This is a genomic window from Streptomyces sp. NBC_00273, assembly GCF_036178145.1.
Lineage (GTDB): Bacteria > Actinomycetota > Actinomycetes > Streptomycetales > Streptomycetaceae > Streptomyces.
Genome location: NZ_CP108067.1, coordinates 3672176 through 3786621 on the forward strand (window position 1 = coordinate 3672176; position 114446 = coordinate 3786621).

Below are 114446 nucleotides of genomic sequence, written 5' to 3' on the forward strand. Positions count from 1 at the left end.
CTGGAGGCTGTAGAGGACGTTCATGGCACAGTGCTTGACGCCGTCTTCGTTGCCGGTGATCAGCGCGCCGCCGACCCGCCCGTAGTAGGCGTACTGGCCCCGCTCGTTCAGCAGCGAGGAGCAGGCGTAGAGCCGCTCGATGACCTGCTTCATCACGGAGCTGTTGTCGCCGAGCCAGATGGGGCCGCACAGGACGAGGATGTCGGCGTCCATGATCTGGCTGTAGAGGACCGGCCACTGGTCGCTCTCCCAGCCGTGCTCGGTCATGTCGGGCCAGACCCCGGTCGCGATGTCGTGGTCGACGGCGCGGACGAGGGAGGTGCGGGTGCCGGCCCCTTCCATGACCCTGCGGCTCCTGTCGATCAGGCCCTCGGTGTTGCTGGTCTCGGGCGAGCGTTTGAGCGTGCAGTTCACGTAGAGGGCGGTCAGGTCCGAGTAGTCGTATGCGGCAGCCACACCCCCAGCCTCGCCACGGCACCTGGGCACCGCCAGCGGGCCGCGCCCGTCCGGGGACGGCCCTGCGGAAGCGGCCGTACGGAGGAGGCGTCGGGGCCGGCGCCGCCGCAAACCTAGGATGGCGCCATGTCGCTGCCGCACGCCATCCTCACCGCCCTGCTGGAGAAGCCCTCGTCCGGGCTGGAGCTGACCCGGCGGTTCGACAAGTCGATCGGGTACTTCTGGTCGGCGACGCACCAACAGATCTACCGCGAGCTGGGGCGGCTGGAGGAGTCCGGGCTGATCCGGGAGCTGCCGAGCGAGGTGCCCGTGCGCGGGCAGAAGAAGGAGTACGAGGTGCTGCCCGCCGGCGGCGCGGAGCTGGCCCGATGGGTGGGCGAGAGCCAGGACCCCAAGCCGATGCGCGACCCGCTGCTGCTGCGGATCCGCGCGGCGGGCGTCGTGGGGCCGCAGGGGCTCGGTCCCGAGCTGCGGCGCCATCTGGAGCTGCACCGACGTCAGCTCGCACAGTACGAGGCCATCGAGGAGAAGGACTTCCCGCCGGGGCGGGACGCCGTGGAGGACCGGCTGCGGCGGCTCGTGCTGCACGGCGGGATCGCCCTGGAGACGTTCTGGCTGCACTGGCTGCAGGAGGCCCTGGGCGAGGTCGAGGACATGTCCGGACCGGGGGCCTGACGCGCGGGGCCCGGGGGCGGGGATCCGGCGCCGAACGCACGCTGCCGCCCCGCTCCGGCGGTCCGGGGCGGGGCGGCAGCGGAGGGACTACTTGTTCAGGGAGGCCCAGAACTCGTCGAAGCTCAGCAGGCCGTCGCCGTTCGCGTCCTTGGAGGCGATCACGGCGTCCGCGACGGGGCCGGTGACGAACGGGTCGCCCATGGCCGCCATGGCCGCCTTGAACTCGTCGGCCGTGACGAAGCCGTCACCGTTCACGTCGAACTTGCCGAACGTCGTCCGTGCGCTCTCGATGTCCGCCACTGGGTCCACTCCTTCTTGATGCCTTGTTGACCGGCTCAGGGTAGCGGCCTCCCCGGTCCGCCCCCGCCCCGGGTCCCGTTCGTGCGGCAGAAACCTTTTCAATTACCGCCCCGTAATGCGGAATCGATAATTCCGACCAAACAAACGAAGATTCCACTTGTCACACTCCGGGGCCACGGCATAACGTACTGGCATTGCCGCCACACCAGGAGCGCAGGGCTCCCAGGGACAAGTGGCAACAAGGGCGATCAATCAGATGACGATCACAGCTGACGCATCATTCGAAGTTCTGCCCTTCACCCGCACCTGCCGGCACATCTGGGAAGACGGCGACCACGTGCTCATCGGCGTGAGTCCCGGAAACAGCTATTTCAGCGCCGACCGCATCGCCGGCCTGACCCGATGGGCCACGAACCGGTTCGCGCAAGTCGACTTCGTCTACGCGGACCTCCACGTGGACCGGATGTTCGCCGCCTTCGGCCACACCCGGGAGCACGCGGAGAAGCGTGCGGCGAAAGAGATCAAGGCGGTCCGGCGGCGCATCCTCAAGGGCGTGACGGAATCAGGACCGCCGCAGCCCAAAATCCGCGTACGGGGCCTTTCCGAATTCCAATCGAACCCCGTCTACCAACTACTACACCGACGCGTCCTGCATTTCCTGGAGACCGACGAAGAATTCCGCGAGGGCTGCGAGCAAATGGCCCTACATTTCGTCGGATCCAAATTGTCGGAAGGTGAATCGGTCACGGCCGAGCAGTTGCGGGTCTGTTTCGATTACATGGCGGCCGAGCTGCCGTTCTTCGTGGACACCCCGAGCATTCTCGACGTGCCGTCCTCGGTGGCGGCCTACCACGTCCGGATGCCGCTGACCGATGTCCTCTTCGCACGCGGCGGGGGTCTGCGCGCGACCCGCAACCAGGCGTACGCCGTCGTACGGCCCGGGGCCACGGCACCCGGGAGCGCTACGGACCACGCACCGACCGAAAGGACCGTCGATGAGCGTCGAGCAGCTTGAGGGCCCGGGGGCCGAAGAGCGGCCTCTCCTGGACTTCCCGCTCTCCCGGCGCGGTGACGTGCTCCCGCAAGAGTGCGCCTGGCTGCGCGAGAAGGCGCCGGTCGCCCGGGTCCGCACCCTCACCGGCGACCCGGCCTGGCTGGTGAGCAGCTACGCGCTGGCCAAGCAGGTACTGGAGGACGAACGCTTCAGCCTCAAGGACACGGCGAACGCCGGGGTCCCGCGGCAGTACGCGCTGACGATCCCGCCCGAGGTCGTCGACAACATGGGCAACATCAACAGCGCGGGCCTGCGGGGCGCCGTGATGAAGGCGCTGAACCCCCGTCAGCAGGGGCTGCGGGGCCTGCTGCGCGCCCGGGCCGGCGAGCTCCTCGACGCGCTCGTGGCGGAGGGCGGCCCGGTCGACCTCCGGGCGGGCTTCGCCGACCCCTTCTCGGCGGCCCTGCACTGCCAGGTGCTGGGGGTGCCGTTCGAAGACCGGCGCCGGCTGATGTCGGGCCTGGACGTCGCGTTCATGACCGCGCGCGAACCGTTCGCCGACTCCGCCCTCAACTGGTACAAGGACGTGGGCTACTTCGCCGACCGGCTGAACGACCAGCTCGCCCTGGCCCCCGAGGAGCGTACGGGGCTCCTCGGGAGGTTCGCTGAGCTGAAGGAGGCGGATCCGGAGTCGGCCCACCTGACCGACGAGATGTTCGCGACGGTCGCCGTCTCCCTCTTCGGCGCGGGTGCGGTCTCCACCTCCGCGTTCCTCACGCTCGCGGTGCTCGCGCTGCTCCAGCGGCCCGAGCTGATCGGGTACCTGCGCCGGCACCCGGAGCGCACGGCCGCGGCGGTGGAGGAGCTGCTGCGCTGGAACCTGTCCGTCGGGGACGGCCTGCCGCGCATCGCCCTGGCCGACGTCCAGGTCGGTGACGTGCTGGTGCGGGAGGGTGAGCTCGTCCTCGTCCTCCTGGAGGGGGCCAACTTCGATCCGGAGGCCTTCGAGCGTCCGGACGAGCTGGACCTGGAGCGCCAGAGCGTCAACCCCCACCTCGCCTTCGGCGCGGGCCCGCACTTCTGCCCGGCGTCCGCGCTGGGTCGCGCCCATGCCGAGATCGCACTGGAGGTGCTGGTCGAGCGGCTGCCCGGACTGCGGCTCGCGGTGCCCTCCGAGAACCTCGTCTGGCGCACGGGCTTCATCAAGCGGCTTCCGGAGCGCCTTCCGGTCGCCTGGTAGCCCGTCGTCCGGCGAACGGACCGCGGTGTCCCGGGAGCTGTGCGAGCTTCCGGGGCACCGCCGTGTCCGGCCCTGGCGTCTCTTGCGGGGACCTAGCGGAAGATGCCGGTGTGGCCCAGCGAGTAACGGCCGGGCTGCGGGTACACGGCGAGTCCGTGCGGTCCGCCGCCCACCGGGATCCGGGCGATCTGCTTGCCGGTCTGCGTGTCGAGCGCGTAGACCTCGGAGTTGTAACGGCCCGACAGCCACAGCACCTTGCCGTCGGCGGAGACCCCGCCCATGTCGGGGCTGCCACCGTCCGGCAGCGTCCACTTCTTGGTGAGCTTGTTCTCGGGGAAGTTGAAGACCGAGATGGTGCCCTCGCCCCGGTTGGAGACGTACATCTCCTTGGAGTCGCGGCTCACGTAGAGGCCGTGGCAGCCCTTCCCGGTGGGCAGCAGTTTGGGGGTCTCGAACTTGTCCCCGCTGAGCACCCACATGCCGTGCGCCATCATGTCCGCGACGTAGAAGGTCTTCCCGTCCGGGGAGACCTTGACGTCCTGCGGCATCGCGCCCTCGAACGGCAGCTTCTGCTGGCCGACGACCTCCATGCGCTCGGTGTCGACCTTGAGGAGTTCGCCGGAGAACTCGCAGCTCACGATGAAGTAGCGGCCGTCGGCGGAGAAGTCCGCGTGGTTGACCCCGTAGCAGGTCACGGGCACCGTCTTGACCCGGTCCATCGTGTGCGGGTCGCGGAAGACGAGCTCCTTGTCCATCGAGGCCATGACGATGGCGTACTTGCCGTTCGGCGTGAAGTACAGGTTGTACGGGTCGTGCACCTCCACCGGCTTTCCGGCCTCGCCCGTGGCCGGGTTGATCGGGGTGAGGGTGTGACCGCGGTTGTTGTTGACCCACAGGGTCTTCAGGTCCCAGGAGGGGACCACGTGTTGGGGCTGGACCCCGACCGGGATGGTGTCGATGACCTGGTAGGTCATCGGGTCGATGACGGACACCGTGTTGGAGTTGGTGTTCGGCACGTAGACGCGGGACGGGAAGTCCTTGACCACGGGGGAGAGCTTGTTCGGCCGGTCCGCCGCGTAGACGTCGTTCGGATCGAGCACGGGCGGCATGCCGGGCAGACCGGGCGGGGCGGCCGGCGCGGCCTTGACGGGCTTGGCCGGGCCCTTGGTGCCGAGCGCCTCGGCGGGTTCCTTGCCGGCCGATCCGCAGCCGGCAAGGGCGGCGAGGACCAGACCTGCCAGCAGCGCGCCGGCAGTCCGGGGAAGGCGGGTGGTCGTCATGGGGTCAGCAGCTCCGTGGTGGTCACCGCGCGCAGGTTGCGGCGCGCGAGTTCTTCGAGGAGGGGAGGCATCGCGTCGACCGTGTCCGCGTAGCCGAAGTGCAGGCTCACCACCGATCCGGGCCGGATCGTCCCGGTGACGGTGCGGATGACGGCCGCGGCACCGGGCGAGGTGAAGTCGAGGGAGTCCACGTCGTACGAAAGGACGTGCGGGTAGCCAGCCCGCTGGGCCAGTTCCTGGACGAGGGGGGTCGCGTACTGGGTCTGTGAGGGCCGGAACCAGGTGCCGATGGATCCGGTGAGCCGCTTGAGCCGCTGGGCGCAGCCGGTGATCTCGGCGTAGGCCTGCGCTTCGGGCATGTCGTTGATCGCGAGGTGGCGCTGCGTGTGGTTGCCGAGCTCGTGACCGCCGTCGAGGATGCGCCGGGCCAGCTCCGGGTGCGCGTCGAGCCAGGATCCGATGGCCAGTACGGTGACCCGCGCGCCCCCCTTCTCGGCCGCGGCCAGCACCGCCCGGGCGATGGCCGGGTCCCCGTTGCCGTGGAAGGTGAGGGCGACCCGGGGGCGGTCGCGCGGACCGTGACCGATCTCGACGGGCTGCCCGGCGAACCGGCGCGGGGCGGCGGCCGGAGCCGCCTGCGCCGGGCGGGCCGACCGGGCCGGACCCGGCGGACGGCCGGAGGGCGCGGTGGCCGGTCGACCCGGCCCGCAGGCGGCGGTGAGACCGGCCGCGGCGGCGCCGGCCGACCCGAGAGCGGCCGCGCGCAGGGCCACGCGCAGGGCCGCGCGGCGGCCTGGTTGTGAGAGCACCTGCCCATTTAAGGGGTGGATGACCCGGAAGGTAATGATTGACCCAATTCAGGACGGTCGTCAAAAGGGGCCAACCGGGTGGCCGGGTCGCTACGTGATCAACGATTTACACAGAGCAGTCGATACTTATTCATGGATTGCGAGGTGAGTGGTCCACCTCACCTAGGATTTAGCTAGAAAGTCTTGCGATTTGCACACTTATGTCCAAGTAGGGACTTTTGGCGTTCAGGCCCTCGTCTGCCATAGTCGGAACCACGACTTCCCATTGACCCGAGCGAAGTCTCCACGCCGAGGATCACACCCCCTCAGATCCTCGGCGCACCGATGAAGCCCCCACACCGCCCCACACGGCGGACGGGGGCTTCCGGCGTTCCGGGAGGATCAGGGGTTCTGCCGGTCGGCGACCCGCATCTCGAACCAGGTGATCTTCCCGCGCGGCAGCAGGTCCGCGCCCCAGCGGTCGGACAGCTTGTCGACGAGGAAGAGGCCCCGGCCGGTGGTGTCCAACTCGTGGACCGGCATCAAGCAGGGCAGTCCGCGCGAAGGGTCGCGCACCTCCACCCGGATCCAACCGCGGCGCCGCAGCATGCGTAAGCCGAAGGAGCGGGCCCCGGTGTGCCGGACCGCGTTGCCGACGAGCTCCGAGACCAGCAGGACGGCGTGCTCGGCGATCTGCGGCGAGAGGCCCCAGAGGCGGACCACCACGCACTGGGTGAGCCGGCGCGCGGTGCTCGCCGACTCGGGCATGGACGGCAGTGTCACTTCGGCTTCGGCCGGATTTCCATACAATTCCAGCGCCTTGAGGCCCTGTTCGTCCTCAACAGCCGCCGTGAGCCGTACCGCCGAAGCGCTGCCGCGTTGCCGCGGCTGTTCCACACCCTCCAGGCCCGCCATGCACCCATCATGGACGGCCGACGCTCCCTCCCGGGCCGTTCCACAGGAAAACACCCCCCGGATTCAACAACTCCAAGGGGGTGTTCCGTCATATGCGAGAGGCAATCGGACGACCTCCGCGCACACCTTGACCTGCAATGACGCGCCACACGGAAGTGACCACAGCGAGTGGATCACTCACTCGCCTTAAGGCTGGCTTAAGGCCTGGCTAATCCACCCACAGGGAGGACCAGGGTCCTCGGCCGGGGTGCCGGCTCAGACGAACTTCGCCTTGCCCGGGCCCTCTTCGACGAAGCTGCGCATGCCGCGCTCGCGGTCCTCGGTGGCGAACAGGCCCGCGAACCAATTGCGTTCGATGGTGAGACCGGTGTCGATGTCGGCCTCCAGACCCGCGTCCACACACTCCTTGGCGGCGCGCAGCGCGATCGCCGGACCCTGCGCCAGCTTGGCGGCCCAGGCGTGCGCCTGCTCGTACACCTCGGCGGCGGGCACCACCCGGTCGACCAGGCCGAGGGTCAGCGCCTCGTCGGCCTTGACCATGCGCCCGGTGAAGATCAGGTCCTTGGCCTTGGACGGACCGATCAGCCGGGAGAGCCGCTGGGTACCGCCCGCGCCCGGGATCAGGCCGAGCAGGATCTCGGGCTGGCCGAGCTTGGCGTTGTCGGCGGCGATCCGGTAGTCGGCACACAGGGCGAGTTCGCACCCGCCGCCCAGCGCGTAGCCGGTGATGGCCGCGACGACGGGCTTGGGGATCCGGGCGACGGCGGTGAAGGCGTCCTGGAGCGCGCGGGACCGGGCGACCATCGCCGCGTGGTCCATCGTCTGCATCTCCTTGATGTCCGCGCCCGCCGCGAACACCTTCTCGCCGCCGTAGATGATGACCGCGCGGACGTCCGCCCGGTCGGTCGCCTCCACCGCGAGCTCGCGCAGCCGGTCCTGGGTGGCGATGTCCAGGGCGTTCATGGGCGGCCGGTCCAGGCGGATGGTGCCGACGCCTTCGGAGACTTCGAGAGAGAGGGTCATACGGGTCAGGTTAGCGCCGGTTAACGCGGAGTGGCCCGGTGCTGTGGGTCACAGCACCGGGCCACTCCGACCGCGTGGGCGGCGTACTTACTTGATCCACTCCGCCCACGGCATGTTCCAGCCGTTGAGGCCGTTGTCCGGGGCGATCTGCTTGTCCTTCGAGTTCTTCACGACGACCACGTCGCCGATCAGCGACTCGTTGAAGAACCAGGCCGCGGGCGCATTGGGGTCGCCGCCGCCGCGCTGGTCGCGCAGGCCCACGCAGCCGTGGCTGACGTTCGTGGAGCCGAAGGTGCCGGAGGAGGCCCAGTAGTTGCCGTGCACGAAGGTGCCCGACTGCGACAGGCGCATGGCGTGCGGGACGTCGGCGATGTCGTACTCGCCGCCGAAGCCGACGGTCGCGCCGTTCATCCGGGTCACCTCGTACTTCTCGCTGATGACCATCTGACCGTTGTACGTGGTCGTCGACGGGGCGCCCGCGGTGATCGGGACGTTCTTGAGCACCTGGCCGTCACGGACGACCTCCATCTGCTTGGTGCTCGCGTCGACCGTGGAGACCTGGGAGCGGCCGATGGTGAAGGTGACCGTACGGGTCTGCTTGCCGTAGACGCCGGGGCGGCCTTCGACCCCGTCGAGGGCGAGCTTCACGGTGACCTTGGTGCCCGCGGCCCAGTAGTTCTCGGGGCGGAAGTCGAGGCGGTCGTTGCCGAACCAGTGGCCCTCGACCTGGACGGCCGGCTCGGCCGTGACCGTGATGGCCTTCTCGACGGCTTCGGGGTTGGTGATTCCCCGGGTGAAGTTGATCGAGACCGGCATGCCCACGCCGACGGTGGCGCCGTCCTCGGGCGTGTAGTGGCCCACGAAGGTGTTGGTCGGGGTCAGGGTGGTGAAAGTGGTGTCCTTGGCGGACTCCCGGCCGGCCTCGTCCTTGGCGACCGCGTGCACCTTGTACTCGGTGGCGGAGGCCAGGTGGCGGGCCGGCTCCCAGGTGGCACCGTCGTCGGCGATCTTGCCCTCGACCGCGTTGCCCTTGGTGTCCGCCACGGCCACCGTGCTGAGCTTGCCGCCCGTGCTCGTTATCTTCAGGACGCCGCTGGTGGCGACCTCCTTGGCCCCGTCGTCGGGCTTGACGCTGACGACCGCCTTGGAGGCCTCGGTACCGGTCTTGGTGCCACCCCCGGCGTTGTCGCCACCGCTGCCGCCGCTGTTGCTGCCGCCACCGCCACCGCACGCGGTGGTGAACAGCAGGGCCGCCCCCAGCAACAGGGCCGGCAGGCCGGTGCGGGCGCGGCCGCGTATCGGCTGCACGTTCACTCGTGTTCTCCCCATGTCCCCCGCGCGCGGACTGTCGCGCGCTTGTTGACAGGTAATCACACGGAGGGATCACGATGAGCCACGGTCTTGTCACCGTTCCGTCCCAACTGCCCGGAGAAGTGCTGCGGCGGCCGCCCCGTGGCCGGGACACGGTGGGTGATCAGGCCAATCCCGAGGGGGCGGCCGCCGAGGGGTCAGGCCCGGGGGCTTGGAGTGCTTGGAGTGCTTCGGGTTCTTCGGGTTCTTGGAGTGCTGGGGGTGCTTGGAGTGCTTGCCCTTCCCGTGGTCGCCCTTCGGGTGCTTCGGCTGCTGGGGGTGCTTGCCCTTGCCGTGGTCGCCCTTCGGGTGCTTGGGGTGCTTGCCCTTGCCCTGGTCCCCCTTGCCGTGGTCGTCCTTGCCGTGGTCGACCGGCTTGTTCCGCAGCGTCACCACGATGCGCTGGTCCGGGGTGCCGATGTCGAGGCGCAGCGGGCCGGTGACCCGGTCGGCGGGCAGGGCGTAGCCCGCGGGTACCGCCGTCTCGACCAGGTAGTACCAGCCCTCGGGGAGCGGGCCGAAGGTGCAGACTCCGGTCCGGTCGGTGGTGCAGCCCGGGGCGACCCGGCGATCGGCGTTGATGCCGCGCGTCTGCAGGCCCGGGGTGTTGTTGGTCTCCTGCCACAGCTCGAAGACCGCACCGCGCAGCGGTCGCTTGGTCCTGGCGTCCTGCTTCACGACCCGGATCGAGCCCTCGTACGCCTCGCTCACCGGGGTGTTCGCGACGTCGACGACGATGCCGTCCGCCACGTCACCCCGGTCCAGGTCGAACCGGGTGGCCGGGTCGGCCGGGGTCTCGTACCCGGTGGGGGCGGCGGTCTCCCGCCAGTAGTAGGTGTGCCCGATCGGCAGCTCCACCGTGCAGGTGCCCCCGGTGTCCGTCACGCAAGCCCCGTCAAGACGGGTGTCGCCGCCCGTCGGGTCCGTCTGGAGGCCGGTGGAGCCGTTGCTCTCCCGCCAGAGGTCGAACCGCGCGCCCGCCAGCGGGAGGCCGGTGGCCCGGTCGGTCTTGCGCAGCACCACCCGGGCCGCGTCCGGCGGCTCGGGGGTGCGCCGGTTGTCCGCCTCGTACCGGACCCCGGCCGCGGCGTTCTCGGCGGTGAGGGTCAGCTCGTGGACGGTGTCGTCCAGGTCGTAGCCGAGCGGCGCCCGGGTCTCGCGCCAGTAGTACGTGCCGGGCTCGGTGGTCCGCTCGCAGATGCCGCTCGCCGGTGTGACGCACTCGGCGACCAGGGTGTCGGCCCGCGGCGCGGTGTCCTGCAAGCCGTCGGTCCCGTTCGTCTCGCGCCACAGTTCGAAGTGCGCCCCCTGCAGCGCCGTGCCCGTCCCCGCATCCCGCTTGAGCACCGAGACCGTGCCGGTCACCGGCGCCGGGCCGCCGCACTCGGGCAGGTCGCCGTTGAAGGGGTAGGCGTGGAACTCCTGGCCGCCGCCCCCGGTCGTGCTGCTGCCGTGGGTGACGGAGCCGGTGGTGAAGAAGCGCCCGTTGATGCCGGGCAGGGTGACGGTGGTCTCCGAGGACTGCTGCCCCATGAGGAAGCTGCCCTGGAACTGGCCGCCGCCGGTCAGGTGCACGGTGGTGGCGTCCGGGAAGTTCCACAGCAGCCGGTCGCGGTAGGCGTTGAGGGGGTCGGTGTCCTGGATGCCGCCGCTGTACGTGCTGATCGTGCGGGTGGCGCCCAGGACGTTCACCAGCACGGTGGCCGTGGCCGGGATGCGGGTGAAGCGGATGCCCTGCTGGCCGCCCCCGTTGCCGACGAGGTTCGCGTCGACGTTGAAGACCTGGAGCGCGGAGGAGCCGTCGCCGGTGAAGAGCGTCTCGTAGCCGTTGTTGACGGCCGTGCCGGTGGCCGGGCGGGACTGCCCGTCGACCCGCGCGTAGCACTCGCTGGCGGCGCTGAGCCGGTCGCGCAGCCCCGCGTACGGGGTGACGGCGGCGGGGTCGCGGACCGGGCGGCCCGTCACCGTGCCCTCGACGGAGCCGGCGTACCGGACGACGCCGCCGTCGGCGAGCAGGCGTTCGCCCGACGCGACGGTGACCGATCCGCCGGTGGTGAGGAAGTCGGCGCCGACGGGCGGGGGCACCCTCGATCCGGCGCCGACGATCCCCACGTTGTAGCGGCTGTCCCCGCCCGCCTGCTTGTCCTGGTCGAAGTCGCCGAGGACGACGAGGCGGCCCTCGGCCTCCGAGGCCCGGCCCCGGACGCGGAAGTCGCCCCCCGCGAAGACGTTGACGCCGTCGTCCCGGCCCTGCGGGACGCCGTCGGTGCCGATGGCCGGGTACGGGTCGGGGCAGTCTCCCGGGACGCAGGGCCCCAGCCCCCCGGGAAGCGGAGCTCTGACGACCGCCGTCGGGCGGTCGTCACCGGGACCCTCCGCGAAGGCCGCGGGCGCGGCGGAGGCCAGTACGGCTCCGATCGCGAGCCCGAGGGTCCAGTTCCTTGCTGACATGACGCTCCGTCCGTTGCCTGCTGCCCTGATCTGCCCTGACAGGCTGCGGGCGGGGTTCGGCGGGGCGCGGCGGGGACACTCTGCGCTACGGCATTTCGATCACAGTGATCACTCTCCCGGGCGGGCCGGCCCGAGGGGACGTCTTGTCGATCAGGCGATGGCGGAGCCGGCGACCCAGTCCGCCCAGGACATGTTCCAGCCGCCCAGCCCGTTGTCCGGGGCGACCGTCTTGTCCTGCGAGTTCACGACCTCCACCACGTCCCCGACGAGGGTCCGGTCGAAGAACCAGCCGGCCGGGGTGTCGGAGCCGCCGCCCTTGTCGTCGCGCAGGCCCACGCAGCCGTGGCTCACGTTGGTGGTGCCGAAGGTGTCGGGGCTGGACCAGTAGTTCCCGTGCAGGAAGGTTCCGGAGGAGGTGAGCCGCATGGCGTGCGGGACGTCGGGGATGTCGTACTCGCCGCCGAAGCCGACGGTCTGGCCGTTCATGCGGGTGACGTCGAACATCTCCATCACCACCATCTTGCCGTTGTACGTGGTGGTCTTGGGCGCCCCGGCGCTGATCGGGACGGTCGACACCAACTGCCCGCCGCGGCGGACCTCCATGGTGTGCGCGTCCGCGTCCACGGTGGAGATCTGGGAGCGGCCCACGGTGAAGCTGAAGGTCTTGTCCTGGATGCCGTACGCGCCGGGCGCGCCCTCGATGTCGCGCAGGTCCATCTTCACGGTGACCTTGGTGCCGGACTTCCAGTACTCCTTGGGCCGGAAGTCGAGCCGCTCCCGCCCGAACCAGTGGCCGACGACCTGCACGCCCGGGTCCGACGTGACGGAAATGGCCCGCTCCACTTCGGCGCGGCGCTCGATCGCCTGACTGAACCGGAAGGAGACGATCATCCCGGTGCCGACGGTCGAGCGGTTCTCGGGCTTGAAGTAGCCGATGAACCGCTCTTCGGGAACGTAGGTGGTGAAGGTGGTGTGGCGGGCCTGGCGACGGTCGTGCCCGTCGAGGGCGACGGCGTCCACGGTGTACTTGGCCGCGAGCGCGAGCCGTCCGAACTCGGGGTCGGGGCTCCAGCTGAGCCCGTCGTCGGCGATGGCGCCGGGGACCAGTTCCTGCTGTGCGTCCTCCACCTTGGTGACGACGACCCGCTCCAGGCGGCCCTCGGGCACGGTGACCGACAGCCTCCCGTCCGCGGGGACCCCCTTCGCGTTGTCGTCGGGGGTGATGCGGATGGCCTCGTCCGGCGAGCGGGGTTTTCCGGGCAGCTGGATCTCGACCGGGGCCTTGCCGTCCTGGGTGCATCCGGCCAGCCCGCCCAGCAGGCCCGCCCATGCCGCCACGGCGGCCAAGCCCGCCCCTGCCCGCCTCGTCAGAAGTGTCACGATCCCTCCAACGACCGGGCGCTGCGGGGGAAACGTGAGCGCGGGCCACGTTCCGGGCAGAACTGTCCGGGCAGAACAGTGTGAAGGACCAGACGGGGGCGGGCCCAGGCCGGGACGCCGGGGCCGCACTCTCCCCTACCCCCGCCGGTACCCAGGAGCCGTGGAGGCGGGCAGTGTCGAGCGCAGCCGAGCAGGAGGCGGTGGAAGCCGTCAGCAATGCCGCGGAAGCGGTGCGGAGCGGCCGGGCCGTGCCCGTACCGCAGATCGACGGCCGACTGAAGGAGCGGCCGAACGGGCAGGTCAGGGGCCAGGTGATACGGGTGCACGCGCGCCCGGGGGCACCGGTGTGGCCGGGGTCCTCGCATCCGCTGGGGGCCCGGTTCCATCACGGTCCGGACGGGACCGCGGGCACCAACTTCGCCCTGTGGGCGCAGGGCGCGGAGGCGGTGGAGGTGTGTCTGTTCGACGAGGCCGGCGCCGAGACCCGCTGCACCCTGACGGAGCACACGCACGAGATCTGGCACGGGTTCGTGCCGGGCGTACGCCCCGGGCAGCGGTACGGATTCCGGGTGCACGGCCGCTGGGATCCTTGGACGGGCGCCCGCTACAACCCGGCGAAGCTGCTCCTGGACCCGTACGCGCGCGCCGTGGACGGGGACTTCACGCTGCCCCCGGAGGTGTACGCGCACGTCCGGGACTGGCCGCAGCAGTACATCGCGGACACCGTGCGCGACGACCGGGACTCCGCGCCGTTCGTCCCGAAGGGCGTGGTCGTCCACGATGACGACGACTGGGCGGACGACGTCCGGCCGAAGACCCCGTGGGCCGATTCGGTGATCTACGAGCTGCACGTGCGCGGCTTCACGATGCGCCATCCGGACATTCCCGAGGAGCTGCGCGGCACCTACGCGGGCCTGGCCCACCCGGCGGCGATCGAGCACCTGACGGGGCTGGGCGTGACGGCGGTCGAGCTGCTGCCGGTGCACCAGTTCGCGCACGAGGACCACCTGCTGCGCCGGGGGCTGCGCAACTACTGGGGCTACAACTCGATCGGCTACTTCGCCCCGCACGCGGCGTACTCGGCGAGCGGGACGGCCGGGCAGCAGGTCGGGGAGTTCAAGCGGATGGTGCGGGCCCTGCACGCGGCCGGGATCGAGGTCATCCTCGACGTGGTCTACAACCACACGGCGGAGGCGGGCGAGCTGGGCCCGACGCTGTCGCTGCGCGGGATCGACAACCGGGGCTACTACCGGCTGCAGTCCGACCAGCGGCGGTACTCCGACTACACGGGCTGCGGGAACACCCTGCACGCGGGGCGCCCGCACGTGCTGCGACTGATCACCGACTCGCTGCGCTACTGGGTCACCGAGATGGGTGTGGACGGCTTCCGCTTCGACCTGGCGGCGGCGCTGGCCCGGTCGATGCACGACGTGGACATGCTGTCGCCGTTCCTCGCGGTGATCGCCCAGGACCCGGTGCTGCGGCGGGTGAAACTCATCGCCGAGCCGTGGGACGTGGGCTCGGGCGGTTACCAGGTGGGGGCGTTCCCCCCGCTGTGGACGGAGTGGAACGACCGCTACCGGGACGCCGTACGGGACTTCTGGCGGGGCGCGCTGCCCGACGTACGGGACCTCGGCTACCGGCTGTCGGGCTCCAGCGACCTGTACGCGTGGGGCGGGCGGCGGCCGTACGCCTCGGTGAACTTCGTGACCGCGCACGACGGTTTCACCCTGCGCGACCTGGTGTCGTACGAGCGCAAGCACAACGAGGCGAACGGGGAGGCGAACCGGGACGGGACCCATGACAACCGGTCCTGGAACTGCGGGGCGGAGGGCGAGAGCGACGATCCCCGGATCGGCGTGCTGCGCCGTCGCCAGCTGCGCAACCTGCTCACCACGCTGCTGCTGTCCACGGGCGTGCCGATGCTGGTGGCCGGGGACGAGTTCGGGCGCACGCAGGACGGCAACAACAACGCGTACTGCCAGGACAACGAGACGGGCTGGGTGGACTGGTCGCTGCTGGAGGATCCGGCCTGGCAGTCGCTCTTCGCCCTGGCCTCCCGGCTGATCGCTCTGCGCCACGCCCATCCGGTGCTGCGGCGGCGGGCGTTCTTCTCCGGGCGTTCGCAGGGCGCGGACGGGCTGCGGGACCTGGCCTGGTTCACCCCGGCGGGCGCGGAGATGACGGAGCGGGACTGGTACGCGCCGGCCGCCGCGCTGGGGATGTACCTGTCGGGGCGGGACATCCCGGGCCGTGACGAGCGGGGCCGGCAGGTGACGGACGACAGCTTCCTCGCGCTGTTGCACACCGGGGACCGGCCGGTGGCGTGGGTCCTGCCTGGGGCGCCCTGGGCGGAGGTGTACGAGGTCGTCCTGGACACCTCCCTGGAGGACCAGGCCGACCCTCCCCGGACCCGGCACCACGGCGGGCAGACCCTGACGGTCCCGGCGCGGTCGGTGCTGCTGCTGAAGGTGGTGAGCTGAGCGGCGGCCCGGACCGTTCCTCCTCTGGTTCCGGACGTACCCGACATCCGGAACCAGCCCCCTCGTTCGTACTGCGATGATGTGTTCGACATCGTCTCGGAGGGGGGCCCTGCATGGGCAGAGTCACGACCGCGCTGCAGGAACTGCGCGGGGCGCAGAAGTCGGCGAAGGGGGTGTCGCTCTACTCCCGGTTCGTCAACCGGCCCGCCGGGCGGTACCTGGCCGCCGGTTCGTACGCGCTGGGGCTCACCCCGAACCAGGTGACGCTGATCAGTGCCGCCTTCAGCTTCGCCGCCGTGGCCGCGGTCGCGCTGACCGCTCCCTCGTGGGGGCTGGGGATCGCGGTGTGGGCCGCCCTCGCCGTCGGTTTCGCCTTCGACTCCGCCGACGGGCAGCTCGCCCGGCTGCGCGGGGGCGGCAGCGCGGCCGGCGAATGGCTCGACCACGTGGTGGACGCCGCCAAGCTCACCGCCCTGCACTCCTGCGTGCTGATCGCCTTCTACCGCTTCCCCGACGCGTACGGGACGGGCGCGGACGGCTGGCTACTGGTGCCGCTGGGCTTCCAGTTCGCCGCGGTGGTGACCTTCTTCGGGGGGCTGCTGACCGAGAAGCTGAAGCCCAAGCCGGCTCCCGGCAGCCCGGCGGCCGCGCCGTCGACCGCGCGCGCGGTGGCTCTACTGCCCGTGGACTACGGGGTGTTCTGCCTGGTGTTCCTGCTGCTCGGCGGCGGGAAGCTGTTCGTGTGGGCGTACGCGGGACTGGGCGTGGTCGCCGCGCTGTTCCTGCTGGCGTTCCTGGCGAAGTGGTTCCGGGAGCTCAGCGCCGTTCGCCGGTGACCTGGCCCGGCGCCGGGGCCGGTTCGGCGAGCGCGTCCAGCGCCCGGCGCAGCTGGGTGCTGGACGTGTGCACGGTGTAGGGGAAGTAGACGACGTCGACGCCGTGGGCGGCGAAGTCCTTCTCGAGCCGGTCGCCCTTGGGCGTGCCGCGCCAGTCGTCGCCCTTGAAGATGACGTCGAAGCGGACCTGCTTCCAGGTCTCCACCTTGTCGGGGACCGTCTCGACGAAGGCCGCGTCGACGTACTTCACGCTGCGCACGATCTCCAGCCGCTCGACGAGCGGGATCATCGGGCGGCGCCCCTTGGCGAGCTCGGCCATCTCGTCCGAGACGACTCCGGCGACCAGGTAGTCGCACTGGCTCCGGGCGTGCCGAAGGATGTTGAGATGTCCGATGTGGAACAGATCGTAGGCGCCGGGCGCGTAGCCGACTCGATACGGTCGACGCGCAGGCGCGCCAAGGTCGGACATGTCGTGCTCCGTCATCATTTACCCCCAGCGGCCACACCCCCCGGTGTAGCGGATTAGCAGACAATAGCGTGCACGTTCCGCACCACGCGGGTGAACGAATAGGGTGACGTGCGCATCATCCAGGGGAAGAGGGGACGCACGGTGTCCAGATCCGGTCAGCGGCGCATGCTGCTGGTTTCCACCAATTACGCTCCGGAGCACGCGGGGATCGGCCCGTATGCGACCCAGATCGCGGAGCACTGGGCGGATCTCGGTCACGAGACCCATGTGCTGGCCGGCATGCCGCACTACCCGGCGTGGTCGCTCGAACCCGAGTACAAGGGCGCGTTCCAGCGCACGGAACAGCGCGCGGGGGTCACCGTGCACCGGCGTGCGCACACCGTGCCGCCGCGCCAGACCGCCGTGAAGCGGGCCCTTTTCGAAGGATCGATTCTGCTGCACGGCGCCGTGGCCCCGCCGAAGATGCGCAAGCCGGACGCGGTCCTCGCCCAGATGCCCAGCCTGGCCGGCGGCGTGCTCGCCGCCCGGCTCGCGGCGCGCTGGAAGGTCCCGTACATCCCGGTCGTCCAGGACCTGATGGGCGCCGCCGCCGCACAGAGCGGGATCAGCGGCGGCGACAAGGCCGCCGCGATCGCCGGCCGCGCCGAGGCCTACGCCCTCAAGCGCGCCACCCTCGTCGGCGTCATCCACGAGACCTTCGTGGACCGGGTCGTCGGCATGGGCGTGGACCCGGGGAAGATCCGCCTCGTCCCCAACTGGTCCCACGTGCCGGTGCCCACCAAGCCGCGCGGCGAGACCCGGCACCACCTCGGCTGGGCCCCCGGCGAGACCGTCGTCCTGCACTCCGGGAACATGGGCCTCAAGCAGGGCCTCGAAGTCCTCGTCGGCGCCGCCCGGCTCGATCCGAGCGTCCGGTTCGTCCTGATGGGCGACGGCAGCCAGCGCGCGGCTCTGTCCGATCTCGCGGCGGATGTGCCGAATCTGGACATCATCCCCCCTGCCGCTGACGGCGAGTTCCCGGATATCCTCGCGGCGGCGGACGTTCTCGCAGTCACGCAGCACGCCGCCGTGCTGGACATGAGCGTCCCGTCGAAGCTGACCTCGTACTTCCAGACCGGTCGGCCCGTCGTGGCCTCCGTGGCCGCGGAGGGCGGAACCGCCCAGGAAGTGGAACGCTCGGGCGCAGGGGTGCTCGTACCGCCGGAGGACCCCGAAGCCCTGCTGAAGGCCGTACGGGCCCTGGCCGAGGACCCTGAAGGCGCGGACGCACTGGGAGCGGCCGGACCCCGCCACGTGGCGGCCCACCTGAGCCGCGAAGCGGGCCTGGCCCGCATCGACGCACTGATAGACGAAGCACTTGGGGGACCCCGGCCGTGATCGAGACGAACCGCCCTGCAGCGGCACCGGTCGACGACGAACCCGATCTCCTCAGAGATCAGTTCCGGCAGCTCCTGCGCTACCGCAGGCTCATCGGCGCGGGCATCGGGATCGGTCTGCTGGGCGGCGTCTACCTCGGCATCTCCACGGCCGACACCTATGTCGCGACCGCCGACGTCGTCCTGCGCGCACCCACCGACGACCCGTTCAACCCGAGCCTCGCACCGGACAAGGCGATCAACATCGGCTCGGAGCGCCAGGTCGCGCTCAGCTCCTCCATAGCCAACGAGGCGGCGAAGAAGCTCGGCGTGGACGCGTCCGGCTTCGCCGCCCTGCGCAGCGGGCTCCAGGTCACCAACCCGCCGCAGACCATGGTGCTGCGCTTCACGTACACCGCGGACTCCGCCAAGGAGGCCGCCAAGCGCGCCAACACGATGACCGAGGCCTACCTGACGAAGCGGCAGGAGGCCCTCGACGCCACCCGCGACAAGATGGTCAAGGGCTACAAGGAGCAGCGCGACCCGATCGCCAAGCAGCTCGACGAGCTGTCGAAGGAGATCGCCCGGATGCCGGCCGGCTCCGGACGCGACGCCGCCAGCTCCTCCAAGACCGACCTGCAGAGCGAGGTCGGCGGCTACAACACCAAGATCACCAAGCTCGAAGCCCTGGACATGACCCCGGGCCGCGTCACCAGCGCGGCGACCGCGCCCACCGCCACCGACGGCCCCGGCATCGTCATGTCGCTCGCGCTCGGTGCGGCCGTCGGCCTCGCACTCGGTCTGCTGGCCGCCTGGGTCCGCCTCGTCTTCGATCCGGCCCCGCGCTCCGAGGGCGATGTCGCCCGGGCACTGCGCGCACCCGTCCTGGGTTACCTGCCCCGGGACCGGACGGGCGGCGGACCGCTGCTCGCCGCCGGTGAGGCCGATCCCCGGCTCGCCGAGGAGTACCGCTCGGTGGCCTTCCGCCTCGCCTACGACTCCCGCTTCGCCGACCGGCGCCGCCTGCTCGTCGTCGCCCCGCGCGGCAGCAGCGAGACCGCGGCCGCGGTGGCCGTGAACCTCGCCGCCTCCTTCGCGGAGACCGGCAAGGACGTCCTCCTCATCGAGGCCGACCTGCGCACCCCGGTCCTGGCCAGCCAGCTGCCGACGGACGCCGGCGGCAGGCCGCGCTGGAGCCAGACCCCCGGCAGCCCGAACTCGGGCGGCCGTCACTCGGACACCGAATGGCCCGACGGACGCCAGCTCGTCGTGGACGCCGGGGAGTCCGGATCCTTCGACCTCATCCCGGGCGAGCGGGCGCGCAACGTCCCGCGCTCGCTGACCTCGGCCCGCGCCACCCGGCTGATCTCCGAGGCCGATTCCCCCAACTCCACGGTCGTCGTGCTCGCTCCGCCCGTGCTCTCCTACGCCGACGCCCTCGCCCTCGTCGACCGCGTCGACGGCGTCCTGGTCGTCTGCGACCCGCGCGCCGTGCACCGCACCGACCTGTCCCGGATCCGCGAGCTGATCAGCGGTGCCGGCGGCACCGTGCTCGGCGCGGTGCTGCACGCACCGCTGCCCGGCGAGAAGCGCGGCCGCGGCAAGGACAAGGTCGGCCCGGCCCCCACCGGCCCCGCCGGGGGTTCCGGGACCTCTCCGAAGCCCGGCCGGTCCGCGCCGCAGCCGATCCCGTACGAAGTGGCCGAGCCCGAACAGCACATCCCCGGTGACGGCACCGACACCGTCGCGCTGCGCACCGTCCGCATGGGCCGCAGATGAGCCGACGCGGCCTCGCCGCCGTCGCTTCGGTCCTGGACCAGGCGGCGTCCAGCGCCACGAACATCCTGGTGCTGGTGTTGGCCGCCCGGCTGTCCTCGGCGTCCGGGTTCGCCGACTTCTCGATGGTGTACGTGACCTTCAGCGTGCTCCTCGGACTGAACATGGCCTACGTCGGCCAGAGCCTGGTGCTGGAGAAGGGCGAGGGGCTCGGCGCCGCGTGCCGCTCGGCGCTGGGCTTCACCGCCGCCGCGTCGGCCGCCGTGGGCACGCTGCTGCTGGTGGTGGGCCTCGCGCTGGCCGGGGCCACCGGAACCGCCTTCCTCGCACTGGGCCTCGTACTGCCGCTGGTGCTCCTCCAGGACGGCCTGCGGTACTGCTTCTCCGCACTGCGCACCCCGCAGCGGGCGCTGGCCGCCGACGCGCTGCGGCTGGTGTGCGTGGTCGCGGCGCTGGCCCTGCAGCCCGAACGGGCCTCGGCGGGGCGGCTGGTGCTGGTGTGGGGCCTGTCCGCACTGCCCGCGCTGGCGGTGGGACTGTGGCTGCTGCGGCCGTACGTACGCGGCTCCCGCACGGACCTGCGGCCGTACCTGCGACGGGGGCACCTGGGGCAGCGGTTCGTGGTCGAGTTCGCCGTGGGCAACGGCTCCAGCCAGCTCGCCGTACTGGGCCTCGGCGTCTTCGCGACGCCGCTGGCCGTCGGCGCGCTGCGGGGTGCGACCACGCTCTTCGGGCCGCTGAACGTGCTGTTCAACTCGGCGAACGCCTTCGGGCCGCCGGTGCTCGGCCGGCTCGGCGGCAAGCGGGCCACGGTGCGGGCCACGGCCGCGCTGGGACTCGTACTCGCCGCGGTCGGCGCGGGCTGGGCCACGGCCCTGTACCTGTTGCCGGACCGCCTGGGCCGGGAACTGCTCGGCGACACCTGGGCGGGCGCGTCCGCGCTGCTGCCGGCCACGGGCGCGCAGTACGCCGCGATGGGGCTCGGCACGTGCGCCCTGCTGACCCTGCGGGTGCTCGCCCCGAAGGCCACGCTGTCGTTGCAGGTGGTCTTCTCGCTGCTGTCCGTGGGGCTGCTGCTCGGCGGGTACGCGGTGTGGGGTGTGGCGGGCGCCGCGTGGGGCCTGGCGGCCGGCTCGGCCCTCAAGGCCCTGGCCGCCTGGTGGCGCGTCACCCGTCTCCCGGCCGCCGCCGGCTCGCGGGAACCCGAGCCTGCGGCCGCCGCCTGACCGCTCGCGCGCAGCGATGGGCCCACCGGGCCGCCGTCGTGTGAACCGCTGCGCGGGCTTCTCTCCCCGCCCCGCCCTTTCACCGTTTCCCGTGCCCTGCCCGGACCCCGCGGCGGAGCCCCGCTCCCTCAGCCCCGCCGGCGTTTGAGGCGCGGGGTCCGGGGCGGAGCCCCGGGAAGCGGCGGCGCGGGCAGGGTCCGGGCAGACCTCACCGCGGCCCGCCCGGGCAGGGCTAGCGCAGGGTGGTGGACTTGTCCGTGCGGTAGGTCGCGACCAGCGCAAGGCAGAGGGCCGCGATCGCCACCCGCCCCGACGCCTGCAGCAGCGGCCCCCGCAGCAGGATGAACGAGTAGCCCGCGACCAGCGGGACCACCACCGAGATCAGGCTCCCCGGCGGACTCCGCCGCGTGGCCCGCTTCGCGTAGCGCCGGTCGACGCGGGCCGAGGCGTACCCCATGCCCAGCAGCCCCGCCCCCATGCCCAGCGGCCCGAAGTCCAGCCACAGCTCGGCCCAGATCGGGGAGGAGAGGTTGGTGTTGACCGTACCCATCCACTGGCCGACCATCACGCCCGTGTCCCGCGGCTTGCCGGGCCACACCGCGCGCGGCACCGCGAAGAAGACCGATCCCGCGAGCTGGCGGCCGTAGAAGTGGCCGGGGCCGGAGTTCGAGAAGGTGATGGTGTTCGCGAACATGCCGATCTGGTCGTAGTCCTTGAGGGCCATGGGCTCCAGGAAGGACGTCGTCTCGACCGGCCGGTAGTTCTTCTCGTCGTAGCGGAAGCGGTCCGCGAACGGGAAGATCAGGAGCGCGACGACCACCGCCATGGACAGCGCCACCCGGTACATCGCCGCGCTCACCGGGAAGACGGTGAACAGCAGCGCGAACATGACCGTCAGGAACCAGTACCGGGGGTTCGAGATCGGGTTGTTGACGATCAGGTTGAGACCGGCGAGCGCCGCCCACGTGACGATGATCGACACCTTGCGGCGGGCGAACTTCGAGGTGATCAGCCAGCGGGTGTACAGGAGCAGCGCGAGCAGCGCCGGTACGGTGCCGAAGCCGCGCAGCAGGGCCTGGCCGGCCTGGCCGTCGCCGTTGGAGACGCCCGCCTCCTCGATGCCGGCGATGATCTCCTGGCGGCTGGAGAAGAAGACCGCCGGGCCGCCCAGCTTCATGATGAAAACGGCGCTGCAGAGGAACGACAGGATCGTCAGGAGCTGGAGTCGGCGCCGGTGCGCCATGACGGGCTTCGACTGCTTCTGGGAGCCGCCCGCGCGCCCGGTCGGGCGGTGCCGGGCCAGCAGCACGCCGACGTCGAAGGCCGTGCAGCCGAGCAGTACGAGCCCGATGGCGACGGTCAGGTCGGATCGCGGGCCGACGACCGGCGTGGGGACCTGGCCGAGGACGGCCTGCGCGAGGGGGGCCACGCCCATGGCCATGTAGACGAAGAGCCAGAAGGAGCCCTGGAGCAGCTTGCGTCGGCTGGTGAGCACCATCGCGGAGAGCCGGGCACCCGCGTACATGGTGAGCAGCAGCTGGAGCCAGAAGGCCGCGTCGCGGACGCCGGCGCCCGTCTGGACGGCGACGAACAGCGGCAGGAAGACGGTGAATCCGAGCGCGAGCGGGACGGACAGTGCGCGCGAGAGGAGCGTGCGCGGGAGGGTGGCCCGGCCCCACAGGCTCTCGTCCTCGAAGGGGGACGGAACGTGCTGCTTCGCGGGCGTCGCGGGGGACTTGCGTATGTCCGTCGTCACTGCCGCCCCCACCCGATGTGCCTGGTCCGCGGGCAGTCTAGTCTGAGCGGGCCACGCCCGGGGAGGCGGCGGCGCGGGGGTCCCCCCGGACGGAGTCTGGGGGAGCAGATGGGGACGACAGTTGCGGGATCTTCCTTCCTTCACGTTGGCCGGGTACGACAAGGGCCGCGGGCTGCTGACGCAGGCGCTCTGGTTCGCCGTGATGAACACCCTGTTCATGAGCTGGTTCTGTCCCGCGCGGGTGCGGGTGGCGCTGCTGCGGGCCTTCGGCGCGAAGATCGGTGAGGGCGTGCTGATCCGGCACCGGGTACGGGTGCTGTGGCCGTGGAAGCTCGACGTCGGGGACCACACCTGGATAGGCGAGGGCGCCTGGCTGCTGAACCTGGAGCCGGTGACCATCGGGGCGAACGTGTGCGTCTCGCAGGAAGCCATGCTCTGCACCGGCTCGCACGACCACCGGGCCGCCGACTTCCGCTACCGCAACGCCCCGATCGTGGTCGAGGACGGCGCGTGGGTGGCGGTACGGGCGACCGTGCTCGCCGGGGTCACGGTGGGCCGCTGCGCGGTCGCCGGAGCCGGCGCCGTGGTCCACAAGGACCTGCCCGAGCTGACCCTGCAGACCCAGGACGGGCACCGCCGCCCGGTGGAGGAGCCCAAGTGAGCGCCGCGATGAGAGTCCTGCACGCCGTCACGCTCCACTCCCCCTCGCACGCCTTCGGCGGACCGGTCCGGGTCGCGCTGAACCTGGCGAAGGGGCTGCGGGCCCGGGGCCACGAGGCGCGGCTGCTCGCGCTCGGCGAGGGCTTCGATCCGTGGCCGAACTCCGTGGAGGGCGTTCCGGCGCAGCTGTTCCCGGCCCGCCGGCTGCTCCCCCTCGGCTTCAGCGGGATGACCTCGCCCGCCCTGCTGGCCTCGGCGGGCCGGCTGGTGCGGGACGCCGATGTCGTGCACGTCCACCTGGCCCGGGACCTGGTGACGCTGCCGGTCGCCCTGGCGGCGCTGCGGGCGGGCAAGCCGCTGGTGCTGCAGACCCACGGCATGGTGGACCCGAGCGAGAAGCTGCTGGCCAAGGTGCTGGACGCGGTGGCGGTACGCCGGCTGCTGCGCGGCGCGGACGCGGTGCTGTACCTGACCCCGCACGAGCGGGAGGGACTGGACGCGGTGGTCGGCGCGCCGCCCTTGGCGCAGGCGGTCCGCCTGGTCAACGGGACTCCGGCACAGGAGGAACGGCCCGCGCTGAGCGGCCCGCCGCGCATCCTGTACTCGGCCCGCCTGCAGGCCCGCAAGCGGCCGGTGGACTTCGTGGACGCGGCCCCGGCGGTCCTCGCCGCCCACCCGGACGCTCACTTCGTGGTCGCCGGACCGGACGAGGGCGAGCTGGCCGGCGTACGGGACCGGATCGGGGCGCTGGGCCTGACCGACCGGTTCACGGTCCCGGGGGCGCTCTCCAGCGCGGAGGTCCTGGCCGAGCTGCGCCGCGCCCACGTCTACGTGCTGCCGTCGGTGGACGAGCCGTTCCCCATGTCGGTGCTGGAAGCCCTCGCGGTGGGCGTCCCCTCGGTCGTGACCCACTCCAACGGCCTGGCCCGCGACATCGCACGCACCGGCGCCGGCCACGCCGTCGACCCCGGCCCGGCAGCCGTCTCCACCGCCGTCCTGGACCTCCTCGACCCGACCGCCAACCACGAGGCCTCCCGGTCGGCCCGCGAACTGGCCGCGGAATCCTTCTCCATGGACGCCGTCCTGGACACCCTCCTCCCGATCTACGAAGGCATCCGCGGCGTCAGATGACGTCCCGGCGGTGGTCGTCCACCACCGGGATCGCGGCGCCCGGGGCTCGGCGGCGTTTGTAGATGCTCGTGTAGACGGCGAGGCCGATGCCGCCGACCGCCATCATGATCAGGCCGACCAGGTCGAGGTTGACGCTCTCCAGCTCCCAGTCGCTGGCGAAGGTGAGAATGGCCCCCACCACGATCAGGACGATGCATCCGCCGATGCCCATGGGTCCGCCTTCCGCTGTCGGGACTGTGACCGCGCGGGTACCCGGCTTCGGGGTACGAAAACGCCCCCGGGGGCCGGGAGTCCGGTCCTCGGGGGCGTTGTCGGTCGGCTACGCGGGGATCCAGGCGTAGCAGCCCGTGGAGTTGAACTCCGCCGTGCCGGCCGGGATCGTCGCCGTGATCTTGTCGCCCGCCTTGGGCGGGGTCTCGGGGCCCGAGGCGAGGGCGGCGCCGTCCTTGCCCTTGGCCTCCCAGGTGCAGTTCGTGGCCTGGGTGAGCGCCCGGTAGTTGCCCGCCGCGGGCGAGGTACGGGGGCCTTCGGGGAAGCCCTTCTCCGCCGCGGCGAGGATCGGCTTCTGGTCCGGGCACAGGAGGTTGATCGCGTCCTTGGCGCCCGGGATCTCGCCGGTGATGACGGCTCCGGTCGCCGCGTCCTTGTCGTGCTTCGCGGTGCGCTGCACCCGCTGGCAGGCGTCCTGGCCGCCCTGCAGCACGGACGCCGGGTCCACCTTGTCGGGGACCCGCCCGCTCAGGTACTTCTTCTCCTCCGCCGTGAAGCTGCCCGTCTTCGGGGTGATCTTCGCGTCCGGCAGGACGGGGCCGGTCGGCTTCGCGTTCGGGTCGGTCGACGGCTGCGGAGCATCCGCCGGGTCGGGGGCCGACGACGAGGCCGGGGGCTTCGGCTTGGCGCCGGAGTCGGCCTTGTCCCCGCCCGAACTACAGGCGGTCAGCGTCAGGGCGGCGGCCAGCAGGACAGCAGCCGCTGCGGAGCGTCGGTACATCGGAAGGCTCCCGTACTCAAGGGGGGTGTGCAGCGGGGCCCGGCCACAGAGGGCCGGACCCCGCACGCCGTCAGGCGGTTGTTTCGGTTCTCGTCGCTTACTTAGCGCCGAAGGTGAGGACCAGCTGCGGAGTGCCCTCCGCAGCCGTGGCCTCGGCGGACCAGATCCACAGCGGGTCGGTGCCCGTGCTCGTCAGGCCCAGGCCGTAACTGGTGCCCAGCGCCGCGGAGACCGTGGCGGTGTCCAGCTCCACGTTGTGGACCGCGGAGCCCTCCGGCACGCCCGCGAGGGTGCCGAGCGGGGTGGTGCCGAGGGTGGGCTTGGTGTTGAAGGTCGTACCCGCGCCCGTCCAGTTGCCGGTGACCGGGAGCACCTTGACGGTGTCGGTGGTGCCGGAGTTCGCCTGCGTGCTGGTCTTGATCTGCAGCGAGGCGGACTTCAGGACCTGGCCGGCCGGGGCGGCCGGCAGGTTGAAGCGCATGTACGTCTCGTACAGCGAGCCGCTGCCGCGCACCGCGAGCGAGGTGGACGTGCCGTAGGCGGTGCTCGGGGCGCCCTGGTTGATGTAGGTGTCCTCGGTCGTCTTGACCGCGGAGACCGTGTCGGTGGGTGCCTTGGCCAGGTCGAAGTGGCTCTTGACCTGGGCCTGGGTGAGCGCCGACGGGTAGACGGCCGTCTCGTCGAGCTGACCCGCGAAGAAGTTGCTCGTCGGACGGGTCGGCCAGTTGGCGAGGTTGTCGCCGCCGACGTGCCAGTAGCCCGCGAAGGTGGCGTTGCTCGTGGCGTTCAGCGAGCCCTTGTTCTGGCCGTCGACGTACAGCGTGATGCCGCCGGGGCCCTGGGTGCCGACCACGTGGTGCCACTGGTTGTCGTTGTACGTCTCGAACAGGCCCGTGGAGACGGTCCGGGTCGAGCCGTTGTAGACGCCGAAGACCAGGCGACCGGTGTTGGTCATGTACAGCTGGCGGTCGTACGAGCCGCTGTTGCGCGCGGTGTTGTTGCCGAAGCCGATGAGCTTGCCGCCGCGCGTGGTGTTCGTCTTGAACCAGGTCTCGATGGTGAACGTGTTGCCGACCGTCTGACGGCGGTCGCTGTACACCTGCTGGCTGGTCCCGTTGAAGCCCATCGCCGTGCTGCCGGAGACGGCGCCGGGCGACTGCTTCAGGGCGGGCGTGTTGAGCTGGACGCCGCTGCGGTTGCCGGACACCGAGGAGTCGGCGACGTAGGGGCTGACCGCGTCGTCGTAGCGCCAGTACAGCTCCGCGCCGTCGGTGCGGACCTGGTTCGGGTAGGACTGGACCGAGGTCGGGACGGTCACCGAGGCGACGGCCGACAGGGCGCTGGTGTTGCCGGCGGCGTCGGTCGCGGTCACCCGGTAGGTGTAGCTCTGGCCGGCCTTGACCGTGGTGTCGTTCCAGGAGGCCTGGGGACGCTCCCACTCCAGCGAGCTGGCGGTGACGGTGGCGGCCGGGGTGGCCGAGCCGTTGCGGTAGATGCGGTACGTCAGCTTGCTGTCGTCCGCGTCGTAGCTGGTGCGCCAGCGGACCTGGACCTCGCCGGGCTTGACGCTGGAGGCGCTGGCCACCGGGGTGGTCGGGGCGCCGACGTCGCCGGTGGAGGCGAAGCGGGTCAGGCCCCACTGCGGCTTGCCGTTGATGAGGGTGAACTCACCGCCGACCCACATGTACTTGACGTCGTTCTTCTCCGCCACGGCCATGACGCGCGGGCCGATGCCCTCGGTGCCGTCCATGCCGTCGTTGGCCGTGGGGTGCCAGCCGAGCTTGCCGGGGCCGCGCACGAAGCCGTCCACGGGCGCGGGGGCGGCGCCTTCGTGGTTGGTCGGCTGGGCCAGCAGGAAGTTCCGCTTGCCGTCGGGGAACTCCAGCTCGGTGGAGCAGTCGTGCCCGTGCGAGGAGCTGTAGAGCACTCCCTCGTACGGCAGGACGAACTGGGTCGCGCCGAGGCAGCGGTCGCGCCACTTCTCGGTGAAGTCGCTCAGGCGCAGGCCGATGCGGCCGTCGAAGACGCCGCCGCCGGAGCCCTCGTGGCCCGTGTAGAAGCCGGTGTCGTCGGTGGAGATGTCCTTGACGACCGAGTTCGACGGGATGTTGTTGTACGTCTTGGTGACCGCGCCCGTGGTGGCGTTGACCACGGCGAGGGCGTGGCTGTTGGAGCCGTTGACGGTGAAGAAGTCGCCGCCGAGGAGCACGTTCTTGCCGTCGGGGGTGACCTCGACCGCACGGCCCGGCTCGTCGACGTTGGCGACGAAGGGCTTCAGCGCACCGGAGGAGGCGTCCACGGCGGCGAACCGCTCGCGGGTCTGGCCCTCGACGGTGCCGAAGTCGCCACCCGCGTAGAGGGTGTCGTCGGTGACGGCGAGCGCGCGCACGGTGGCGGGGAAGCTCGGGTGGAACGATGCCTTGGGGGTGCAGCTCGCGATGTCGATCGCGGCGAGGCTGGAGACCGGGGTGCCGTTGACGGCGCCGAAGGACCCGCCCGCGTAGAGGGTCTTCTTGTCCTTCGAGACGACCAGCGTACGCACGGTCGCAGTGCCTTCGCCGATGGTGAAGGCCAGCTTGCAGGAGGTGGGATTGCCGGTCGCGGCGTCGAGCGCCACGAAGTTCACGGCGTTCTGCTCCGCGCCGGCCACGCCCTCGGGCGGACGCACGGCCGAGAAGGTACCGCCCGCGAAGACGGTGCCGTTGGCCTGGGCCATCGCCCAGACGACGCCGTTCGTCTGCCAGGTCGGCAGCTCGTCGGCGGTGAATGCCACCGGCGCCGTGATGGCGGACGCCTGAGGCATCAGCACCAGGCCTATGCCGGTGCCCGCACCGGCCAGTGACAGTACGAGGGCGGCAGTCAGCCCTCTGGATCTACGCATGAGCCCCCCAGGGCAATTGCCCGGTTTGATGGCTGGAACTATCCGAACAGCCATATGTACTGGCGCAGACTAGGGCTCAGTTAAAGGCCCGGTCACCTCTCTTGACCCATTGCATACCAACTTGGAATCAACAGGTTCAGCCTGGAGGGTGCACAAGGGACATACGGCAGGTTTACCCCGGCCGCACCCCCGTAGAGCTGCGGAGTATGGCCGGAACACGGCAAACCGTAGGGGAAATATAAGGCCTCAGCGGTCGATGCGGACCGTCACTCCCGCCAGTTGGTCCTCGACCTGACGGATATCGGCGTCCACCATGATCTGCGCCAGCTCGGCCACCAGGACCGTCGGCTTCCAGCCAAGCAGGTCATGAGCCTTGGAAGCGTCGCCGATGAGGGCGTCGACCTCGCTCGGGCGCTCGTACTTGGGGTCGTAGCGCACGTGGTCGGTCCAGTCGAGACCGGCGTGCGTGAAGGAGGACTCGACGAACTCGCGGACGGTCGCGGCCACCCCGGTGGCGACGACGTAGTCGGTGGGCTCGTCCTGCTGGAGCATCCGCCACATGGCGTCCACGTACTCGGGGGCGTAGCCCCAGTCGCGCACCGCGTCGAGGTTGCCGAGGTAGAGGTGGTCCTGGAGACCGGCCTTGATGCGGGCCACCGCGCGGGTGATCTTGCGGGTCACGAAGGTCTCGCCGCGGCGCGGGGACTCGTGGTTGAAGAGGATCCCGTTGACGGCGAACATGTCGTACGCCTCGCGGTAGTTCACCGTGGTCCAGTACGCGAATACCTTCGCGGCGCCGTACGGGCTGCGCGGGTGGAACGGGGTGGCCTCGTTCTGCGGGGGCGGGGTCGCACCGAACATCTCGGAGGACGAGGCCTGGTAGATGCGGGTGTCGACACCGCTGGCCCGGATGGCCTCCAGCAGTCGCAGCGCACCGAGGCCGGTCACGTCGCCCGTGTAGAGCGGGGCGTCGAAGGAGACGCGGACGTGGGACTGGGCGCCGAGGTTGTAGACCTCGTCGGGGCGTATGTCGCGGAGCAGGTTCACGAGGGCGACGCCGTCGGAGAGGTCGGCGTGGTGCAGGACGAAGGACCGGTTGGCGGTCTGCGGGTCCTGGTAAATGTGGTCGACCCGCTCCGTGTTGAAGCTGGAGGACCGCCGCACGAGCCCGTGCACCGTGTAGCCCTTGGAGAGCAGGAGCTCGGCGAGGTACGAGCCGTCCTGTCCGGTGACTCCGGTGATCAGTGCGGTCTTGCCCATGGGGTCCCCTTGCTGGTTGTTTCTGTCGGTCGTGGTGAGGCGGTGCCTCGGGATGGGTGCGGAGCGGGCCTTCGGGCGTCGCGCCGAACGGCCCGGCCGCGGCCCGGGGGCCGGATTGCGTTACCGTACACGGCCGCTCCCGGGCTGCCCCGGTGGGGCGGACGCCCTTGCCAGGAGCAGACGCGGGCCGGGCCGGCCCTGGTTCCGGCCGCCGCCGCAGCGCCGTCCGGGCCCGGGCCGGGGGTCGGCCCCGGCGCCGCCCCGGCCGACGGGTCGGGGCGGGAACGGCGTCCGGGTTCGGGCGGTCCACCGGGGTGGGCTCCGGCCCGCGGGCCGGAGCCCACGGCCGGGCACGTGCCGTCGGCCTGGACCGTGAGGTCCGCCGCAGCCGGGGCCGCGCCGGCGGCGCGGGCTCGGGCCGTGGACCCCTGCGCCCCCCGCGGGAGCGGACTGGCATCATCGGCGGTATGACAAGTTCGCTGCCGCTCCTGCCCCCGAACGCCCGCGTCTTCGTCGCGGGCCACCGCGGCCTCGTGGGGTCCGCGGTCGCCCGGCGGCTCACCGCCGACGGCCACGAGGTGCTCACCCGGGGCCGCGTCGACCTCGACCTGCGCGACGCCGCCGCGACCGCCGCGTACCTGAAGGACGTCCGCCCGGACGCCGTGGTGCTGGCCGCCGCCAAGGTCGGCGGGATCATGGCCAACAGCACGTACCCGGTGCAGTTCCTGGAGGAGAACCTGCAGATCCAGCTCAGCGTGATCGGCGGCGCGCACGCCGCCGGCGTGGGCCGGCTGCTGTTCCTGGGATCGTCCTGCATCTACCCGAAGCTGGCCCCTCAGCCGATCCACGAGGACGCCCTGCTGACCGGCCCGCTGGAGCCGACCAACGAGGCCTACGCCCTCGCCAAGATCGCCGGCATCGTCCAGGTCCAGTCCTACCGCAAGCAGTACGGGGCCTCGTACATCTCGGCCATGCCGACGAACCTCTACGGCCCGGGCGACAACTTCGACCTGGAGACCTCGCACGTCCTGCCGGCCCTCGTCCGGCGCTTCCACGAAGCCGCCGCCGAAGGCCGTGACGAGGTCACGCTGTGGGGCTCGGGCACCCCGCGCCGGGAGTTCCTGCACGTGGACGACCTGGCCGCGGCCTGCGCCGTGCTGCTGAACACCTACGACGGCGACGAGCCCGTCAACATCGGCTGCGGCGAGGACCTGACCATCAAGGAACTGGCCGAGACGGTCGCCGAGGTGACCGGCTTCCGCGGCCGACTCGCCTGGGACACGTCCAAGCCGGACGGGACCCCGCGCAAGCTGCTGGACGTGAGCCGCCTGACGTCGCTCGGATGGAAGCCCGGCATCCCGCTGCGGGACGGCATCGCCGCCACGTACGAGTGGTGGCGCGAGCAGAGCTGATCGCACAGGCGGCCCAGGTCCCTCAGTACGCTCCGCGACCGTCTACGACGGCGCGGAGCGTGCGGCCCATGACGTCGACGTCACTGGTGAAGGACCAGTTGTCGACGTACTGCAGGTCGAGCTGGATGGTTTCGTCCCAGGACAGGTCGGACCTCCCGCTGATCTGCCACAGTCCCGTCATCCCGGGCCGTACGGTGAGCCGGCGCAGCTCGACCTCGTCGTACTTCGCCACCTCCTCCGGAAGCGGCGGGCGCGGGCCGACCAGCGACATGTTGCCGATCAGTACGTTGATCAGCTGCGGGAGCTCGTCCAGCGAGGTGCGGCGCAGCAGTCGGCCCACCCGGGTGACCCGGGGGTCGCGGCGCATCTTGAACATCAGACCGTCGTTCTCGTTGGACCCGGACAGCTCGGCCTTCAGGGCGTCGGCGTCCACGACCATCGTGCGGAACTTCCACATGACGAACGGGACCCCGTCGCGGCCGATCCGCCGCTGGCGGTAGAAGGCAGGGCCGCGCGAGCCGAACCGTATGGCCAGGACGATCCCCAGCAAGAACGGGGAGAGCAGCAGCAGGCCGGCCGCGGCGCCCACCCGGTCCAGGGCCGACTTGAGCAGGGTCTGCACCCCGCGGCTGACGGGCGGCGCGACGCGCAGCACCGCCAGCCCGCCCGCGGACAGGGTCTCCAGCCGCTTGACGGATACCTCCACCAGGCCGGGGAAGACGGCGAGTTCCAGGCCCGCGTCGTGCAGGGCCCAGGCGATCCGGCGCAGCCGCTCCCCCGTGATCCGCACGCCGGGGGCCACGAGCACCAGGTCGGCGTGGTGACTGGCGACGGCGCCGAGCACGGCCGCCGAGTCGCCGTTCGGGGTCTCGGAGGTGCCTCCGTCGAGCCGCGCCGCCACGGGTACGCCGCTGGCGAGGGGCCCGGCACCGACCGGGACCACGCCGACGACGACGTACGGGTGGTCGGTGCGGGCGGCGAGGTGCGCGATGACGTCCTCGGCCGCGTCGGGCTCTCCGATGACCAGGACCCGACTGACGGCCTGGGCCTCGCGGCGGGCGGCCGAGAGGTGACGGTAGGTCAACTTGTGGACGGCGACTGTGATGAGCAGGGCGGGCAGCAGGGCCCCGAGGGCGGACAGCCGGGGGGTGGCCTCTTCGGTCACCACGCGCGCCACGGCCAGCACGCCGATCAGAATCAGCCAGTCGTGCACGACGGGCAGGACACCGCGGGACTCGCCGAGCGCCCGGGTCGCGTAGCGCCGGCGCAGCGCCTGCACTCCGGTCCACGCCACGGCGGCGGCCAGGGCGCAGTAGACGGGTCGGACCTGCTGCGCGGCGTCGAAGACGAGTCCTACCGGGATGGCGGCGCCGAGGAAATCGGCGGCGATGGCGGCCGGGCGGTACCAACGGGCCTTGTCCCCGAGGCGCCGTGCGGGCGCAAGGGACTCCCGGGCCGCTCGGGCCACTCTTTGCGCAGGAATATGGACATGCCTCATGGGCCCCCCTGGCACGTGGTCTATGACAGTGGCGGGTGCCCATCGCTTCCCCTGGCAACGAACATCTGCCGCACCGGGAAACAGTACGACAAACACCCGTACGGTAAATGCCGTTTGGGTCAACGCAGTCTCTTGTTGCGCAAGTGTTAGCAACCGGTAGCAGGCGTTCCGGATGCTGGATGGCCTGGTGAAGCACACGAAGATGAATGGTCCGGATACCGGATACGTATCTTCGAACAACGAACCTTTTCCGGCCAACCTTTTGACGCGGCCCTGACATCTGCCGTCCTGAGTGGCAATCTTCGACCGTTCATCGCACCAGCCCTGCTCTGCCCGGAGGCCCACCCAGCCATCCGGAACCCCCCTTGCAGAAGGAGTCTGCGTTGAGGTCCACCCCCCAGAGGCGTGCCACCGCGGCCGGCGCTCTCGTTGCTGCGGCAGCCCTGCTCGCCGTCGGCATACAGACCGGCACCGCAACCGCCGACGCCACCGCGTCACAGGCACCCACGGCCTCCCAGCCCAACCCGGGCGCGGCCAACCGCGCACTCAGCGCCTCGGAGCGTGCGACGCTCCTGGCCGAGGCCAACTCGACCACCGCGCAGGCCGCCAAGGCGCTCGGCCTCGGCAGCGGCGAGAAGCTCGTCGTCCGCGACGTGGTCCAGGACGCGGACGGCACCACGCACACCACCTACGAGCGCACCTACGACGGACTCCCGGTCCTCGGTGGTGACCTCACCGTCCACGCCAAGGACGGCGTCACCAAGAGCGTGACCAAGGCGACCAACCACGAGATCAAGGTCGCCGACACCAGCGCCACCGTCACCCCGGCGGCCGCCGAGAGCCAGGCCGTCTCCGCCGCGAGCGCCGAGGGCTCCAAGGAGGCCAAGGCCTCCAAGGGCGCCCGCAAGGTGATCTGGGCGGCCGAAGGCGCGCCGGTCCTCGCGTTCGAGACCGTCGTCGGCGGCCTCCAGCACGACGGCACGCCGAACGAGCTCCACGTGGTGACCAACGCCAAGACCGGCGCCAAGATCACCGAGTGGCAGGCCATCGAGACCGGCACCGGCAACACGATGTACAGCGGCCAGGTGACCCTCGGGACCACCCAGTCGGGCAGCACCTGGAACCTGACCGACGCCGCGCGCGGCAGCCACAAGACGTACAACCTCAACCGTGGCACCGGCTCCGGCACCGGCACGCTGTTCTCCGGCCCGGACGACATCTGGGGCAACGGCACGCCCTCCAACCTGGAGACGGCCGGCGGTGACGCCCACTACGGCGCCGCGGTCACCTGGGACTACTACAAGAACGTGCACGGCCGCAACGGCCTGCGCAACGACGGCGTGGCCCCGTACAGCCGCGTCCACTACGGCAACGCCTACGTCAACGCGTTCTGGAGCGACTCCTGCTTCTGCATGACGTACGGCGACGGCGAGGGCAACAACAAGCCGCTCACCTCCACCGACGTGGCCGCGCACGAGATGACCCACGGTCTGACCTCGGTCACCGGCAACATGACCTACAGCGGTGAGCCCGGCGGTCTGAACGAGGCGACCTCCGACATCATGGCGGCGGCCGTCGAGTTCTACGCCAACAACCCGCAGGACGTCGGCGACTACCTGGTCGGCGAGAAGATCGACATCAACGGCGACGGCACCCCGCTGCGCTACATGGACAAGCCGAGCAAGGACGGCTCGTCCAAGGACAGCTGGTACTCGGGCCTCGGCGGCATCGACGTCCACTACTCCTCGGGCCCGGCCAACCACTGGTACTACCTGGCCTCCGAGGGCTCGGGCGCCAAGGTCGTCAACGGCGTGAGCTACAACTCGCCGACCGCGGACAACCTGCCCGTCACCGCGATCGGCCGGGACGCCGCCTCGAAGATCTGGTTCCGCGCGCTGACGGTGGGCTACTTCAAGTCGAACACCAACTACGCCGACGCCCGCGTCCAGACCCTGAAGGCCGCTGCCGACCTCTACGGCCAGGGCTCGACGATCTACAACAACGTCGCCAACGCGTGGGCCGGCGTCGCCGTCGGATCCCGCATCTCCAACGGCGTCACGGTCACCCCGATCGCCAACCAGAACACCGTCACGGGCAGCGCCGTCAGCCTGCAGGTCCAGGCCACGAGCACGAACCCGGGTGCGCTGAGCTACGCGGCGACCGGCCTGCCGGCCGGCCTGTCGATCAACTCCTCCAACGGCCTGATCTCGGGCACGGCCTCCACCGCGGGCACGTCCAACGTGACCGTCACGGTGACCGACTCGCAGAACCAGACCGGTACCGCGGCGTTCACCTGGACGGTCGGCACCACACAGCCGAGCGTCTTCGAGAACACCACGGACTACCAGATCGCGGACAACGCGACCGTCGAGTCCCCGATCAACGTGACGCGCACGGGCAACGCCCCGAGCGCCCTCAAGGTGGACGTGAACATCGTCCACACCTACGTCGGTGACCTGGTGGTCGACCTGGTCGCCCCCGACGGCAGCGTCTACAACCTGCGCAACCGCACCGGCGGCAGCGCGGACAACATCGTCCAGCAGTTCACCGTGAACGCCTCCTCCGAGGTCGCCAACGGCACCTGGAAGCTCCGTGTCAGGGACGCCGCCAGCCTGGACACCGGCTACATCAACAGCTGGAAGCTCACCTTCTGACCCCACCGGGGCAGGGTGAACGACGGCTGAGCAGATAGACCACGGGGCCGCCCGGGAGGATTCCTCCCCGGGCGGCCCTGTTCCATTGCGTACGTCAGCCCAGGGTGCGGAAGATGGCGGTGAGGAGGTCTTCCTCCTCTTCCTCGTCGTCACTGTTCTGGTTCTGGCTCTGGTTCTGGTCGCTCTGGTCGCCCTGGTCATCGCGCGACTGGTCGTCCCGGCCCGGCCAGGTGCCGTTCCCGCCGGTACCGCCGGTACCGCCGGTGCCGCCGTTGGTGCCGTTGGTGCCGTTGCTTCCGTTGTCGCCGGTGCCGCCGGTGCCCCCGGTGCTGCCGTCGGTCAGGTCCTCGTCGGCCTCGTCGTCCCGGGGCCGGTCGTCCCGGCCCGGCCAGGTGCCGTTCCCGCCGGTACCGCCGTTCCCGCCGGTGCCACCCGTGCCGCCGGTGCCACCCGTGCCGCCGTTCCCACCAGTGCCACCGGTGCCGCCGGTCACCGCGTCCTCCTCGGCCACCGGCTTGAAGTAGACGGAGACGACCTCCACCCGCTTCGCCTTCTCCCCCGGCTTCAGCACCTTCTCCGCCTCGCCGTCACAGCTGCGGTTGTCGAAGAGGACCGCCAGCGACTCCGTTTCGTTGCGCACCTCGATGGCGGGCTCGTCGCGGGAGGTGCGCGTCAGCAGGTAGCAGGTGTCGTTGTCGGCGGGCCGGATCTGACCTCTTCTCTCGGAGCCGGCCGCGTCCAGGTACTGGTAGTGCAGCGTGCCGAGGGCGCGTTCGCCGTGGTCGTCGGCCACCGACGGGCCGGCGGTGGGCAGGGCGAGCGCGAGAGCGCCGACGAACACGGCGGCGGTCGAGCGAAGACGCATGGGGGGAGTCCGTTCCTCGGGTTCCGCGGATACCGGTCCGGTGGCATCCTCGGGCAGCGTAGGAGCGCGGCACTCCACAGAAACGTTTCAGCAGATCCGGCGCGAGCGTGGTTCACCCATGAGGCCGGGCGGCGCGCACCCATGGCGCACCGCCCGGCCCCCGCGAGGTCAGCGCAGGAGCACACCGCCCCCCGCGTCCGTCTCCACCGGGGCCGCGACCAGGCCCAGTTCCGCGGGGGTCGCCAGCAGCGGGTGTGCGGGCAGGATGCGCACCGTGTAGCCGAAGGGCCCCGTACGGTCGAGGGCGAGCGGGCCCTCGTACACCCAGCGGCCCTCCAGATCAGGCCCCGCAGCCGGCTTGAGCGGGAAGCTCCGCCCGTCCCGGATCACGTCCTGCGGGTCCACCCGGCCGGCGAAGGCCTGGACCTCCACGTCCTCGGGGGTGAGGGCGTCCAGCGCCACCTGCACGCGCAGGGTGAGGGTGGCGCCCAGTTCGGCGGTGCCGCCCACCGGGGCCGCGGCCAGCGTCTCCACGTGCTCGACGGAGACCCGCGGCCAGGCCGCCCGGGCCCGCCCCTTCCACCAGGCGAGGTCACGGGCCGCCGCGGCGTCCAGGGCCCGGTGCGCGAGCGCGGCCGGGGTGTAGAGCCGCTCCACGTACTCCCGGACCATCCGCCCCGCGAGCACCTTCGGCCCCAGCGAGACGAGCGTGCGCCGGACCATCTCGATCCACCGCACCGGCAGTCCGCTGCGCCCGGCCCGGTCGTAGAACCGGGGCGCGACCCGGTTCTCGATGAGCTCGTAGAGGGCGCTCGCCTCCAGGTGGTCGCGCCGGTCCTCGTCCGCGCCGAGCCCGTCGGCGGTCGGGATGGCCCAGCCGAAGTCCGGCTCGAACCACTCGTCCCACCAGCCGTCCAGCACGGACAGGTTGAGGCAGCCGTTCAGCGCGGCCTTCATCCCGCTCGTGCCGCACGCCTCCAGGGGCCGCAGCGGGTTGTTCAGCCAGACGTCGCAGCCCGGGTAGAGCTTCTGCGCCATGGCCATGCCGTAGTCGGGCAGGAAGACGATCCGGTGCCGTACCCGCGGGTCGTCCGCGAAGCGGACCAGTTCCTGCACGAGCCGCTTCCCGCCGTCGTCGGCCGGGTGCGCCTTGCCCGCCACCACGATCTGCACCGGCCGCTCCGGGTCCAGCAGCAGCCTGCGCAGCCGGTCCGGGTCGCGCAGCATCAGCGTCAGCCGCTTGTACGAGGGCACGCGCCGGGCGAAGCCGATGGTCAGCACATCGGGGTCGAGCACGGATTCGACCCAGCCCAGCTCGGCCGCGGCGGCCCCGCGCTGGCGCCACGAGGCGCGCAGCCGGTCCCGTACCTCCTGCACCAGTTGCTCGCGCAGCACCCGCCGCAGGTCCCACACGTCCTGGTCCGGGATCTCGGCGACCGCGTCCCAGCGCGGGGAGCCGCCGACCGACAGGGCGTCCTCGGTACGGCCCGCGCCGATCTGGCGGGCACCGAGCCGGACCACCTCGGGAGCCACCCAGGTGGGGGCGTGCACCCCGTTGGTCACGGAGGTGATGGGCACGTCGGCCGGGTCGAAGCCGGGCCACAGCCCGGCGAACATCTCCCGGCTGACCGCGCCGTGCAGGGTGGACACCCCGTTGGCCCGCTGGGCCAGGCGCAGGCCCATGACGGCCATGTTGAACACGCCGGGGTCGCCGCCGGGGTAGGTCTCCGCGCCCAGTTCCAGGATCCGCTCGACCGGTACGCCGGGCAGTTCTCCGCCCTCCCCGAAGTGCCGGGCGACCAGGGCCCGCTCGAAGCGGTCGATCCCGGCCGGGACGGGGGTGTGCGTGGTGAACACGGTTCCGGCGCGCACCGCCTCGACGGCGGCGTCGAAGCCGAGGCCCTGCTCCCGCTCCAGTTCCCTTATGCGTTCGAGCCCGAGGAAGCCGGCGTGCCCCTCGTTGGTGTGGAAGACCTCGGGAGCGGGGTGGCCGGTGATCCGGCAGTACGCGCGCACCGCGCGCACGCCGCCGATGCCGAGCAACATCTCCTGGAGCAGCCGGTGGTCGCTGCCGCCGCCGTAGAGCCGGTCGGTCACCTCGCGGGCCGCGGCGTCGTTGTCCTCGACGTCGGAGTCCAGGAGCAGCAGCGGTACGCGGCCGACGCGGGCCTGCCAGACGTGGGCCTGGAGGGTGCGTCCGCCGGGCAGGGTCAGACAGACGCGGGCGGGGGTGCCGTCGTCCTGGCGGAGCAGGCCGAGCGGGAGTTCGTTGGGGTCGAGGACGGGATAGTGCTCCTGCTGCCAGCCGTCGCGGGAGAGCGACTGGCGGAAGTAGCCGTGGCGGTAGAGCAGGCCCACCCCGATGAGCGGGACGCCGAGGTCGCTGGCGGCCTTCAGGTGGTCCCCGGCGAGGATGCCGAGGCCGCCGGAGTACTGCGGCAGGGCGGCGGTGATGCCGAATTCGGGGGAGAAGTAGGCGATGGCGGACGGCAGTTCCGCGCCGTTCTCCTGGCTCTGGTACCACCTCCCGCCGTTCACGTAGTCATCGAGGTCGGCCGCGGCGACGGCGAGCCGGCGCAGGAAGCGGCGGTCCGCGGCCAGTTCGGCGAGCCGGGTCGCGGAGACCGCGCCGAGCAGCCGGACGGGATCGCCGCCGGCGGCCTGCCAGCCCTCGGGGTCGACGGATTGGAAGAGTTCACGGGTCTCGGAATGCCACGACCAGCGCAGGTTGCGCGCGAGCTCGGTCAGCTGTAGCAGGGGTTCCGGGAGGACGGGGCGCACGGTGAATCGACGGATAGCCTTCACGTGTTCCACCTTCGCAGGGGATTACGGATCGGAGCGGCCGCACCACGCTGTGCACCCGCGCATCACCCCGGGAAGGCTAGCGGCGCCCGTGCGTTCCGGCCATGGGCCCTCCGGCGGGGCTCATCGCCCCGGACGGGGCCGGTCCTCCCCCAACGGGTCGTCCGGATACGGCCGCAGCACCTCCGGCAGGGCGCCGCGGCCCAACTGCGCGCCGATCAATGCGCGTGGTGCCCGCGGGTCCGTGTGGCAGTGTCCCCCGTATGGACGACGAGGTGGGCGCCCGCGCGGGCCTGTCGGGCGTTCCGGCCGAGTGGTGGTCGCGGGCGGAGCCGGCCCGGATCCCCGACGGAGCCGCGTAGCGGCCGACGTCCGACACTGCCTAGGCGCGGGCGCGCCGTTCGGTGGGGCTGGTTCCGTACGCCTCGCGGTAGGCGCGGCTGAAGACGGCGGCGCTGCTGAAGCCCCAGCGGGCGGCGATGGCGTGGATGGGCCGGTCGAGCAGTTCGGGCCGGGCGAGGTCGGCGTGGCAGTGTTCCAGCCGGCGCCGGCGGATGGTGGCCGCGACGCTCTCCCCCCGGTCCTGGAACAGCAGGTGCAGCCGGCGCACCGAGATGTGGTGGCGGTCGGCGATGGACTGCGGGGCCAGGGCCGGGTCGCCGAGGTTGTGGTCGATGAAGGTGTCGATCCGTTCCAGCAGGGCGCGGGGGCCCGGACCGGCCGGGGGTTCGCCCGAGGTGCGCCCGCCCGCGCCGTCGTGCTGCTCGGCCAGGCAGGCGGCGATCAGGTCGGCCGCGACCCGTCCCAGCCGGTCCAGGTCCCTGGGCGCGCATTCGGCGCCGTGCGCTCCCAGGGTGTTCAGGAACCGGCCGACGATCGCCCCCATGCCCGTCTCGCCGGAGATCCGCTGCGCGAGCAGCCGCTGCGCCTCGTCGATCGGCACGGGTGACGCGCTCCCGGGCAGCCGGACCGCGACCGTCGTCCTCGACCGCATCGTTCAATACCCCCGAATCACCGGTCACTCGCGCCTCTCGGCTGGACGGGCCATTGTCTCCCGGTGCAGCCCTCGCCGGCTCTCCGGGCGGGGCGCGCGGGGCCCGTGGGGCAGGTGGTTCCCGCGCCGCCCGCGCCCGGGCGCCGCACCGCGTCCGCCCCTACGTCAGCTAGTTCCGGCCGACTTGACGGAGACCCGGCGGATGTCGACCCGGGCCTTGGTATCGGCCGTGCCACTACGTACGAGTAGTTAACCGAGCGCGCGGATTGGGCGGGGCGAGAGTGGGAAGGGCTCCCCGGGTACACGTTCGTACACGCACGGCGCACCCGCCCACAAACCCTCTCCCCGCCACCCGAGTGAACGCGGACAGGAGCGGCCATGCCCGCAGCCCAGCCGTCCACTGAGCGGCTAGAAACAGAGCGAACAGAGCGTGCACTACCAGCCGTGCTCACGGCTGGCCTGTTGTCACCGAGCCCCGCGAACTGCCCCCAGGTGATCCCATCATGATCGGTCGCATTCCCGTGCTGGACGTCCGCCCCGCCGTCGACTGCGGCGCCAGACCCGCAAAGGCGGTCGTGGACGAGGTCTTCGAGATCTCCGCCACCGTGTTCCGCGAAGGACACGACGCCGTCGCCGCCCACCTCGTCCTGCGTGATCCGGGCGGGCGACTGCGGGTCCCCGTGCCGCTGAGCGAACTCGCCCCCGGTACCGACCGGTGGGGGGCCAAGGTCTCCGTCGAGGTCGAGGGGAGGTGGACGTACACCGTCGAGGCGTGGAGCGATCCGGTGGCCACCTGGCGGGCCCATGCCGCGATCAAGATTCCCGCCGGGATCGACGCCGGGCTGATGCTGTGGGAGGGCGCGGAGCTCTACGAACGGGCCGGGGCCCGGATCCCCAAGCGCGACGGGCGCGAGGCCGTCCTGGCCGCCGCCGCAACCATGCGCGACGAGGACCTGCCCGTCGCCGAACGCTACGGGGCCGCCCTCGACCCCGCCGTGGACGCCGCGTTCGCCAAGCGCCCGTACCGGGAGCTGGTCACCGCCTCCAAGCCCCTGCCGCTGCTGGTGGAGCGCAAGCGGGCCCTCTTCGGCTCCTGGTACGAGATGTTCCCGCGCTCCGAGGGAGCGGTGCTGGAGCCCGGCGAGGCCCCGGTCAGCGGGACCTTCCGGACCGCCGCCGAACGGCTGCCCGCGATCGCGGCGATGGGTTTCGACGTGGTCTACCTGCCGCCCATCCACCCGATCGGGTCCACTTATCGCAAGGGTCCGAACAACACTCTTTCCGCTGGAAGTTGGGACCCGGGCGTCCCGTGGGCCATCGGCTCCACCGAGGGCGGGCACGACGCGGTCCACCCGGAGCTCGGCACCATCGAGGACTTCGACGCCTTCGTCGGGCGCGCCCGCGAGCTGGGCATGGAGATCGCGCTGGACTTCGCGCTGCAGTGCTCCCCCGACCACCCGTGGGTGGAGAAGAACCCGCAGTGGTTCCGCCACCGGGCCGACGGGACGATCGCGTACGCCGAGAACCCGCCGAAGAAGTACCAGGACATCTATCCGATCCACTTCGACGCCGACATGGCCGGCATCGTCGAGGAGACCTGCCGGATCCTTCGGCACTGGATGGACCACGGGGTGCGCATCTTCCGGGTCGACAATCCGCACACCAAGCCGGTGGTCTTCTGGCAGAAGGTGATCGCGGACATCAACAAGTCCGACCCGGACGTGATCTTCCTGGCCGAGGCCTTCACCCGGCCCGCGATGATGCGGGCGCTGGCCGCCGTCGGCTTCCAGCAGTCGTACACGTACTTCACCTGGCGCAACACCAAGGCCGAGCTGACCGAGTACCTGACCGAGCTGGCGGACACCCCCTCCGCCTCGGTCATGCGGCCGAACTTCTTCGTCAACACGCCGGACATCCTGCACGAGTACCTGCAGCACGGCGGCCGTCCGGCCTTCGAGGTCCGGGCCGTCCTGGCCGCCACCCTCTCGCCCGCCTGGGGGGTCTACGCCGGCTACGAGCTCTGCGAGAACACCCCGGTGCGCGAGGGCAGCGAGGAGTACCTGAACTCCGAGAAGTACGAGTTCCGGCCGCGCGACTGGGCGGCCGCCGACCGCACCGGCGCCACCATCGCCCCGCTGATCACCGCCCTGAACCGGCTGCGCCGCCGCAACCCCGCACTCCAGCAGTTGCGCGACATCCACTTCCACTCGACCGACAACGAACAGGTGATCGCCTATTCGAAGCACGCCGGAGCCAATTCCGTACTGGTGGTCGTCAACCTCGATCCGCACCACACCCAGGAGGCGACAGTGTCGTTGGACATGCCGGTACTCGGCCTCGACTGGCACGGGTCCCTCGCGGTGCGCGACGAGCTCACCGGCGAGACCTATCACTGGGGCAGGGCGAACTACGTGCGCCTAGAGCCGGGCCGCACGCCCGCGCACGTACTGGCCGCTCTGCGACCGTCCCCGCCCACCGGAGGGTCACCCACCACATGATGATCAACGATCCCGTCCACGACACCTTCGAGGACACCCCCGCCAAGGACCGCGATCCCGACTGGTTCAAGCGGGCGGTGTTCTACGAGGTCCTCGTCCGCTCCTTCCACGACAGCAACGGCGACGGCGTCGGGGACCTCAAGGGGCTCACCAGCAAACTGGACTACCTCCAGTGGCTCGGTGTCGACTGCCTCTGGCTGCCGCCGTTCTTCGCCTCCCCCCTGCGCGACGGGGGTTACGACGTCGCCGACTACACCTCCGTGCTGCCCGAATTCGGCGACCTCGCCGACTTCGTGGAGTTCGTGGACGCCGCGCACACCCGCGGCATGCGGGTGATCATCGACTTCGTCATGAACCACACCAGCGATCAGCACGAGTGGTTCCAGCAGTCGCGCAAGGACCCGGACGGCCCGTACGGCGACTACTACATGTGGGCCGACAACGACAAGCAGTACCAGGATGCCCGCATCATCTTCGTCGACACCGAGACCTCCAACTGGACGTACGACCCCGTACGCAAGCAGTACTACTGGCACAGATTCTTCTCCCACCAGCCGGACCTCAACTACGAGAACCCGGCCGTGGTGGAGGAGATCGTCTCCGCCCTGCGCTTCTGGCTCGACCTCGGCATCGACGGGTTCCGTCTCGACGCCGTGCCCTACCTGTACGCCGAGGAGGGCACCAACTGCGAGAACCTGCCCCGCACCCACCAGCTCCTCAAGCGGGTCCGGGCCGAGATCGACGCTCACTACCCGGACACCGTGCTGCTCGCCGAGGCCAACCAGTGGCCCGAGGACGTCGTCGACTACTTCGGCGACTACGCGAAGGGCGGGGACGAGTGCCACATGGCCTTCCACTTCCCCGTCATGCCGCGCATCTTCATGGCCGTGCGAAGAGAGTCCCGCTACCCCGTCTCCGAAATCCTGGCCAAGACCCCGGCGATCCCGGACCGCTGCCAGTGGGGCATCTTCCTGCGCAACCACGACGAGCTCACCCTCGAAATGGTCACGGACGAAGAGCGTGACTACATGTACGCCGAGTACGCCAAGGACCCGCGGATGCGGGCCAACATCGGCATCCGGCGCCGGCTCGCCCCCCTCCTGGACAACGACCGCAACCAGATGGAGCTGTTCACGGCCCTGCTGCTGTCGTTGCCCGGCTCGCCGGTGCTCTACTACGGCGACGAGATCGGCATGGGCGACAACATCTGGCTGGGCGACCGCGACGGCGTCCGCACGCCGATGCAGTGGACCCCGGACCGCAACGCCGGTTTCTCCTCGTGCGATCCGGGCAGGCTGAACCTGCCGGTCATCATGGATCCCGTCTACGGGTACCGGGTCACCAACGTCGAGGCCGCGATGTCCTCGCCCTCCTCGCTGCTGCACTGGACCCGTCGGCTGATCGAGGTCCGCAAGGCGAACCCGGCCTTCGGACTCGGCTCGTACACCGAACTGCCGTCGTCGAACCCGGCGGTGCTCGCGTTCCTGCGCGAACACGGGGACGACCTGGTGCTGTGCGTGCACAACTTCTCGCGCTTCGCGCAGCCCACCGAGCTCGATCTGCGGTCGTTCAACGGACGGGTTCCGGTGGAGCTCACGGGCGATGTGCGCTTCCCGCCGATCGGCGAGTGGCCGTACCTGCTGACCCTGGCGGGCCACGGCTTCTACTGGTTCCGGCTGCGGAAGGAACAGCGCGGCGAGCGACGCGCCACGTAGCCGGGAGCCGGTCCAGGGCCGAGTGAGCCGAAGGAGCGCGACCTGTGGGTCAGGTCAAGGCGCTCCGGAGGCGAACCGAGCCTTCACACAAGGGGGCGGGCAGCTCGAACGGGTCAATCGCCCGCCCCTGTACGGACCATCCTGACCCGACACTCGCACATGCCGGAGAAGCAACTGCCGCGCATCCGGGACACTCTGCGCATTCTGTGACGGCCCGGGGAAAGGACGCGACGCCATGTCGGAGGCTGCATCCGCCCGGAGCCGGCTGACGGCCGACCGGGCCGCCGGGATCGCTCCACTGGAGCCGATGCTGAAGGCCTGGCTGCCCGCTCAGCGCTGGTTCGCGGGCAAGGGCCGCACCATCAGCAGGCTCAGGACCGTCTCGGCGGCCGAACTGCTACCGCCGGGATCCACCCCCGGACTGCTGCACCTGCTCCTCGACGTCGACGGGGACTGCTACCAACTGCTGCTGGGCATCCGCCCGTCCCTGCCGCCCGCCCTCGCGCCCACCCTGATCGGCCATGCCGAGGACGGCCCGTACGCGGGCCGGGCGGTCTACGAGGCGCTGGGCGACCCCCGGCTCGCGGCCATGCTGCTGGAACGGCTGCGCTCCCCCGGGGCCCTCGGCCCGCTGCGCTTCGACCGGGACCCGGCCACGCCGATCCCGGCGGGGCTCACCCCCCGGCCACTGTCCGGGGAGCAGACCAACTCCTCGCTCATTTACGGAGATTCGTTCATCCTGAAGGTGTTCCGTCGGGTCGGCCCCGGGGTCAATCCGGACCTGGAGCTGCCGAGGGCGCTGGCCGCCGCCGGCTGCACCCGGGTCCCGGCCCCCGTCGCCTGGTACGAAGCCGAACCGCCCGGCAGCGAACCGCTGACGCTGGGCGTGCTCCAGCCCTACCTGCGCGGCTCCGACGACGGTTGGCAGCTCGCGCTGCGCCGGCTCGGCGTCGGGGCCGACTTCACCGCCGAGGCGCACGCGCTCGGTCGGGCCACCGCCGAGGTGCACAGCGCGCTGGCCGCGGCGCTGCCCACGGTCGCGCTCGGCCCGGAGCAGACCGCCCGGCTCGCGGCGGGGATGACGGCCCGGCTGGCCGCCACCGCCCGGGAGGTACCGGCGCTGCGGCCCTACGAGGCGGGGCTGCGGGGCGCCTTCGACGCGCTGGCGGCCTCCCGGGGCGCGGGGGTGCCCGCCCAGCGGATCCACGGGGACCTCCATTTGGGTCAAACCCTGCGCACCCTTGACGGCAGCTGGTCGTTGATCGACTTCGAGGGCGAGCCGGCCCGGCCCCTGGCCGACCGGCGCCGTCCCGAACCGGCGGTGCGCGACATCGCCGGGATACTGCGCTCCTTCGACTACGCCGCCCGCTCGCACCGGCCGTTCGCCCCCGCCTGGGCGGACGACTGCCGGGCCGCCTTCTGCGAGGGCTACGCCCGCACCACCGGCCGGGACCCCCGCGAGGACCCCGTACTGCTGCGCGCGTACGAGACCGACAAGGCGGTGTACGAGGCCCGGTACGAGTCCCGGCACCGCCCCGACTGGCTGCACGTCCCGATGGCCGCGATCCGGCGGCTCTCGGAGCCCGTACGGCCCGCCCACCGCGTGCCGCCGACCCCGTCCGCCCCCGGCTCCATCTCCCCCCACCCCCACCCGAAGCCCCCGAGGAGGCCGCTCGCGTGAGCGCCGCACGACAGCCGTCACCGACCGTCCGCGAGGAAGCCGCACCCGTCCCGTCGGCGGCGAAGAAGGCCCGGACGCCCCGGGCCCGCCGCGCCGCCCCTCCGCACGGCGTCCGGCCGGCTCCCGCACTGGGCGCCGACGAACGGGCCCGGTTGCTGGAGGGCCGCCACCACGATCCGCACGCGGTGCTCGGGGCCCGTACCCAGCGGGGCGGGGTGGCCTTCCGGGTGCTGCGCCCCCACGCCAAGGCGGTCACGATCCTCGCCAAGGGGCTGCGGGCCGAGCTCTTCGACGACGGCGACGGACTGTTCTCGGGGCTGCTGCCGCTGACCGGCGTGCCGGAGTACCGGCTGCTGGTCGCGTACGACAGCGACGAGATCGAGGTCCACGACCCCTACCGGTTCCTGCCCGCCCTCGGCGAGCTGGACCTGCACCTGATCGGCGAGGGCCGCCACGAGCAGCTGTGGAAGGCGCTCGGTGCCGAGCCGATGGAGCACCAGGGCGTGGCCGGGACCCGCTTCACGGTGTGGGCGCCGAACGCCCAGGGGGTCCGGGTCACCGGGGACTTCTCGTACTGGGACTCCGTCGCCTACCCGATGCGCTCGCTGGGCTCGACGGGGGTGTGGGAGCTGTTCCTGCCCGGGGTGGGCGTCGGAACGCTGTACAAGTACGACATCACCCGCCCGGACGGCAGCCACACCTTGCGCGCCGACCCCATGGCCCGGTCGGCGGAGGTCCCCCCGGCGAACGCCTCGGTGGTCACCTCGTCCCGGTACGAGTGGCAGGACGCGGCGTGGATGGCCGGGCGCGGCGCCCGGCCCCCGCACCAGGCCCCGTTCTCGGTGTACGAGCTGCACCTGGCGTCCTGGCGGCCGGGGCTCTCCTACCGGCAGCTCGCCGAGCAGCTCCCCGCTTACGTCAAGGAGCTGGGCTTCACGCACGTGGAGCTGATGCCGGTCGCCGAGCACCCCTTCGGCGGCTCGTGGGGCTACCAGGTCACCGGCTTCTACGCGCCGACCTCGCGGATGGGCACCCCGGACGACTTCCGCTTCCTCGTGGACGCGCTGCACCGGGCCGGGATCGGGGTGATCGTCGACTGGGTGCCGGCGCACTTCCCGCGCGACGACTGGGCCCTCGCGGAGTTCGACGGGCGGCCGCTGTACGAGCACCAGGACCCGCGGCGGGCCGCACATCCGGACTGGGGGACGCTGGAGTTCGACTACGGCCGCAAGGAGGTCCGCAACTTCCTCGTCGCCAACGCCGTGTACTGGTGCGAGGAGTTCCACGTGGACGGCCTGCGCGTGGATGCGGTGGCCTCGATGCTCTACCTCGACTACTCGCGCGCCGAGGGCGAGTGGGCGCCCAACGAGCACGGCGGGCGGGAGAACCTGGACGCGGTCGGCTTCCTCCAGGAGATGAACGCGACGGTGTACCGGCGCTGCCCGGGGGTCGTGACGATCGCGGAGGAGTCCACGGCCTGGACGGGTGTGACCCGGCCGACGGACTCCGGCGGGCTCGGCTTCGGCCTGAAGTGGAACATGGGCTGGATGCACGACACCCTGCGCTACATGTCGAAGGAGCCGGTGCACCGCAAGTACCACCACCACGACATGACCTTCGGGATGATCTACGCGTTCAGCGAGAACTACGTGCTGCCGATCTCGCACGACGAGGTGGTGCACGGCAAGGCCTCGCTGGTGTCCAAGATGCCCGGGGACGACTGGTGGCAGAAGCGGGCCGCGCACCGGGCCTACTTGGGCTTCATGTGGGCCCATCCGGGCAAGCAACTGCTCTTCATGGGGCAGGAGTTCGCCCAGGGGTCGGAGTGGTCGGAGGTGTACGGGCCGGACTGGTGGGTGCTGGACGACTCCTACGCGGCGGCCGGCGACCACCGGGGCGTACGGAACCTGGTGCGCGACCTGAACCGCACGTACGCGGCGGCGCCCGCCCTGTGGGAGCGGGACACCGTGCCGGAGGGCTTCGCCTGGGTGGAGGCGGACGCCGCGGAGGACAACGTCTTCGCGTTCCTGCGGTACGCGCAGGACGGCTCGCAGCTCCTGGCGGTGTCGAACTTCTCCCCCGTGGTCCGGCACGGCTACCGGCTCGGGGTGCCCGAGGAGGTGCCGCTGTGGCGGGAGGTGCTCAACACCGACCTGGAGGTCTACGGCGGCAGCGGCATCCACCACACGCAGCCGATGCGGCCGGAGCAGGTGCCTGCGCAGGGCCGTCCGGCGAGCCTGCGCATGACCCTCCCGCCGCTGGCGACGGTCTGGTTCCGGCCGCAGGGTTGATGCGGCAGGGCTGATGCGCCGGGACTCAGGCCGTGGCGAGCTGCTCCTCCAGTTCCTGGAGCAGCCGGCGCTTGGCCCGGGCCCCGACGATCTGCTGGACGGGCTCGCCGTCGCGGAAGACGAGCAGGGTCGGCATGGACAGCACCCCGTACCGGGTGACGGCACCGGGGTTGCTGTCCGCGTCGATCTGCACGACCTTGAGCCGGTCGGCCTCCTCGGCCGCGATCGAGGAGAGGACGGGGGCGAGCTGGCGGCAGGGGCCGCACCAGTCCGCCGTGAACTCCACGAGGACGGGCCGTCCCCGCTCCCCGAGCACCTCGACCTCGAAATCCGCGTCGGTCACCTGTGCCACGCCGTGGGCCTTCATGCCACCGTCCCTCTCGTCCGTCCGGTCGTTCATCCGGTCATCTCGCACTTCGGCACGGCCGCTTCGCCGGCCGCCCGTTCCGCGTCGGCCAACTGCCGCCCGAGCTGCTCGCGCACGTCGGCCAGCTGGCCGATCAGGCCGTCCAGCTCGGCGAGCTTGCGCCGGTAGACGGCGAGCGAGGCGGGGCAGGAGTCCCCGGCCGGGTGGCCGGCCCGCAGGCAGTCCACGAAGGGCCTGGTCTCCTCCAGTTCGAAGCCGAAGTCCTGGAGCATGCGGATCTGGCTCAGCAGCCGCAGGTCGTCCTCGTCGTAGGTCCGGTAGCCGTTTCCGGCCCGCCGCGCGGGGAGCAGCCCGCGGGACTCGTAGTACCTGAGCGTCCGGGTGCTGGTCCCCGCCCGCTCCGCCAGTTCGCCGATGCGCATGGGGCGACCGTATGCCTTGACGCCGACGTCAAGGCAAGGGAAGGAAAGGGAGAAGGGGGGGCGGGGTCCTCGCCACCCCCGTGGGCGAGGACCCCTGAAAGGATCACGCAGGAAATGGCTGGTCGGTTCACATTGTGCGAAGAGTGTGAGAGGTATTGCATCGACGGACGTTGGCTGGAACCGTACACACAGAAAAGATCTTCCAGCTCACCGATTACCGGACAGTCGCTCGGAAACCCGGCGAAAGGCCTTAACTTCATAGGACGTTCCTACGAGGTATGGGCTTGTTTGTTTGGTCTGTAGGCGCCGCGGCCTGGCCACTTCTACGGTGTGCGGTGTGCACTCCAGCCCACCTTTCAATGCCCCCGCCGCGCGTCGCCTGCGCGCGGCCCTGGGCATGGCTCCCGGACATGTCGCCTACGGCCTGCGTGCCCAGTACGGACTCGTCGTCGCGCCCGAGACCGTGATGGCCTGGGAGCGTGGCGAGATATCACCTTCCTCCGCCGAGCTCACGGCACTCGCGGGCGTCCTGTGGTGTGCGCCCGGCGAACTGCTCGCCGAACCGGTCACCCTGCGGGAGCACCGGGTCGCCCGGGGGCTCGCGGCGGACGACCTGGCCCGTCGGATCGGCCTGGAGACGGGCTCGTACCAGAAGATGGAGGACACCGGGCGCTGGAAGGGCAACGAACGGCAGTCCGCCGCCCTGGCCACGGTGCTGGGTCTGACGCTGGCCCAGTTCGTGACGGCGACCGGCAAGCACGAGGAACTCGCCGACCTGCTGCGCAGTGCGGTGACCACGCGCTGGCAGGCGTACGTGAAGCCGCTGGGCAAGCTCCTGCCGATCCCCAAGCACCACCTGGAGACGGTGCTGGAGCAGCTGCACGGCGACTACCAGTCGCGGATGGTGGCGACGCTCAGCTGGGGCGGCGGCCAGGGCGAGGCCGGCAGCGGGGACGCGGGCCGGGAGTTCCTCGCCGAGATCGTGGAGCGGTTCTGGCACCTCGCGGGCGGTGCGGCGTAGAACTCGCAGGGCGACCGCACCGGGGTCGCAGGTCCCGCCCGGCCCGGCATCAGAAGACCGATTCGGCCTCGTACATGCGCTCCTCGGGGACGGTCTTCAGCTCGGTGATCGCCTCGGCGAGCGGGGCCATCACCACGTCGGTGCCGCGCAGGGCGGTCATGTTGCCGAATTCGCCGCGGTGGACGGCCTCGACGGCGTGCCAGCCGAACCGGGTCGCGAGCACCCGGTCGTACGCGGTCGGGGTGCCGCCGCGCTGGACGTGGCCGAGGATGACCGGGCGGGCCTCCTTGCCGAGGCGGTGCTCGAGTTCGATCGCGAGGCGGTTGCCGATGCCGGCGAAGCGCTCGTGACCGTACTGGTCGATCGCGCCCTTCTCGTACGGCATGGAGCCCTCGGCCGGGTGTGCACCCTCGGCCACGCAGATCACGGCGAACTTCTTGCCGCGGGCGAATCGTTCTTCCACCATCTTCACCAAGGCGTCCACCTCGAAGGGGCGCTCCGGCAGGCAGATGCCGTGCGCGCCGCCGGCCATGCCGGACTCCAGGGCGATCCAGCCCGCGTGGCGGCCCATGACCTCGACGACCATCACGCGCTGGTGCGACTCGGCGGTGGTCTTGAGGCGGTCGATCGCCTCGGTGGCGACCATGACGGCGGTGTCGAAGCCGAAGGTGCGGTCGGTGGAGGAGATGTCGTTGTCGATGGTCTTCGGTACGCCGACGACCGGCATCCCGGCGTCCGACAGCATCCGGGAGGCGGTCAGGGTGCCTTCGCCGCCGATCGGGATGAGGGCGTCGATGCCGTAGCGCGTCGCCAGCTCCTGGGCGTTCTCGGCGGCTTCGTGGAGACGGGCGCGTTCCATGCGCGCCGAACCGAGGATCGTGCCGCCGCGGGCGAGGATGCCACTGACGGCATTGATGTCGAGGGGGCGGAAGTGGCCGTCGAGGAGACCCTTGAAGCCGTCCTCGAAACCGATGACCTCATCTCCGTGCCCGACCAGGGCGCGGTGCACGACCGACCGGATGACAGCGTTGAGGCCCGGACAGTCGCCGCCTGCGGTGAGAACTCCGATACGCATCGTGCCGTGTCTCCTGCCGTACATGAAGGGCGTAATGGTGCAGCCTGTCCGATTGTTTCACGGGGCCGGGACGCCGCACGTTTTCGGCGACTGCGCCCCGAAGGCCCTTCGGCCCTCCCGGCCAGGCCTTTTCCCCGGGGGCGCCCTATCCATTGACAGAGGTATTGTCAAGAGGTCGAGCCAGAGCAAAGTGACATTCACAGCATGACATTCACAGCATGGGACGGAGAGCGGGCGTGACGCGCAGCGTGTACGTGACCGGTATCGAGCGGGGGGACGGCCGACAGGTCGTCGAGCTGGGAATCATGGAGCTGCTGACCCGGCAGACGGGCCGGGTCGGGGTCTACCGTCCGCTGCTGCACGACGCACCGGACCGGCTCTTCGACCTCCTCAAGGCCCGCTACCGCATCGATCAGGACGCGGCGGCGGCCTACGGCATGTCCTACCAGGAGGCCTCGGCGATCCTGGCCGAGAAGGGCACCGACGAGCTGGTCTCGCGGCTGGTCGACCGCTACCACCGGGTGGCCCGCGACTACGAGGTCATGCTCGTCCTCGGCACCGACTACGCGGAGACCAACCTCCCCGACGAGCTGGCGCTCAACGCCCGCCTCGCCAACGAGCTGGGCGCGGTCGTCGTGCCCGTGGTGGGCGGCACCAAGCACCACGCCGAGGCCGTGCGCGCCGAGGCCCGCAACGCCTACCGCGCCTACGAGACCCTGGGCTGTCACGTCGTCGCGATGGTCGTGAACCGGGTGGCCGCGGAGGACCGCGACGTCATAGCCGAGCGGCTGGCCGCCCGGCTGCCCGTGCCCTGCTACGTGCTGCCCGACGACAAGTCGCTCTCCGCACCGACCGTCGCCCAGATCACCCGGGCGCTCGGCGGCGAGGTGCTCCTCGGCGACGAGGCCGGGCTGGCCCGCGACGCCCTGGACTTCGTCTTCGGCGGCGCGATGCTGCCGAACTTCCTGAACGCCCTGACCCCCGGCTGCCTGGTCGTCACCCCGGGGGACCGCTCCGACCTGGTCATCGGCGCGCTGGCCGCGCACACCTCCGGCACCCCGCCGATCGCCGGTGTGCTGCTCACCCTGAACGAGCGTCCGACCCCGGACATCCTGGCGCTGGCCTCGAAGCTGGCACCGGGCACGCCCGTGGTGTCGGTGGCCGGCAACAGCTTCCCCACCGCCGCCGAACTCTTCTCGCTGCAGAGCCGGCTGAACTCCGCGACCCCGCGCAAGCTGGAGACCGCGCTCGGCCTGTTCGAGCGGCACGTGGACACCGGCGAGCTGCGCGACCTGCTGTCGGTGGCCCGCTCGGAGCGCGTCACCCCGATGATGTTCGAGCACGAGCTGCTGGAGCGGGCCCGCTCGGAGCGCCGCCGCGTCGTGCTGCCCGAGGGCACCGAGGAGCGCGTGCTGCGCGCCGCGGACGTGGTGCTGCGCCGGGGGGTCTGCGACCTGACCCTGCTGGGCGACGAGCAGGCGATCCTGAAGAAGGCCGCCGACCTCGGCGTGGACATCTCCGGCGCCCAGCTCATCGACCCGGCGACCTCCCCGCTGCGGGAAGGTTTCTCCGAGTACTACGCCCAGGTCCGCGCCCACAAGGGGATGACCGTCGAGCTGGCGGGCGACGTGGTCACCGACGTCAACTACTTCGGCACCCTGATGGTCCAGCGGGGCCTGGCCGACGGCATGGTCTCCGGTTCGGTGCACTCCACCGCGGCGACCATCCGCCCGGCCTTCGAGATCATCAAGACGAAGCCGGAGGCGTCCATCGTCTCCTCGGTCTTCTTCATGTGCCTGGCCGACCGGGTCCTGGTCTACGGCGACTGCGCGGTCAACCCGGATCCGAACGCCGAGCAGCTCACGGACATCGCCGTCCAGTCGGCGACCACCGCGGCCGCCTTCGGCGTCGAGCCGCGGATCGCGATGCTCTCGTACTCGACCGGCACCTCCGGCAGCGGCGCGGACGTCGACAAGGTCCGCAAGGCCACCGAGCTCGTCCGCGAGCAGCGCCCGGACCTGCAGATCGAGGGGCCGATCCAGTACGACGCGGCCGTGGAGCCCTCGGTCGCCGCGACCAAGCTGCCCGGGTCTCCGGTGGCCGGCCGCGCGACGGTGCTGATCTTCCCGGACCTCAACACCGGCAACAACACGTACAAGGCCGTGCAGCGTTCGGCGGGCGCGGTGGCGGTCGGACCGGTGCTCCAGGGTCTGCGCAAGCCGGTCAACGACCTCTCGCGCGGTGCGCTCGTCCAGGACATCGTCATCACCGTGGCCATCACCGCGATCCAGGCGCAGGGCGCGCCGTCGCCCTCGGCCACGGCCTGATCCCCGCCCTCCCCCACCGCCCGCGACAAGGAAAGACCCTCATCGTGACCGCATCGCGCGTACTCGTCCTCAACTCCGGCTCCTCGTCGGTCAAGTACCAGCTCCTCGACATGGCGGACCGGTCCCGGCTCGCCGCCGGCCTGGTGGAGCGCATCGGCGAGGAGACCTCCCGACTGGTGCACGAGCCGCTCTCGGGTCCGGGCGCGGCCGCCGGCCGCCGGGAGCGGCTCGGCCCCATCGCGGACCACGGAGCCGCGCTGAAGGCCGTGGCCGCGGAGCTCGCCGCGGACGGGATGGGCCTGGACTCGCCCGAACTGGCGGCGGTGGGACACCGGGTGGTGCACGGCGGGACGCGGTTCACCCGGCCGACCGTGATCGACGACGAGGTGCTGGCGGAGATCCGGAGCCTGATCCCGCTCGCCCCGCTGCACAACCCGGCGAACGTGACGGGCATCGAGGTGGCGCGCTCGCTGCGCGCGGACCTTCCGCAGGTCGCCGTCTTCGACACGGCCTTCCACTCGACGATGCCGGAGCACGTGGCGCGGTACGCGATCGACGCCCAGGTCGCCGACGCGTACTCCATCCGGCGGTACGGCTTCCACGGCACCTCCCACGCCTACGTCTCGCGCGCGACGGCCCGGCTGCTCGGCAAGCCGGTGGAGGACGTGAACGTGATCGTGCTGCACCTCGGCAACGGCGCCTCCGCCTCGGCCGTGCGGGGCGGGGTGTGCGTGGAGACGTCCATGGGCCTGACCCCGCTGGAGGGGCTGGTCATGGGGACCCGTTCGGGCGATGTCGATCCGGCGGTCGTCTTCCACCTGGCACGGGTGGGCGGCTTCTCGGTGGATGAGATCGATTCGCTCCTGAACAAGAAGAGCGGTCTGCTGGGCATGTGCGGCGACAACGACATGCGCGAGGTGCTGCGGCGCGCGGGCGAGGGCGACGAGGCGGCGAGCCTCGCCTTCGCCGCGTACGTCCACCGGCTGAAGAAGTACATCGGGGCCTACGCGGCGGTGCTCGGGCGGGTGGACGCGGTGACGTTCACGGCCGGGGTCGGCGAGAACGCCCACCAGGTCCGCGAGGCCGCCGTCGACGGCCTGGCCGCGCTGGGCCTGGTGCTGGACCCGGAGGCCAACGCCGTGCGCTCCGCCGAGGCGCGGCTGGTCTCGGCGGAGGATGCCCGGGTGGCGGTGGCGGTGGTCCCGACGGATGAGGAACTGGAGATCGCCACCCAGGCGTACGCACTGGTTACCGAGTAGTCACTTGGACTTTCCACCAGCCGGAATATTCCGCTACGAAACAAACCGATAGGATCCAGTCATGCGCCGTTCCAAAATTGTCTGCACGCTGGGCCCCGCCGTCGACTCGTATGAGCAGCTGAAAGCGCTCATCGAGGCAGGTATGAACGTGGCCCGATTCAACTTCAGCCACGGGTCCCAGGCAGAACACCAGGAGCGGTACGACCGCGTCCGGCAGGTCTCCGAAGACACCGGGCGCGCCGTGGGCGTCCTCGCCGACCTCCAGGGCCCGAAGATCCGTCTGGAGACCTTCGCCGAGGGTCCCGTCGAGCTGGTGCGCGGTGACGAGTTCACCATCACCACCGAGGACGTCCCGGGTGACAAGTCCATCTGCGGCACCACCTACAAGGGCCTCCCGGGCGACGTCGCCAAGGGTGACCAGATCCTGATCAACGACGGCAACGTCGAGCTCCGGGTGACCGAGGTCGAGGGCCCGCGGGTGCGGACCATCGTCATCGAGGGCGGTGTCATCTCGGACCACAAGGGCATCAACCTGCCGGGTGCCGCCGTGAACGTCCCCGCCCTGTCGGAGAAGGACGTCGACGACCTCCGCTTCGCCCTGCGGATGGGCTGCGACATGGTCGCCCTGTCCTTCGTCCGCGACGCCAACGACGTCAAGGACGTCCACAAGGTGATGGACGAGGAGGGACGCCGGGTCCCCGTCATCGCCAAGGTGGAGAAGCCGCAGGCCGTCGAGAACATGGCGGCCGTGGTCGACGCCTTCGACGCGGTCATGGTGGCCCGCGGTGACCTCGCCGTCGAGTATCCGCTCGAAAAGGTCCCGATGGTCCAGAAGCGGCTCATCGAGATGTGCCGCCGCAACGCCAAGCCGGTGATCGTCGCGACCCAGATGATGGAGTCGATGATCACCAACTCCCGCCCGACTCGCGCGGAGGCCTCCGACGTCGCCAACGCCATCCTCGACGGCGCGGACGCGGTCATGCTGTCGGCCGAGTCCTCGGTCGGCGCCTACCCGATCGAGACCGTCAAGACGATGTCGAAGATCGTCACGGCGGCCGAGGAGGAGCTCCTCTCCAAGGGCCTCCAGCCGCTGGTCCAGGGCAAGAAGCCCCGTACCCAGGGCGGCTCCGTCGCCCGCGCGGCCTGCGAGATCGCGGACTTCCTCGACGCCGAGTCGCTGATCGCCTTCACCCAGTCCGGCGACACCGCCCGACGCCTGTCGCGCTACCGCGTGACCCAGCCGATCCTGGCCTTCACCACCGACGTCAACACCCGCAACCAGCTGACGCTGAGCTGGGGCGTGGACTCGTACGTCGTCCCGCACGTGGACACCACCGACGCCATGGTCGACCTGGTGGACGGCGAGCTGCTGAAGCTGGGCCGCTACAACGAGGGCGACACCATGATCATCACCGCCGGCTCGCCCCCCGGCGTCCCCGGCACCACGAACATGGTCCGCGTCCACCACCTGGGCGGCGACACCCGCGCCTGACGGTCGCCGACCCCGCTCGAACTCTGCCGCACAGAGACCGAGGGCGGTGCCCCGATCCCGACAGGGATCCGGGGTACCGCCCTCGGTGCTTGCCGGGGTCCGGGTCAGTCCGCCGTGTCCGGCCCGACGTCGATCCCCCCGTCCTCCACGACGCACTCGTCGTAGCCGAGTCTCTCCCCGAGATCCCGGTAACGCGCGAGGCGGGATGCGCCGACCGTGATCTGGTACGCCTTCAGGACCCTCAGGAGCATCCTGAAGCCCAGGTCCGGATCGGCGTGCGCCACCGTCTTCTCCAGCGTGCGCACCACGTCGGGCACCGCGTGGTGCGCGTGCCCCTCGACGGAGCGCAGCCCGTCGGCGACGGCCTCGACCTCGGCCAGCACCTCGTCCGCGAAGGCCGCCGCCGGGGCGGGGCCCGCCGGCAGGGCCGCGGAGGAAGGGTGGTCCTGCCGGATCCGCCCGGCGCAGACGTCCGCGACCTGCCGCAGCCACGCCCGCCCCTCCATGCCGAAGAAGTCCGGCCGGTAGCTGCGCTGCGACGCCGCGCAGCACAGGATGTCCACCTCCCTGGAGGAGAGGTCCGACTCCAGCACGCGGAACGCGTCCTCCAGGAGCGTGGGGGCGTAGGCGCCACCACCCCATCCCGCGACGGCCGCCACCATCTCCAGCGGTGTCGTGCCGGGACTCCATCCCGCATCGAACATCCTGGTGAGACCGCTGAGGCCGAAGTCGATGTAGAACTGCCGCCGGTCGTCTCTCATCGGACCCGTCCCCGTGGATAGCTGTGCGCCGCGTACATGAAGGCGGCACTTGGACGCCGGTCGAGCCCGCAGCTCCTTTGAAGGTCAGGTGAGTTGCCCAGGGGTGACGGAAAGCGGAAGGCCCGCCCCCGCGAAGGGGGCGGGCCGTCGGAACGCGTGCGATCCGGTGCTACTCCGGCGGGCCGATGTAGTTCTTCAGGCCCGGAACGGTGAGCGTGCCGCCGAACTGACCGGCCTGGACGACCTTGACGTTCGTGAAGAACGCGAACGGAACGTTCACGGGCGGCGGGCTGTTCGGGGTGAACTCGATCGGGATCAGACCGAACAGGTTCCCCTTGAGGCTCTCGGTGTACATCGTCACCGTGCCGCCGCGGATCTTGGACGTGGAGCCCGGACGCGACTTCAGGTGAGCGACGTTCCCCGACTTGCCGACCGTCTGGTACAGGTCCTTGATGTCCAGCGAGTCCGCGGTGAACTTCAGGACCTTCTTGGTCTTGCCGCCGGCCGTCTTCACCTCGACGATGCCGTGGTAGTCCAGGCCGTAGAGGGTCAGCAGGGAGCTGTCGAGGTACCAGGGCTCGTCCGGCAGGAGCGGGACGCCCTGCTCCAGTTCGGCGTCGGCCAGTGCCTTGGCGTCGTAGGTCGGGCACGGGAAGGGCTGCTTCCCGTCCGGGTCCTTCGTCTCCTCGGCCTTGTCCTTGTCCTTGGACTTGTCGTCCTCGGCCTTGGCATCGTCCTCGGCCTTGGACTTGTCGTCCTTGGCCTTGTCCGCGGCTTCGTCCTTGGCCTTGTCCTCGCCCGTCTCGTTCTTGGGGTCCTTCTCGGTCTTCTTGACCTCCTCGGACAGCTCCTTGACGTCGACACCGGCCTTCTTCGCCGCTTCGCGGATCGCGTCCGCGGCCGGGTCCGGCGTCGGGGCCGCCGTGGCGGTGCCCGACGGGGTGGGCGCGGGCGTCGGGGTCGCCTTCGCCGCCGCGTCCTTGAGGGGCCTGCCGAGTTCGTCGACGAGGTTCTTGACCGCGTCGCCGACGCCCAGCGGGTCCAGCGGGTTCGTGGCCTTGGTCGGGTCCGGAGCCGGCGTGGTGGCCGGGGCCTTCTCGTTCGCCACCGGGGGCTTGGCCGTCGACGGGGACGTGGTCGGCTTCGCCTTCTCCTTCGCGGCCGCCGATGCCGATGCCGACGGAGAGGGCGTCGCGCTGGGCGACGTGCTCGGCGAAGGCGTCGTGGACGGCGTGGGCGACGGGGACTTCGACTCGGTCTCCGCAGGTTCGTCGGACCGCGTCACACACGGACCGGGCGCGAAGGGGATCTCCTTGTCGTCGGCCACGGCGAGCTTCGGCGCCATGCCCATCCCGACGAACACGGCCGTCGGCATCGCCGCGAGCGCCATCGTCTTGCCGACGGGTATCTGGATCTTGTTCAGCAGCGACTTCCTGGGCGCCGCGTGGCGCGGCCCCTTCACTACACGGGACTCTGCACCAGGGGCCACGCCCCGCTGCGTCTCGTCACCCCGCACTGTTCCTCCCGCCATCGGCGTGGGCAGTCGTCTCGCTCGCGTGTGCCGTTTCCGTCGCACCGGGACCCGGAAGACCCTGGGTTCCCTGGACGCCCATGTCCGCCGTCGCGTCCGCCTTGCTCAGGTGGACGACGCCCGGCTGCTGCTCCGCCACCGGCTCCTGGGCCTCCTCGACCGGCTGCCCCGGCGCCCAGGCGAGGGCGAGGGCGCCGCCGACCATGGAGAGGGCGAAGCCGACGAAGAAACCACCGAGGTTGGACACCGGGATCGAGACCAGCGCGAGCAGGATCGCGGCCACGCCGGCGAAGACGCGGATGGCTTCCTGGAACCAGAGGGCCAGGCCCAGCGTGATCAGCAGTACACCGATGATCAGTGCACCGGCACCGCCGGTGGTGGCCATCGCGAGACTGACGTTGCCCAGCCGGAGGTCCGCGTAAGGGAAGTATGCGATCGGGAAGCCACCGAGGAGCGTGAACAGCCCGGCCCAGAAGGGACGGCGGCCGCTCCAGGCATGGAAGTGGTAGTACACCACGGTGGGCCAGGCGTCGTCTTCTGCGCGAACGTAAACCGGGGCCTGGGGGTTCATGGACAACAGCTCCCTGGAAACGGTGGTACTTGAGAACTCTGTGGAGCCCGAACGGGCGGGGGCGACGGCTGTCACCACCCGCCCGTCCGGTCAGACACGGGGACTGATCAGTCCTTGATGTCCTGGTAGCACGGCTGGTCGCCACCGAGCAGGCGCAGCTTCAGGTTGGGCAGCTTGAAGGTGCCCGCCGTGGTCGCCCACGCCTTCTGCTTGACGTTCGTCAGGATGGCCCGGTCCGCACGCTGCGAGAACGCGTACGGGCTGGCGACCGTACCGGCCTGCGGCTTGGTCTTGTGGCTCGCGTCGCCGACCGCGACACCGATGTCCAGGTTGGTGAACTCGGCGTCGGTGTCGAGCTCGGCCACATCCAGGTAGATGTTGCTGGCCTCGGCCGGGGTGCCCTTGTGACCGGTCTTCAGCTGGAGCGTGATGTTGCCCAGCGGAGTCGGGGTGACCAGGGACTGGCACATGTTGGTGATCTTGGCGTTGCTGAACCCGGAGATGGTGACCGGGTGGTGCTGGGCGTTGCCCTTGAGGTCGTGTCCCTCGGCGACACCGCCGTACTGGATCAGGTTTTCACCGTCGAGCTTGTCGGCCGAGACCTTGAAGTCCTGGCCGGAGACGCTGAAGGACGCCGCGAGGGCACCCTGCGCCAGACCCACACCGACCGCGGCCGTGGCCGCGATGCTCGGCACCATGACGAGCGCGAAGCGCTTCCATCTGGTCCCACCACGAACCTGAGAACTCATTTCGTTCCTCCTTCTCGGACGTACATCTCCGGTCCGGGCCGTGCCCGTCCTGGGATGGGAGAAGTGCTACGTCCTCGGGAAGGAGCGCAGGCGGCCGGGCCGCGGCTGTGCCACGTCCGATACACCGGCGATCACCCCCGAGCGACAACCACTGGGCCACGCGTTCGCGCAACCTGGAGGACAGGCCCCGCCGGTGTGGCGGAGACCCCCCTGTCCCACGGCCGGTGCCACTGCCACAGGCCGGCTCGGTGGGGACCCTCCACCGCGGCTCCGAGTGAGCGGCTCTGCGGGAAGGACCGAGCGTCGCCGATCGTGGTCCATTCCAGGCCGGGGCACAAGGGGGTTCGTTACTGGCGGGTAACGGCCAGATAACCTAGGTGCGACCCGTCGCCGTCGGGCAGCAACACAGGGTGTCACCCAGGGCCACGACAGAACGGACGAATGACGAACACACCGGACAGTTCACGGGGTTCGGCTTACTGCGAGTAACAGCGGCCGCGATTGCCAAGTTTTGGCAAAGCGCGGCCGCTGTTTATCTACGTGTCAACAAATCGCCGGTGGCCCGGCGCGGTACGGGCGGGGCGTGGCGGCCGGCCCCGGAGCGGCCGCTGAGCCGGTCCGGACGCGGCTTAGAAGAGCACCCGCGCGAGCGCCGTGCGCGCCGCGGAGACCCGCGGGTCGTCCGCGCCGATGACCTCGAACAGCTCCAGCAGCCGCAGTCGCACGGCGTCGCGGTCCTCACCGAACGTGACGCGGACGGTGTCCACCAGGCGCCCGAAGGCGTCCTCCACGTGGCCGCCGACCAGGTCGAGGTCGGCCGCGGCGATCTGCGCCGCCGGGTCGCGCGGGTTCTCGGCCGCCGCGGTCCGCACCGCCTGCGGGTTCATGTGCTGGACCCGGGCCAGGAGCTCGGCCTGGGCCAGGCCCAGCTTGGCCTCGGTGTTGCCCGGGTCGTCCGCGAGCACGTTCTTGTACGCCTGGACCGCGCCGCCGAGATCACCGGCGTCGAGCGCGACGACGGCCGCCTCCAGCAGGGCGTCGTGCGGGCCGGCCGGGATCTCGTCCGCGTCCGAGGCGGCGGGAGCCGCCCCCTCCGCGTCCGGGTCCACCTCGATGCCGATGATCCCGAAGCGGTCCTCGGCGACCTGGACCAGCTGGGCGAACGTCTCGCGGATCTGCTGCTCCGGGACCACGCCCTGGAACAGCGGCAGCACCTGACCGGCGACCACGGCGAAGACGGCCGGGATGCCCTGGATCTGGAACTGCTGCATGAGCATCTGGTTGGCGTCGACGTCGATCTTGGCGAGCACGAGGCGACCGTTGGCCTCGGTGATCAGGCGCTCCAGCAGCGGGCTGAGCTGCTTGCACGGCTGGCACCACTCGGCCCAGAAGTCCAGGACGACCGGAACTTCTGCGGAGAGCTGGAGCACATCGCGTTCAAAACCGGCTTCGTCTACGTCGATGACGAGTGCCGACGGCGGCACGGCACCGGCGGACGGACCCGTTCCGCCGGACTCGGCGGCCCGGCTCGCCGCTTCGGCGCGGGCCTGCTCGGCCTTGGCCTTGGCCTCACCGGCCGCCTTCACCGCGGCGAGGTCGACGACGCCGCTCATGGACATGTTTCTGGGCTGCATGCGTACATCCTCCCCCGTGTGTGCGCGCCGACGAAAAAGATCGCGTGAATTGGCCGTGCCGCCGTACCGTCGCGATCGTGATGTTGAACGGCGCCGGGTCCCCACCTGGCGCCTGTAGCTCTTCGCGTGGTTGTCGCTCTTACGCTACGAGCCGTAGCGTAACTCCCCCGGCGGCTCCCCGCGCCCCTTCCGGCCCCGTGATCTGAACCACAGCGGCCCTTTTGGCTACCGGCGGGTATGGTCTCGGCCATGCGCAACCCCAGCCCCGGCCGCACCGGTCGTCCCCGCAGTGCCGCAGCGGACGCCGCGATCCTCGCCGCGACCCGGGACGCGCTCGTCGAGCTGGGCTGGTCGAAGCTGACGATGGGGGACGTCTCCGCCCGTGCGGGGGTCGCCAAGACCACCCTCTACCGGCGCTGGGCGGGCAAGAACGAGTTGGTCGTGGACGCGGTCGCAGAGCTCTTCGACGCGCTCGAACTCCCGGACCGGGGCTCCCTCGAAGCGGACATCGAGAACGTGGTGCTGCAGTTCGCGGAGCTGCTGCGGCGCCCGGAGGCCCGTACCGCCCTGATGGCGGTCGTCGCCGAGTCCACCCGGGACGAGGCCCTGCGCGACCGGATCCGGTCGGCGATCGTGGACCGGCAGAAACGTCTCGTCGTACTGGGCCGCGAACGGGCCCAGGCCCGCGGCGAGCTCCCGTACGAGGAGGACGAGTCCCTCGCGGGCCGCACCACGGACCTGATCTTCGACGTGATCGCGGGCACGGTGGTGCACCGCGCCCTGGTGAGCTCCGAACCGGTGGACGAGCTCTGGGTGGCCACCTTCACGGCCCTCCTGATGCACGGCCTGCGCGGCCCGGCCGTCGCCTGAACCCGGGCCGCCGCCCGAACCCACCCGGCCGCCCGCTGCCGCCGCGTCGTCAGAAGGTCCACGCCCCGGAGCGGCGCCGGGATTCCAGGACCTGCTCCGCCAGCGCCGCGGCCCGCGGGTTCTCCCCCGGCCAGGGCCGCCGACGGCCCGGCCAGCTCGCCCAGCGCAGCGCGTCGGCCTCCTCCTCGAGCCGCAGACCGGCCGCGACGAGCGCGCCCCGGGCCGCTTGGGCCCCGGCCGTGCGGTAGCCGATGTCGCGGGCGTCCGGCCAGTGGACGCCGCCGTCGGTGATCAGGACCGCGGCCTCGACCCCGTCCAGCCCCAGCTCGATGCCGTCCCGCACCGCCGCGAGGAACTCGGCGGGCAGCCGGTCCTCCCGCGCCAGGTTCAGGATCTCCGTCCCGGCCGGCCCCGGCGGCTCGAAGTCGGCGACGACGTAGGCGTAGTGGCCGCCGCAACCGCCCTTGTTCATCACCACGCGCGCGCTCACGCCCCGTACGGACACAGGAAGGCCGGTCATGGCGCCACCGTACGGGCGCCATGACCGGCCGTCTCACACAGGCGGGCCTAGAAGCCCGGGGGCTCCGTGTAGGTGCCCCACTCGTCGCGCAGGACGTTGCAGATCTCGCCCATCGTGGCCTCGGCCCGCACCGCGTCCAGCATGGCCGGGATCATGTTCGACCCGTCCCGGGCGGCGTCCAGCATCGCCTTCAGCGCCGCGTCGACCTCGGCGTCGTCGCGGCGGGCCTTGCGGGCCGCCAGCTCCCGCACCTGGACGGTCTCCACCTCGTGGCTGACCCGGAGGATCTCCAGGTCGCCGGTGACCGACCCGTGGTGCACGTTGACGCCGACGACGCGCTTGTCGCCCTTCTCCAGCGACCGCTGGTACTGGAAGGCCGACTCGGCGATCTCCCCGGTGAACCAGCCGTCCTCGATGCCGCGCAGGATGCCCGAGGTGATCGGCCCGATCGGGTGCTGCCCGTCGGGGTGGGCGCGCAGGCCGCGCTCCTTGATCTGCTCGAAGATCTTCTCGGCCTCGGCCTCGATGCGGTCGGTGAGCTGCTCCACGAACCAGGAGCCGCCCAGCGGGTCCGCCACGTTGGCGACGCCGGTCTCCTCCATCAGCACCTGCTGCGTGCGCAGGGCGATCTCGGCCGCCTGCTCGCTCGGCAGGGCGAGGGTCTCGTCGAGGGCGTTGGTGTGCAGGGAGTTCGTGCCGCCGAGCACGGCCGCGAGGGCCTCCACGGCGGTGCGCACGACGTTGTTGTACGGCTGCTGCGCGGTCAGCGAGACCCCGGCGGTCTGGGTGTGGAAGCGCAGCCACATGGACTTCTCGCTCTTCGCCCCGTAGACCTCCTTCATCCAGCGGGCCCAGATCCGGCGCGCGGCGCGGAACTTGGCGATCTCCTCGAAGAAGTCGAGGTGCGCGTCGAAGAAGAAGGAGAGGCCGGGCGCGAAGGCGTCGACGTCCATCCCGCGCGAGAGGCCGAGCTCCACGTAGCCGAAGCCGTCGGCGAGGGTGTACGCGAGCTCCTGCGCGGCCGTGGCCCCGGCCTCGCGGATGTGGTAGCCGGAGACGGACAGCGGCTTGTAGGCCGGGATGCCCTTCGTGCAGTACTCCATGAGGTCGCCGATGAGGCGCAGGTGCGGCTCCGGTTCGAAGAGCCACTCCTTCTGGGCGATGTACTCCTTGAAGATGTCGGTCTGGAGCGTGCCGTTGAGGACGGCGGGGTCCACGCCCTGCCGCTCGGCGGCGACCAGGTACATGCAGAAGGCGGGGACGGCCGGGCCGGAGATCGTCATCGAGGTCGTGACGTCGCCGAGCGGGATGTCCTTGAACAGGACCTCCATGTCGGCGGCGGAGTCGATGGCGACCCCGCAGTGCCCGACCTCGCCGAGCGAGCGGGGGTCGTCGGAGTCGCGCCCCATGAGGGTCGGCATGTCGAAGGCGACCGAGAGCCCGCCGCCGCCGGCGGCGAGGATCATCTTGTAGCGCTCGTTGGTCTGCTCGGCGTTCCCGAACCCGGCGAACTGCCGGATGGTCCAGGTCCGCCCGCGGTAGCCGGTGGCGTGGAGCCCGCGGGTGTACGGGTACTCGCCCGGCCACCCGATGCGCTCGAAGCCCTCGTACGCGTCGCCGGGCCGGGGCCCGTAGACCGGCTCGACCTCGTCGCCGGAGAGCGTGGTGAAGTCTGCCTCGCGCTTGCGGGCCTTGTCATAACGGGCCTGCCAGCGACGGCGGCCTTCCTCGATGGCGTCAGCGTCCATACCCATGAATTTACTAGGACGTCCTAGTAAATGTCGATGGCAAACCCCCGGGGACTCGCCCCGGGGGTGGGTGACGCTTGCCTCGTGCGCGGCGGCGATCAGGCCTTGGCGGTCGCGACCGAGTCGCTGACCAGCGGTTCGACCTCGGCGCGGACCTTGCGCTCGACGAAGAAGGCGGCCACCGGAATCGTTCCGCTGAGCATGACCCAGAGCATCTTGCCGAAGGGCCACCTGGCCTTGGAGCTCAAGTCGAAGGCGAAGACCAGATAGATCATGAAGAGCACACCGTGGGCCTGCGAGACCACGAAGGTCAGGTCGGCGCCGGTGTCGAAGCCGTACTTCGCCACCATGCAGGCACAGAGGATCAGGAGCATGACCGCGGTCACGTAGGCCATGGCGCGGTAGCGGGTCAGCACGCTTCGTTTCATGCCGACGAGCCTAGCCGTCCGTTTTGCTCGATCTTGACGCGGCCCCGGGCCCCGACCTCCGGCCCCGGCTACTCCTGGAAGTCCGCCGCGGCCACCCGCAGCGGGCGCAGCAGCGCGAAGATCTCCCCGCACTCCTCGGCGTCGTACGTGCCCAGGCCGAAGTCCACGGCCATCAGGTCCTTCGTGGCGGCTTCGACGACCTCGCGGCCCTTCTCCGTGATGGAGGCGAGGGTGCCGCGGCCGTCGTTCGGGTTGGGCCGCTTGGCGACCAGGCCGGACTTCACCAACCGGTCCACGGTGTTGGTCACCGACGTCGGGTGGACCATCAGCCGCTCGCCGATCTTGGACATCGGCAGTTCGCCGGCCTTGGAGAAGGTGAGCAGCACCAGCGCCTCGTACCGGGCGAAGGTCAGCCCGTACGGCTTGACGACCGCGTCGACCTCACCGAGCAGGATCTGGTGCGCGCGCATGATCGAGGTGATCGCGGCCATCGAGGGCACGGGTCCCCAGCGCTGCTGCCAGAGCTCGTCGGCGCGGGCGATGGGGTCGAAGGGAAGGCTGAGCGGCTTGGGCACGCGTCCGACCCTACCGGGAGGTCACTTCGCCGCGGGGGCCGTCTCATCCCTCAGTCGTTCCTCCTGCCGGGCGGCCGCCCGGAGTTCGGCCAGGAGCAGCAGCACGACCCCCGTGCCGAGGACCCCGGCACCGGTGACGACCTCGTGCACCGGGCGGAATTCGGCGGCGAGGCCGGCCAGGGCCATGCCGACCCCCTGGAGGGTCATCAGGCCGGTGCTGAGCAGCGTCATCGCCCGGCCGCGCAGCTCGTCGGGGACGGCTTCGACGTACCACTGGTCCAGCCCGAGGGTGTGGGCGTGGGCCAGCCCGGCGAGCAGCAGGGCGGCGAGGACCACGGGCAGGCCCGGCCGGACGGCGAAGAGCAGGAGCGGCAGCAGCCCGGCGGCTGCGAGCGGCACCACGATCCGCGATCGCGTTCGGGCGGTGAGGGCCGAGCCGGCCCAGAGCTCCCCGGCGATCGTGCCGACGGGCAGGGCGCACATCATGAGGCCGAGGGCGGCGGTGCCGACGCCGATGCCGTCCGCGTACGGGGCGAGCAGCGCCTCGGGGGCGACGAGGAAGACGGGCGGCAGCCAGAACAACAGCATCAGCGCACGCAGCCGGCGCCGGCCGAGGACGGCGCGCAGTCCGGCGAGCGGGGAGGTGCGGGCGCTGCTGCGGGCGGGGCGGCTGCGCGTGCCCAGCCGCAGCAGCAGTGCGGAGCCGAGGAAGCCGGCGGCGGTGAGGGCGATCGCCGCGCGCGGCGCGAGCACGGTGAGCAGCAGCCCGCCGAGGCCGAAGCCGATGAGCTGGGCGCTCTGGGCCACCATGCGCAGCAGCGAGCGGCCCAGGACGAAGGCGTCGCCGGTGCCGAGGACGTCGGCGAGGGAGGCGTTGCGCGTGCCCTGGAACAGCGGCGCCACGAAGGCCATCGTGCAGCGCAGGACGAGGAGCACGGCGACGGGCGTGCCCGGCGCCACCATGGCGGCCGCGCAGAGCGCGCAGACGAGGTCGCAGGCGACGAGCACCCGGCGGGCAGGAAGGCGGTCGGCGATCCCGGCGAGCAGCGTGCCGCCGAGGACGTACGGGAGGAAGCCGAGGGCGAAGGTCAGCGCGCTCATCAGGGGCGAGCCGGTGGTGCGGTAGACGAGGACGGACAGCGAGATCTCGGCGACGACCACGCCGAACACGGACAGTAGGTGGGCGGCGAAGACGGTCCGGAACTCACGGACCCGGAACACGGAGCGGTAGCCCGGTGGCGGTGCGGACCGCCCGGGCGCCTGGGTGTCGGCTGGCATGGGCCCAGCCTCCCGGGCCCGGGGCCGGCGCCCCAGAGATTCGGCTGGGGCCGAATGGTGGGGCAGAGTCTTCACGTCGTCGGCAACATCGTCGGCACCGGCGTCGCCGTCGTCGGCACCGGCATCGCGCGGGATGAGGAAGGGGAGGGAGCGCCAGGATGGGGTTGCACCACTACTTCGGGCACGAGGACCTGCTGCGGTGCCGCTTCGCGCTCTCGCCCGCGTGGGAGACGCAGGAGGCGGTCCGCACCCTGAAGCTCGCGGAACGGCAGGGCTACCACCTGCCCTGGCTGCGGCAGATCCGCGCCGCCGCCGACGGGCTGGACCTGCGGCCGCTGTGGCTGTTGATGCCGCACCGCGGACACAGTGCGGACTTCATCGGCCCGCCGCCCAGCGGCCCCGGGGTCTCCTTCGGGGAGGAGATCGCGCTGATCCGCGCGGCGGATCCGGCCGTGGCGCGCGAGGACATCCGCAAGTCGCTGGCCAGTACGCCCGGCGCCCTCGACAGCGACCTGGGCCGGTCCCTGCTGGCCGATCCGGCCCGGGCCGTGCGGGACCTGGCCGATCTGCTGGAACGGGCCTGGAGCGTGCTGATCGAGCCGCACTGGCCGCGGCTGCGGGCCCTGCTGGAGGCGGACATCCTCTTCCACTCGCGCCGCCTCGCCGCCGGCGGTCTCCAGTCCCTCTTCGACGGGTTGCACCCGAGCCTCGCCTGGGACGCCGCCTCCCTCACCCTGACCATCGACCGGCCCACCAGTCACCACGAGCGCGTCCTGGGCGGCCGGGGACTGCTCCTGATGCCGAGCGCCTTCATCTGGCCGGGGATCGCGGGCGGCTTCGACGCACCTTGGCAGCCCACCATCGTCTACCCGGCCCGCGGCATCGGCGCCCTGTGGACCCCGGCCCGGGAGAACACCCCGGACGTGCTCGCCCAGCTGCTGGGCCGGGCCCGGGCCGAGGTGCTGTGCGCGCTGGAAGAACCGGCCTCCACCACGGCGCTGGCCCACCGGCTCGCCCTGGCCCCGTCCACGGTCTCGGCCCACCTGGGGGTCCTGCGGGCGGCGGGGCTGCTCATCTCCTCGCGCCACGGCCGCCAGGTCCGCTACGAGCGCACCCCGCTGGCGATCGCGCTCACCACGGGCGACCCCGCCCCCTGAGGTCGGCCGGCCCCCGCGGCCCTGCCGCCCGGTGTCGCACAGCCACGCCCACTGTCCGACATGTCAACATATGCCGGTATCTCGCTCCGCTGCCCGACCCTTCGTCCCGAGGAAGCCGGATGCCCCCCGCCGCTCGCAGGCCGCGTTTTCGCACCACCGCCCCCGTCCTCGGCCTCCTCGCGCTCCTCGCCGCGGCCCCCGCCTGCGGCGGCGAGCCCGCACCCGAGCCGGGGACCCCCGCGGCCACGCCCGCGGCGCCCTCCCCCATCGTCGCGGCCGAGGAGTCCCCGTTCTGGGTGGACCCGCACAGCGACGCCGCCCGGCAGGTCGCGGCCTGGGAGGCGGCGGGCCGCAACAGCGACGCCCAAGTGCTGCGCAGGATCGCGGACCGCCCGCTCACCCTGTGGGGACCCGGCGACGACCCCGGCCCCGAGATCCGCCGGGCCAGGGCGGGAGCCCGGGCCACCGGGCGGACCCTGCTGCTCGCCGCGTACAACATCCCCTACCGGGACTGCGGCCAGCACTCGGCCGGCGGCGCCCCCGACGCCCAGGCCTACCGCAGTTGGATCGGCGCCTTCGCCGACAACATCGAGGACACCAAGGCCGTCGTCGTCCTGGAGCCGGACGCCATCGCGCACATCATCGACGGCTGCACCCGGCCCGAGCACCACGCCGAGCGCTACCAGCTGCTCTCCGAGGCCGTCGACCGGCTGAAGAAGAACCCCAACACCAAGGTCTACCTGGACGCCGGCAACCCGGCCTGGATCCCCAACCCCATGGACCTGGTCGACCCCCTCTTCAAGGCGGGCCTCGACCGCGCCGACGGCTTCGCCCTCAACGTCTCCAACTTCCAGCCCGACGCGGCCGCCCGGGCCTACGGCGCCAAGATCTCCAAGGGCACCAGCGGCAAGCACTTCGTCATCGACACCAGCCGCAACGGCGACGGACCGCTGCCCGGCAACCGCACCCAGGCCTGGTGCAATCCGCCGGGCCGCGCCCTCGGGGCACCGCCGACCGACCGGACGGGCGACCCGCTCGTCGACGCGTACCTCTGGGTCAAGCGGCCCGGCGAGTCCGACGGGACCTGCCGCGGCGGCCCGTCGGCCGGCACCTGGTGGCCGGACTACGCCCTGGGGCTGGCCCGCCGCGCCAGGCAATGACCGGGCGGTGTCCGGCCCGTCGAGCCCGGCCCGACCGGCCGGACACCTCCTACGGGGCCGCCGGCTGCGGGGCCTTGACCTGGAGCCACTTCGCCACCGAGGGCGTCCCGCCGGCATCGGTCACGAACAGCATGTACCAGCCGGGCGGCACCAGTGTCGGGTCCTGCGGCGCCTCGACCGTGACCGAGTCGTCCGTCCTGGTCAGCCCGAGTTCGATCGAGCGCTGTTCCACGTCCGTGGTGTGCGTGACCGCGCTCGGCCGCATCAGTCGGGCCCGCTCGATCCGCTCCGGGTGCGCGGCGGCGAAGGTGGCCCGCCCGTCCGCGTCGAGCTCCTCGGGCCCCTCGCCCAGGACGGGCCGCCGGTCCTCGCCGCGGTAGAGGTACGGGGGCGAGTACACCTCCAGCCGGTGCTCGAACTTGCCGAGCCTGGTGTTGTCCTTGTCGGCGAAGAGCGGGTCCGAGCCGAAGGTCGCCACCCTCCCGTCGGGCAGCAGCAGCGCCTCGGAGTGGTAGTTGCGGCCCACGGTCGGATCGGCGGCGGCCACGAAGGAGTCGGTGCGCGGGTAGTAGAACTGCGCCTTGTGGATGTCGCTGGCGCTGCGGCCGCGGTAGTCGGCGGAGCCGCCCGTGGTGAAGACCGAGTCGTCCGGCAACAGCACGCTGCTCAGGTAGCGGGTGGCGCGCGGCAGCCGCGCCGAGGACCTGAAGACCGGGTTCTCCTCCTTCAGGTCCACGATCGCGGTCCGGCTGGACGAGAGCTTGGACTCGCCGACCCCGCCACCGCCGAGGACCATCACCTTCTGGTCCTGGGCGGGCGCCAGCAGGAGCGAGGAGGAGGTCTCCAGCCGGTCCGGCTCCGCGAGCCCGCCCACCTTCTTGAACTCGTTGGTCGCGAGGTCCCACACGCCCGGCTCGCGCCCCTTGGTCTTCGGGCCGTAGCCCGCGTTGGAGCCGGTGTAGAGGAGCTTGCCGCCCTGCATGAGGAAGAGCGCGGGATAGGTCGGGAAGTAGTGGAAGGGGGCCTTGGACCACTTCTTCGTCCGCGGGTCGTAGTACTCGTTGTCGCCGGGCACCACGTCGCCCACGTCGTTGAGCCCGGAGACCGCGAGCACCCGCCCGTCCTCCAGGGTCACGAGCGTCGGGTACCAGCGGGCGTCGCTCATCGGGTCGACGCGCAGGTACCTCTCCGCCACCGGGTCGAACTCGTACGCCGACTTGATGCCCTGGAAGTCCTGCTTGTCGGCGCTCAGCCGTTCCGCGAGCCCGTAGACGTTGTCGGCGTCCTTGCCGGTCAGCCCGACCACCTCGTACTGCGCGGCCTCCGTCGTCAGCCCCTCGGCACCGGGCTTCACCGCCTCCACGAAGACCCGCGACTCGGCGGCGACCACGGTGGTCCGCCACGGCATGACCTGCCCGCCGCGCCCGTAGGTGATCTCGAACTTCTTCCTGGCCTTCGGCACGACCACGTCGAACTTCGCCTCGTACTCCACGCCGGACGGAGAGCGGAACCGGGTGCCCTTGCGCAGCTTGACGACCTTGTCGGGGTTCTCGTTCTTGACCCGCATCCGCCCGCCCGCCCGGGTGACCTTCCCGTGGAGGACCTCGTACCGTGCGGTGCCGCCGGCCACCAGCAGCCGCCCGTCGGGCAGCTGGCTGTGCCCGGCGCAGAAGAAGTCCTCCGGTGTCGGTATCTTCTTGAAGCTGTCGTCCTTCGGGTCCCACAGGACGGTGTCGAAGGTGCCCTTGTCGAAGTTCTTCTGGTTGTTGCCGCTGCCGGCGATGAGCAGCACCTTGCCCGTGTGCAGCAGGGCCGCGTGCATGGCGTTGATCCGGTACTCCTCGGGGAGCCCGATGAGGCCCCACGACCCGTACTGGATCCGGTAACTGGTCTGTCCGATCTTGTACGCGTGGTACTTGTCCTCGGCGAAGGAGATCGCGGCGGGTGCGTTGAGCGCGACCAGCACCAGCACGGCGGCGGCGCCCAGGGCGGTCTTCTTGAACTTCTTCGACGGCCGGTAGTCCATGCTCAGTTCCCTCCTGTCGCCCGCACGTACGCCGGCTCCTCACCCGGCTCGGAGCCCCCGTCCGCCCCGCCCCCGGATCCCGTCCTGCCGCGCGTCACGCACCACACGGCGACCGGGGCGAGCGCGATGGCCAGGGCCAGCACCGCCCAGACGCGCATGGCGACGTGCGTGTGGTCGAAGCGGACGGACGCCAGCAGCGAGACGATGAGGACGGCGGCCCAGAAGAGGTGGATGCGGAAGGTCATCAGCCGGTCGGGGCTGGCGTCACCGCCCTTGGGGGTGACGACGAAACGGCCCTCGGTGCGCAGCACCGCCGAGCCGAGCGACCTGAGGTAGACGGGCGCGCAGACCGCGGACAGGGCCATGCCCGCGACACCGCCGGAGCCGGCCGGTTCGTGGGGCGAGACGTTGTGGCGGCGGTTCCACAGGTAGAGGCCCACCTGGAGGGCGGCCGCGTCGGCGTAGAGCATCAGCCAGACCTTGGAGGAGACCTGGGTGCCGGAGGCGCCGAACCACAGGAAGAGGGCGCAGCTGAGGACGCCGAGCAGCCAGTTCACGGCGGTCATCGGGTAGTAGACGAGCATGAGCGTGTAGTTGAGCCGGCGCCCGGCGGGCATCGTGAAGAGGCCCTTGCGGTACTGCTTGAACAGGGTCTCGTAGGTGCCCCTGGACCAGCGCAGCTGCTGGGTGAAGAGGTCGGTCCAGGAGGCGGGGCCCTCGCCGACGGCCAGCACGTCGGGGGTGTAGACGGACCGCCAGAACCGCCCCGTGGCCGGGTTCCTGCGGCGGTGGAGTTCGAAGCCGGTGGCCATGTCCTCGGTGATGGAGTCGTAGAGTCCGCCGATCTGCCGCAGGGCGCTGATCCGTACGGTGTTGTTGGTGCCGACGAACATGGGGGCGCCGTACCGGTTGCCGGCGCGCTGGATCAGGGCGTGGAAGAGGTACTGCTGGGACTCGGCGGCCTTGGTGACGGCCTCGGTGTAGTTGCCGTAGACCTGCGGGCCGACGACGAAGGCGACGTCGGGGTCGCGGAAGAACCCGAGCATCCGCTCCAGGTAGTTCGGGAGGGGGACGTGGTCGGTGTCGACGGAGGCGAAGAACTCGTAGTCGTCGCCGTGCCGCTCCAGCCAGGCGTTGTAGTTGCCGTGCTTGGTCTTCGCCCGGTGGGAGCCCTTCGTCGTGTTCCACTCGGGCACCCCCTTGCGGGTGAAGTGCCGTACGCCGAGCTTCGCGCACAGCGCCCGGGCCTCGGGGTCGTCGCCCTCGTCCAGCAGCCATACGTCCAGCGGCCCGCCGTGGCGGACGCGCCGCGCGCCCCGGAGGGTGGCCCGCACCATGGCGAGGGGCTCCTTGCCGGGGACGTAGGTCGTCAGGAACGCGACGCGGGTGCCGGGCTCGGGCGGTACGGGGACGGGGTCGCAGGCGGCCATCGTGGCGTGGGCGATCGACACCACGTTGACCAGCGTGAACAGCATGATCAACGCGATGGAGCAGAGCATCATGGCATCGCAGACGATCAGCCAGCGGGCGGCGCCCTCCCGGACGGTCCAGTGGGTGGGCCAGACCAGGTAGAGCAGCAGTCCGGCCGCGGCGACCGGGGCGAGCGTCATGAGGGCGATCGCCCGTATTCGGGTGCGGACCTCCTCGCGCGAGAGGAGGGAGCGGTACTGCACCCGGTGGACGCCGTCGGGGCCGGGAGCCGGCTGCGCGAACGGACCGGCGAGGCGGCTGTGCGTCTCGTAGTCGAAGCCTTCCGGCGCCACGGTCCCTCCCGGTGCTCGATCCCGAGGCCTGTACCCCCACGAAAGGTGACGGACCCGGTCGTGTCGAACGGGGATCGGCCGACCGGGCGGTCCTTCCTCAGGTCCGGGGCCACGGGGCCGTACGGGTGACGCGTGCGGCCGGCGGGGTCGGCGCGGCCGACGGGGTGCCTTGTCGGTGAGGCCGGATCAGGGAGCGGTGGCCGGTCGGGCCGGCCACCGCGAGCCCGACCCGATCGGCAGGGCACCCCCGGTCAGCGGGTGCCGCGCCGCAGGCCGTGCCGCACCACGCGCTGGCTCAGCGAGCCGAGACCTTCCAGCACGGCGGCCAGCCCGGCGAGCTGTTCCAGCGCGGCGAACGCGCTGCCGGCGCCCCCCGGGTCCACCCCTTCGTACAGCTCGATGCCGATGAAGGAGGCGGCCGTGGCCCGGGCCAGCCCGGCCGGGTCGGCGTACCCCTCCAGCGGGGTCGCCGACAGCAGCCGGGCGAGGACCTTCTCCAGCTCCTCGATCCACAGACCGAGACCGTCGGCGGTGGCGGCGGCCAGGACGGGCGAGGTCTGCCCGGCGGCCAGCAGCTGCCCGAGCAGGGCGACGTTCCCGGCGGACCGCTCCTCCTCGTGCATGGCGCGGGCGAACTCCAGCAGTTCGGCGAGGCTGCCCAGGGCGGCGAGCCGGTCGCGGTAGCGGGCCACCCGCTGCTCGGCGCCGTACCGGCAGGCCGCGGCGAGCAGCTCGTCCACGGAGCCGAAGTGGTAGAAGATCAGGCCCTGTCCCACCCCGGCGGTGGCCGCGACGGTGCGGGCGGAGGCTTTGGCGATGCCCTGCTCGGCCACGGTGCGCAGGGCGCCCTCGAGCAGCTTCTCCTTGGTGGCGGCGCTCATGCCCGGGCCTCCTCGCGGACCGGGCGCAGGTCGCCGCAGAGCCCGCTCGCCCACCGGTCGCGGGCGTCGACGTAACTCGCGGTGAAGGTGCCCTCGTAGCCGAAGAGCGGTCCGAAGCGGCGGTTGACCACCCGTACCCGGATCCGGAACCGGCCGGTGGTCTCGTCGAAGGACTCGCGGACCTCGGCCTCGCCGCCGATGAGGTCGGGGACGCGGACGTCGAGGGGGCCCTCGCGGAAGCGGTGTTCGCCGGAGCGGATGAGCAGCGAGCCGTCGGGCTCGGCGCTCATGTGGAGGTCGCTGGCGAGGTGCTGGTGGGTGCCCAGGTAGTCGAGGACGCAGTCGCGTTCGGGGCTGTGGACCATCGTGGCGTCGAAGCGGTGGGCTCCGCCGGGCAGCTGGAAGGTCCGTACGAAGGTGACGGTCTCGCGCCCGAAGGAGTCGAGGTAGGGGAGGTTCTCGATGACGAAGGGGACGTTCCGTCCCTCGTGGGGCACCAGGATGTTCCGTACGCCGCCGAGCCGGAGGAAGGGCTTCACGTAAGCGGGGCCGTGCCATATCCGCTCCATGGTGCCGCGGCCGATGCAGCCCTCGCCGCTCGCGAGCCCCACCGAGAAGCGGCGCTGGATCTGCGGGTGCAGCCGGTCGAACGCGGCGCCCATGTGGGCCCGGAAGATGGAGGTCACGACGGCTCCAGGGTGCTGAGCAGGCGGGGTGCGCGGGCGGGGGTGCGGCCGGGCGGGGTGCGCAGGCAGCGGCGCGCGGCCGGGGTGCCGGGCAGCGGCGGCAGCAGCAGGGCGGCGGCCAGGACGAACGGGGCGGCCGGCAGCGGCGCGTACAGCAGGGCGGCCACGGACAGCAGGACGCGCAGGGCGCACTCGCCGATCGCGCGGGCGAGGGCGAGGCCCGGGGTGGTCCCGCGCTCGCACCACAGCCGCAGCCGGTCGAAGGACCAGGCGGTGGCCCAGCCCATGAGCGGGCGGAACACCAGCCGGTCGGCGAGGGTGCCGAAGCGGCCCCAGCGCGGGCGGTAGTCGTAGCCGGTGAGGAAGCGGATCCCGTCGGGGCCCGGGACGTAGCGCCAGTACCCGCTGCCCTCGGCGAGCAACGACAGCGGGTGCTCCGAGGCGAACCGCAGGGCGGAGACCCGGGTGCCGTCGGACCGGTGGCGCTCCCCGGCGGAGATCCCGGTCCCGTCGACGGAGAGGAACGGCAGCACGCGGGTCGCGTACCGGAACCGTTGGGGTTCGCCCTCGGCGCACGGGAGGTAGCCGATGGAGGTGAAGCGCAGGTCCCACCGCTGGTGCTGCGCCGGGTCCTGACTGCGCTCCCACAGCTCGTCCATGCCGACCCGGATCCGCGTCTCGACGTACAGGCCCATCGCCACCCCCCGTTCCGACAATTGAGCGATCGCTCAACCGACACCTTAGGGGAACTTGAGCGATCGCTCAAAACTGCGTGCGCGCGGCCGTCCGGGGCATGCGAAAGCGCCCCCGGCCTGCTGCAGGCCGGGGGCGCTTTCGGAAGTACCGGTGGAACGAGGACCGGTGAGGGCGGCTCAGCCCTCGGCCAGGTGCCGCTCCACCGTCTCGACCTTGGAGGTGATCCCGTCGTGGACCCCGGGGCGGATGTCGGCCTTCAGGATGAAGGAGACGCGCGGCGCCCGCTCCTCGACGACCGCCACCGCGCGCCGGACCACGTCCATGACCTCGTCCCACTCGCCTTCCACGGTGGTGAACATCGCATCGGTGCGGTTCGGCAGCCCGGACTCGCGGACCACCCGGACCGCGTCGGCGACGTACTCCCCGACCTCTTCGCCGACCCCCAGCGGGGTCACCGAGAACGCGACGATCATGCGCCGGCCGCCTCGCGCGCACGGGCCGCGACGACGCTGTCGGCCTCGTCGCGCTTGAGGAGCTTGTCGCCGTACAGCCCGCCGAAGGGCACCAGTGCGAGCACGAAGAAGAGGAGGACCTTCTTGAAGGGCCACTTCGCCTTGTTCCAGACGTCCAGCAGGAAGACCGCGTACAGGACGAACAGGATCCCGTGGATGGCGCCGAGCGGCATCATCAGGTAGTCGATGTCCGAGACCCGGCTCAGCAGCGAGCCGAAGATCAGCAGGGCCGGGAACGACAGCGCCTCCGGAACGGAGACGAGGCGCAGTCGGTGCAGGGCGGAGGCGGTCTTGATGTCCACGTGGAACCTTCGGGGTGGAGGCCAGGGTCCTTCCCAGTGTCTCAGCCGCTTTACGGGATCTTGACCCGGCCCCTCCCCCCGCCGCGGCCTGCGCGGGAGGTCCGGGACCCCCGTACGGCCGCACCGATATCTCCTGGGTGTGGCATATATCAGCCACGAGGCCCTGTTCGGGTTCGCCCGCTGCCGATAACGTCTCCCCGTGGCTCAGTTCCGACTCCAAGGCAGCAAGGTGCTGGCCGTCGATCTGACCGGGGATGCCGTGAAAGCGAAGAACGGCTCCATGGTCGCGTACGACGGGCAGATGGCCTTCAAGAAGATGACCGGCGGCGGCGAAGGCCTCCGCGGCATGGTGACCCGCCGGTTGACCGGCGAACAGATGACAGTGATGGAAGTGCAGGGGCACGGCACCTGCTTCTTCGCCGACCGCGCGAGCGAGATCAACCTGGTCAACCTGCGCGGCGAGAAGCTCTACGTCGAGTCCAGCAACCTGCTGTGCACCGACGCCGGTCTGCGTACCGGCACCACCTTCACCGGCCTGCGTGGCGCGACGACCGGCAACGGCCTGTTCACCACCACCGTCGAGGGCTCGGGCCAGGCCGCGATCATGTCCGACGGGCCGGCCGTCGTGCTGCGCGTGAGCGCCCAGTACCCGCTGTCCGTCGACCCCGGCGCGTACATCGCGCACACCGGCAACCTCCAGCAGTCCTTCCAGTCCGGTGTGAACTTCCGCACACTCATCGGCGAGGGCTCCGGCGAGGCGTTCCAGATCCGCTTCGAGGGCGAGGGCCTGGTCTACGTGCAGCCCAGCGAGCGCAACACCGTCGGGGGCGACATCTGATGCCGTTCCGCGAGATCAACTCGAAGATGGTCGAGGCCCAGGTGATCCCGGGTCAGAAGATGTACAGCCAGCGCGGCGCCATGCTCGCGTACCGCGGCGAGGTCTCCTTCACCCCGAGCCTGACGGGCGGTCAGGGCGGGGTCATGAGCATGATCGGGCGCCGGGTGGCGAACGAGCAGACCCCGCTGATGGCGGTCGAGGGCAGCGGCACCGTGATGTTCGGCCACGGCGGCCACCACATCCAAGTGATCAACCTGACCGGCGAGACCCTCTACGTCGAGGCCGACCGGCTGCTCGCCTTCGACGGCACCCTCCAGCAGGGCACGATGTTCATGGGCTCCCAGGGCGGGGTCATGGGCATGGTCCGCGGCCAGGTGACCGGCCAGGGCCTCTTCACCACCACCCTCAAGGGCCACGGCTCCGTCGCCGTGATGGCCCACGGCGGGGTCATAGAACTGCCGATCACCCCGCAGCGCCCGATCCACGTGGACCCGCAGGCGTACGTCGCCCACCACGGTGACGTGCGCAACAAGCTCTCCACCGCGCTCGGCTGGCGGGACATGGTGGGGCGCGGCTCGGGCGAGGCGTTCCAGCTGGAGCTGTCCGGCCAGGGCGCGGTGTACGTACAGGCCTCCGAGGAGAAGCTGTGAACTTTGGCCCTGTGACCGGCGGACCGGGCGGCCCGACAGTCTTCGACCCGTACACGCTGCCCTCCGACGACAACGTGAACGCGTACACCTTCTGCGTGGAGCTCAAGGGGAGCCAGTGGTTCCTGCAGAAGGGCAAGATGATCTCGTACTACGGGCACATCGAGTTCAACGGAATCGGCAACGGACGCTTCGACCGCCTGCTGCGCACCAGTTTCCACTCGCCGCTGCACGCCAGTGACTGGGTGGTCGCCGAGGGCTCGGGCAAGATGCTGCTGGCCGACCGGGCCTTCGACGTGAACTCGTACGACCTGGACAAGGGCAACCTGACGATCCGGTCGGGCAACCTCCTCGCGTACCAGCCCTCGCTCGCCCTGAAGCAGTCGATCGTCCCGGGCTTCCTGACGCTGATCGGAACCGGGAAGTTCGTGGCGGCGTCCAACGGACCGGTGGTGTTCATGGAACCGCCGCTGCGCGTGGACCCGCAGGCGCTGGTGGGCTGGGCGGACTGCCCCTCACCGTGCCACCACTACGACCACGGCTACATGACGGGCGTGATGGGCGGACTGCGCTCGCTGACCGGCATAGGCGGCAGCTCGGGCGAGGAGCACCAGTTCGAGTTCGTCGGTGCGGGGACGGTGCTGCTCCAGTCGTCGGAGATGCTGATGGCGGAGCAGGCGATCGGCGCGGTCGGCGCCGGGGCGGCCACGGGCAACGCACAGGGCGTTCCGGGGGCCGGTCAGGGTCCGATGGGGCAGCTGGGCGTGCCGCGGATGCCGGGACAGCTGGGTGATCTCCAGCGCCGCCTCGGACTGTGATCCCCCTGACCTGAGATTTTTGTACGCAATTCAACTTTTTAGGTAGAGTTCATTCATGGAGACCATGGAGACCGATACGGCCCCCCTCCCCCAGACTCCGTCCGGGGGGACCCACTGGCTGACCGACGCCGAACAGTGCGCCTGGCGCACCCACCTGGACGTCAGCAGGCTGCTGATGCACCAGCTGGAAAAGGATCTCCAGCCCTTCGGACTCACCAACAACGACTACGAGATCCTCGTGAACCTCTCGGAGTCGCAGGACCACCGGATGCGGATGAGCGATCTCGCGACCGCCACGCTGCAGTCCAAGAGCCGGCTGTCGCACCAGATCACGCGCATGGAGACGGCCGGCCTGGTCCGCCGGGTGAACTGCGAGTCCGACCGCCGCGGCCTGTACGCGGTGCTCACGGACGAGGGCATGGAAACGATGCGACGCGTCGCCCCGCACCACGTGGCGTCCGTCCGTCGGCACTTCATCGACCTGCTGCCGCCGGAGGCCCTGGCGGCGCTGCGCGCCTCGCTGACCCCGGTCGCGGAGCACCTGCGCGACAACCGCGGCAAGGTCTGAGGCCGGGGCCGTCCGGGCAGCGCGGGCCCCACGGGCTCGCCGCGCCCCGGACGGCCATCGGCCCGACAATGGCTGGGAACGCTCGCTGCCGGCCCTGTGTCCGTGGGCCGGCCTGAGGAGGTCCAGCCTATGAAGCGCAACGTGTTCGTCTCAGCGGCCGCGTCCGTGGCCCTGCTGGTCGCAGGCCCCGTGGCGACCGCCGCCGCGGTCTCCGCCGACCTGGCGGGAACCGCCCCCGCGGCCACCGCCGCCAAGGCCGACGTCACGGCCGAGCAGGCCCTCGCCGCCGCTCTGAAGGACTACCCGGGCGTGGTCGAGTCCCTCGACCGCGACGGCAACGTCTGGCACGTGGACGTGATCACCAAGGACGGCAAGGGCCACGCCGAGCTGGAGGTCGACGCCGCCACGGGCAAGGTCTCCCGACAGAACGTGGACACCGACGAGAACCCCGCCGAGCACAAGGGGCTGCTCGCGGCCAAGATCACCGCGGCGCAGGCCGCCAAGGCCGCCGTGGCCGCCCACCCGGGCACGACGTGGACCGTCGAATGGGACTCCGGTGACAACGGCTCGGCCCCGTACTGGCACGTCGAGGTCAAGGGCTCCGACGGCAAGACGTGGAACGGCTCCGTGGACCCCACGACCGGCAAGGTCACCGCACAGTCGGACTCGGACTCGGACTCCGATTCGGACTCGGACGAGAACTCCTGACGAAACCGGGCCGGGCCCCGGCAGCGGCGCCGCACGCGCCCTGCCGGGGCCCGGCCCGGTTCGAGGCCCTACGCCTCCGTCAGCGTCGTCAGCAGCGCGTCCGCCGCCGCGTACGGGTCCAGCTCGCCCACGGCCACCCTGGCGGCCAGGGCGTCGAGGTGCGCGTCCCCGTGCACGTCCGCCATCCGCGCCCGCAGCGCCGTCACGGCGATCGTCTCGACCTCCCGGGCCGCCCGGGCCGCCCGGCGCTGGGCCAGCACGCCGCGCTCGTCCATCCACGCCCGGTGCTTCTCCAGCGCCTCGACCAGCTCGTCGATGCCCTGACCACGGGCCGCGACCGTCTTCACGATCGGCGGCCGCCAGTCGTCCCGGCCCCGGGCCTCGCCCAGGCCCAGCATGTGGTTCAGCTCCCGGGCGGTGGCGTCCGCGCCGTCCCGGTCCGCCTTGTTGACCACGTAAACGTCGCCGATCTCCAGGATGCCCGCCTTGGCGGCCTGGATCCCGTCCCCCATCCCGGGGGCCAGCAGCACCACCGAGGTGTCGGCCTGCGAGGCGATCTCCACCTCCGACTGCCCGACCCCGACCGTCTCGACCAGGATCACCTCGCAGCCGGCCGCGTCCAGCACCCGGATCGCCTGCGGGGCGGCCCAGGCGAGCCCGCCCAGGTGGCCGCGGGTGGCCATGGAGCGGATGTAGACACCCGGGTCCGAGGCGTGGTCCGACATCCGCACCCGGTCGCCGAGCAGCGCCCCGCCCGAGAAGGGCGAGGACGGGTCGACGGCGAGGACGCCGACCCGCTTGCCGGCCTTGCGGTACGCGGACACGAGCGCCGAGGTCGAGGTCGACTTGCCGACGCCCGGCGACCCCGTCAGCCCCACCACGTACGCCCCGCCCGTCAGCGGGGCCAGCGCCGCCATCACCTCGCGCAGCTGCGGGGACGCTCCCTCGACCAGCGAGATCAGCCGGGCCACCGCTCTCGGCCGGCCCTCACGGGCCTGGGCCACCAGCTGGGGGACGTCCACCGCCGTCATACGTGCTGCGCTCCTCGGTTCTCGTACGGTATGCCTGAGGGCCTCCAGGCCCGGGGAAGAGGTCCGCCGGCCCCCGCATCGGGGCCCGGCGGCCTGGCGCTGCCTACTTGGCGACGCGGACGATCAGCGCGTCGCCCTGACCGCCGCCGCCGCACAGGGCGGCCGCGCCGACGCCGCCGCCACGGCGCTTCAGCTCCAGCGCCAGGTGCAGCACCACACGGGCACCGGACATGCCGATCGGGTGCCCCAGGGCAATGGCGCCACCGTTGACGTTCACCTTTTCCGGGGTCACGCCGAGGTCCTTCATTGACTGCACGGCGACCGCCGCGAAGGCCTCGTTGATCTCGATGAGGTCCAGGTCGGAGACCTCGAGGCCCTCCTTCTTCAGCGCGTGCAGGATCGCGTTCGACGGCTGCGACTGGAGCGAGTTGTCGGGACCGGCCACGTTGCCGTGGGCGCCGATCTCGGCGATCCACTCCAGGCCGAGCTCCTCGGCCTTCGCCTTGCTCATCACGACCACGGCGGCGGCGCCGTCGCTGATCTGGGAGGAGGTGCCGGCGGTGATCGTGCCGTCCTTGGCGAAGGCCGGACGCAGCTTGCCGAGGGACTCCACGGTGGTCTCGGGGCGGATGCCCTCGTCCGCCGAGAAGATCACCGGGTCGCCCTTGCGCTGCGGGATCTCCACGGGCACGATCTCGGCCTCGAAGACGCCGTTCATCTGCGCGGCCGCGGCCCGCTGGTGCGAGCCGGCGGCGAACTCGTCCTGCGGCGCGCGCTCGATGCCCAGGCGGGTGTTGTGCTTCTCGGTGGACTCGCCCATCGCGATGTTCTCGAAGGCGTCGGTGAGGCCGTCGTAGGCCATCGCGTCCAGCATCTCGATGGCGCCGTACTTGAAGCCCTCGCGGGACTTGGGCAGCAGGTGCGGGGCGTTGGTCATGGACTCCTGACCACCCGCGACCACGATGTCGAACTCACCGGCGCGGATCAGCTGGTCGGCCAGCGCGATCGCGTCCAGGCCCGAGAGGCACACCTTGTTGATCGTGAGCGCGGGCACGTTCATCGGGATGCCGGCCTTGACCGCCGCCTGACGGGCGGGGATCTGGCCCGCGCCGGCCTGCAGCACCTGGCCCATGATCACGTACTGCACCTGGTCGCCGGAGATCCCGGCCCGGTCCAGCGCGGACTTGATGGCGAAGCCGCCGAGGTCGGCACCCGAGAAGGACTTCAGCGAGCCGAGCAGCCGCCCCATGGGCGTGCGGGCCCCGGCGACGATCACAGAAGTGGTGTTGTTCGATCCGGACATGAGGCACAGCCCCTTGGATGAGGAGTGAACGAGGGTTTACGTGAATGTACTGGGCGGTACCGCAGCGGTCACCGGGCTGCCGGTGTGATCGCGCGCACGTTGCGTGACGGCCCCCTTCGGCGGTGCACTGTCACCATGCTGACAAGAATCGACCACATCGGGATCGCCTGCTTCGACCTGGACAAGACTGTCGAGTTCTACCGTGCCACGTACGGCTTCGAGGTGTTCCACTCCGAGGTCAACGAGGAGCAGGGTGTCCGCGAGGCCATGTTGAAGATCAACGAGACGTCCGACGGCGGCGCCTCGTACCTCCAGCTCCTGGAGCCCACCCGCGAGGACTCCGCCGTCGGCAAATGGCTGGCCAAGAACGGCGAGGGCGTCCACCACATCGCCTTCGGCACCGAGGACGTCCAGGGGGACTCCGAGGCCATCCGCGGCAAGGGCGTCCGCGTCCTCTACGACCAGCCCCGCACCGGCTCCATGGGCTCCTCCATCACCTTCCTGCACCCCAAGGACTGCCACGGCGTTCTCACCGAACTGGTCACCTCGAACCCCGAGCACTGACGGACCACTGATGGCCCGATTCCCCGGCCGGTAGAGTGGCCATGGCTCGGCCGGGGTTCGGTGCGGAAACGGGGTCGGGGCCTGTGACCCCTGCCCGTATCTGACACCATTCCCCCGGGGGCGTCGTTCAGCGGGCGAGCGATGCTCATTGGGAGTGAGCTTGCGACCAGGGGACGGATGGGACCGCGCTGTGCGGGGCTACGAAAGCCAGGAGAGCCATCAGGCCGAAGCCGACCATCTCTCGCGCTTCGAAGCCGAGATGGAGCGGCTGAAGAAGGAGCGCGGGAAGGCCGTCCAGCACGCCGAGGACCTGGGATACCAGGTCGAGGTGCTGCGCGCCAAGCTTCACGAGGTACGACGCTCTCTTGCGTCCCGCCCCGCCTACGACGGCGCGGACATGGGGTACCAAGCTGAGCAGCTGCTCCGCAATGCCCAGATCCAGGCCGACCAGATGCGTTCCGACGCCGAGCGCGAGCTCCGTGACGCCCGGGCCCAGACCCAGCGCATCCTCCAGGAGCACGCCGAGCACCAGGCGCGCCTACAGGCCGAGCTGCACGCCGAGGCCGTCAACCGCCGCCAGCGCCTGGACCAGGAGCTGGGCGAGCGGCGCCAGACCGTCGAGGCCCACGTCAACGAGAACGTGGCCTGGGCCGAGCAGTTGCGCGCCCGTACGGAGTCCCAGGCGCGCCGGCTCATGGAGGAGTCCCGCGCCGAGGCCGAACAGTCGCTGAACGCCGCCCGCGCCGAAGCCGCCCGGGTCGCCGAGGAGACCCGGCGCCGGATGGCCGCGGACGCCGAGACCGCCCGTGCGGAGGCCGAGGCCACGCTGCTGCGCGCCCGCAAGGAGGCCGAGCGGCTGCTGACCGCCGCGTCCGCGCAGGCCCAGGAGGCCAGCGAGCACGCGGAGCGGCTGCGCTCCACCACCACCGCCGAGGCCGAGCACACCCGCCAGCAGACCCTGGACCTGGGCCGGCTGGCCGAATCCCGCGTGCAGGAAGCCGATTCCGCGCTGCGCGTGGCGCGTGCCGAGGCGGAGAACCTCCTCGCGGAGGCGAAGGAGAGCGCGACCCGGCAGCTGACGTCGGCGGAGTCCGTCAACGAGCAGCGCACCCGCACCGCCAAGGAGCAGGTCGCCCGGCTGGTCGGCGAGGCCACCAAGGAGGCCGAGGCCCTCAAGGCGGAGGCCGAGCAGGTCCTGGCCGACGCCCGTGCGGACGCCGAGCGGCAGCGCACCGAGGCCGGCGAGCAGGCCCGTACGGCCGCGGCCGAAGACATGGCGGCGCAGCTGGCGAAGGCCGCCCGCACCGCCGAGGACGTACTGAACAAGGCCTCGGAGGACGCCCGGGCCACCACCCGCGCCGCGTCCGAGGAGGCCGAGCGGATCCGCCGCGAGGCCGAGACCGAGGCCGACCGGCTGCGCCTGCAGGCGGCGGCCACGGCCGACGAGCTCAAGGGCGCGGCGAAGGACGACACCGAGGAGTACCGGGCCCGCACGGTCGAGCTCCAGTCGGAGGCACGGCGGCTGCGCGGCGAGGCCGAGCAGCTGCGCGCCGAGGCCGTCGCCGAGGGCGAGCGGATCCGCGGCGAGGCCCGCCGCGAGGCCGTCCAGCAGATCGAGGAGGCGGCCCGGACCGCCGAGGAACTGCTCGGCAAGGCCAAGGCGGACGCGGACGAGCTGCGCGGCGGCGCGACCGCCGAGAGCGAGCGGGTGCGCGCCGAGGCCGTGGAGCGGGCCGGCATGCTGCGCAAGCAGGCCGAGGAGACGCTGGAGCGGACCCGCGCCGAGGCCGAGCGGCTGCGCGCCGAGGCCGAGGAGCAGGCCGAGGGCGTACGGGCCGAGGCGGACGCGGCGGCCGCCGCCCGACGCCAGGAGACCGAGCAGGCACTGGCCGCCAAGCGGGCGGAGGCCGACGAGGAGCTCGTACGGCTGCACACGGAGGCCGGGACCCGGCTGACGACGGCCGAGCAGACGCTGCGTGACGCCCGCGGTGCGGCGGAGAACATCCGCCGGGAGACCACGGAGGAGAACGACCGGCTGCGCGCCGAGTCGGCGGAGCGGATCCGCACCCTGCAGACGCAGGCGGAGGTCGAGGCCGACCAGCTGCGCACCGAGGCGGCGCAGGACGCCGGTCGGGTGCGCGCCGAGGCCGAGCAGTCCGCCGTGCGGCTGCGCGGCGAGGCCGAGGCCGAGGCGGAGCGGGTGCGCTCCGAGGCCCAGGAGACCGCGGACCGGCTGCGCGCGGAGGCGAAGGCCGCCGCCGAGCGGGTCGCCGAGGAGGCCGCGGAGGCGCTGGCCGCCGCGCAGGAGGAGGCCGCCCGGCGCCGCCGGGAGTCCGAGGAGACCCTGGCGTCGGCGCGCACCGATGCGGACAGCGAGCGGGCGCAGGCCCGCGAGCAGAGCGAGGAACTGCTGGCGCAGGCCCGCAAGCGCTCCGAGGAGGCGCAGGCCGAGGCGGTCTGGCTGACCGAGGAGGCCGAGCGGCGCGCGTCGGAGGTCGTGTCGGCGGCGGAAGCCACCGCCCAGCAGGTACGGGACTCCGTGGCCGGGCTGCACGAGCAGGCCGAGGAGGAGATCGCCGGGCTGCGCAACGCCGCCGAGCACGCGGCGGAGCGTACGAAGACGGAGGCCGAGGAAGAGGCCGGCCGGGTCCGCAGCGACGCCTACGCGGAGCGGGAGCGGGCCACCGAGGACGCCAACCGGGTCCGCAGCGAGGCGCGGGCCGAGACGGACGCGGCGAAGGCGCTGGCGGAGCGTACGGTCGCCGAGGCGATCGCCGAGGCGGAGCAGCTGCGCAGCGACACCGCCGAGTACGCGCAGCGGGTGCGTACGGAGGCCACGGACGCGCTGGCCGCCAGCGAGCGGGACGCGTCCCGGACCCGGGCAGACGCCCGGGCCGACGCGAACCGCATCCGAGGCGAGGCGGCGGAGTCCCTGGAGGCCTCCCGCGCCGAGGGCGCGCGGATCACGGCCGAGGCGAAGGCGGAGGCCGAGCGGCTCACCGAGGAGACCCGCGCCGCGAACGCGGCCACCGTCGGCGACGCCGAGGCGCAGGCCGAGCGGATCACCGCCGAGGCGACCGAGGCCGCCGAGGCCGTCCGCACCGAGGCCGCGAACGCCCTGGACGAGGCGCGGGCCGAGGGCAACCGGCTGCGTACCGAGGCCGCGGAGCAGGTGGACCGGCTCATCACCGAGGCCGCGGCGGAGGCCGACCGGCTCACCGACGAGACCCGCGCCGCGAACGCGGCGACCGTCGGCGAGGCGACGCTGGAGGCCGAGCGGCTCACCACCGCGGCGACCCGGCTCAAGGCGCAGGCGGCCGAGACCCTCGCGAGCGCCGAGCGCGACGCCGCGCGGATCATGGTCGACTCGCGCGCCGAGGGCGACCGGCTGATCGACGAGACCCGCGTGGCCAACGCGGCCACCGTCGGCGAGGCCACGGCGGAGGCCGACAGGCTGCGCGCCGAGGCGGCCCAGGTGCTGGACGAAGCCCGTGCGGAGGGCGGCCGGATCATCGGCGAGGCCACCGCGGAGGCGGATCGGGTCACGGCCGCGGCGAACGAGACCCTGGCGGGCGCCGAGCGCGATGCCGAGCAGACGCTGGACGAGGCGCGCGCCGAGGCGAACCGGCTGCGCACCGAGGCGGCCGAGCAGGCGGACCGGCTCGTCACCGAGGCCATCTCCGAGACGGAGAAGCTCACCGAGCAGACCCGCAAGGACAACGAGCGCACGGTCGGCGAGGCGGCCGGCGAGGCCGAGCGGCTGCGCGCGGACGCGTCGGAGGCGCTGTCCTCGGCGCAGGAGCACGCGACCCGCACCCGGTCGGAGGCCGAGCGGGTCAAGGCCCAGGCTGCGGCCGAGGCGGAGCGCACCCGCAGCGAGGCCCGTGCCGAGTCCGAGCGGCTGCTCGACGAGGCGCGCGAGGCGGCCAACAAGCGCCGCACCGAGGCCGCGGAGCAGGTCGACCGGCTCATCACCGAGGCCGCGGCGGAAGCCGACAAGCTCACGGCCGATGCGCAGAAGCAGGCCCTCGCCGCCACCACGGCGGCCGAGGAGCAGGCCGACGCGATGGTCGACGCGGCCCGCAAGGAGGCCGTGCGGATCACCTCCGAGTCGACCGTCGAGGGCAACTCCATGGTGGAGAAGGCCCGTACGGACGCGAACGAGCTGCTGGTCGGCGCGCGCACGGACGCGGCTGCCATAAGGGAACGGGCGGAGGAGCTGCGCGGCCGCGTCGAGGGCGAGGTCGAGGAGCTGCACGAGCGGGCCCGCCGGGAGTCGGCGGAGCAGATGAAGTCGGCCGGCGAGCGCGTGGACAAGCTGGTGCGCGCGGCGACGGAGCAGAGCGTCGAGGCCGAGGCGAAGGCCAAGGAGCTGGTCTCGGACGCGAGCAGCGAGGCGAGCAAGGTGCGCATCGCGGCGGTCCGCAAGGCGGAGGCGCTCCTCAAGGAGGCCGAGCAGAAGAAGGCGGAGCTGGCCCGGGAGGCCGAGAGCGCGCTCGCGCAGGCCAAGGCGGAGGCGGAGCAGCTCGTCGAGGAGGGCCGTCGCGAGCTGGAGGTCCTGGTGCGTCGTCGCGAGGACATTCAGGCGGAGATCTCCCGTGTCCAGGACGTTCTTGAGGCGTTGGAATCATTCGAGGCGCCTTCGGGCGGCGGAAAGCCGGCGGTCGGCAGCCAGGGCACGGGGGGCGTGAAGGCCGGAGTGACTGTGGGATCCACTCGTTCGGGTGGCAAGTCGTCGGAGGGGTAGCCAAATGCTCCGGGGTGTGTGCACCTGATGAAGGTTCAGGCGAACGGGTGACAAGCATTCTGCCGCCTTGCCACTCAAAAGGGGTGTCATTGTCCAGATCAAACGCGGATTGACTCGATGACACGCCGTCTGGGCGCCTAGGATTCCCCTAACACCTCACGTAGCACCTCATCGGTCTCATTCGACAGGAACCCCATGAGCGACACTTCCTCCCCCTTCGGCTTCGAGCTCGTGCGGCGTGGTTACGACCGTGGTCAGGTGGACGACCGCATTACCAAGCTGGTCTCCGACCGCGACAGCGCCCTTGGACGTATCAACTCTCTGGAAAAGCGGATCGAGGAGTTGCACCTCGAAACGCAGAACGCCCAGGCCCAGGTGACCGACGCGGAGCCGTCGTACGCCGGTCTCGGCGCCCGGGTCGAGAAGATCCTGCGCCTGGCCGAGGAGGAGGCGAAGGACCTGCGCGAGGAGGCCCGTCGTGCGGCCGAGCAGCACCGTGAGCTCGCCGAGTCGGCCGCCCAGCAGGTACGCAACGACGCCGAGTCGTTCGCGGCCGACCGCAAGTCGAAGGCGGAGGACGAGGGCGTCCGCATCGTCGAGAAGGCCAAGGGCGACGCCGCCACCCTGCGTGCCGAGGCCCAGAAGGACGCGGCCTCCAAGCGCGAGGAGGCCGACGCCCTCTTCGAGGAGACCCGCGCCAAGGCCGCCCAGGCCGCCGCGGACTTCGAGACCAACCTGGCCAAGCGCCGCGAGCAGTCCGAGCGCGACCTGGCCTCCCGTCAGGCCAAGGCGGAGAAGCGCCTCGCGGAGATCGAGCACCGCGCCGAGCAGCTGCGCCTGGAGGCCGAGAAGCTGCGTACGGACGCGGAGCGCCGGGCCCGCCAGACCGTGGAGACCGCGCAGCGCCAGGCCGAGGACATCGTGGCCGACGCCAACGCCAAGGCGGACCGCATCCGCAGCGAGTCGGAGCGCGAGCTGGCGGCGCTCACCAACCGCCGCGACTCGATCAACGCTCAGCTGACCAACGTCCGCGAGATGCTGGCGACGCTCACCGGCGCGGCCGTCGCGGCGGCCAACCCGATCGTGGACGACGAGCCCGTCACCCGCGGCGTGCCGGCGCAGCAGAGCCGCTGATTACCGGCGGGTAGCGCGGGCACCCTTCGTGCGCCCGATCGAGGGCCCTATGTCACCCTTTTGAGGTGGCGTAGGGCCCTCGGGCGTTCTAGCGTGGCCGCATGATCGAGCTTGAGGGCCTTACGAAACGATTCGGCACGACGACCGCCGTGGACCACCTCAGCTTCCAGATCCGACCAGGGGTGGTGACCGGCTTCCTCGGCCCCAACGGCGCGGGCAAGTCCACGACCATGCGCATGATGCTCGACCTCGACAACCCGACCAGCGGCACGGTCCGGGTGTACGGGAAGCACTACCGCGACCTTTCGGAACCTTTGAAGCACGTCGGGGCGCTGCTGGACGCGAAGGCCATGCACGGTGGCCGAAGTGCATACAACAACCTTCTCTGCCTGGCCCAGTCGAACCGCATCCCGCGACAGCGGGTCGACGAAGTACTGGATCTGGTCGGCCTGACGGCCGTGGCGAAGAAGAAGTCCAAAGGATTTTCGCTCGGAATGCGCCAACGGCTGGGAATCGCCTCTGCATTGCTGGGCGACCCGGAAATCCTGATGTTCGACGAGCCGGTCAACGGCCTGGACCCCGAGGGAATTCTCTGGATCCGCAATCTGATGAAGGGCCTGGCGGCAGAGGGTAGGACGATCTTCGTCTCCTCCCACCTGATGAGCGAAATGGCGCTGACCGCAGACCATTTGGTCGTCATCGGACAGGGAAAGCTGCTGGCAGACCTGCCGATGGCCGATTTCATCCAGCAGAACTCGCGCAGCTACGTCCGGCTGCGCACGCCGCAGCAGGAGCGGCTGAAGGACGTCCTGCACGAGGCCGGGATCAACGCCGTCAGCGTTCCCGCCACCGGCACCCTGGAGATCGACGGCGCGAGTGCGGAGCAGCTCGGCGAGCTGGCCGCCCAGCACCAGATCGTGCTCCACGAACTCAGCCCGCAACGGGCTTCACTGGAGGAAGCGTTCATGCGCATGACGGCGGACTCCGTCGAGTACCACGCCCACGCACCGGGCATGGCTGCCGACAACCCGGCCCGGCCGGCCGACGTCCCCGCCTGGGGCGCCGGCTTCCAGGCGACGCGCAAGGCCGGTGAGTGAGCATGGCCTTCACCGCCGTCCTCCAGTCCGAGTGGACCAAGATCCGCACGGTCGCCTCCACCCTCTGGACGCTCGCGCTGGCCCTGATCGTCACCGCCGGCTTCGGCGCCCTGATCTCCACCGCGGTCGCAGCAGCCTTCGACGACATGAACCAGATCGAACGGGCCACCTTCGACCCCACCCTGGTGAGCTTCACCGGCATGCAGTTCGGTCAGCTGGCGATGATCGTCTTCGGCGTGCTGGTGGTCAGCACCGAATACAGCACGAGCATGATCCGCACCTCACTGGCCGCCGTACCCGCCCGCGGGAGCTTCCTGTTCGGCAAGCTCACCGTGGCCACGGCGCTGGCCCTGCTGGTCGGGCTACTGACCAGCTTCGTGTCGTTCTTCCTCAGCCAGGCGATCCTGGGCGACCACGGCACCGGTCTCGGCGGGGAGCACGTCCTGCGCGCGGTCGCCGGCGCCGGCGTGTACATGGCGCTCCTCGCCCTGTTCTCCATGGGTGTCGCCGCCATGTTGCGCAGCTCGGTCGCCTCGATCAGCATCCTGATCCCGTTCTTCCTGATCGTCACGACCGCCCTCAACGCCTTCGAGGCGACCCGCACGTACGGCCAGTACCTGCCCACTGCGGCCGGATCGAAGATCATGCAGGTCGTCCCGGACGCCATGGGCAGCGCGGAAGCCCCGTACGGGCCGTGGGGCGGGCTCGGGATCATGCTCTTGTGGGTGGCCGCCGCGGTATTCGGGGGCTACCTCGTCCTCAAGAAGAGGGACGCCTGACGGCCGGCCCCCTGCTGAAGTACTACGGGTGATGCCCGGGTCGGTCTCAGGGGCAGCTCAGGGATCCGGCCCGGGACGGAACCGCAGGAACCTCGTTATCCTCTTAATCCTTACGCGGGCGAAAGTCGTCCCGGCCTGGTAAGGGGCAGCAAGATGATCGAGGCAGTCGGCCTGACCAAGCGCTTCGGCGCCAAGACCGCCGTCGACCAGCTGTCCTTCCAGGTCAAGCCGGGTCACGTCACCGGATTCCTGGGGCCCAACGGCTCCGGGAAGTCCACCACCATGCGCATGATCGTCGGCCTGGACCGGCCCACGTCCGGTCACGTCACGATCAACGGCCGCCCCTTCCGGGAGCTGCCGAACGCCCAGCGGCACGTCGGGGCCCTGCTCGACGCCAAGGCCGTGCACGGCGGCCGCCGGGCCCGCACCCACCTGCTGTCCATCGCCCAGCTCTCCGGGATCCCGGAGAAGCGGGTGGACGAGGTGCTGGCCGTGGTCGGCCTCCAGGACGCCGCCAGGCAGCGCACGAAGGGCTTCTCGCTCGGCATGGGCCAGCGCCTCGGCATCGCCACCGCCCTGCTCGGCGACCCGCAGGTGCTCCTGTTCGACGAGCCGGTCAACGGGCTCGACCCCGAGGGCATCCTCTGGGTCCGCAACCTCATGCGCCGCCTCGCCTCCGAGGGCCGCACCGTCTTCGTCTCGTCGCACCTGATGAGCGAGATGGCACTGACCGCCGACCACCTGATCGTGATCGGTCGGGGGCGGCTACTGGCCGACATGGGTACCCAGGAGTTCATCGCGCACAACTCGGCCGGATTCGCTCGGGTGCGCACGGCCGACACTGATCCTGATGGCTGGGACACGCTGGGTACGGCCCTCGTCAAGGCGGGCGGCCGGGTCCTCCAGGAGCCCGACGGAGCACTGCGCGTGACCGGCCTGGAGCTACCGCGCATCTCCGACCTCGCGCACGAGGTCGGCGTACGGCTGTGGGAGCTGTCACCGCACCGGGCTTCGCTGGAGGAGGCGTACATGCGGATGACCCAGTCCACCGTCGAGTACACCTCCACCGATGACCCGCGGGCCGAGCTGTGGGAACCCGAGCCGCTCTCCGTCCCGGCCTGGGAGGAGGAGGCGGAGGCGGCGGCCCCCGAGGTCCCGCAGACCGGCTTCTTCGCGCCCCCGCCGCCCGGGGCCGGCGGGCAGCCCTTCCTGATGCCCAGCAAGCCGGGCGAGCTCGCGAGCGCCGCCCGGGACACGACCGCGCACACCCCCGAGGACACCCGATGACCCCGACGACCACGACGGCGGAGCAGCCCGGGAGCTACAGCTCCCCCCTCGCCACGCCGCGGCCGCACCTGGGGCACGCCATGGCCTCGGAGTGGACCAAGCTGATCTCCCTCCGCTCCACCCTGTGGACGCTGGGCTCGCTCGTGCTGACCGTGGTCGGCGTCGGCCTGACCGTCGTCGCGCAGACCGCGGACGGTGACTACACGGACATCAACTTCACCACGCCCGCCCTCTTCGGCCTGCTGGTCGGCCAGCTCGCGGTGATCGTCCTCGGGGTGCTGACCATCAGCTCGGAGCACGGCACCGGGCTGGTGCGGACCACGTTCACGGCGGCCCCGGACCGGTACCGGGTGCTCACCGCGAAGTACCTCGTCTTCAGCATGGCGGCCTTCGCCACCACCGCGTTGTCGGTCTTCGTGGTCGGGATCACCGCGGCGGTCGTGCGCGGCGGCACCGCCTCCGGCCCGCACGCGGCCGGCGAGTGGTTCGGGGCGCTGCTCGGCTGCGGCTACGTCACCCTGCTCGGCGTGCTCGCGCTCGCCATCGGCTCGCTCGTGCGGCACTCCGCCGGGGGGATCGCCGTCATGCTGGGCCTGGTCACGCTGCCGCCGGTGATAGGGGCCATGCTCTCCGTCTGGGAGGCCGTCGCGCCCGCCGGCCGGACGATCCTGCAGCACAACGTGCCGGTGGCGCTGATGACGCTGTTCGGCCTGCCGGGCGGCGGCGACCTGGGCCCGGATCCGAGCAGCCTCTCGCACGTGACGCTCATCGTGCTGGTCACCGGCAGCGCGGTGGCCGCCTCGTACGCGTGCGTCGGCCGCCGGGACGTCTAGGCCGTCCCTGATCGGATCCTGCCGGGTCAGTACCGCGGTGCGTTGCGGGACCGCTGCACCTTCGAGGTGCGGCGGTCCTTCGCGTTCCAGCAGGCCTTGTGCCAGTGCCGGCGGTCGTCCACGCCGCCGTATTCGGGCCAGGCCACCAGGTGCGGGGTGCCGGAGGGGATCTCCTGGTCGCAGCCGGGGCAGCGGTAGCGCTTGCCCGCCGCGCTCGCGCCGGCCACGTGCCGGACCTTCCAGTCCTCGCCCTGGTACTCCTCCGTGCGCTCCAGCCCGTAGCGGTCGAGGCCGGTGCTGGGGCGTTCGTCCGGGGTCTCGCCGCCCCTGGGGCGGTTGTTGCGCGGTGACACGTATACCTCACGGATGGGCGGACGGCAGTGACTTTCTCCCAGACTACGCGCAGCGAGGCCGGGTACCCGCAGGGTTGCTGAGGAAGGCGGGGGCGCGAAGAGGAATGGCCCGACAATCCCAATAACTTTCGTGTCAGCCCGTGCCTTTGGCACGTGTCAGACGTTGTTGCCATAGGAAGAACCGGTCCACCTGGGGGAGGCCGCGTCAGCCGCGAGGAGGATAAAGGCGATGCGCGTAGGAGCGTTTGTACTGGCGGCCCAGTTCCCGGGCCAGGGGCAGGGAGAGGCACTGCACCGGGCGGTGCGGACCGCCGAGGTGGCCGAGGAGGCCGGGCTCGACTCGGTCTGGCTCGCCGAGCACCACTTCGTCCCGTACGGGGTCTGCCCCTCGGCGGTGACCCTGGCGGCCCTGCTGCTGGGCCGGACCCGGCGGCTGCGGGTGGGCACGGCGGTGAGCGTGCTGCCGAGCACGCACCCGGTGGCGCTCGGGGAGCAGGCGGCCCTGCTGCACATGACCGCGGGCGGCCGGTTCACCCTCGGGGTGGGCCGCGGCGGGCCGTGGGTCGACCTGGAGGTGTTCGGGGGCGGCCTGGACCGTTACGAGAACGGCTTCCCGGAGGCCCTGGACCTGCTGCGGCGCTGGCTGACGGAGGCGCGGGTGGGCGCTGCCGGCGAGCGGTACGGGTTCCGCGAGGTGGCCGTCGTACCGCGGCCCTCGGAGGCTCTGGACGGGGACGCGGCGGGGCCCGAGGTCATCGTGGCCTGCACCTCGCCGGCGTCGGTGCGGATGGCCGCGGAGCGGGGGCTGCCGATGCTCCTCGGAATGCACTGCGGGGACGACACCAAGGCCGAGATGGTCGCGCTGTGGCGCAGCACGGCGCTGGCGGCGGGCCACTCGCGCGCGCACGTGGCGGACGCGGGGCACGTCTCCGCCGGGGTCTGCCAGATCGCGGACCGTACGGCGGACGCGCGCGAGACCCTGCTGAAGGCGATGCCGGGCTGGCTCAAGCAGGGCCTCGACGCGCATGTGACGGTGGACGGTCGGGCGCGCGCGATGCGGGATCCGGTCGCCTACACGGAACTGTTGTGCGACCTGCACCCGGTGGGTACCCCGCAGGTGGCGGCGGACCGGCTGGCGGCCACGTCGGCACGGACGGGCATCACGCGCTTCGCCCTCCTGACGGAGGGCTCGGGCGATCTTGCCGCGACGGAGGAGAACGTACGCCGGCTCGGCGTCGAGGTCCTTCCCCGCCTCGGCTGAGAGCTACCGGCCCCGTCTGGGCCGTTTCCTTCGGATCACGCCCGGGCGGCATGATCCGAAAGAGGCGGCCTGGACACGGCCGGCAGGGCCTAGCAGTCGCGCAGCTCGGGCGACTGGTTGAGCAGCTGACCGCGGATCGAAGTGAACTTGGCCAGCCGCTCGTCCACCGAGGGATCCAGCGGGAACACCGCCACCCGGTGACAGTTCTGGAATGCCAGGCGCACTCCGAAGTGCCGCTGCAGCGCACCGCGTATCGCGTCACTCGCGAGGGCGCGCAGCAGCTGCCCCCGCGCCTGCTCGTCCGGCGGCGGCGTCTGGTTGTCGGCGAACTCTCCGCCGTCCACCTTCAGCTGAGCCACCAGCGAGCTGATCATCTCCCAGGCGAAGGGCAGGGAGGTCCGGACGCAGTCGACGAAAGCGGCTTCGTCGACCTCGCCTCGCTCGGCCTGTTCGAGTAGGGCCGGTGAGACGTCGAGCGACATGGGTTCTCCTCTCGCGACCCCGGCTGTTTGGGTTGCCGGAGTCTTACGGGCAGGGAAGGAGGTCGCGACGCAGAGTGCACGCTCGACAACCTCCCGCTCACCACGGTAGGCGTCCCATCGGTGACGCACCAGGAGAATGCGCATACAACGCGCCATCGGCGAAGGGGGCTTTCAGGGGCGAATCGCGTGAAGGCCTTCTCGTCGAGTAGCGTTGCCGACCATGCGTCTCGTCATTGCCCGCTGCTCCGTCGACTACGCGGGCCGGCTCACTGCCCATCTGCCCTCGGCACCCCGTCTGATCCTCGTGAAGGCCGACGGCAGTGTCTCGATCCACGCGGACGACCGAGCGTACAAACCGCTCAACTGGATGTCGCCGCCGTGCACCCTCAAGGAGGGGAGCGGCGATGAGGCCAACATCTGGACGGTCATCAACAAGGCGGGCGAGAAGCTCATCATCACCATGGAGGAAGTCCTCCACGACTCCTCCCACGAGCTCGGCACCGACCCGGGTCTCATCAAGGACGGCGTCGAGGCGCACCTCCAGGAACTCCTCGCGGACCGCATCGAAACGCTGGGCGAGGGCTACACGCTGATCCGGCGCGAGTACATGACGGCGATCGGCCCGGTGGACATCCTGTGCCGGGACGCCTCGGGCGCAACGGTGGCCGTGGAGATCAAGCGCCGCGGCGAGATCGACGGTGTCGAGCAGCTGACCCGCTACCTCGAACTCCTCAACCGGGACCCGCACCTGTCCCCGGTCCGGGGCGTCTTCGCGGCCCAGGAGATCAAGCCGCAGGCGAAGGTCCTGGCGACGGACCGCGGCATGGACTGCGTGGTCCTGGACTACGACGCGCTGCGCGGCATCGAGGACGACAAGCTCCGCCTGTTCTGATCCTGTGCTGCTCCACGCACGACGGCTCCGTCCCGAGGGACGGAGCCGTCGTCGTTCACCGGTCCGTGACCGGTGAGACGGACGTGGTCGTACCCGTCTGGGTGGTGGTCGCCGTCGGCGTGGGCTCGCCGGTCTCCGTCGGGGTGGGCGAGGGGTCCGCGGTGGTCGGCGCGGGCGAAACGGGCGTCGTCGGCGGGGACTTCGGCGGCGTCGGGGACGGGCGGCGCGACGGGGTCCGGGCGGGGCTGCGGCCCGGGGTCGGGGCGGTGCTCTGCCCGGGCGCGGAGGTCTCCGCCGGCGGGGCCGATACGGGCGGCTCCGGTGCAGGATCGTTCCCGCTGTTGACCATGGTCGTGGCGGACTCCGTGACCGCGGGGGTGGAGGACACCGCCGGTCCCTGCTCCGGCGGCGCGCTGTCCGAGGAGCTCAGCGCGAGGCTCACGACCGTGCCCAGCGTCACCACGGCCAGCGCGCCCGCGCCGGCCAGCAGCACGAGCCGGCGACGGCCGGGGGCCGGGGGCGGCGCGGTGGCGGGCCGGGGCGCGGCGGGCGGGGCGGGCTTCGGGTTCAGCGGGAAGGCGTCCTCGAAGACCTCGGACAGCGTCGTGGGCGCGTCCGAGCGGCCGGTCACCGGAACGACGGGGGTCATCCGGGTCACCGCCTCGGCGGACACCGGAACGACGGGGGCGACCCGGGCCCCGGGGGCCACGGGGGCCACCTTGGTCGTGGGCGCCTCGGAGGCCACCGGGGCCGCCTTGGAGACCGGGGCCGCCTTGGGCACGGGGGCGGCCTTGGGCGCCGCCGCGGCCGGCGTGGCCACCGTCACGGCCTCCCCGGCCGCGGCGGCGGCTCCCGGCGCCTCCAGTCGCAGCGGGGGTGACGCGGCCGCCCTTGCCGTCTCCCCGTCGACGACGAGCGCCAGCGCCCGCCGCCCCGCGACCGTGCCCCGCTTGTCGGCCAGGGCGCCCCGCAGCCCGATCGAGGTCTCCAGCTCGGCCCGCGCCCGGTCCAGGCGTTCCTCGCACAGGGCCAGCACCCCGAGCTCGTGGTGGAAGTACGCCTGCTCGGCGACCTCTCCGGCCTTGCGCGCGGCCTCTGCTCCCGAGCGCAGCACCCGCTCCCAGGCCTCCCAGTGCAGCGAGGCCGCGAACGCCGGAGCCGCCGTGCGCGCCAACAGCACCGCCGCGACCACGTCCGCACCGGCCAGCGCCGCCAGCACCGCGTCCGCCTCCGCGGCGACCCGCTCCGGGACCACCGAGGCGTGCCCGGTCCACCAGGCGTAGTGCCGGGCGGCCGTGCGGGCCTCCTCCGGCGCGGTGTCCCCGTAGCCGACCTCCTCCAGCTGCCGCGCGACGCCCGACGCCAGCCGGTACCGCGTCCCGACGGGCGTCAGCAGCCCGCAGGCCAGCAGCTCCGCCACCGCCGTGTCGGCGTGGGTGTCCCCCACCAGCGCGGGCAGGTGCGCGTGGTGCGGGAGTTCGCCGCCGAGCGCGCACGCGATCCGCAGGGCCGCGCGCGCCGACTCGCTGACCCGCGAGGCCAGCAGCTCCGCCGGGGCGGCGCCCTCGGCGAGGGTCGGCAGCGGTACGTGCACGGCGTCGCGGGGGCGCTCCTCGAAGACGCCGGGCTCCTCCTCCTCGTCGTCCTCGGCGTGGTGGTTGAGCTCGTCGCGCTGTCGCAGCAGCGCGGCGGCCTGTACGAAGCGCAGGGGCAGCCCCTCGGAGGCGAAGCGCAGGTCCCCCGCCCAGGCGGTCTCCTCGTCCGTCAGCGGTCGTCCGACGCCCGCTTCCAGCAGTTCCAAGCAGTCGGCCTTGCCCAGTCCGCCGAGGAAGACCTCCTCGACGTGCGAGTCGTCGGAGGGGGCCCGGGTGTCGGGGGTCGCGGCCAGCAGGTAGGCGCATTCGGGGGTGGCGCGCATGAGCTCGTCGAGGGCGGTCCCGCCCATCTCCAGGTCGTCCAGGAGGACGACGGCGCCTATCTCCCGCACGCGGGCCAGGAGCTCGGCCCGTCCGGGGCGCTGCTGGTCGGCCTCGTACACGGTCGCGTAGAGGGCGTGGAGCAGTTCCCCGGACTGCTGCTGCCCGTATCCGCTGAGCCGTACGACGCCGTCGGGCGCGAGGCCCTCGCACCGGTCGGCGACCGCGTCGAGCAGTGCGCTGCGGCCGGATCCCGAGGGCCCGGTCAGGCGTACGGACCGGCCCCGGCCCAGCAGTCGCACCAGTCGCTCGCGCTCTTCCTCGCGCGCCAGCAGGGGGCGGGCGGGGGCGGCGGGGCCCGGCAGTGCGGGCGGCCGTGCGGCGGCGGCACGGGCTGCACGGGCGGCCGCGGCGCGCTTGGCGGGGCGGGCCGGCTCGGTGCCGGGGCGCAGCGGTTCGATCTCGCTGCCGTCGACCGGGTTGACGGTGAGCGCGAACCCGCCCGCGGTCAGGCTGACGACCCGTGCGGGCCCGGCCGCCGCGGGTGTCGCGGCGGCGGTGGGCGCCGCGGGCGCGGAGCCGCCCGTGGGCTGCTCGTGCTGTTCGGTCTGCCCGTGTGTACGGTCCATGACCCAGTCCCCCGATCGCGGGCCGCGCGCCTCGCCGTCGTACCGCCCGGCCTTCGCGCACCCGCTGTCGCCACCGGTCCGGTTTCCGCCCGAACCCTAGACCGTGGCCGGTCGTGCGGGAAACCGCAGGGGTGCGATCACCACCGGACCGTTACGTTTCCGCAGGGAATGCGGAGGTCAGCGGCCCGCCGGTCAGACGCGGGGCAGGGACTCGGCTTCCAGGCCGCCCTCGATCGCGAGGATCCGGTGCAGCCGGGTCGCGACGAGCAGCCGCTGCATCTGCGGCGGCACGCCGCGCAGGACCAGGCGCCGGCCGGTCCGGCCGGCCCGGCGGTGCGCTCCCATGATCACGCCGAGGCCGGTCGCGTCCCAGGAGTCGAGCCCGGTGAGGTCGAGCACGAGATCGCCCTGGCCGTCGTCGAGGGCGGAGTGGAGGGCCGTACGGGCGTCCGCCGCGCTGCGCACGTCGAGGCGACCCCCGACAGCGAGTTCGGCGTGGTCGCCCCTGATGTGCATGTGTACTCCCGGCGGTACTGCGTACGTATGGTCCGACTGGTCCGTGGTCGGCAACTCTCACTGCAACTGACTGCCGCACGGGCAGGGAAGTTGCCGACCGTGAGCGAACCGATACCTAATTCACCCTGAGGGGTGACGGCATTCGAACGGTGTTGCTCCGTGGCAGGGCCAGGCCTCAGTGCTTGTAGAAGCCCTGGCCGCTCTTGCGGCCGATGTCCCCTGCGTCCACCATCCGGCGCATGAGCTCCGGCGGGGCGAACTTCTCGTCCTGGGACTCGGTGTAGATGTTGCTGGTGGCGTGCAGCAGGATGTCGACGCCCGTGAGGTCGGCGGTGGCCAGGGGGCCCATCGCGTGACCGAAGCCGAGCTTGCAGGCGATGTCGATGTCCTCGGCGGAGGCCACGCCCGACTCGTACAGCTTGGCGGCCTCGACGACCAGCGCGGAGATCAGACGGGTCGTCACGAAGCCGGCGACGTCGCGGTTGACGACGATGCAGGTCTTGCCGACGGACTCGGCGAACGCCCGGGTGGTGGCGAGGGTCTCGTCGCTCGTCTTGTAGCCGCGCACGAGCTCGCACAGCTGCATCATCGGGACGGGCGAGAAGAAGTGGGCGCCGACGACCCGCTCCGGACGCTCCGTCACGGCCGCGATCTTCGTGATCGGGATGGCGGAGGTGTTGGAGGCGAGGATGGCGTCCTCGCGGACGATCTTGTCCAGGGCGCGGAAGATCTCGTGCTTGATCTCGATCTTCTCGAAGGCCGCCTCCACCACGATGTCGACGTCGGCGACCGCGTCGAGGTCCGTGGTGGTGGTGATGCGCGCGAGCGCCGCCTCGGCGTCCTCGGCCGTCAGCTTCCCCTTGGAGACGAACTTGTCGTAGGAGGCCTTGATTCCGTCCGTGCCACGGGTCAGCGCGGCGTCGGTGACGTCACGGAGCACGACGTCCCAACCCGCCTGAGCGGAGACCTGCGCGATTCCGGAACCCATGAGTCCGGCACCGATGACGGCGAGCTTCCCAGCCACTACACACCCCTCGTTTCCCTACGGCACAGTCACGTAGTCACTCCGGCGGAGACTAGCGCCCGGGCGGTGCGGTGTGACCGTGAAGTAACACGCGTCACGTCTCAGATGACGGACATCACACCGGGACGGCCCAGCAGCCCTGCCCCGCCGTCCAGTTCATGTGACGTGGGTCCCGGCGTACCGATCGGCCAGTGCGCGCAGCCGCCGCAGCTCCCGGCGGGCGGCGCCCGGGCGGCCGAGTTCGACGGCCATGGCGCCGCGGCCCACGAGGTAGTGCGCGTCGGCCCTGGCCTGCGCGTCCGCCTGCGGCAGCGCGCAGATCTTCCGTTGCAGGAGGCGGAGCCGCTGGAGGAGGTCGCGGGTCGCGGCCGGGGGCGCGTGCCCCGGCCCGTGCTCCGCGCGCAGCATGTCCTTCGCGTAGTCCCAGACCCGCGCGTCGTGTTCGGCGGCGCCCGGTTCGCCCGGATGGTGCGGGTGCCCGGCCCAGGGAGCGGCGTGCTCGCGCAGCTGGTCGATCCGGTCCAGGGCCTCCTCCAGGCGCCCGGCGGCCACGGCCGCGCGCCCGGCCCCGGCACACTCGGCCGGTTCCGCGAGGTGGTCCGGGCCCGGTGCGTGCCGGGTCGCGAGGAAGCCCGCCAGGAGGTCGATCTGCTGTGCGGCCTCGGCGAGCCGCCAGATGTAGTACGCGTCGGCCATGTGGCCACTCCCCCGTTCCCGGGGCTCCCGCGGCCCCACCGGACCGTACGCGGGCAGCGGCGACCTCGCCCGGAATTTCCCCGGCGGGCCCGTCTACCCTGGCCGCATGGTGAACCTCACGCGCATCTACACCCGTACCGGCGACAAGGGCACGACCGCCCTGGGCGACATGAGCCGCACCGCCAAGACCGACCTGCGGATCTCCGCGTACGCCGACGCCAACGAGGCCAACGCGGCCATCGGGACGGCGATCGCGCTCGGCGGGCTGTCGGCGGACGTGGTGAAGGTCCTGGTCCGCGTGCAGAACGACCTGTTCGACGTCGGCGCGGACCTGTGCACCCCGGTGGTCGAGAACCCGGAGTACCCGCCGCTGCGCGTGGAGCAGTTCTACGTGGACAAGCTGGAGGCGGACTGCGACCTCTTCCTCGAGCAGGTGGAGAAGCTGCGCAGCTTCATCCTCCCCGGCGGCACCCCCGGCGCGGCCCTGCTCCACCAGGCTTGCACCGTGGTCCGGCGCGCCGAGCGTTCGACCTGGGCGGCGCTGGAGGTGCACGGCGAGGTGATGAACCCGCTGACCGCCACCTACCTGAACCGACTGTCCGACCTCCTGTTCATCCTGGCCCGGGTGGCCAACAAGGAGGTCGGGGACGTGCTGTGGGTGCCGGGCGGCGAGCGCTGAGCGGATGTCCGGCCGGGCACCCCGGGCTCACGGCCCGGGGTGACCGGCCCGACCGGGCCTAGTAGGGCTTTGTTAGGTGCTGTCGTAGGGCTGCCATGGGGTGGGTTGTCGGCAGGTGGGGCATGTGCCGGTCCAGGTGGCGATGAGGTGTTGGAGGAGGTCCAGGGCCTGGTAGAGGGTCAGGCCCTGGCAGGGGCTTTTGGGCAGGTCCGCTGTTCGGTGAGGAACAGGTGGGCGGCGGTGACGAGGGTGACGTGGTGGTGCCAGCCGGTGAACGAGCGGCCCTCGAAGTGGTCCAGGCCCAGAGCGGTCTTGAGCTCGCGGTAGTCGTGCTCGATCCGCCAGCGTGACTTCGCCAGGCGGACAAGGTCCTTGGCCGGGATGTCGGCGGGCAGGTTCGAGATCCAGTACTTCACCGGCTCCGCTTCGCCGTCGGGCCACTGGGCGATCAACCAGGCGAGGGGGATCGTTCCGTCGGCGGCGGGTTTGGGCCGACGGCCCGCGAGGCGGACTCGCAGGAGCACGAAGTGCGAGCTCATTGCCGCTTTCGATCCCTTGCGCCAGGTCAGCGTGCGTCCCGCCCGTCGGCCGGCGGCCAGCACGTGGTCGCGTAAGGAGAGGGGCCGGGTGCGGTAGCGGGGCAGCGGCCTGGGCCCCAGCCCGCCGTATGCGGGCTGGTGTGGTTCGGCCTCCTCGCCGTGGGCGGTCATCTCCGCTTTCACCTGCAGGACGTAGGCCAGTCCCCGGTCTTCGAGGCCGTGGCGGAAGTCCGCGTTCGCGCCGTAGCCGGAGTCCGCAACCAGTGCGGCGGGCCGCAGACCGATGCCGTCGAGTTCATCGAGCATGTCCAGCGCGAGCTGCCGCTTGGGGCGGTGGTGCTCGGTATCGGGAATCTTGCAGGCTCGCCTGCGGGCCTCGGCTTCCGGGCTGTCCCAGCTCGCAGGTAGGAACAGGCGCCAGGACAGCGGGCAGGAGGCCATGTCCGTGGCGGCGTGGACACTGACGCCGATCTGACAGTTGCCGACCTTGCCCAGGGTGCCCGAGTACTGGCGGGCCACCCCGGGCGAGGCGGTGCCGTCCTTGGGGAACCCGGTGTCGTCCACGACCCAGACCTCGGGCTGCACCGCGGCCACGGCCCGCCATGCGAGCCGGGCTCTCACGTCCTCGACCGGCCAGCTCGAGGACGTCATGAACTGCTGCAACCGCTGGTGATCGATACCGAGGCGTTCGGCCATCGGCTGCATCGACTTCCGCCGGCCGTCCAGCAACAGCCCCCGCACATACAGCAAGCCCTTCTCACGCTGGTCCCGCCGCACCAGCGGCGCGAACACCTCGGAGACGAACTCCTCCAACCGGACCCGAACCGCAGCAAGCTCCCCAGCCCTCATACCAACCAGCGAACTACCAGACACCCAACGTGACAAGACCAGCTAACAAAGCACTACTAGGTCCTGTCGTCAAAGTGGCGTCGGCCGAGTCCGCGGCGTCCGGTGCCGTGCATCGCAAGGCGGAGGGGCGCCCGTGTACTGGACGTACTCGGGTGCCCCGACAACGCGGCCAGGTGCGGTGCCGGGCGTCGCGGGCCCGACGGGACTTTGACGACAGGGCCTAGTGCTCGGACCGGGCGAGGTCGCGTTCTTCGGCGGCGTCCGGGACGGCCGGTGCCTTGCTCGGCCAGATCGTGTACGCCGCGGCGACCAGGGCGTGGATCCCGACCGCCCGCAGGGCGCCGAACTGCCAGCCCTGCAGCGAGCTGACGTCGCCCGCGTCGCCCACGTACCAGATCGCCGCCTGGAGCAGGCCGAGGGCAACGGCTGCGCCGAGGACGGTGCGGGCCCACAGCTTCCACTCGTGGACGGCCCGCGCCCTTCCGTAGCCGGCGCCGGCCGGCTTGGGCCCGCCGGCCAGGCGGTACGCGGCGTGCCCGTCGAGCCACTTGATCGTGTAATGGCCGTAGGCCACGGTGTAGCCGATGTAGAGCGCGGCGAGACCGTGCTTCCAGTCCGGTTCCGCGCCGTTCTTGAGGTCGACCGTGGTGACGACCAGCAGGATCAGCTCCATCAGCGGCTCGCACAGCAGGACCGCCGCGCCCAGCCTGGGCATCTTCGCGAGGTAGCGCAGGGCCAGGCCGGCGGCCAGCAGTACCCAGAAGCCGACCTCGCAGGCGATGATCAGCGCGACGATCATGGGACTCTCCGTCCGCTCGGGTTCTCCGTTCCCTTCTAGGCTCCCGTCCGGCCGGACCCGATACGTCGTCTGCACTGACCATGTGGGCCTGCATCGTTCGATGTACCCGTACCTCGGCCTCTGCGCCGAGGTACGGAGGCCCGCGCACCCTGTTGGATGGGACCGTGACCCAGAAGAGCCCTCGCCCCCACCGTGACGACGTCCTCTTGGCAGTGGTCAGCACGGCCGCGGGCCTGGCCTTCTGGTCGCTCGGCGTCTACAGCAGCCCCGGCCGGGGCTTCCTGCCGGCCTGGGCGGCCCTGGTGCCGCTCGTGGCCCTCGGCGCGATGGAGCTGCTGCGCCGCACCAGGCCGAACCTGACCCTGGCCGTCGGCACCGTCGGGGTGATCGCCGACCAGTTCACGGTCGGTAGCCTCGCCACCGTCGTGATCTTCACCGACCTGATGTACGCCGCCGTCGTGTACGGAAAGCCGGCCACGGCCCGGCGACTCCTGGTCGGCACCGGCCTGGTCACCATCGTGGTCACCCTCGCTTCGCTGGCCTGGCTGCGCACCCCGCAGGCCCTGCTGCTGGGCGCGATCACCGGCATCGTGAGCTTCGGCCCGGCCCTGACCGGCGCCACCCTGCGCAACCACCGCGAGGCCGCCGAAGCGGCCCGGCTGCGTGCCGAGCAGACCGCGCGGTTGGCCGAGATGGACCGCAGCCAGGCCGTGGCCGCCGAGCGCGCCCGGATGGCCCGGGAACTGCACGACATGGTGGCCAACCACCTCTCCGCCATCGCCATCCACTCCACCGCCGCGCTCTCCATCGACACCGCCGCGACCAGCCGGGACGCGCTCGGGGTGATCCGCGAGAACAGCGTGCAGGGGCTGGCCGAAATGCGCCGACTGATCGGGCTGCTGCGGGACGCCGGCGGCGACAAGGAACCCGTCGCGGTTCCCTCGCTGGACGGCCTCGACGCCCTGATCGAGCAGGCCGGAACCAACGGCTCGGCGAGCGGGCTGACGTTCGTACTGCACGACGAGCGGCCCTCCGGGGAGCCGGCGGCGGCGCCCGTGGAGCTGGCGGCGTACCGGATCGTCCAGGAGTCGCTGACCAATGCCCTCAAGCACGCCGCCCCGGGCACCGTCACGGTCCGCGTGGCGCACGCCGACGGACTGCTGACCGTGGTGGTGGACTCGCCCTACGGGAACCGCCCCGGGCCCCGCGCGCCCGGCTCGGGCGCAGGGCTGATCGGCATGCGGGAGCGGGCGGAGCTGCTGGGCGGGGAGTTCACGGCGGGGCGGTCCGGTGCGGTGTGGCAGGTACGGGCGACACTGCCCGCGGAGGAGAAGGCGGTGGAGGAATGACCGTTCGGGTGGTGGTGGCGGAAGATCAGGGCGCGGTCCGGGCCGGGCTGGTGCTCATCCTGCGCAGCGCGGGCGACGTGGAGGTGGTGGGCGAGGCGGGCGACGGCGAGGAAGCGGTGCGCCTGGCCCGGGAGCTACGGCCGGATCTCGTCCTCATGGACGTGCAGATGCCTCGGCTCGACGGGGTGTCCGCGACCCGTCAGGTGGTCTCGGAGGGCCTGGCCGACGTCCTGGTGCTGACCACCTTCGACCTCGACGAGTACGTCTTCGGGGCGCTGCGGGCGGGGGCCGCGGGCTTCCTGCTGAAGAACGCGGACGCCGCGGAGCTGATCGAGGCGGTACGGACCGTCGCGCGCGGGGAGGGCCTGATCGCCCCGGCGGTGACCAGGCGGCTGATCGCGGAGTTCGCGGCGCCCCGCCCGGCGCGGCCCGCCCCGGCGCCGGAGCGGGCCGCGGCGGTCGCCTCCCTCACCCGGCGGGAGCGGGAGGTGCTGAGCGCGCTGGGCGAGGGCCTGTCGAACGCGGAGATCGCGGCGCGGCTGGAGATGGCGGAGGCGACGGCCAAGACGCACGTCAGCAGGCTGCTCGGCAAGCTGGAGTTGCGCAGCAGACTCCAAGCGGCAGTACTGGCACAGGAGTTGGGGATATAGGCGCGCAGCGGCGCACCGGTCTGGACCTCTTGACGGTTGGTCCAGACCTTTCTACGCTCGCCGCAACACTGTGGTGAGCGTGCCATGACAAAGCGTGCTCACGGGCGGCGCAGGTCCCACCCCCATGTCGTAGTCGGCCCCACGACCGCGACGGACCTACGGAGGATCACCCTTGAGCACAGCATCCCCACCCCGCACCAGGCGCACCCGGCTCTTCCACCGCGTCGCGGCGATCGTGGCCGCGCTCGCCCTGCCCGTCACCGGCCTCGTCGCACTGGCCGGACCGGCCCAGGCAGCCGCCTCCGCGACGGCGACGTACACCAAGGTCTCCGACTGGGGCTCCGGCTTCGAGGGCAAGTGGGTGGTGAAGAACACCGGCACCACCACCCTCAGCAGCTGGACCGTGGAGTGGGACTACCCGGCGGGCACCTCGGTCACCTCCGCCTGGGACGCCACCGTCACCGGCTCGGGCACCCACTGGACCGCCAAGAACCTCGGCTGGAACGGCAGCCTCGCCCCCGGCGCGAGCGCCAGCTTCGGCTTCAACGGCGCCGGCGGCGGCGCCCCGAGCGGGTGCAAGATCAACGGCGCCTCCTGCGACGGCGGCACCCAGCCCGGCGACGCTCCCCCCACCGCTCCCGGCACCCCCACCGCGAGCAACGTCGCCGACACCTCGCTCACCTTGACCTGGACGCCGGCCACCGACGACAAGGGCGTCAAGAACTACGACGTCTACCGGGGCTCCGCCAAGATCGCCACGGTCACCGGGACCAGCTACGCCGACTCCGGCCTGACCAAGGGAACGACGTACACGTACAGCGTCACCGCCCGCGACACCATCGACCAGACGGGCCCCTCCTCCGGCTCCACCACGGTCACCACGACCGGCGGGGTCATCCCCCCGGACCCGGGCGGCAAGGTCAAGCTCGGCTACTTCACCAACTGGGGCGTCTACGGCCGCAACTACCACGTGAAGAACCTGGTCACCTCCGGCACCGCGGGCAAGATCACCCACATCAACTACGCCTTCGGCAACGTCCAGAACGGCCAGTGCACCATCGGTGACGCCTACGCCGACTACGACAAGGCCTACACCGCCGACCAGAGCGTCGACGGCGTCGCCGACACCTGGGACCAGCCGCTGCGCGGCAACTTCAACCAGCTGCGCAAGCTGAAGAAGGCCTACCCGAACATCAAGATCCTGTGGTCCTTCGGCGGCTGGACCTGGTCCGGCGGCTTCCCGCAGGCCGCCGCCAACCCGACGGCCTTCGCCCAGTCCTGCTACAACCTGGTCGAGGACCCCCGCTGGGCCGACGTCTTCGACGGCATCGACCTGGACTGGGAGTACCCGAACGCCTGCGGCCTATCCTGCGACACCAGCGGAGCGGCCGCCTTCAAGAACCTGATGCAGGCGACCCGGGCCAAGTTCGGCGCGAACAACCTGGTCACCGCGGCCATCACCGCCGACGCCTCCGACAGCGGCAAGATCGACGCGGCCGACTACGGCGGCGCCGCCCAGTACGTCGACTTCTACAACGTGATGACCTACGACTTCTTCGGCGCCTGGGCCGCCCAGGGCCCGACAGCCCCGCACTCCCCGCTCACCTCCTACGCGGGCATCCCGCAGGCCGGCTTCAACTCGGCCGACGCCATCGCCAAGCTCAAGGCCAAGGGCGTCGCCGGCGCCAAGCTCAACCTCGGCATCGGCTTCTACGGCCGCGGCTGGACCGGAGTGACCCAGGCGGCCCCCGGCGGCACCGCCACCGGGCCCGCGCCGGGCACGTACGAGCAGGGCATCGAGGACTACAAGGTGCTCAAGACCAGCTGCCCGGCCACCGGCACCGTCGCCGGCACGGCCTACGCCAAGTGCGGCAGCAACTGGTGGAGCTACGACACCCCCGCCACGATCGCCGGGAAGATGACCTGGGCCAAGCAGCAGGGCCTCAAGGGAGCCTTCTTCTGGGAGTTCAGCGGCGACACCGCGAACGGTGAACTCGCGAACGCGATCCACACCGGGCTGCAGTAAGGACCGAAGCCGGGGAGACGGGTCCGCCCCCGTCTCCCCGGCTTCTCAACGTCCTGCCTGGGCCACATTCACCCGCCCCCAGACTCCGTCCGGGGGGACCCCCGGACAACGGGCAAGGATCTTCAGGCCACATTCACCCGCCCCCAGACTTCGTCCGGGGGGACCCCCGGACAACGGGCAAGGATCTTCAGGCCACATTCACCCGTTGCCCGGGAGGCGCCGCCTCCAGCCATGCGAGGAAGCCGGTCAGCGCGTCCTCGCTCATCGCCAGCTCCAGGCGGGTCCCCCGGTGGAGACAGCCGAGCACGACGGCGTCGGAGAGCAGGGCCAGCTCCTCCTCGCCCTCCGGCGCACGGCGGGCGACGACCTCGATGGAGGACCGCTCCAGCAGCCGGCGCGGGCGCGGGGAGTACGAGAACACCCGGAACCACTCGATCCGGTCACCGCTGTAGCGCGCGACCCCGTACACCCAGCCCTTGCCGGAGATGTCCGGCTCCTCGGACACCCCCCAGCGCATGCTGCAGTCGAAGGTGCCGCCGGACCGCTGGATGAGTCTGCGGCGCAACCCGAAGACAAACAGCCCGATCACCACCAGGATGACGACCAGGCCGCTCACAAGCAGAGCGAGGAGCATCTTCACCGACCTCCTCGCTCATCGAATACACATGAGAAACGGGGGCCCCTCCCAGACGGAGTCTGGGGGAGGACCTGCATCGCCTCAGCCGCGACCCGGTCTGGAAAATTCCAGCACGGACCGCGGCTGAGGTCTGCTGAGTCCCGGAGGTCGCCCCCTGGGACTCGAACGATCAAACTCCGACGGGCGTTCAGCCCGTTACGGCGCGCAGCCGGACATCAGCGCGACGCTCGGCGGCCGCGTCGGCCTCCGACTTCGCGCGCTCCAGTGCCCGCTCCGCACGCTGGACGTCAATCTCGTCCGCGAGCTCGGCGATCTCGGCCAGCAGGGACAGCTTGTTGTCCGCGAACGAGATGAAACCGCCGTGCACCGCGGCGACGACGGTGTTGCCGTCGCTGGTGCGGATGGTCACCGGGCCCGATTCCAGCACACCGAGAAGCGGCTGGTGACCGGGCATGACGCCGATGTCGCCGGACGTGGTGCGGGCGACAACAAGGGTGGCCTCGCCGGACCAGACATTGCGGTCCGCCGCGACCAGCTCGACGTGCAGCTCAGCAGCCAAGGTGGCTCCTCGGGTCACCACCCGGCGGGTCGGCCGGGTGTTGGGTCAAATTCTAATGGGCGTGGGGAGAGGGACGGGACACACCCGCCCCTCTCCTGCGAGACACCTGCCGGCGAGCCGGCGGGCCTGCGAACCGGATGCGCTCCGTGAGGAGCGCGCCGGATCAGGAGACGCCCAGCTCCTTGGCGTTGGCCTTCAGGTCCTCGATGCCACCGCACAGGAAGAACGCCTGCTCGGGGAAGTGGTCGTAGTCACCGTCGCAGATCGCGTTGAACGCGGTGATCGACTCGTCGAGCGGAACGTCCGAACCGTCCACGCCGGTGAACTGCTTCGCCACGTGGGTGTTCTGCGACAGGAAGCGCTCGACGCGACGGGCACGGTGGACAACGAGCTTGTCCTCCTCGCCCAGCTCGTCGATACCGAGGATCGCGATGATGTCCTGGAGGTCCTTGTACTTCTGGAGGATCCCCTTGACGCGCATCGCCGTGGCGTAGTGGTCCGCCGCGATGTACCGCGGGTCGAGGATGCGGGACGTCGAGTCCAGCGGGTCCACGGCCGGGTAGATGCCCTTCTCGGAGATCGGACGGGAGAGAACCGTCGTCGCGTCGAGGTGGGCGAAGGTGGTCGCCGGCGCCGGGTCGGTCAGGTCGTCCGCGGGGACGTAGATCGCCTGCATCGAGGTGATCGAGTGACCACGGGTCGAGGTGATGCGCTCCTGGAGGAGACCCATCTCGTCGGCCAGGTTCGGCTGGTAACCCACCGCGGAGGGCATGCGGCCGAGCAGGGTCGACACCTCGGAACCCGCCTGGGTGTACCGGAAGATGTTGTCGATGAAGAAGAGCACGTCCTGCTTCTGCACATCGCGGAAGTACTCCGCCATGGTCAGACCGGCGAGCGCGACGCGAAGACGCGTGCCCGGCGGCTCGTCCATCTGGCCGAAGACGAGCGCCGTCTTGTCGATGACGCCGGAGTCGGCCATTTCCTCGATGAGGTCGTTGCCCTCACGGGTACGCTCACCGACGCCCGCGAACACCGACACACCGTCGTGGTTGTTGGCGACGCGGTAGATCATTTCCTGGATCAGAACGGTCTTGCCGACACCGGCACCACCGAACAGACCGATCTTTCCACCCTTGACGTACGGGGTGAGAAGGTCGATGACCTTGACGCCGGTCTCGAACATCTCGGTCTTCGACTCGAGCTCGTCGAAGCGGGGCGCCTTGCGGTGGATCGGCCAGCGCTCGGTGACGTTGGCGTTCTCCTCCGGGTAGTTCAGCACCTCACCGAGGGTGTTGAACACCTTGCCCTTGGTGAAGTCACCGACGGGGACGGTGATGCCCTCGCCCGTGTCGGTCACCGGGGCCTGGCGGACCAGACCGTCGGTCGGCTGCATCGAGATGGTACGGACGAGGCCGTCACCCAGGTGCTGCGCGACCTCGAGGGTCAGGGTCTTCAGCGCGCCGTCCTCGGCCGGGTCGGAGACCTGGACCTTGAGGGCGTTGTAGATCTCGGGCATGGCGTCGACGGGGAACTCCACGTCGACGACCGGGCCGATGACCCGGGCGACGCGGCCCGTGGCGGCGGCCGTCTCAACAGTGGTCGTCATTACTTGTCACTCCCCGCGGTCGCGTCAGCCATGGCGCTCGCGCCACCGACGATCTCGCTGATTTCCTGGGTGATTTCGGCCTGGCGGGCCGCGTTGGCAAGCCGGGAGAGGCTCTTGATGAGGTCTCCGGCGTTGTCGGTCGCCGCCTTCATCGCACGGCGGCGGGCGGCGTGCTCGGAAGCGGCCGACTGCAGCAGTGCGTTGTAGATGCGGCTCTCGACGTAGCGCGGCAGCAGGGCGTCGAGGACGTCCTCCGCCGACGGCTCGAAGTCGAACAGCGGAAGGATCTCGCCCTTCGCACCGGTCTCCTCCGGAGCCTTCTCGAGGCTGAGCGGCAGCATCCGGCCGTCGACCGGGTTCTGCGTCATCATCGACACGAATTCCGTGTAGACGATGTGCAGCTCGTCGACGCCACCCTCGGCCGTTTCCAGCTGGATGGCCTCGATCAGCGGCCCCGCGACGCGCTTGGCGTCGGCGTAGGCCGGGCTGTCGGTGAAGCCGGTCCACGAATCCGCGACCTTGCGCTCGCGGAAGCCGTAGTAGGCCAGCCCCTTACGGCCGACGATGTAGGTGTCGACCTCCTTGCCCTCGCCGCGCAGCCGCTCGGTGAGCCGCTCCGCCTGCTTGATGGCGTTCGAGGAGTAGCCGCCGGCCAGACCGCGGTCGCTCGTGATGAGCACGATCGCGGCACGGGTCGGCGCCTCGACCTCGGTCGTCAGGGCGTGCTTGGTGTTGGAGCCGGTCGCCACCGCGGTCACCGCACGAGTGAGCTCGGTCGCGTACGGCATCGATGCCGCCACCTTGCGCTGCGCCTTGACGATGCGCGAGGCGGCGATCATCTCCATCGCCTTGGTGATCTTCTTGGTCGCCGTGATGGCACGGATGCGACGCTTGTAGACCCGGAGCTGCGCTCCCATGAGTCAGGTCCCTTCCGTCGTCACTTGGAGACGTTGACGGCCGGTGCGTCCTCGCCCAGGAGCTTGCCGTCCGAGGTCTCGAACTGGCGCTTGAAGGAAGCAATGGCGTCCGCGATCGACGTCAGGGTGTCGTCCGACATCTTGCCGCCCTCGGCGATGGAGGTGAGGAGGTCCTTGCGCTCACGGCGCAGGTGCTCCAGCAGCTCCGACTCGAAGCGACGGATGTCGTTGACCGGGACGTCGTCCATCTTGCCGGTGGTGCCGGCCCAGACGGAGATGACCTGCTCCTCGACGGGCATCGGCTGGTACTGGCCCTGCTTCAGCAGCTCGACCAGACGCTTGCCGCGCTCCAGCGAAGCCTTCGACGCGGCGTCCAGGTCGGAACCGAAGGCGGCGAACGCCTCCAGCTCGCGGTACTGGGCCAGGTCCAGGCGCAGACGGCCGGAAACCTGCTTCATGGCCTTGTGCTGGGCGGAGCCACCGACGCGGGAGACCGAGATACCGACGTTCAGCGCCGGGCGCTGGCCCGCGTTGAACAGGTCGGACTCGAGGAAGCACTGGCCGTCGGTGATGGAGATGACGTTGGTCGGGATGAACGCCGACACGTCGTTCGCCTTGGTCTCGACGATCGGCAGACCGGTCATCGAACCGGCACCCATGTCGTCGGACAGCTTCGCGCAGCGCTCCAGCAGACGGGAGTGCAGGTAGAAGACGTCACCCGGGTAGGCCTCGCGGCCCGGCGGGCGGCGCAGCAGCAGCGACACGGCGCGGTAGGCGTCGGCCTGCTTCGACAGGTCGTCGAAGATGATCAGGACGTGCTTGCCGGCGTACATCCAGTGCTGGCCGATGGCGGAACCGGTGTACGGCGCCAGGTACTTGAAGCCGGCCGGGTCGGACGCCGGGGCGGCGACGATCGTCGTGTACTCGAGCGCACCGGCGTCTTCCAGGGCGCCGCGAACGGACGCGATGGTCGAGCCCTTCTGGCCGATGGCGACGTAGATGCAGCGAACCTGCTTGTTCACGTCGCCCGAGCGCCAGTTGTCGCGCTGGTTGATGATCGTGTCGACGGCCAGAGCGGTCTTACCCGTCTGACGGTCACCGATGATCAGCTGACGCTGGCCACGGCCGACGGGCACCATGGCGTCGATGGCCTTGTAGCCGGTCTGCATCGGCTCGTGGACCGACTTACGGACCATGACGCCCGGAGCCTGCAGCTCCAGGGCGCGACGGCCTTCGGTCGCGATCTCGCCGAGACCGTCGATCGGGTTGCCGAGCGGGTCGACGACGCGGCCGAGGTAGCCCTCGCCGACGCCGACCGAGAGCACCTCACCGGTGCGCTGCACCGGCTGGCCCTCCTCGATACCGCTGAACTCGCCGAGGACAACGGCACCGATCTCGCGCTCCTCGAGGTTGAGGGCGAGACCGAGGGTGCCGTCCTCGAACTTCAGCAGCTCGTTCGCCATGGCGGAGGGCAGACCCTCCACCTTCGCGATGCCGTCGCCGGCAACGCTGACCGTTCCGACCTCCTCGCGCGAGGCCGCGTCCGGCTGGTACGACTGGACAAAGTTCTCCAGTGCGTCCCGGATCTCCTCCGGCCGGATCGTGAGCTCCGCCATCTGGGTTCCCTGCTCTCCTTGTTGGGCCTGAAGCTTCTTAGGGGTCTGGGGGCGACCCCCAGGAATCTTCTGCAAGTTCTGCACGGCCCAACCGGGCCGCTAGGAATGCTTTTGTTCTATTGGTGGCTGGTCAGCCGGCCATGCGGCGCGACGCCTCGGCGAGGCGGTCCGCGATGGTGCCGTCGATGACCTCGTCGCCGACTCGCACCGAGATCCCGCCGAGGACCTCGGGGTCCACGTCGAGGTTCAGGTGCATCTGTCGGCCGTACAGCTTGGCCAGCACCGCGCCAAGACGCGCCCGCTGCACGTCGCTGAGCGGAACCGCGCTGGTCACGGTGGCGACCATGCGGTTGCGGCGCTCGGCGGCGAGCGTGGAAAGGGACTCCAGTCCCGCTTCCAGGCTACGTCCACGCGGCTGCGTGACAAGACGGATCACCAGGCGCTCGGTGACGACGTTCGCCTTGCCGCCGAGCAGGCTGCGCAGCAGCTCGCTCTTGGCGGAGGCGGAGGCCGCACGGTCGGTCAGCGCGGCACGCAGCTCGGTGTTCGAGGAGACGATCCGGCCGAAGCGGAAGATCTCGTCCTCGACGTTGTCGAGCGCGCCCGCCCGCTGGGCCGCCGTGAGGTCGGCGGTGGCCGCCAGCTCCTCCAGCGCGTCCACGAGGTCGCGGGACTGCGACCAGCGGGACCGGACCATGCCGGACACCAGGTCGAGGGTTTCCCCGCCGACCTGGCCGCCGAGCAGCCGACCGGCCAGCTCGGCCTTGGCCTCGCCGGACTGCGCCGGGTCCGTGACGACCCGACGCAGCGAGACCTCACGGTCGAGCAGCGCGGTGACGGCAGCCAGCTCACCGGCGAGCTTCGCCGCGTCGACGGACGTGTTGTCCGTCAGCGCGTCGAGACGCTCACGCGCGGAGGCCAGTGCCTCGCGGCTCGCTCCGTTCATCGGGCCGCCTCGGCCTTCTCCTCAAGCTCGCTGAGGAAGCGGTCGATGGTGCGGCTCTGCCGGGCGTGGTCCTCGAGGGACTCGCCGACGAGCTTTCCGGCCAGGTCGGTGGCGAGCTTGCCAACGTCCTGACGCAGCGCCTGAGAGGCGGCCTTACGGTCCGCCGCGATCTGGGCGTGGCCGGCAGCGATGATCTCCTCACGCTGCCGCTGGCCCTCTGCGCGCAGTTCTTCCTTGAGCGCAGTGCCCTGCTCCAGCGCTTCCTGGCGCAGGCGCGCGGCCTCGTGCCGGGCTTCGGCGAGCTGGGCCTTGTACTGCTCCAGCACGCTCTGGGCCTCGGTCTGAGCGGCCTCAGCCTTCTCGATACCGCCCTCGATGGCCTCGCGACGCTCGTCCAGAACCTTGTTGATGTTCGGGAGGAGCTTCTTCGCGAGGAAACCGAAGACGATGACGAAGGCGATCAGACCGATGACGAGCTCGGGGATCGGCGGGATGAGGGGGTTTTCCGCCTCTTCGGCCGCGAGCTGAACCAGAGGGTTCACATCAGTGCCTTCCGACTAAAGGGTCTGTTCGCTACCGGGATCAGGAGGTCGGGTAGACGAACGGCATGACCAGACCGATGAGGGCGAGCGCCTCACAGAAGGCGAAGCCGAGGATCTGGTTGGCGCGGATCAGGCCGGCGGCCTCGGGCTGGCGGGCCAGGGCCTGGGTGCCGTTACCGAAGATGATGCCGACGCCGACGCCGGGGCCGATGGCCGCGAGGCCGTAACCGATGGAGCCGAGGTTGCCCTTGATTTCGACGCCAGCAGCGAGGGTCTGGAGAGCGGACATGCCGGTTCTTCCTTCTCTTTCATGGACCGGTGGGGGTTGGCCACCGGACGACTGGTGGTTTGGGGGTGGGGCGGTCAGTGGTGCTCGGCGACGGCGCCCTGGAGGAAGCTGCAGGCCAGCAGCACGAAGACGTAGGCCTGGACAGCCTGGATGAAGAGCTCGAACGCGGTCATCACGATGACCATCACGAAGGACACGCCCGCGTAGGCGATGCCGATGTCGTTCAGCAGGTACCAGCTGGCGATCGTGAAGAGCAGCAGCAGCGTGTGACCGGCGAACATGTTCGCGAAGAGACGGACCGCGTGGGTGAACGGGCGGATGATCACGTTCGAGAAGAACTCGATCAGCATGACCAGCGGCAGGATCCCGCCGAGCGACTTGTCGTAGCCCGTGACGTTCTTCAGGCCGCCGACGAAGCCGTGG

Annotated in this window: 99 protein-coding genes (2 of these 99 running past the window's edge); 41 read left to right on the forward strand and 58 right to left on the reverse strand. The window is 71.2% G+C overall.

The genetic code is table 11. The features are described 5' to 3' along the window. On the reverse strand, positions 1 to 456 hold the 5' portion of the coding sequence (locus tag OG386_RS15400) for a flavodoxin family protein (protein ID WP_328788634.1). It extends 258 nt beyond the left edge of the window; 456 of the gene's 714 nt are visible here — the first part of the coding sequence; its start codon is at positions 454 to 456; the stop codon falls past the left edge of the window. Between the two features lie 126 nt (positions 457 to 582). Here OG386_RS15400 and OG386_RS15405 point away from each other — a divergent pair, with 126 nt between their 5' ends. Beyond that, complete coding sequence (locus OG386_RS15405; protein ID WP_328788635.1) at positions 583 to 1131, forward strand: PadR family transcriptional regulator; 549 nt, start codon at positions 583 to 585, stop codon at positions 1129 to 1131. Between the two features lie 87 nt (positions 1132 to 1218). On the opposite strand, the gene OG386_RS15410 is transcribed toward OG386_RS15405, so the two are convergent. Beyond that, positions 1219 to 1431: an EF-hand domain-containing protein gene (locus OG386_RS15410; RefSeq protein WP_030009288.1), complete on the reverse strand. Its 213-nt coding sequence runs from the start codon at positions 1429 to 1431 to the stop codon at positions 1219 to 1221. A 232-nt stretch (positions 1432 to 1663) separates the two neighbouring features. On the opposite strand from OG386_RS15410, the gene OG386_RS15415 reads away from it, so the two are divergent. Then, complete coding sequence (locus tag OG386_RS15415; protein ID WP_328788636.1) at positions 1664 to 2446, forward strand: tRNA-dependent cyclodipeptide synthase; 783 nt, start codon at positions 1664 to 1666, stop codon at positions 2444 to 2446. After that, positions 2427 to 3665, forward strand: a complete 1239-nt coding sequence (locus tag OG386_RS15420; protein WP_328788637.1) for a cytochrome P450 — start codon at positions 2427 to 2429, stop codon at positions 3663 to 3665. The genes OG386_RS15415 and OG386_RS15420 overlap by 20 nt, the downstream gene beginning before the upstream one ends. Before the next feature lie 92 nt (positions 3666 to 3757). Here the strand turns inward: OG386_RS15420 and OG386_RS15425 are convergent, their stop codons facing one another. From OG386_RS15425 to OG386_RS15455, 7 genes are all read right to left on the reverse strand, one after another. Next, a complete protein-coding gene (locus OG386_RS15425) occupies positions 3758 to 4945 on the reverse strand; it encodes a YncE family protein (RefSeq protein WP_328788638.1) in 1188 nt (395 codons plus the stop codon). After that, a complete protein-coding gene (locus tag OG386_RS15430) occupies positions 4942 to 5754 on the reverse strand; it encodes a polysaccharide deacetylase family protein (protein WP_327383144.1) in 813 nt (270 codons plus the stop codon). Before OG386_RS15430 ends, OG386_RS15425 begins: the two co-directional genes overlap by 4 nt. 381 nt (positions 5755 to 6135) lie before the next feature. Further along, on the reverse strand, positions 6136 to 6648 hold the full coding sequence (locus OG386_RS15435) for an ATP-binding protein (protein WP_030009107.1): 513 nt from the start codon (positions 6646 to 6648) through the stop codon (positions 6136 to 6138). 255 nt (positions 6649 to 6903) lie between these two features. Further along, positions 6904 to 7671, reverse strand: a complete 768-nt coding sequence (locus tag OG386_RS15440) for an enoyl-CoA hydratase/isomerase family protein (protein WP_030009108.1) — start codon at positions 7669 to 7671, stop codon at positions 6904 to 6906. Positions 7672 to 7758: 87 nt separating this feature from the next. Continuing rightward, complete coding sequence (locus OG386_RS15445; RefSeq protein WP_405788774.1) at positions 7759 to 9000, reverse strand: L,D-transpeptidase; 1242 nt, start codon at positions 8998 to 9000, stop codon at positions 7759 to 7761. Between the two features lie 75 nt (positions 9001 to 9075). Further along, positions 9076 to 11472 carry a choice-of-anchor A family protein gene (locus OG386_RS15450; protein ID WP_328788640.1) on the reverse strand — a complete coding sequence of 799 codons (2397 nt, stop codon included), beginning with the start codon at positions 11470 to 11472 and terminating at the stop codon, positions 9076 to 9078. Between the two features lie 150 nt (positions 11473 to 11622). Next, positions 11623 to 12843: a L,D-transpeptidase gene (locus tag OG386_RS15455; RefSeq protein WP_327388471.1), complete on the reverse strand. Its 1221-nt coding sequence runs from the start codon at positions 12841 to 12843 to the stop codon at positions 11623 to 11625. A gap of 182 nt (positions 12844 to 13025) precedes the next feature. Between OG386_RS15455 and glgX the strand changes: the two genes are divergently transcribed. Continuing rightward, a complete protein-coding gene (glgX, locus tag OG386_RS15460; protein WP_328788641.1) occupies positions 13026 to 15335 on the forward strand; it encodes a glycogen debranching protein GlgX in 2310 nt (769 codons plus the stop codon). Between the two features lie 113 nt (positions 15336 to 15448). After that, entirely contained in the window at positions 15449 to 16171 is a 723-nt protein-coding gene (locus OG386_RS15465; protein ID WP_030009113.1) for a CDP-alcohol phosphatidyltransferase family protein, read from the forward strand. On the opposite strand, the gene OG386_RS15470 is transcribed toward OG386_RS15465, so the two are convergent. Beyond that, on the reverse strand, positions 16152 to 16640 hold the full coding sequence (locus OG386_RS15470) for an adenylyltransferase/cytidyltransferase family protein (protein ID WP_030009114.1): 489 nt from the start codon (positions 16638 to 16640) through the stop codon (positions 16152 to 16154). The two genes, OG386_RS15465 and OG386_RS15470, sit on opposite strands and share 20 nt — an antisense overlap. 165 nt (positions 16641 to 16805) lie before the next feature. On the opposite strand from OG386_RS15470, the gene OG386_RS15475 reads away from it, so the two are divergent. From OG386_RS15475 to OG386_RS15485, 3 genes are read left to right on the forward strand one after another with little or no spacing between them, the layout of a single operon-like run. Further along, positions 16806 to 18017 carry a glycosyltransferase gene (locus tag OG386_RS15475; protein WP_328793262.1) on the forward strand — a complete coding sequence of 404 codons (1212 nt, stop codon included), beginning with the start codon at positions 16806 to 16808 and terminating at the stop codon, positions 18015 to 18017. After that, positions 18014 to 19774 (forward strand): lipopolysaccharide biosynthesis protein, encoded by a 1761-nt coding sequence (locus OG386_RS15480; protein WP_327383150.1) that lies wholly within the window; start codon positions 18014 to 18016, stop codon positions 19772 to 19774. Before OG386_RS15475 ends, OG386_RS15480 begins: the two co-directional genes overlap by 4 nt. Further along, complete coding sequence (locus OG386_RS15485) at positions 19771 to 20997, forward strand: hypothetical protein (protein ID WP_328788642.1); 1227 nt, start codon at positions 19771 to 19773, stop codon at positions 20995 to 20997. The genes OG386_RS15480 and OG386_RS15485 overlap by 4 nt, the downstream gene beginning before the upstream one ends. Positions 20998 to 21229: 232 nt before the next feature. Here the strand turns inward: OG386_RS15485 and OG386_RS15490 are convergent, their stop codons facing one another. Then, positions 21230 to 22753 carry a hypothetical protein gene (locus OG386_RS15490; protein WP_405788768.1) on the reverse strand — a complete coding sequence of 508 codons (1524 nt, stop codon included), beginning with the start codon at positions 22751 to 22753 and terminating at the stop codon, positions 21230 to 21232. 121 nt (positions 22754 to 22874) lie between these two features. On the opposite strand from OG386_RS15490, the gene OG386_RS15495 reads away from it, so the two are divergent. Next, the gene (locus tag OG386_RS15495) at positions 22875 to 23414 is read left to right on the forward strand and encodes a WcaF family extracellular polysaccharide biosynthesis acetyltransferase (protein ID WP_328788643.1); all 540 of its coding nucleotides are present in this window, start codon (positions 22875 to 22877) and stop codon (positions 23412 to 23414) included. An 8-nt stretch (positions 23415 to 23422) separates the two neighbouring features. Beyond that, on the forward strand, positions 23423 to 24544 hold the full coding sequence (locus OG386_RS15500; protein WP_328793264.1) for a glycosyltransferase: 1122 nt from the start codon (positions 23423 to 23425) through the stop codon (positions 24542 to 24544). On the opposite strand, the gene OG386_RS15505 is transcribed toward OG386_RS15500, so the two are convergent. From OG386_RS15505 to gmd, 4 genes are all read right to left on the reverse strand, one after another. Further along, the gene (locus OG386_RS15505) at positions 24537 to 24755 is read right to left on the reverse strand and encodes a DUF6458 family protein (protein ID WP_328788644.1); all 219 of its coding nucleotides are present in this window, start codon (positions 24753 to 24755) and stop codon (positions 24537 to 24539) included. The two genes, OG386_RS15500 and OG386_RS15505, sit on opposite strands and share 8 nt — an antisense overlap. Before the next feature lie 108 nt (positions 24756 to 24863). Continuing rightward, on the reverse strand, positions 24864 to 25535 hold the full coding sequence (locus tag OG386_RS15510; protein ID WP_328788646.1) for a hypothetical protein: 672 nt from the start codon (positions 25533 to 25535) through the stop codon (positions 24864 to 24866). Positions 25536 to 25632: 97 nt separating this feature from the next. After that, a complete protein-coding gene (locus tag OG386_RS15515; RefSeq protein ID WP_328788648.1) occupies positions 25633 to 28416 on the reverse strand; it encodes a DNRLRE domain-containing protein in 2784 nt (927 codons plus the stop codon). A gap of 246 nt (positions 28417 to 28662) precedes the next feature. Further along, positions 28663 to 29676 carry a GDP-mannose 4,6-dehydratase gene (gmd, locus tag OG386_RS15520; protein WP_189742990.1) on the reverse strand — a complete coding sequence of 338 codons (1014 nt, stop codon included), beginning with the start codon at positions 29674 to 29676 and terminating at the stop codon, positions 28663 to 28665. Positions 29677 to 30143: 467 nt separating this feature from the next. Between gmd and OG386_RS15525 the strand changes: the two genes are divergently transcribed. Beyond that, positions 30144 to 31088, forward strand: a complete 945-nt coding sequence (locus OG386_RS15525) for a GDP-L-fucose synthase family protein (protein WP_328788649.1) — start codon at positions 30144 to 30146, stop codon at positions 31086 to 31088. 22 nt (positions 31089 to 31110) lie between these two features. Here the strand turns inward: OG386_RS15525 and OG386_RS15530 are convergent, their stop codons facing one another. After that, positions 31111 to 32586, reverse strand: coding sequence for a sugar transferase (locus tag OG386_RS15530; protein ID WP_328788651.1), 1476 nt, complete (start codon positions 32584 to 32586; stop codon positions 31111 to 31113). A 383-nt stretch (positions 32587 to 32969) separates the two neighbouring features. Here OG386_RS15530 and OG386_RS15535 point away from each other — a divergent pair, with 383 nt between their 5' ends. Beyond that, positions 32970 to 35240 (forward strand): M4 family metallopeptidase, encoded by a 2271-nt coding sequence (locus OG386_RS15535; protein WP_328788652.1) that lies wholly within the window; start codon positions 32970 to 32972, stop codon positions 35238 to 35240. A 94-nt stretch (positions 35241 to 35334) separates the two neighbouring features. Here OG386_RS15535 and OG386_RS15540 read toward each other — a convergent pair whose 3' ends face one another. From OG386_RS15540 to OG386_RS15550, 3 genes are all read right to left on the reverse strand, one after another. Next, positions 35335 to 36105 (reverse strand): hypothetical protein, encoded by a 771-nt coding sequence (locus OG386_RS15540; RefSeq protein WP_328788653.1) that lies wholly within the window; start codon positions 36103 to 36105, stop codon positions 35335 to 35337. 168 nt (positions 36106 to 36273) lie between these two features. Continuing rightward, positions 36274 to 38910, reverse strand: a complete 2637-nt coding sequence (glgP, locus tag OG386_RS15545) for an alpha-glucan family phosphorylase (RefSeq protein ID WP_328788654.1) — start codon at positions 38908 to 38910, stop codon at positions 36274 to 36276. Between the two features lie 379 nt (positions 38911 to 39289). Next, on the reverse strand, positions 39290 to 39850 hold the full coding sequence (locus OG386_RS15550) for a helix-turn-helix domain-containing protein (protein WP_328788655.1): 561 nt from the start codon (positions 39848 to 39850) through the stop codon (positions 39290 to 39292). Positions 39851 to 40404: 554 nt separating this feature from the next. Between OG386_RS15550 and OG386_RS15555 the strand changes: the two genes are divergently transcribed. The 4 genes from OG386_RS15555 to glgB all read left to right on the forward strand — a co-directional run bounded on the left by OG386_RS15555 (position 40405) and on the right by glgB (position 48086). Further along, positions 40405 to 42399 (forward strand): alpha-1,4-glucan--maltose-1-phosphate maltosyltransferase, encoded by a 1995-nt coding sequence (locus OG386_RS15555; RefSeq protein WP_328788656.1) that lies wholly within the window; start codon positions 40405 to 40407, stop codon positions 42397 to 42399. After that, positions 42396 to 44114 (forward strand): maltose alpha-D-glucosyltransferase, encoded by a 1719-nt coding sequence (treS, locus tag OG386_RS15560; RefSeq protein WP_328788657.1) that lies wholly within the window; start codon positions 42396 to 42398, stop codon positions 44112 to 44114. Before OG386_RS15555 ends, treS begins: the two co-directional genes overlap by 4 nt. 235 nt (positions 44115 to 44349) lie before the next feature. Beyond that, complete coding sequence (locus OG386_RS15565; protein ID WP_328788658.1) at positions 44350 to 45795, forward strand: maltokinase N-terminal cap-like domain-containing protein; 1446 nt, start codon at positions 44350 to 44352, stop codon at positions 45793 to 45795. Next, on the forward strand, positions 45792 to 48086 hold the full coding sequence (gene glgB, locus OG386_RS15570) for a 1,4-alpha-glucan branching enzyme (protein ID WP_328788659.1): 2295 nt from the start codon (positions 45792 to 45794) through the stop codon (positions 48084 to 48086). The genes OG386_RS15565 and glgB overlap by 4 nt, the downstream gene beginning before the upstream one ends. Before the next feature lie 25 nt (positions 48087 to 48111). On the opposite strand, the gene OG386_RS15575 is transcribed toward glgB, so the two are convergent. Next, entirely contained in the window at positions 48112 to 48486 is a 375-nt protein-coding gene (locus tag OG386_RS15575; protein ID WP_328788660.1) for a thioredoxin family protein, read from the reverse strand. After that, positions 48483 to 48875: a MerR family transcriptional regulator gene (locus tag OG386_RS15580; protein WP_328788661.1), complete on the reverse strand. Its 393-nt coding sequence runs from the start codon at positions 48873 to 48875 to the stop codon at positions 48483 to 48485. Before OG386_RS15580 ends, OG386_RS15575 begins: the two co-directional genes overlap by 4 nt. A gap of 337 nt (positions 48876 to 49212) precedes the next feature. Between OG386_RS15580 and OG386_RS15585 the strand changes: the two genes are divergently transcribed. Next, entirely contained in the window at positions 49213 to 49896 is a 684-nt protein-coding gene (locus OG386_RS15585; protein ID WP_328788663.1) for a helix-turn-helix domain-containing protein, read from the forward strand. 49 nt (positions 49897 to 49945) lie between these two features. Here the strand turns inward: OG386_RS15585 and OG386_RS15590 are convergent, their stop codons facing one another. Next, on the reverse strand, positions 49946 to 50971 hold the full coding sequence (locus OG386_RS15590; protein WP_328788665.1) for an ATP-dependent 6-phosphofructokinase: 1026 nt from the start codon (positions 50969 to 50971) through the stop codon (positions 49946 to 49948). Positions 50972 to 51207: 236 nt separating this feature from the next. Between OG386_RS15590 and pta the strand changes: the two genes are divergently transcribed. From pta to pyk, 3 genes are all read left to right on the forward strand, one after another. Continuing rightward, a complete protein-coding gene (gene pta, locus OG386_RS15595; RefSeq protein WP_328788666.1) occupies positions 51208 to 53298 on the forward strand; it encodes a phosphate acetyltransferase in 2091 nt (696 codons plus the stop codon). A gap of 44 nt (positions 53299 to 53342) precedes the next feature. Further along, entirely contained in the window at positions 53343 to 54557 is a 1215-nt protein-coding gene (locus OG386_RS15600) for an acetate kinase (RefSeq protein WP_328788667.1), read from the forward strand. Positions 54558 to 54618: 61 nt separating this feature from the next. Then, the gene (pyk, locus tag OG386_RS15605; RefSeq protein WP_327383182.1) at positions 54619 to 56049 is read left to right on the forward strand and encodes a pyruvate kinase; all 1431 of its coding nucleotides are present in this window, start codon (positions 54619 to 54621) and stop codon (positions 56047 to 56049) included. 104 nt (positions 56050 to 56153) lie between these two features. On the opposite strand, the gene OG386_RS15610 is transcribed toward pyk, so the two are convergent. From OG386_RS15610 to OG386_RS15630, 5 genes are all read right to left on the reverse strand, one after another. Next, the gene (locus tag OG386_RS15610) at positions 56154 to 56810 is read right to left on the reverse strand and encodes a hypothetical protein (RefSeq protein ID WP_328788668.1); all 657 of its coding nucleotides are present in this window, start codon (positions 56808 to 56810) and stop codon (positions 56154 to 56156) included. Positions 56811 to 56979: 169 nt separating this feature from the next. Beyond that, a complete protein-coding gene (locus OG386_RS15615) occupies positions 56980 to 58326 on the reverse strand; it encodes a hypothetical protein (protein WP_328788670.1) in 1347 nt (448 codons plus the stop codon). Then, the gene (locus OG386_RS15620) at positions 58316 to 58912 is read right to left on the reverse strand and encodes a DUF6114 domain-containing protein (RefSeq protein WP_328788671.1); all 597 of its coding nucleotides are present in this window, start codon (positions 58910 to 58912) and stop codon (positions 58316 to 58318) included. The genes OG386_RS15615 and OG386_RS15620 overlap by 11 nt, the downstream gene beginning before the upstream one ends. Before the next feature lie 107 nt (positions 58913 to 59019). After that, positions 59020 to 59661 (reverse strand): DUF6230 family protein, encoded by a 642-nt coding sequence (locus OG386_RS15625; RefSeq protein ID WP_327383186.1) that lies wholly within the window; start codon positions 59659 to 59661, stop codon positions 59020 to 59022. Positions 59662 to 60290: 629 nt separating this feature from the next. Further along, positions 60291 to 61295 (reverse strand): tetratricopeptide repeat protein, encoded by a 1005-nt coding sequence (locus OG386_RS15630; protein WP_328788672.1) that lies wholly within the window; start codon positions 61293 to 61295, stop codon positions 60291 to 60293. Between the two features lie 249 nt (positions 61296 to 61544). On the opposite strand from OG386_RS15630, the gene OG386_RS15635 reads away from it, so the two are divergent. After that, positions 61545 to 62165: a TetR/AcrR family transcriptional regulator gene (locus OG386_RS15635; protein ID WP_328788673.1), complete on the forward strand. Its 621-nt coding sequence runs from the start codon at positions 61545 to 61547 to the stop codon at positions 62163 to 62165. Positions 62166 to 62214: 49 nt separating this feature from the next. Here OG386_RS15635 and OG386_RS15640 read toward each other — a convergent pair whose 3' ends face one another. The 5 genes from OG386_RS15640 to OG386_RS15660 all read right to left on the reverse strand — a co-directional run bounded on the left by OG386_RS15640 (position 62215) and on the right by OG386_RS15660 (position 66714). Continuing rightward, positions 62215 to 62685 (reverse strand): hypothetical protein, encoded by a 471-nt coding sequence (locus tag OG386_RS15640; protein ID WP_328788674.1) that lies wholly within the window; start codon positions 62683 to 62685, stop codon positions 62215 to 62217. A gap of 47 nt (positions 62686 to 62732) precedes the next feature. Next, entirely contained in the window at positions 62733 to 64433 is a 1701-nt protein-coding gene (locus OG386_RS15645) for an acyl-CoA mutase large subunit family protein (protein WP_327383190.1), read from the reverse strand. A gap of 98 nt (positions 64434 to 64531) precedes the next feature. Next, positions 64532 to 64861, reverse strand: a complete 330-nt coding sequence (locus OG386_RS15650; RefSeq protein ID WP_189743043.1) for a DUF3817 domain-containing protein — start codon at positions 64859 to 64861, stop codon at positions 64532 to 64534. Between the two features lie 68 nt (positions 64862 to 64929). Beyond that, positions 64930 to 65436: a MarR family winged helix-turn-helix transcriptional regulator gene (locus tag OG386_RS15655; RefSeq protein ID WP_328788675.1), complete on the reverse strand. Its 507-nt coding sequence runs from the start codon at positions 65434 to 65436 to the stop codon at positions 64930 to 64932. A 21-nt stretch (positions 65437 to 65457) separates the two neighbouring features. Beyond that, entirely contained in the window at positions 65458 to 66714 is a 1257-nt protein-coding gene (locus OG386_RS15660) for an MFS transporter (RefSeq protein ID WP_328788676.1), read from the reverse strand. A gap of 158 nt (positions 66715 to 66872) precedes the next feature. Between OG386_RS15660 and OG386_RS15665 the strand changes: the two genes are divergently transcribed. Beyond that, positions 66873 to 67871 (forward strand): ArsR/SmtB family transcription factor, encoded by a 999-nt coding sequence (locus OG386_RS15665; protein ID WP_328788677.1) that lies wholly within the window; start codon positions 66873 to 66875, stop codon positions 67869 to 67871. Between the two features lie 119 nt (positions 67872 to 67990). Next, entirely contained in the window at positions 67991 to 69031 is a 1041-nt protein-coding gene (locus OG386_RS15670; RefSeq protein ID WP_328788678.1) for a glycoside hydrolase family 6 protein, read from the forward strand. A gap of 49 nt (positions 69032 to 69080) precedes the next feature. Here the strand turns inward: OG386_RS15670 and OG386_RS15675 are convergent, their stop codons facing one another. The 7 genes from OG386_RS15675 to OG386_RS15705 all read right to left on the reverse strand — a co-directional run bounded on the left by OG386_RS15675 (position 69081) and on the right by OG386_RS15705 (position 75897). Then, positions 69081 to 71057, reverse strand: coding sequence for a kelch motif-containing protein (locus OG386_RS15675; protein WP_328788679.1), 1977 nt, complete (start codon positions 71055 to 71057; stop codon positions 69081 to 69083). A gap of 2 nt (positions 71058 to 71059) precedes the next feature. Further along, positions 71060 to 72820, reverse strand: coding sequence for a glycosyltransferase family 2 protein (locus OG386_RS15680; RefSeq protein ID WP_328788680.1), 1761 nt, complete (start codon positions 72818 to 72820; stop codon positions 71060 to 71062). 251 nt (positions 72821 to 73071) lie between these two features. Then, positions 73072 to 73701, reverse strand: a complete 630-nt coding sequence (locus OG386_RS15685) for a TetR/AcrR family transcriptional regulator (RefSeq protein WP_328788681.1) — start codon at positions 73699 to 73701, stop codon at positions 73072 to 73074. Then, positions 73698 to 74387: a DUF4166 domain-containing protein gene (locus OG386_RS15690; protein ID WP_328788682.1), complete on the reverse strand. Its 690-nt coding sequence runs from the start codon at positions 74385 to 74387 to the stop codon at positions 73698 to 73700. Before OG386_RS15690 ends, OG386_RS15685 begins: the two co-directional genes overlap by 4 nt. Then, positions 74384 to 75082, reverse strand: a complete 699-nt coding sequence (locus tag OG386_RS15695) for a hypothetical protein (RefSeq protein ID WP_328788683.1) — start codon at positions 75080 to 75082, stop codon at positions 74384 to 74386. The genes OG386_RS15690 and OG386_RS15695 overlap by 4 nt, the downstream gene beginning before the upstream one ends. A gap of 177 nt (positions 75083 to 75259) precedes the next feature. Then, a complete protein-coding gene (locus OG386_RS15700) occupies positions 75260 to 75556 on the reverse strand; it encodes an MTH1187 family thiamine-binding protein (protein ID WP_030720816.1) in 297 nt (98 codons plus the stop codon). Further along, a complete protein-coding gene (locus tag OG386_RS15705) occupies positions 75553 to 75897 on the reverse strand; it encodes a DUF3817 domain-containing protein (protein WP_328788684.1) in 345 nt (114 codons plus the stop codon). Before OG386_RS15705 ends, OG386_RS15700 begins: the two co-directional genes overlap by 4 nt. A gap of 199 nt (positions 75898 to 76096) precedes the next feature. Here OG386_RS15705 and OG386_RS15710 point away from each other — a divergent pair, with 199 nt between their 5' ends. The 5 genes from OG386_RS15710 to OG386_RS15730 all read left to right on the forward strand — a co-directional run bounded on the left by OG386_RS15710 (position 76097) and on the right by OG386_RS15730 (position 79476). Further along, positions 76097 to 76735 (forward strand): AIM24 family protein, encoded by a 639-nt coding sequence (locus OG386_RS15710; RefSeq protein ID WP_030009698.1) that lies wholly within the window; start codon positions 76097 to 76099, stop codon positions 76733 to 76735. Beyond that, on the forward strand, positions 76735 to 77385 hold the full coding sequence (locus OG386_RS15715; RefSeq protein WP_328788685.1) for an AIM24 family protein: 651 nt from the start codon (positions 76735 to 76737) through the stop codon (positions 77383 to 77385). Before OG386_RS15710 ends, OG386_RS15715 begins: the two co-directional genes overlap by 1 nt. Before the next feature lie 11 nt (positions 77386 to 77396). Next, on the forward strand, positions 77397 to 78200 hold the full coding sequence (locus OG386_RS15720; RefSeq protein ID WP_328793265.1) for an AIM24 family protein: 804 nt from the start codon (positions 77397 to 77399) through the stop codon (positions 78198 to 78200). A gap of 64 nt (positions 78201 to 78264) precedes the next feature. Continuing rightward, positions 78265 to 78768: a MarR family winged helix-turn-helix transcriptional regulator gene (locus OG386_RS15725; protein ID WP_328793266.1), complete on the forward strand. Its 504-nt coding sequence runs from the start codon at positions 78265 to 78267 to the stop codon at positions 78766 to 78768. A gap of 129 nt (positions 78769 to 78897) precedes the next feature. Continuing rightward, positions 78898 to 79476 carry a PepSY domain-containing protein gene (locus OG386_RS15730; protein WP_328788686.1) on the forward strand — a complete coding sequence of 193 codons (579 nt, stop codon included), beginning with the start codon at positions 78898 to 78900 and terminating at the stop codon, positions 79474 to 79476. Between the two features lie 68 nt (positions 79477 to 79544). On the opposite strand, the gene meaB is transcribed toward OG386_RS15730, so the two are convergent. After that, the gene (gene meaB, locus OG386_RS15735) at positions 79545 to 80507 is read right to left on the reverse strand and encodes a methylmalonyl Co-A mutase-associated GTPase MeaB (RefSeq protein WP_189743065.1); all 963 of its coding nucleotides are present in this window, start codon (positions 80505 to 80507) and stop codon (positions 79545 to 79547) included. A 103-nt stretch (positions 80508 to 80610) separates the two neighbouring features. Then, on the reverse strand, positions 80611 to 81810 hold the full coding sequence (locus tag OG386_RS15740; RefSeq protein ID WP_328788687.1) for an acetyl-CoA C-acetyltransferase: 1200 nt from the start codon (positions 81808 to 81810) through the stop codon (positions 80611 to 80613). A 135-nt stretch (positions 81811 to 81945) separates the two neighbouring features. Here OG386_RS15740 and mce point away from each other — a divergent pair, with 135 nt between their 5' ends. The 7 genes from mce (at position 81946) to OG386_RS15775 (ending at position 92251) form a co-directional block, all read left to right on the forward strand. Then, a complete protein-coding gene (gene mce / locus OG386_RS15745; protein ID WP_008738238.1) occupies positions 81946 to 82374 on the forward strand; it encodes a methylmalonyl-CoA epimerase in 429 nt (142 codons plus the stop codon). 190 nt (positions 82375 to 82564) lie between these two features. Continuing rightward, entirely contained in the window at positions 82565 to 87121 is a 4557-nt protein-coding gene (gene scy / locus OG386_RS15750; RefSeq protein ID WP_328788688.1) for a polarized growth protein Scy, read from the forward strand. Between the two features lie 195 nt (positions 87122 to 87316). Continuing rightward, the gene (locus OG386_RS15755) at positions 87317 to 88255 is read left to right on the forward strand and encodes a cellulose-binding protein (RefSeq protein ID WP_266605029.1); all 939 of its coding nucleotides are present in this window, start codon (positions 87317 to 87319) and stop codon (positions 88253 to 88255) included. Positions 88256 to 88356: 101 nt separating this feature from the next. Continuing rightward, the gene (locus tag OG386_RS15760) at positions 88357 to 89352 is read left to right on the forward strand and encodes an ABC transporter ATP-binding protein (protein ID WP_328788689.1); all 996 of its coding nucleotides are present in this window, start codon (positions 88357 to 88359) and stop codon (positions 89350 to 89352) included. 2 nt (positions 89353 to 89354) lie between these two features. Next, a complete protein-coding gene (locus tag OG386_RS15765) occupies positions 89355 to 90131 on the forward strand; it encodes an ABC transporter permease (RefSeq protein ID WP_328788690.1) in 777 nt (258 codons plus the stop codon). A gap of 153 nt (positions 90132 to 90284) precedes the next feature. After that, entirely contained in the window at positions 90285 to 91418 is a 1134-nt protein-coding gene (locus OG386_RS15770; protein WP_328788691.1) for an ABC transporter ATP-binding protein, read from the forward strand. Further along, on the forward strand, positions 91415 to 92251 hold the full coding sequence (locus OG386_RS15775) for an ABC transporter permease (RefSeq protein ID WP_327383208.1): 837 nt from the start codon (positions 91415 to 91417) through the stop codon (positions 92249 to 92251). Before OG386_RS15770 ends, OG386_RS15775 begins: the two co-directional genes overlap by 4 nt. Before the next feature lie 26 nt (positions 92252 to 92277). Here OG386_RS15775 and OG386_RS15780 read toward each other — a convergent pair whose 3' ends face one another. Beyond that, positions 92278 to 92604: a hypothetical protein gene (locus tag OG386_RS15780; RefSeq protein ID WP_030009607.1), complete on the reverse strand. Its 327-nt coding sequence runs from the start codon at positions 92602 to 92604 to the stop codon at positions 92278 to 92280. Positions 92605 to 92833: 229 nt separating this feature from the next. Here OG386_RS15780 and OG386_RS15785 point away from each other — a divergent pair, with 229 nt between their 5' ends. After that, complete coding sequence (locus OG386_RS15785; RefSeq protein WP_328788693.1) at positions 92834 to 93865, forward strand: LLM class flavin-dependent oxidoreductase; 1032 nt, start codon at positions 92834 to 92836, stop codon at positions 93863 to 93865. Between the two features lie 89 nt (positions 93866 to 93954). Here OG386_RS15785 and OG386_RS15790 read toward each other — a convergent pair whose 3' ends face one another. Then, positions 93955 to 94347, reverse strand: coding sequence for an SCO5389 family protein (locus OG386_RS15790; protein WP_328788694.1), 393 nt, complete (start codon positions 94345 to 94347; stop codon positions 93955 to 93957). 220 nt (positions 94348 to 94567) lie between these two features. Between OG386_RS15790 and nucS the strand changes: the two genes are divergently transcribed. Further along, entirely contained in the window at positions 94568 to 95239 is a 672-nt protein-coding gene (gene nucS, locus OG386_RS15795) for an endonuclease NucS (RefSeq protein ID WP_328788695.1), read from the forward strand. A 55-nt stretch (positions 95240 to 95294) separates the two neighbouring features. Here the strand turns inward: nucS and OG386_RS15800 are convergent, their stop codons facing one another. The 4 genes from OG386_RS15800 to OG386_RS15815 form a co-directional block, all read right to left on the reverse strand. Continuing rightward, the gene (locus tag OG386_RS15800; protein WP_328788696.1) at positions 95295 to 97784 is read right to left on the reverse strand and encodes an ATP-binding protein; all 2490 of its coding nucleotides are present in this window, start codon (positions 97782 to 97784) and stop codon (positions 95295 to 95297) included. Positions 97785 to 97976: 192 nt separating this feature from the next. Continuing rightward, the gene (locus OG386_RS15805) at positions 97977 to 98300 is read right to left on the reverse strand and encodes an STAS domain-containing protein (protein ID WP_030764081.1); all 324 of its coding nucleotides are present in this window, start codon (positions 98298 to 98300) and stop codon (positions 97977 to 97979) included. A 175-nt stretch (positions 98301 to 98475) separates the two neighbouring features. Continuing rightward, the gene (locus tag OG386_RS15810; RefSeq protein WP_030708166.1) at positions 98476 to 99324 is read right to left on the reverse strand and encodes a 3-hydroxyacyl-CoA dehydrogenase family protein; all 849 of its coding nucleotides are present in this window, start codon (positions 99322 to 99324) and stop codon (positions 98476 to 98478) included. Between the two features lie 156 nt (positions 99325 to 99480). Continuing rightward, the gene (locus OG386_RS15815; protein ID WP_328788697.1) at positions 99481 to 100020 is read right to left on the reverse strand and encodes a hypothetical protein; all 540 of its coding nucleotides are present in this window, start codon (positions 100018 to 100020) and stop codon (positions 99481 to 99483) included. Positions 100021 to 100126: 106 nt separating this feature from the next. On the opposite strand from OG386_RS15815, the gene OG386_RS15820 reads away from it, so the two are divergent. Further along, positions 100127 to 100699 carry a cob(I)yrinic acid a,c-diamide adenosyltransferase gene (locus OG386_RS15820; RefSeq protein ID WP_030011212.1) on the forward strand — a complete coding sequence of 191 codons (573 nt, stop codon included), beginning with the start codon at positions 100127 to 100129 and terminating at the stop codon, positions 100697 to 100699. A gap of 179 nt (positions 100700 to 100878) precedes the next feature. Here the strand turns inward: OG386_RS15820 and OG386_RS15825 are convergent, their stop codons facing one another. Further along, the gene (locus tag OG386_RS15825; protein WP_328788698.1) at positions 100879 to 102087 is read right to left on the reverse strand and encodes an IS701 family transposase; all 1209 of its coding nucleotides are present in this window, start codon (positions 102085 to 102087) and stop codon (positions 100879 to 100881) included. A 220-nt stretch (positions 102088 to 102307) separates the two neighbouring features. Continuing rightward, complete coding sequence (locus OG386_RS15830) at positions 102308 to 102886, reverse strand: hypothetical protein (RefSeq protein WP_328788699.1); 579 nt, start codon at positions 102884 to 102886, stop codon at positions 102308 to 102310. Positions 102887 to 103050: 164 nt separating this feature from the next. On the opposite strand from OG386_RS15830, the gene OG386_RS15835 reads away from it, so the two are divergent. From OG386_RS15835 to OG386_RS15845, 3 genes are all read left to right on the forward strand, one after another. After that, a complete protein-coding gene (locus OG386_RS15835; RefSeq protein ID WP_328788700.1) occupies positions 103051 to 104235 on the forward strand; it encodes a sensor histidine kinase in 1185 nt (394 codons plus the stop codon). Then, entirely contained in the window at positions 104232 to 104885 is a 654-nt protein-coding gene (locus tag OG386_RS15840; protein WP_328788701.1) for a response regulator transcription factor, read from the forward strand. Before OG386_RS15835 ends, OG386_RS15840 begins: the two co-directional genes overlap by 4 nt. 172 nt (positions 104886 to 105057) lie before the next feature. Further along, on the forward strand, positions 105058 to 106911 hold the full coding sequence (locus OG386_RS15845; protein ID WP_328788702.1) for a glycoside hydrolase family 18 chitinase: 1854 nt from the start codon (positions 105058 to 105060) through the stop codon (positions 106909 to 106911). A 187-nt stretch (positions 106912 to 107098) separates the two neighbouring features. Here the strand turns inward: OG386_RS15845 and OG386_RS15850 are convergent, their stop codons facing one another. From OG386_RS15850 to atpB, 9 genes are all read right to left on the reverse strand, one after another. Further along, positions 107099 to 107545: a DUF2550 domain-containing protein gene (locus tag OG386_RS15850; protein ID WP_030008702.1), complete on the reverse strand. Its 447-nt coding sequence runs from the start codon at positions 107543 to 107545 to the stop codon at positions 107099 to 107101. Positions 107546 to 107735: 190 nt separating this feature from the next. Further along, positions 107736 to 108107: a F0F1 ATP synthase subunit epsilon gene (locus tag OG386_RS15855; RefSeq protein WP_030720897.1), complete on the reverse strand. Its 372-nt coding sequence runs from the start codon at positions 108105 to 108107 to the stop codon at positions 107736 to 107738. Positions 108108 to 108270: 163 nt separating this feature from the next. Then, a complete protein-coding gene (atpD, locus tag OG386_RS15860; protein WP_030008700.1) occupies positions 108271 to 109713 on the reverse strand; it encodes a F0F1 ATP synthase subunit beta in 1443 nt (480 codons plus the stop codon). Next, complete coding sequence (locus OG386_RS15865) at positions 109713 to 110630, reverse strand: F0F1 ATP synthase subunit gamma (RefSeq protein ID WP_327383219.1); 918 nt, start codon at positions 110628 to 110630, stop codon at positions 109713 to 109715. Before OG386_RS15865 ends, atpD begins: the two co-directional genes overlap by 1 nt. 20 nt (positions 110631 to 110650) lie before the next feature. Continuing rightward, positions 110651 to 112246 carry a F0F1 ATP synthase subunit alpha gene (atpA, locus tag OG386_RS15870; RefSeq protein ID WP_328788703.1) on the reverse strand — a complete coding sequence of 532 codons (1596 nt, stop codon included), beginning with the start codon at positions 112244 to 112246 and terminating at the stop codon, positions 110651 to 110653. A 130-nt stretch (positions 112247 to 112376) separates the two neighbouring features. Next, complete coding sequence (locus tag OG386_RS15875) at positions 112377 to 113192, reverse strand: F0F1 ATP synthase subunit delta (protein ID WP_328788704.1); 816 nt, start codon at positions 113190 to 113192, stop codon at positions 112377 to 112379. Next, on the reverse strand, positions 113189 to 113734 hold the full coding sequence (locus tag OG386_RS15880) for a F0F1 ATP synthase subunit B (RefSeq protein WP_030008696.1): 546 nt from the start codon (positions 113732 to 113734) through the stop codon (positions 113189 to 113191). The genes OG386_RS15875 and OG386_RS15880 overlap by 4 nt, the downstream gene beginning before the upstream one ends. A 40-nt stretch (positions 113735 to 113774) precedes the next feature. After that, complete coding sequence (locus OG386_RS15885) at positions 113775 to 114023, reverse strand: ATP synthase subunit C (RefSeq protein ID WP_030008695.1); 249 nt, start codon at positions 114021 to 114023, stop codon at positions 113775 to 113777. Between the two features lie 74 nt (positions 114024 to 114097). Then, positions 114098 to 114446, reverse strand: the 3' portion of a protein-coding gene (atpB, locus tag OG386_RS15890) for a F0F1 ATP synthase subunit A (RefSeq protein ID WP_328793267.1). Its footprint extends 488 nt past the window's final position; only the last 349 of its 837 coding nucleotides appear in the window; its start codon lies beyond the right edge, outside the window; its stop codon occupies positions 114098 to 114100.

Excerpts from the sequence above, each read along its gene's own strand:
- OG386_RS15740 (WP_328788687.1), bottom strand. The coding sequence starts at position 81,810 with ATGTCCGGATCGAACAACACCACTTCTGTGATCGTCGCCGGGGCCCGC.
- OG386_RS15695 (WP_328788683.1), bottom strand. The coding sequence starts at position 75,082 with ATGGGCCTGTACGTCGAGACGCGGATCCGGGTCGGCATGGACGAGCTG.
- OG386_RS15515 (WP_328788648.1), bottom strand. The coding sequence starts at position 28,416 with ATGCGTAGATCCAGAGGGCTGACTGCCGCCCTCGTACTGTCACTGGCC.
- OG386_RS15590 (WP_328788665.1), bottom strand. The coding sequence starts at position 50,971 with ATGCGTATCGGAGTTCTCACCGCAGGCGGCGACTGTCCGGGCCTCAAC.
- OG386_RS15875 (WP_328788704.1), bottom strand. The coding sequence starts at position 113,192 with ATGAACGGAGCGAGCCGCGAGGCACTGGCCTCCGCGCGTGAGCGTCTC.
- OG386_RS15650 (WP_189743043.1), bottom strand. The coding sequence starts at position 64,861 with ATGAAACGAAGCGTGCTGACCCGCTACCGCGCCATGGCCTACGTGACC.
- OG386_RS15730 (WP_328788686.1), top strand. The coding sequence starts at position 78,898 with ATGAAGCGCAACGTGTTCGTCTCAGCGGCCGCGTCCGTGGCCCTGCTG.
- OG386_RS15770 (WP_328788691.1), top strand. The coding sequence starts at position 90,285 with ATGATCGAGGCAGTCGGCCTGACCAAGCGCTTCGGCGCCAAGACCGCC.
- OG386_RS15725 (WP_328793266.1), top strand. The coding sequence starts at position 78,265 with ATGGAGACCGATACGGCCCCCCTCCCCCAGACTCCGTCCGGGGGGACC.
- OG386_RS15630 (WP_328788672.1), bottom strand. The coding sequence starts at position 61,295 with ATGCAGCCCAGAAACATGTCCATGAGCGGCGTCGTCGACCTCGCCGCG.
- OG386_RS15500 (WP_328793264.1), top strand. The coding sequence starts at position 23,423 with ATGAGAGTCCTGCACGCCGTCACGCTCCACTCCCCCTCGCACGCCTTC.
- OG386_RS15775 (WP_327383208.1), top strand. The coding sequence starts at position 91,415 with ATGACCCCGACGACCACGACGGCGGAGCAGCCCGGGAGCTACAGCTCC.
- OG386_RS15425 (WP_328788638.1), bottom strand. The coding sequence starts at position 4,945 with ATGACGACCACCCGCCTTCCCCGGACTGCCGGCGCGCTGCTGGCAGGT.
- OG386_RS15685 (WP_328788681.1), bottom strand. The coding sequence starts at position 73,701 with ATGAGCGCCGCCACCAAGGAGAAGCTGCTCGAGGGCGCCCTGCGCACC.
- pyk (WP_327383182.1), top strand. The coding sequence starts at position 54,619 with ATGCGCCGTTCCAAAATTGTCTGCACGCTGGGCCCCGCCGTCGACTCG.
- OG386_RS15465 (WP_030009113.1), top strand. The coding sequence starts at position 15,449 with ATGGGCAGAGTCACGACCGCGCTGCAGGAACTGCGCGGGGCGCAGAAG.
- OG386_RS15440 (WP_030009108.1), bottom strand. The coding sequence starts at position 7,671 with ATGACCCTCTCTCTCGAAGTCTCCGAAGGCGTCGGCACCATCCGCCTG.
- OG386_RS15625 (WP_327383186.1), bottom strand. The coding sequence starts at position 59,661 with ATGAGTTCTCAGGTTCGTGGTGGGACCAGATGGAAGCGCTTCGCGCTC.
- OG386_RS15405 (WP_328788635.1), top strand. The coding sequence starts at position 583 with ATGTCGCTGCCGCACGCCATCCTCACCGCCCTGCTGGAGAAGCCCTCG.
- mce (WP_008738238.1), top strand. The coding sequence starts at position 81,946 with ATGCTGACAAGAATCGACCACATCGGGATCGCCTGCTTCGACCTGGAC.
- nucS (WP_328788695.1), top strand. The coding sequence starts at position 94,568 with ATGCGTCTCGTCATTGCCCGCTGCTCCGTCGACTACGCGGGCCGGCTC.
- OG386_RS15760 (WP_328788689.1), top strand. The coding sequence starts at position 88,357 with ATGATCGAGCTTGAGGGCCTTACGAAACGATTCGGCACGACGACCGCC.
- OG386_RS15840 (WP_328788701.1), top strand. The coding sequence starts at position 104,232 with ATGACCGTTCGGGTGGTGGTGGCGGAAGATCAGGGCGCGGTCCGGGCC.
- OG386_RS15420 (WP_328788637.1), top strand. The coding sequence starts at position 2,427 with ATGAGCGTCGAGCAGCTTGAGGGCCCGGGGGCCGAAGAGCGGCCTCTC.
- OG386_RS15820 (WP_030011212.1), top strand. The coding sequence starts at position 100,127 with ATGGTGAACCTCACGCGCATCTACACCCGTACCGGCGACAAGGGCACG.
- OG386_RS15800 (WP_328788696.1), bottom strand. The coding sequence starts at position 97,784 with ATGGACCGTACACACGGGCAGACCGAACAGCACGAGCAGCCCACGGGC.
- OG386_RS15540 (WP_328788653.1), bottom strand. The coding sequence starts at position 36,105 with ATGCGTCTTCGCTCGACCGCCGCCGTGTTCGTCGGCGCTCTCGCGCTC.
- atpA (WP_328788703.1), bottom strand. The coding sequence starts at position 112,246 with ATGGCGGAGCTCACGATCCGGCCGGAGGAGATCCGGGACGCACTGGAG.
- OG386_RS15790 (WP_328788694.1), bottom strand. The coding sequence starts at position 94,347 with ATGTCGCTCGACGTCTCACCGGCCCTACTCGAACAGGCCGAGCGAGGC.
- OG386_RS15575 (WP_328788660.1), bottom strand. The coding sequence starts at position 48,486 with ATGAACGACCGGACGGACGAGAGGGACGGTGGCATGAAGGCCCACGGC.
- OG386_RS15805 (WP_030764081.1), bottom strand. The coding sequence starts at position 98,300 with ATGCACATCAGGGGCGACCACGCCGAACTCGCTGTCGGGGGTCGCCTC.
- OG386_RS15470 (WP_030009114.1), bottom strand. The coding sequence starts at position 16,640 with ATGTCCGACCTTGGCGCGCCTGCGCGTCGACCGTATCGAGTCGGCTAC.
- OG386_RS15505 (WP_328788644.1), bottom strand. The coding sequence starts at position 24,755 with ATGGGCATCGGCGGATGCATCGTCCTGATCGTGGTGGGGGCCATTCTC.
- gmd (WP_189742990.1), bottom strand. The coding sequence starts at position 29,676 with ATGGGCAAGACCGCACTGATCACCGGAGTCACCGGACAGGACGGCTCG.
- OG386_RS15885 (WP_030008695.1), bottom strand. The coding sequence starts at position 114,023 with ATGTCCGCTCTCCAGACCCTCGCTGCTGGCGTCGAAATCAAGGGCAAC.
- OG386_RS15445 (WP_405788774.1), bottom strand. The coding sequence starts at position 9,000 with ATGGGGAGAACACGAGTGAACGTGCAGCCGATACGCGGCCGCGCCCGC.
- OG386_RS15475 (WP_328793262.1), top strand. The coding sequence starts at position 16,806 with ATGCTGCTGGTTTCCACCAATTACGCTCCGGAGCACGCGGGGATCGGC.
- OG386_RS15675 (WP_328788679.1), bottom strand. The coding sequence starts at position 71,057 with ATGGACTACCGGCCGTCGAAGAAGTTCAAGAAGACCGCCCTGGGCGCC.
- OG386_RS15525 (WP_328788649.1), top strand. The coding sequence starts at position 30,144 with ATGACAAGTTCGCTGCCGCTCCTGCCCCCGAACGCCCGCGTCTTCGTC.
- atpD (WP_030008700.1), bottom strand. The coding sequence starts at position 109,713 with ATGACGACCACTGTTGAGACGGCCGCCGCCACGGGCCGCGTCGCCCGG.
- OG386_RS15830 (WP_328788699.1), bottom strand. The coding sequence starts at position 102,886 with ATGATCGTCGCGCTGATCATCGCCTGCGAGGTCGGCTTCTGGGTACTG.
- OG386_RS15635 (WP_328788673.1), top strand. The coding sequence starts at position 61,545 with ATGCGCAACCCCAGCCCCGGCCGCACCGGTCGTCCCCGCAGTGCCGCA.
- OG386_RS15755 (WP_266605029.1), top strand. The coding sequence starts at position 87,317 with ATGAGCGACACTTCCTCCCCCTTCGGCTTCGAGCTCGTGCGGCGTGGT.
- OG386_RS15785 (WP_328788693.1), top strand. The coding sequence starts at position 92,834 with ATGCGCGTAGGAGCGTTTGTACTGGCGGCCCAGTTCCCGGGCCAGGGG.
- OG386_RS15715 (WP_328788685.1), top strand. The coding sequence starts at position 76,735 with ATGCCGTTCCGCGAGATCAACTCGAAGATGGTCGAGGCCCAGGTGATC.
- OG386_RS15660 (WP_328788676.1), bottom strand. The coding sequence starts at position 66,714 with ATGCCAGCCGACACCCAGGCGCCCGGGCGGTCCGCACCGCCACCGGGC.
- OG386_RS15620 (WP_328788671.1), bottom strand. The coding sequence starts at position 58,912 with ATGAACCCCCAGGCCCCGGTTTACGTTCGCGCAGAAGACGACGCCTGG.
- OG386_RS15665 (WP_328788677.1), top strand. The coding sequence starts at position 66,873 with ATGGGGTTGCACCACTACTTCGGGCACGAGGACCTGCTGCGGTGCCGC.
- OG386_RS15450 (WP_328788640.1), bottom strand. The coding sequence starts at position 11,472 with ATGTCAGCAAGGAACTGGACCCTCGGGCTCGCGATCGGAGCCGTACTG.
- OG386_RS15435 (WP_030009107.1), bottom strand. The coding sequence starts at position 6,648 with ATGGCGGGCCTGGAGGGTGTGGAACAGCCGCGGCAACGCGGCAGCGCT.
- meaB (WP_189743065.1), bottom strand. The coding sequence starts at position 80,507 with ATGACGGCGGTGGACGTCCCCCAGCTGGTGGCCCAGGCCCGTGAGGGC.
- OG386_RS15510 (WP_328788646.1), bottom strand. The coding sequence starts at position 25,535 with ATGTACCGACGCTCCGCAGCGGCTGCTGTCCTGCTGGCCGCCGCCCTG.
- OG386_RS15530 (WP_328788651.1), bottom strand. The coding sequence starts at position 32,586 with ATGAGGCATGTCCATATTCCTGCGCAAAGAGTGGCCCGAGCGGCCCGG.
- OG386_RS15565 (WP_328788658.1), top strand. The coding sequence starts at position 44,350 with ATGTCGGAGGCTGCATCCGCCCGGAGCCGGCTGACGGCCGACCGGGCC.
- OG386_RS15865 (WP_327383219.1), bottom strand. The coding sequence starts at position 110,630 with ATGGGAGCGCAGCTCCGGGTCTACAAGCGTCGCATCCGTGCCATCACG.
- OG386_RS15640 (WP_328788674.1), bottom strand. The coding sequence starts at position 62,685 with ATGACCGGCCTTCCTGTGTCCGTACGGGGCGTGAGCGCGCGCGTGGTG.
- OG386_RS15850 (WP_030008702.1), bottom strand. The coding sequence starts at position 107,545 with ATGCTCCTCGCTCTGCTTGTGAGCGGCCTGGTCGTCATCCTGGTGGTG.
- OG386_RS15670 (WP_328788678.1), top strand. The coding sequence starts at position 67,991 with ATGCCCCCCGCCGCTCGCAGGCCGCGTTTTCGCACCACCGCCCCCGTC.
- OG386_RS15555 (WP_328788656.1), top strand. The coding sequence starts at position 40,405 with ATGATCGGTCGCATTCCCGTGCTGGACGTCCGCCCCGCCGTCGACTGC.
- OG386_RS15815 (WP_328788697.1), bottom strand. The coding sequence starts at position 100,020 with ATGGCCGACGCGTACTACATCTGGCGGCTCGCCGAGGCCGCACAGCAG.
- OG386_RS15825 (WP_328788698.1), bottom strand. The coding sequence starts at position 102,087 with ATGAGGGCTGGGGAGCTTGCTGCGGTTCGGGTCCGGTTGGAGGAGTTC.
- OG386_RS15610 (WP_328788668.1), bottom strand. The coding sequence starts at position 56,810 with ATGAGAGACGACCGGCGGCAGTTCTACATCGACTTCGGCCTCAGCGGT.
- treS (WP_328788657.1), top strand. The coding sequence starts at position 42,396 with ATGATGATCAACGATCCCGTCCACGACACCTTCGAGGACACCCCCGCC.
- OG386_RS15580 (WP_328788661.1), bottom strand. The coding sequence starts at position 48,875 with ATGCGCATCGGCGAACTGGCGGAGCGGGCGGGGACCAGCACCCGGACG.
- OG386_RS15765 (WP_328788690.1), top strand. The coding sequence starts at position 89,355 with ATGGCCTTCACCGCCGTCCTCCAGTCCGAGTGGACCAAGATCCGCACG.
- OG386_RS15700 (WP_030720816.1), bottom strand. The coding sequence starts at position 75,556 with ATGATCGTCGCGTTCTCGGTGACCCCGCTGGGGGTCGGCGAAGAGGTC.
- OG386_RS15485 (WP_328788642.1), top strand. The coding sequence starts at position 19,771 with ATGAGCCGACGCGGCCTCGCCGCCGTCGCTTCGGTCCTGGACCAGGCG.
- OG386_RS15645 (WP_327383190.1), bottom strand. The coding sequence starts at position 64,433 with ATGGACGCTGACGCCATCGAGGAAGGCCGCCGTCGCTGGCAGGCCCGT.